Raw genomic sequence first — 97619 nt, forward strand, 5'->3', positions numbered from 1 at the left:
CCTGACCGCTTGGCAGCCTTCATGAAGGGCGAGAAACAAAGCGTTCCCATGACGAAGGATTTCGCCGACTTCAAGAAATACTTAATGAAACAATATGTCAAAAGGTATTGCCGCTGATCCTAAAGTCTTGCTGTATGCCTTAAAACAAACGAAGACCGTTTATCCAGCCCAATCATATGGACTTGTATTATGGGGACACGCTTCTGGTTGGCTTATCTCAGAGAATACCGTTATGTCCAGCAGAGCATACGGAGGTTCTACTGGTGACGGTTCGTCGACAAGCCCAGGCAGATATTGGATGAACATTCCTGAGATGGCCGATGCCATTTCTTCAGCCATGGGCAACGACAAACTGAAATTCATCTTTGGAGACTGTTGTAATTTCGGGGCTATTGAAATTGCCTACGAACTAAGAAATATAACAGAATATGTTATTGGCTCGCCAGCCGAGATTCCTGATATGGGTGCCACATACGATTTATTGGTTCCCGATATGTTTATAGAGAACGACAATTTCCATCGCCAGATGATAGACCACTATTATAATTATTACATAGAGGTATACCAGACACAGCAGTCAAGATATTATAACCGTATCCCCGGCGACTTAAATGGCTTTAGTGTGCCCTTATCGGCCGTTAAGACCAGTGAACTTGAAAATCTGGCGTCTTCAACATCACGGATTCTCGGAACAATAGCTGACAAGGTAAGTTCTACAGGGAATCTGAATCTTGAAAACCAGACATATTACGGTATTTATTCCGGCTATAATCATTCTTATGATATGAATGCCGTTTTAAAGGCAAACGCATCAACTTCTGATTTTAACACATGGTTTGCGGCATATCAGAAGGCTGTACCTTATTGCCGTTACTCTGCTAAATGGATGAGCATCAGTTCACAGCTCATTAATAACATGGATGCTTTTATTTCAACAGAGGATGATTGTGGCTGCATCAGTATGTTCTTCCCTGGTCTCCGTTATACTCACACATCCCCCAATTGGAACAAGTCTATTCAGAAGTTCCAATGGAACGATGTGATTCAATGGGAGCAGTACGGTTGGTAAAAAGAGTCTAAAGAACATTGATTTCGTGAAGTGCTTCGTAGATTCGTTGCACGGGAAGCCCCATCACATTATAGTAACTGCCATTAAGTCCTGTAACGCCAATGTATCCTATCCACTCCTGAATACCATAGGCACCAGCCTTATCGTAAGGATGGTAATGATCAATATAATAATGTATCTCTTCGTCGGAGAGTGTTTTGAAAGTCACGTCGGTAGTCACGCTGAAGCGTCTCTCCCACCCTTCGGCTACCAGGCATACGCCCGTAGTAACCTGATGTGTCCGACCGCTTATCTCGCGCAGCATACGGACTGCATCTGCTTCATCATGAGGTTTCCCAAGTATCTCATCCCCTACAATGACAATAGTGTCTGCCGTGATAATCAACTCGTCTGAAGACATATTAACACGATAAGCATCGGCTTTTTTCCCTGCAATATAAAGTGCAACATCCGATACAGGCAATGAAGAAGGAAAAGACTCATCAATGCCATTAAGTACACGTACCTCGAATGGTAGTCCTAAGCCAGCAAGAAGCTCTTTGCGCCGAGGCGAGTTACTGGCCAATATTATCTTATATGATTTATTACTCATATTACGTACTTACCAACCAAAAGCCTTCTTGTCCATCACCCATTTGCCTTGGGCTCTTAAGACCTGTTCGATCACATCACGTCCACAACCATGTCCGCCAATAAGATCACTGACATACAGACTGATGGATTTAATTTCGTTGCAAGCGTCTTTAGGGCAAACCGGACATCCCACACGACGCATAATTTCCAAATCAGGAATATCATCACCCATATACATCACCTCATCGTCAGAAATACCGTATTTTTTAAGAAACTTGTCGTATGTTTCAATTTTTACCGCACAACCTGTATAGATATCTTCTACCCCAAGTCCTTCATAACGACGACGGATACTTGACACATTAGCACCAGTAAGAATCGCTATCTTCAATCCGTGCTTCACTGCCAACTGGATGGCATAACCGTCTTTGATGTTTACCGTTCGTAAGGGCTCACCTTCTGATGACAAGGTGATTGTTTCACTACTAAGCACGCCATCGATATCGAAGATAATCGCCCGAATCTTATTTAAATCGTAATTAATCATATACGCTACAAAATCACCATTTGTTCAGATGAACATTCTCCCATTTCAGCTTATCTTCTGATTGCGGCTTGCGTTCATCCGCAAAATGTCCCACAGCAAGTATACAAAGACAATTCATGTTGTCAGGAATGTCAAGTATACCACGAATTACAGTATCAGCTGTTGTACCATCATCGAGCCCACGACCTCGCATCTGAATCCAGCACGAACCCAGTCCCAGTTCTTCAGCCTGATATTGCATAGAGATTGTTGCAATAGAACCGTCTTCTACCCAGCAATCGTTCTGCATAGGATCACCTAGAACCACAATAGCTACCGGGGCATCTTTCAGAAACTGCGATCCCATATTCTTAGCATCGGCCAATTTCTCTAAGTCTAGTTTATCGTCAACAACCACGAACTGCCAGGCTCGCTGACTTTTAGACGTAGGTGACATAAGGGCCGCCCGAAGTATTAACTTCAGATCTTCAGGGTCTATTTCTTCTTGCGTAAACTTACGATGGCTTCGACGCTTTTGTACTAAATCTTTGAATTCTGTCATATCTAAAGCTTTAATTTGGTTGCAAATTTAATAAAAAAAAGTGAGAAGCAACTAGATTTTCTATTTTTTTACTATCTTTGCAGCGTGAAAGGACTTAAAACTATACTATACACGAAGAGCAGCAAACTGCCAGTAGTGGATGAAGAAAACTTCTTCCACAGTCGTGAGTTGTTTGAAATTGCAGAACAGACACCGCGGCAAAGACCAGTTATGGCTATCACCACAGACGAAGAAGGACGTATAGTTTGTCATATGCTGGGTATTATCCGCCTTCGCACATTTCTGTTTCCACCTTTATTCTTTATACATTTTCGTGTACTTGGAGAAGGTATCTATTACAATGACAGTTATAAGAAAGAAGAGTTGTTCGACGAGATGCTTGCAAAAATGAAGGCAAGAATGAGTCACCGCACTCTCTTTATGGAGATGAGTAACATGAGCCAGAAAATGTTTGGCTATAAACAACTCCGACAACAAGGTTTCTTTCCCGTCAACTGGTCTAGTGTACACAACTCGCTTCATAGCCATGCCCCCGAGGAACGCATCTCTGCAAAAATGCAAAAACGCATTGACACCTCGCACAACAAAGGTGTAAAAACAGAGATCGTAACGACAGAAGAAGATTTTAAGGCCTTTTCCAAGCTGCTGAGAGAACACAATTTTTTGAAACCAAAACGATACATTCCCGACAACATATTCTTTCGTAAATTGATGGAAGGGCAACACGGACAACTGTTTATCACCAAGTATCATAATAAAGTTATCGCGTGTGCAGCATGTGTTTACAGTATGGGAAATGCATATCTTTGGTATACGGCATTCCGCAGAAAGACCTACCGTCACCTTCATCCTGACATCATCATTGTATGGGATGTCATGAAGGACGCTTATCAAAAGGGCTATGCACACATGTGTTTTATGGATGTAGGACTTCCTTTTTCGAAAAATCCTTTCCGTGAATTCATTCTTCGCTTTGGCGGAAAAGAGCAAAGTACTTATCGGTGGTTCCGTTTCTCCATCCGATGGGTCAATGCCCTATTATCCTGGCTCTATCGGGAATAACACATGTCTTATTCTCCCTTTCCCGCATATTCCCTCATAGCCTCATAATCGCTGGCACTCATATTTACAGGACGTTCTTGTGGAATGTCGGGTATAGCAACCAGACCGTCATCATCGGCCCAGCTTCCTCCTTTCTTTGCTTTGGCTATAGCTTCTCCATTGGCATCCAATGAATCGGCCTTCGGCATGATGTACTCAAAGGTAGTGTCTGACACATCCTCCATATATCGCGCATAGCGATCAGCCTGACTTCTGCGACATCCTGTCGTCAGAGCCAATAGGAGTATTACTCCTAAGATTGTTGTTAGGCGTTCCATATATATTGGTTTTTAGATATCTCATCATATTTTTCTTTTTATATTTTTTTCTTTTTACAATCGTTCTACCTGTTTTACCCCTTTTACCGTTCGTAGTTTCTTTATCAGGGTTTCTAATCGGGAGGTATCTTCGAGCATCACCACAAGATTACCACTGAACAGTCCGTCGTGCGAGTCTATATTGATAGCTCGTAACACAAGTCGTTCATCTTTCGAGATAATGCTTGTCAGATTATTTACAATACCGATGTCATCATTGCCAATCACGCGCAAGGTAATAGAGTACTGAGACGATCCCTTACCACTCCATTTGGCTTTCACTACACGATAGCCGTAACGCCGACGGAGCTCTGGTGCATTAGGACAATCCTGACGATGAATCTTGATACCACCATTGATAGTGACAAAACCGAAAATAGGGTCGCCATAGATTGGATGACAGCAACGGGCTAACTGATAGTCAAGCCCCTTTAAATTACGGTCAATCACAAGCGTATCATCAGAAAGGCCTGTGTTTACTGGCGAGAACTTCGACTGCTCAAGTTCGAACTCCGATGCAGAACGAGCCACATTATCGCCCGTAATGGTTTTCTCACCATCACGTACCTCTATATATTTATCTATAACACTATTTACATCTAATACGCCATCGGCAATCTGCTTATAAAAATCACTGACCTCCTTGAATCCGAGTTTTTTGATGACATGGAACATCACCGAATCTTCCTGCTCTATCTTGCGGTTCTTGAACTTTCGCTCAAGCATTTCTTTTGCAAAAAGACCATCGCGCTGCTGAGTTTCCTTTAGCGCCAGACGAATCTTAGATTTAGCGCGCGAGGTTTTCACAATACTTAACCACTCCTGACGAGGTTTCTGATTCGAAGAGGTCAGGATTTCAACCTGATCACCACTTTTCAGAATCTGTCGTATCGATACGACACGACCGTTGATTCGTCCACCCGTACACTGATTGCCAATTTTGGAGTGGATATGATATGCGAAGTCGAGTACAGTAGCCCCGACGGGAAATTTATACAGATCGCCACGAGGCGTAAACACAAAGACCTCGTCTTCGTAAAGATCCATCTTAAACTGATCCATGGCGTCGAGGCCGTCAGAGTGTTCCAGCATATTGCGGATTCCCGTCAACCATTCATCCAGTCCTGTTTCACCCTTTACACCCTTATATCGCCAATGGGCAGCCACACCGCGTTCTGCGATTTCATCCATACGCTCAGTACGGATCTGAACCTCTACCCATTTCTGCTCTGGCCCAAGTACCGTAATATGCAGGCTCTCGTAACCATTCGATTTAGGTACAGAGAGCCAATCGCGCAACCGTTTGGGATTGGGCTGATACATATCTGTTACAATTGAATATGCCTGCCAGCACTGCATTTTTTCTTTCTCCTCCGGACAATCTATAATGATGCGGATGGCAAACAAATCATATATACCTTCAAAACCACACTTCTGCTTCTTCATCTTCTCCCATATGGAGTGAATGCTTTTAGTGCGTCCTTTAATATGGCAGTTGATACCTGCAGCCTTCACTTTCTCTTCTACCGGCTTGATAAAAGCAGCTATGTAAGCATCACGCGATTTCTTTGTCTCGCTGAGTTTCTCTCTGATCATATAGTATGCGTCATGCTCCATATATTTCAGCGAAAGATCCTCGAGCTCGCTTTTCAGTTTATATAGGCCCAGCTTGTGTGCCAAAGGTGCATACAAATAAGCAGCTTCCTGCGACACTTCCATCTTGGCTTCGACATTTTTTGTGTCGCGTATCTGACGCATCAGATTCACGCGATTAGCGATCATAATCAGAATCACGCGCATATCTTCAGCAAACGAAAGTAGCAGATTGCGGAAGTTCTCACTCTCAATCACAGGATTCTTCTGATAAAGCTGTTGAATGCGATTAAGCCCCTGGAGGATGCGCAACACCTGATTGCCGTATTGCTCTTCAACCTGCTCCATCGTTATACAGCCTTCCTCTATTTCGGGAATGAGATAAACTGCCTGTATAGCATCACCCTTCAGTCCGATTTCCTCTTCTAGGATCTGAGCTGTCTGAGCTGCCATTTTTTTCTTCTCTTCGTATGTGAATGCAAACAATTCTGCCATCTATTCTGCTTTTTTCGCTACAAAGATACAAATTTTCCACTATTCACTATTATCTATTCACTATTTTTTTATAACTTTGCGGCATATTTTTAACTAATATACTACAAATATGTTATCACAACAGGATATAAAGCAGATTGCACAGAAGGGCATTACCCCTGAGCAAATCGAAAATCAGTTGAATGAATTCAAAACAGGCTTTCCTTTTCTACGTCTTGAAGCTGCAGCAGGTATTGGCCACGGTATTATTGCCCCCAATGCCGATGAGCGCAAGAGCTTTGAAGCCGTATGGAACGCTTACAAAGCCGAAGGTAATCGTATCGTAAAATTCGTTCCGGCCTCTGGTGCTGCCAGTCGTATGTTTAAGAACATGTTCGCATTTGTCGATGCCGACTATGACACACCAACCACAGACTTTGAGAAAAAATATTTCGACAATATCGAGAAGTTCGCCTTCTATGATGCACTCGATGCCGTTTGCCAGAAGAATGAAGGCAAGGGAATCAAGGCGCTTATGGCAGATGGTAATTATAAAGCTGTAGCCGCTAATATGTTAAAGGCAGAAGGTCTGAACTACGGACAGCTCCCAAAGGGACTGTTGCTTTTCCATAAATATAGTGAAGGTCCTCGTACCCCAATGGAGGAACATCTCGTAGAGGGGGCTCTCTATGCCGCATCCAATGGTGAAGCACATGTTCACTTCACCGTTTCTCACGAACACATGGAACTTTTCAAGGCTAAGGTCGCAGAAAAAGCCGATATGTTCGCTAAGAAATTTGGCATCAAATACGATATCACTTTCTCCGAACAAAAGCCTTCAACCGATACCGTTGCGGCTAATCCAGACAATACCCCTTTCCGCAACGACGATGGTTCACTACTCTTCCGCCCAGGAGGTCATGGAGCACTCATCGAGAATCTCAATGAAATTGACGCAGATATTATCTTCATCAAAAACATCGACAACGTAGTGCCCGATCGTCTGAAGCCTGAGACTGTAGAGTGGAAACAAGTTATCGCGGGTGTGTTGGTATCGCTTCAGAAACAGGCATTTGAATATCTCCGTCTGCTCGACGCTGGAGCAGACGATGCCCAAATGAAGGAGATTGCGAAATTTGTCAGCGAGAAACTCTGTACTGATGCTAAGGATAAGAAGATTGATGCCAGCTATCTGCGTTCTAAGTTGAACCGTCCCATGCGTGTGTGTGGTGTCGTAAAGAATGTCGGTGAGCCAGGTGGCGGTCCGTTCCTTACATATAATCAGGATGGCACCGTATCGCTTCAGATCCTTGAGAGTTCACAAATCGATACTAACAACGAGGCCTATATGAAGATGTTTACTCAGGGTACACACTTCAACCCCGTTGATCTGGTTTGTGCTGTAAAGGATTACAAAGGAAATGCCTTCAACCTGCCGGAGTTTGTAGACAAGACAACAGGTTTCATCTCTTCTAAATCAAAAGCCGGTAAAGAACTGAAAGCTTTAGAGTTACCGGGATTGTGGAACGGAGCTATGAGCGATTGGAGCACCATTTTCGTTGAAGTGCCGCTCGGTACATTCAATCCTGTGAAGACAGTCAACGACCTTCTCAGAGATCAGCATCAATAATATAGAAAGAATCCCAGTCGCAAAAGACTGGGATTCTTCTATTATAGCATCTTAGCAAGTGCTTTTACACCTTTTTCCGTACACATTCCCCTGAGTGATACAAAAACCAGATTATGGAATAATTCCTCAATGGTATACTGACGATAGAGTTGATTGTCAACCACATATTTCCCTATCGCATCAAAAAGACGCCCTACGATCTCATAGTTCACGTCGTCGCGGAAAAAACCTTCATTGATACCACGTTGTATGAACTTCTGCATCTTGACACGCATCTGCAGATTCTGCTCGTTCAAAAACTGAGCCACCTTCGGATATTTCACTAAGTCGGCATAGAACTGCGGATTCGTTTGACGGACCTCCTCCACCTTCATTCTGTACGCCTCTAAGATAATCTCTATTACATTCTTGCAGTGCTGTGCCTTTACTTCCATCACGGCAGTACGATTCTGATAGAAGAGCTTCACTCCTTCAAACAACAGATCTTCCTTACGGTCAAAAATCTCATAGAGTGTGCGTTTTGATATACTCAACTCTGCAGCTACGTCATCCATCTTCACGGAACGAATACCTTTTTCCGCAAATGATTTAATAGCCGCATCAATGATAACGTCTCTAAGTCCTTGTTTATAAGGAGAAATATCTTTTGTTTCCTGCATATTCATACAATTTCAGTTGCAAAGATACAAAAAAATCCAAAAAACAAAATGATTTTGAATTGTTTTTTGTATTTTTGCGGGCGATTTTCAGAATAAACAAGATTTAAATTACAATACACACTATGGTAAAGATCTCGAAAGAAGCCGCTCTTGAGTATCACGAGAGCGGACGTCCAGGAAAAATTGAAGTTAAGCCAACCAAGGCCTATCGTACACAAACCGACTTAAGTCTCGCCTACTCTCCCGGTGTCGCTTATCCCTGTCTTGAGATTCAGGAAAATCCTGATGCAGCGTATAAGTATACCGATAAGGGTAACCTCGTTGCCGTTATCTCTAACGGCACAGCCGTACTTGGCCTTGGTGATATCGGTGCCATGAGCGGTAAGCCCGTTATGGAGGGTAAAGGTCTGCTCTTTAAGATCTATGGCGGTATCGACGTGTTCGATATCGAGGTTGCAGAGAAAGACCCGGAGAAGTTCTGCGAGGCTGTTGAGCGCATAGCCCCCACTTTCGGTGGTATCAACCTCGAGGATATCAAGGCTCCTGAATGCTTCTACATCGAAGAGCGCCTCAAGAAGACCCTCGACATTCCTGTGATGCACGACGACCAGCATGGTACAGCCATCATCTCTGCTGCAGGTTTGAAGAATGCAATGGAGGTTATTGGTAAGGATATCAAAAAGGTAAAGATCGTAGTCAATGGCGCTGGTGCAGCTGCCATTTCCTGTACAAAGCTCTATATGGCCATCGGTGCCCAGAAAGAGAATATCGTGATGCTCGACTCTAAGGGTGTCATCTCTACTGAGCGTACAGACCTTAATGAACAGAAAAAGTTCTTTGCGACCAACCGCACCGACATCCATACACTTGCCGAGGCCGTAAAGGACGCAGATGTGTTCGTTGGACTCTCAAAGGGTAATGTACTTTCAAAGGATATGGTTAAGTCGATGGCTAAGGACCCTGTCATCTTCGCTCTTGCCAACCCTGTTCCCGAGATCTCTTACGAGGACGCGATGGACGCTCGCCCCGACGTTCTTATGTCAACAGGCCGTACCGACTATCCTAACCAGATCAACAACGTCATCGGTTTCCCCTATATTTTCCGCGGTGCGCTCGACGTTCACGCTTCAGCCATCAACGAAGAGATGAAACTTGCTGCCGTTCACGCCATTGCCGACCTGGCTAAGCAGCCTGTACCCGACGTAGTAAACGATGTGTATAAAGTGAACAACCTCACCTTTGGCCGCGATTACTTCATTCCGAAACCCGTAGACCCACGACTCATCACAGAGGTGTCTTCTGCTGTAGCCAAGGCCGCTATCGAGAGTGGTGTAGCTCGCAAGACCATCGAAGACTGGGATGCTTATAAGGATTCACTCAGTGTGCTGCTCGGACAAGAGACAAAACTTACCCAGAAGCTCTATTCTACTGCTGCTGCCCATCCACAGCGCGTGGTATTTGCCGAGGCCGTTCACCCCACCATGCTGAAAGCCGCTGTTCAGGCTAAGGCCGAAGGTATCTGTCAGCCCGTGTTGCTTGGTAACGACGAGGTCATCACCAAACTCGCTGCATCGCTCGACCTGAATCTTGACGGCATCGAGATTGTCAACTTGCGTCATCCCAACGAACAAGAGCGCCGTGAGCGTTATGCCCGCATCCTTACTGAGAAGCGCCAGCGCGAGGGCTATACCTTCCAGGAGGCCAACGACAAGATGTTCGAGCGCAACTACTTTGGTATGATGATGGTTGAGACTGGCGAGGCCGATGCATTTATCACAGGTCTTTATACAAAGTATTCAAATACCATCAAGGTTGTTAATGAGGTGATTGGTATCCGTCCTGAGTTCAAGCATTTCGGCACAATGCACATCGTCAACTCACCTAAGGGAACCTTCTATCTCGCCGATACATTGGTCAATGAAAATCCCGATACAGATACGTTGGTCGATATTGCCAAGCTCGCTGCTACGGCAGTTCGCTTCTTCAACGAGAAACCTGTCATCGGTATGATGAGCCACTCTAATTTCGGCTCTTCCACCAGTTCCGGCGCCAAGAAGGTGAAGAGTGCCGTTGAACAGATGCAGGCTCTTTTCCCCGAATTGCCTATCGACGGTGAGATGCAGCTCGACTGCGCTCTCGATAATGAGTTGCGCGACGAACAGTATCCTTTCACACGTCTCAAGGGTAAGAAGGTCAACACGCTCGTATTCCCCAACCTCACCTCTGCCCGCTCTTCATACAAGATGCTGCAGATGCTGGGAAGCGACGCTGAGATTATCGGCCCGATCCAGATGGGTCTGAACAAGCCTATCCACTTCATCGACTTCGGTGCATCGGTTCGCGACGTTGTCAACATTGTAGCCGTGGCCACCATCGATGCCTACGTGGCAAAGATTCAGGCTAGAATCTCTGCCTTTGGAAAGTAAGAACTGGCTCATTATACGCTTCATAATCCCCAGCCAGAATAAGGCTGGGGATTATTTTTATTATCAACCAAATCATTACAGAAGATGAAAGCATTTATCGTATATTGCCATCCGTCAGAAGAGTCTTTCACCAGTCATGTGCGCGACGCCTTCATCAAGGGCATTGTAGATTCTGGGAATGAATATGTTCTTTCCGATCTCTATCAGATGGACTTCAAGACAGACATGTCGGAGAAAGAATACCTCAGAGACTCTAATTATTCGACCGAGCCCTGTTTAGAGGCAGATGTGCTTGCTGAACAAGCGAAGATCAATGCTGCCGATGCCATTATATTCATTTACCCCGTATTCTGGACTGAAGCACCAGCAAAACTCATTGGCTGGTTCGACAGGGTATTTACCTATGGTTTTGCCTATGGCCCTAAAACCATGAAGGTGTTGGAGAAAGGGCTGATACTTTGCACGGCTGGCAACACGACAGATAAACTTGAGCAGTTCGGTCTACTGCCAAGTATGAAGAAAATCATGTTCGGTGATCGCCTGTTCAATCGCGTGAAACACACTGATTTTGTGGTCTTCGGTGGTATGACCAGAGCCTGTCCGTCAAGACGCGACAACTGGGACGAGAATCTTGCTACCGCCTACAACCGAGGACTGACCCTGTTTAGTTCTACAGAAGTTGAATTCTCTCTCGATGGGCGGCATTTTGTGGCTATAAACAATTCTGACTCTGGTGAAGTTTCAATCCAGACCGTGTTCTGTTATCATCAGAAAGACAAAACCGTTTGGGCCGAATATTCGGGTGGAGACATCATTAAAGGGTTTCTGGTTGGTAAGATTGATACAGACAACGAACTTCAGTTCACTTACCAGCACATCAACACCAGTGGGGAATTGAAGACCGGCTCATGCCATTCTGTACCAAGAACCGAAAACGGCAAACTGAGATTCTATGAATCATGGCAATGGACGTCTGGTCCAACGGGAACCTCTATTATAGAGGAAATCTGACACTGTTATTTCTTCAATGGGAAATAACGACCGTATGTCAGCATACGCCAAAGCCATTCTAACGGACCAAAACGGAAATAGCCAAGCCACCAACGGCAGAGTACTGTCTGCACACAGAACACAATGAAAGCAGTCAGTTCGATGGTTACGAGTCCGAATGTCGTTCCAAGTCCCAGTCCGAGTCCGTAAAACAATACAATGCCAATCACAGATTGCGAGATATAACATGATAGTGCCATTCTGCCTGAAGAGGCAAGCATAAGCATGCTTGGACCACGTTTGACGAACACCAGACAGACGGAGAGAATATAACTGATCCCTAATGGGATAACACTAATGGCATAAAGTGAAGAATGAACCGTCAGACCCCATGGATGATTGTTCACAGCACTCCACGCATATAGAGCCGAAGTTGGCAGCGAGACCGTCAGCAGAACGGTCAACATCTGTTTCAACGGTAGCTTATCTAGTCTTGCGTATAACCTGTTCTTACCTATCAGATAACCAATAATGAACAGCCCCAGCACCTTGGACAGTCGGTGACCGGCTACAAACTCCCACATTCGTTCGCACGCACCTTGTATCAGAAAGGCGAACATGGCGCCATAACTGTCGGCATCGCGCAACCATGAGGCAAAGTTTTCTTCTGTGATACCTTGCTTCGAAGCCTGCAACCACCAGAAATTGTAGAAAGGGGCTGCAAAGTCAACATGAGCAAACTCCGTTAAGGCATCGAGAGCCACCGGAATGATAATCAGCGATATCGCTATCACCAGCAGAATTCTGTCTTTCTGTCTGATAAACAGCGGTAACATCAATCCGCCTACTGCATATAACAGCAGTATATCACCACTCCATATGAACATCAGATGACAGAAACCGATAGCCACCAGTATCAGCATACGTCTCATGAAAAGCGAAACGCTATGGCGCGTCAGAATCAGCGAGAAACCTACACCGAAAAGCACCGAGAAGATGGTATAGAACTTACCATCTACCAACATATACTGCAAGAAGCGCACAATCTTGTCGACCTCAGCCGTTGCCATGGCTGCCTGCTCTCCACCCGGCAGAAACGTCCACAACGCAAACTCCGGATAATTAGCCAACGCGATGCCAGCCAGCGCCAAACCCCTTAATACGTCCAATATCAGGAATCTCTCTCTTTCACTTACAGGTCCGTTATTCATCATATGGGTGCAAAGGTACAACAATTTATTTCAATCTGACATTTTTCTTTTGTTTTTCTCCCCAAAACTTTTAAGACCTTAGAAACATGTATTTTGCTGCAGTTGTTGCAGTGTTGCAGTTCGAATCATGGAGTGAGAAAAGTGAAAAGTAAATTCTATATATTTATATATATAATATATAATATATAGACCTTTTTTAGGAGGTACGCTAAGCTCTCAAACAACTGCAACACTGCAACAACTGCAGCAGATTGACCGACTTTGCTCGGAGGGAAGTCTGGGTTTCTGCGGATAAAAGTCAACCTTTGCTTGGAGCAAACATATCACCTATATTAAATATATATGCAGAAACGGGAAGCCTGCGGATGACGGGCAATCAGAAACAGACCGCAACTTGTTATCGAACACATAATAAATGTATATAAATTACTTTTTGGCTTGACATATATCAATTATGTGACAAAAAGATAGATTTTTTAATAAATAATTGATAAAATGTTTGGTAATTCAGATTTTTGATGTAATTTTGCAGTCGAATTTGAAAACTGTAAAGACAGAATGCTCTGTAAAAGCAGTAGAGACTATAAAAATGAATATTTAATCATTATAACACTTAAAAAAACAATTAGATTATGAATGCAGCACAAGTTGTTGAGGATCTGAAAAAGAGATTCCCTAATGAGCCGGAGTACATCCAGGCAGTTTCTCAGGTACTTCCCACAATTGAGGAAGAGTACAACAAGCACCCCGAGTTTGAGAAGGCCAACCTCATTGAGCGCCTTTGCATCCCCGATCGCGTTTGTGAGTTCCGTATTACCTGGACCGACGATAAGGGTAACGTACAGACAAACATGGGTTACCGTATTCAGCACAACAATGCTATCGGCCCGTACAAAGGTGGTCTCCGCTATCACAAGAGTGTAAACCTGGGTATCCTGAAGTTCCTGGCTTTCGAGCAGACCTTCAAGAACTCTCTGACCACACTGCCTATGGGTGGTGCTAAGGGTGGATCAGACTTCTCTCCTCGTGGCAAGAGCGACGCTGAGGTAATGCGTTTCTGCCAGGCATTCATGAATGAGCTTTATCGCGTAATCGGTCCTGATGAGGACGTTCCCGCTGGTGATATCGGTGTAGGTGGCCGTGAGGTTGGTTACCTGTTCGGACAGTACAAGAAGCTCACACACCAGTTCCAGGGTGTACTGACCGGTAAGGGTCTCTCATTCGGTGGTTCACTGATTCGTCCTGAGGCTACTGGTTACGGTACAGTTTACTTCCTGACTTCAATGCTGGCTACACGTGGTATCGAGCTGAAGGGTAAGAAGGTGCTGATTTCTGGTTCTGGTAACGTTGCTCAGTATGCTGCTGAGAAGTGCCTGCAGCTCGGTGCTATCCCCATGACTCTCTCTGACTCAGACGGTTACATCTACGATCCAGACGGAATCGACTTCGACAAGCTGGCTTATGTTAAGGAGCTGAAGAACGTTGAGCGCGGACGTATTAAGGAATATGCAGAGGAGTATCCTAACGCAGTATATCACGCTGGTGAGCGTCCTTGGCACGAGAAGGCCGATATCGCTCTGCCTTGCGCTACTCAGAACGAGATCAACGGTGAGCAGGCTCAGGCTCTCGTAGACAATGGTGTAATCGCTGTTGCTGAGGGTGCTAACATGCCTTCACTGCCCGAGGCTATCAAGATCTTCCAGGATAACAAGCTGTTGTATGCTCCTGGTAAGGCTTCTAACGCTGGTGGTGTATCAGTATCAGGTCTTGAGATGTCACAGAACTCTGAGCGTCTGAGCTGGACTTCTAAGGAGGTTGACGACTACCTGAAGCGCATCATGGCCGACATTCACGAGAACTGCGTGAAGTACGGTACTCAGGCTGACGGTTACATCAACTACGTGAAGGGTGCTAATGTTGCCGGCTTCATGAAGGTTGCCAATGCCATGATGGCTCAGGGCATTGTATAACATTGTATAATGACCTTAATGAAGTATAACTAAATAGTTATTAATATGATAGGAATGGAGGGCTGACTCGAAAGGGTCGGCTCTCTTTTTTGTTAATAATTCATAAATCATCCCTTACTTCTCCACCCTTACCACTTACTTTTCACGGAAAATGACTACCTTTGCAGCCGCTTTCTCCCCCGTAGGGGGAAATAGGAGCCGGAACAGGCGCTTGCTCCTATCGAATATTAACCCTTTAAAGATGGTCTGGTAAACGTCTGTTCAGACCCCGCCCCGACAAACAAACGAGGGGCACAAGAAATTTATATTATGTCAGAATTAACAAAGAACGTTAAGCCACTCGACGATTTCAATTGGGACGAGTTTGAAAATGGCACGACCGCTGGTGTCAGCAAGGAAGAGCTTGACAAAGCGTATGACGAAACCCTTAACAAGGTAGCCGATCACCAGGTAGTAGAAGGTACCGTGATCAGCGTTGACAAGAAGGAAGTTGTTGTCAACATCGGCTACAAGAGCGACGGTATCATCCCCGCTTCAGAGTTCCGCTACAATCCCGACCTGAAGGTTGGCGACAAGGTAGAGGTTTACGTTGAGAGCGCAGAGGACAAGAAGGGCCAGCTCCTTCTTTCTCACAAGAAGGCTCGCCTGAGCAAGTCTTGGGATGAGGTTAACGCAGCTCTCGAGGCTGATGCAATCATTCAGGGTTACATCAAGTGTCGCACTAAGGGCGGTATGATTGTCGACGTATTCGGCATCGAGGCCTTCCTGCCCGGCTCTCAGATCGACGTTCACCCCATACGCGACTACGATCAGTTCGTAGGCAAGACTATGGAGTTCAAGGTTGTTAAGATTAACCAGGAGTTCCGCAACGTTGTTGTATCTCACAAGGCTCTCATCGAGCAGGAGCTCGAGGCTCAGAAGAAGGAGATCATCGGCCGTCTTGAGAAGGGTCAGATTCTTGAGGGTACCGTTAAGAACATCACTTCTTACGGTGTATTCGTTGACCTCGGTGGTGTTGACGGACTCATCCACATCACAGACCTGTCTTGGGGCCGCGTAGACGATCCTCACAAGGTAGTTGAGCTCGACCAGAAGATCAATGTTGTAATCCTCGACTTCGACGACGAGAAGCGTCGCATCGCCCTCGGTCTGAAGCAGCTCACCCCACATCCCTGGGATGCTCTGGATGCTGACCTCAAGGTTGGTGACCACGTAAAGGGTAAGGTTGTTGTTATCGCCGACTACGGTGCATTCGTTGAGATTCAGCCTGGTGTTGAGGGTCTGATTCACGTATCAGAGATGTCATGGAGCCAGCACCTCCGTTCAGCTCAGGAGTTCCTGAAGGTTGGCGAAGAGGTAGAGGCTGTAATCCTGACTCTCGACCGTGACGAGCGCAAGATGTCACTTGGTATCAAGCAGCTCCGCGAGGATCCCTGGGAGGCTATCGAGACCAAATATCCTGTTGGCAGCAAGCACACTGCAAAGGTTCGCAACTTCACCAACTTTGGTGTATTTGTTGAGCTCGAGGAGGGTGTTGACGGCCTGATTCACATCAGCGACCTGTCATGGACCAAGAAGGTTAAGCATCCTTCAGAGTTCACTCAGGTAGGTGCTCAGATCGATGTAATCGTTCTGGATATCGACAAGGAGAACCGTCGTCTGTCTCTCGGACACAAGCAGCTTGAGGACAATCCTTGGGATGTATTCGAGGATAAGTACACCGTTGGCTCTATCCACGAGGGTAAGATCAGCGAGATGCTCGAGAAGGGCGCCGTTGTATCTCTCGAGGAGAACGTTGAGGGCTTCGCTACTCCTAAGCACCTCGTTAAGGAGGATGGTTCACAGGCCGTTCTCGGTGAGACTCTGCCCTTCAAGGTTATTGAGTTCAACAAGGACAGCAAGCGTATCATCTTGTCTCACAGCCGCACCTTCGAGGATCCCGCTCGTGAGGAGAAGAAGGCTGCAGCCAAGAAGGCTCGCGCTCCAAAGAACGACGCTCCAAAGATTGAGAATGTAGCTGCCAGCACAACCCTCGGCGACATCGACGCTCTGGCTCAGCTGAAGGCTCAGATGGAGAAGGGTGAGAAGAAGAAGTAATCACTCTCCTACTCTATAATTAGTAATCCCTCCGGAAATCCTCCGGAGGGATTTTTTTGGCACGATATTTGCAGAAACCTTGGCAGATTATAAATTTATATAGATATTATGCAAAAAGGTAACATCGGGGTTACAACCGAGAATATTTTCCCCGTCATCAAAAAGTTTCTCTATAGTGACCATGAGATTTTCCTGCGTGAGATGGTTTCCAATGCCGTCGACGCAACGCAGAAGATGAAGACACTCGCTGCCCAAGGCGATTTCAAGGGCGAACTGGGTGATCTGACCGTACGTGTGAACTTCGACGCCGACAAGGGAACAATCACCATCAGCGACCACGGTATCGGTATGACTGAGGAAGAGATTGAGAAGTATATCAATCAGATTGCCTTCTCAGGCGTAAGCGACTTCCTGGAGAAATATAAGGATAACGCAAACAGCATTATCGGTCACTTCGGACTGGGATTCTACTCTTCATTCATGGTTTCTAAGAAGGTGGAAATCATTACGAAGTCTTGGAAAGACGGTTCAAAGGCCGTAAAATGGAGCTGCGACGGTAGCCCTGCCTATGAGATTGACGATGCAGAGCGCGAGGATCGTGGTTCAGACATCATCCTCTATATCGACGACGACTGCAAGGAATTCCTCGATAAGGGTAAGCTGGAAGGACTTCTCAACAAGTACTGCAAGTTCATGGCCGTTCCCGTGGCCTTCGGCAAAAAGCAGGAATGGAGCAGCGAAGAGAAAAAGATGGTTGACAAGGATGAGGACAACATTATCAATAACGTAGAGCCACTGTGGACAAAGACTCCTTCAACACTGAAAGACGAGGACTACAAGAACTTCTACCGCACACTCTACCCCATGAGCGACGAGCCGATGTTCTGGATTCACCTGAACGTTGACTATCCTTTCAACCTGACTGGTATTCTTTATTTCCCCCGTATCAAGTCGAATATCGACCTGCAGAAGAATAAAATCCAGCTCTACTGCAACCAGGTGTTCGTAACTGACCAGGTAGAGGGCATCGTACCCGAGTTCCTGACTCTGTTGCACGGTGTCATCGACTCTCCAGACATTCCCCTGAACGTAAGCCGTAGCTATCTGCAGAGCGACCGTGAGGTGAAGAAAATTTCTACCTACATCACCAAGAAGGTGGCCGACCGCCTGAATTCTATTTTCAAGGAAGACCGCAAGCAGTACGAGGAGAAGTGGGACGACCTGAAACTGTTCATCAACTATGGTATCCTGTCTGAGGAAGGCTTCTACGACCGTGCCAAGGACTTTGCTCTGATGAAAGATACTGAAGGTAAGTTCTTTACATTCGATGAATACAAGACACTGATTGAAGCCAACCAAAAGGATAAGGACGACCAGCTTGTATATCTCTATGCTACCGACAAGGACGAGCAGTACTCATACATCAAGGCTGCTCAGGATAAGGGATATTCTGTGCTGCTGCTCGACGGTCAGTTGGATGTTCCAACCATCCAGACACTGGAGCAGAAGTTTGAGAAGAGCCGCTTTACTCGTGTGGATAGTGATATCATTGATCGTCTGATTGTGAAAGATGACCAGAAGAAGAGTGAACTCACCGACGAACAGAGTGACAATTTGTCAGCCGTGTTCCGCACACAGATGCCAAAGATTGACAAGGCAGAGTTCATGGTACAGGTAGACGCTCTTGGTGAAGAGGCTCGCCCCGTCATCATCACTCAGAACGAATATATGCGTCGTATGAAGGAGATGAGTCGCTTCCAGGCTGGTATGAACTTCTATGGCCAGATGCCTGACTCATTCAACATCGTGCTCAACGCCGACCATCCGCTGGTAAAGAAGGTGCTCGAGGACAGCGAGGCCGCTACAGCAGAGGCCCTGAAGCCTATCGTAGCAGAACTGAAGGGTCAGGAGGCTCGTCTGGCTGCCATACGAGCCGCTCAAGACAAGAAGAAGTACGACGAACTGACTCAGGAGGATAAGGACCAGAAGGCTGAAGCAGAGAAGGCTGTACAGGAGCAGAAGGACAAGAAGCAAGCTGTGATTGCCGACTATGCAAAAGATAACAGCATTGTTCATCAGCTCATCGACCTGGCACTGCTTCAGAATGGTATGCTTAAGGGCGAGGCCCTTGATAAGTTCCTGAAGCGTTCAGTGGATCTGATTAAGTAATGAGAGACTTCTCTCCGTTATATCAATAAAAAAGCTCCTCGATGTGAGGAGCTTTTTTTATCTGTGTAATTCGCGGAGACGGTTCTTATATGCTTTACGAAGTTTGCGAACAGCTTTGTCGCGTATCTGGCGAATACGTTCACGCTTCAGTTCCATATCTTCAGCTATCTCGGCCATTGTCTCATGTTTCTGGTTAATTCCATAATAGGAATTGATGACCTGCGACTCACGCTTATCAAGCGTACCTAAGGCGAACTCTACAGCTTCCTCGATGGCCTCTGAATGTACACGCTCGTCGGCAAGCGGTGCATCTTTATTTACCAATACTGATAACAGATTCATATTAGCACGATGCCCCAAAGGAGCATCAACCGACAAAGGCATACTCTGCTGACGGGCAAACTCGTCTTTCACATCCTTAGGTACCTGATAAAGGCCTCCTTGCTGGTCTATGGCTTTCTCGATGGCCTGGCGAACATAAACAACGGCAAAGTTCACAAAACGAATGCCTCGCGAAGCATCAAACTTGCTTGCGGCCTTCATCAGACCGATATTTCCTTCGCTCACGAGATCTTCCATCGATACCCCTTTGCCCTTATATTGACGGGCAATAGTAACAACAAACCTCAGATTGGCTTCCACAAGCTTTGACAGCGCCCTGGAGTCACCACTCTGTATACGGACTGAAAGTTCTTTCTCTTCCTGGTCAGAAAGCAGCACTTCCTTACCTATCTCATCTAAATACCTATTTAATACAGAATCTTCCATATATCTTTTCTTTTGGTGCAAAGATACAATATTATTTTGAATAGACAAAGAAAAAAGAGAAAAGAAAAAATCCCACTGAATGTAATCATTCAAGTGGGATTTTCATTATTTTGTGATTCCGGCGGGATTCAAACCCACAACCTTCTGATCCGTAGTCAGATGCTCTATTCAGTTGAGCCCCAAATGACCCATTGTTCCTTATTTTTGCAACCGTTTTTGTGATTCCGGCGGGATTCAAACCCACAACCTTCTGATCCGTAGTCAGATGCTCTATTCAGTTGAGCTACGGAACCATTTCCGATTTGCGGGTGCAAAGGTACACACTTTTTTTGGAACAGCCAAATTTTTGGAGTCTTTTTTCGAAAAAAGTTCGTTTTTACACGATAATCCGTGTCTTATGGTAGTTTTCGCGGAATTCTGAAGGGCTACAACCCTTACGTTTTTTGAATATACGATTAAAATTACTCAGATTGTTAAAGCCACAACCAAAACCTATTTCGGCGATGGAATGTGTACTGTCAACCAACATACGGCTGGCATACCCTAATCTCTGATCAATAATATACTCGCTCAGATTTCGCCCCGTGTGGAGTTTGAAGAATCTACTGAAGGCCGAAGGACTCATGCCTGCAATATCAGCCACCTTAGTAAGGCGGATCTCCTCTTTATAATGTTGGTCGATATAACTCTTGACTTTCTGCACCCTACGGCTATCGCTCGATACCTCAACCTTGGCAAAACTGCTTGAAGCAAGCGTGCGGGCCCCATCACACTTGGACAGTTCGTAGAGAATGGTAAGAAACTGCATAAAGGCATAAAAACCATCTTTCACAGAACTGAGTGTATCAAGTTGCTGATAAACGCGCATGATGGCATCCAAGGGGAAACTAAGTCCTTTCTGGGCCTCAAGCATCATCTTCTTCATAGAGTTGAAGGGATTACGTGCAAAAATGCCGCTATCACTGAAATCGATATCAAACTGGATAGTTATCTCACGAATATCATCACTCTGGCAGTCGCCTTGTTCCCATACATGTTCAAGATCCGGACTTGTGATAAGCACCAGATCATAATCGCCGATAATCTCGTTAGAATCACCAACAATACGACGCACACCTTTAGCATGCTCCACGAAGTTAAGTTCGTAAACCTCATGGTTATGTATCGGATAGGTAAACTCTTTCTTGCGACGGTCTGCTATATAAAGCACATCCTTACCCATCAAAGGGGTAATCTCATGAATAACCTTTGAGTCCATCAGATTTTAAGCTCTTTCAAGATTTCAGACATACGATGCATATTGTTAATACGCATAGGTACAAGCGGCAAACGGAGCACGTTCTGGATAAATCCCATCTCAGACAGCATCGCTTTAACGCCCGCAGGGTTTCCATCAACGAAGAGCAAAGAAAAAAGATCTGTAAAACGATGATGTATAGTACGAGCAGGATCGTATTCACCACGCATCTGCAAACGAATCATTCTTGAGAACTCCTTAGGCAGAGCATTGCCGATAACAGAAATAACACCTACTGCGCCACAACTTACCATTGGGAAAGTGAGAGCATCATCGCCACTGATAACATCAAAGTCGTTAGGCTTGTTCTTGATGATTTCATTCACTTGTTCGAGATTACCACTTGCTTCTTTAATTGCAACAATATTCTTGCAATCACGAGCTAATCGAACCGTTGTTGCAGCCTGCAGATTCACGCCCGTGCGCCCGGGAACATTATATAATACTACAGGCAGAGAGGTGGCGGCTGCGATGGCTTTGAAGTGTTGGTAGAGACCTTCCTGAGAGGGCTTGTTATAGTAAGGACATACGCTGAGTACGCCGTCAATACCCTTGAAATCACCAGTCTTCAACTCCTCTACTACAGCTGCGGTATTATTACCACCACACCCCATCAGAATAGGCACTTTACCTTGTACCCTATCAACAATCATGTTCTTAATCTTGGATTTTTCCTCTGCAGTAAGTGTAGGTGTTTCACCCGTTGTAGCGAGAATACAGAGAAAATCTGCTCCATTGTTAAGCTGATACTCCACCAGGCGCATCAGCGATTCATAGTCTACCGAGCCATCTTCCTTGAAAGGGGTGATGAGCGCAATGCCCAAGCCCTTGAAAATATTGTGTACCATATAGTCTAATCTTTTCGGCTGCAAAGATACACATTAAAAATGAAAATCGCAGCAATTTGCTGCGATTTTTTCATTTTTTGTGTTATTCTGCTTTGAATAAGTCTTTTATACCTCCTATCGATCCAAGAAGGTTGGTTGCCTCATAGGGCAGATAAACGGTTTTGGTCTTGTCACCTTCAGCCAGTTCCTGCATCATCTGAATATATTTCTGAGCCAGCAGATAGTTGGCGGGATTGGTACTCTTACCAACAGCCTGGGTAATCAGTTCAATGGCTTTTGCTTCAGCCTCCGCTTTACGGATACGAGCCTGAGCTTCACCTTCAGCCTCAAGAATCGCCTGTTCCTTAGCAGCCTGAGCCTTGTTAATAACCGCCGTCTTCTCACCTTCTGAGGCCAGAATCTCTGCAGCCTTCTGTCCTTCGGAAGTAAGAATCTGCGCACGTTTGTTACGTTCTGCCTGCATCTGCTTCTCCATGGCTGTAAGCACAGAATCAGGAGGCGTGATATCCTGCAATTCTACACGGTTCACCTTAACACCCCACTTATCCGTAGCATCGTCGAGCACGGCAGAGAGTTTCTTATTAATAGTATCGCGCGATGTCAATGTCTCGTCAAGTTCCAGTTCACCGATAATATTACGTAGAGTGGTCTGCGTAAGTTTCTCAATGGCATTGGGCAGATTGTTAATCTCGTATGTAGCCTTGAAAGGGTCTACAATCTGGAAATACAGCAACGCATTAATTTCCGTCTGCACATTATCCTTTGTTATCACATTCTGTTTGGGGAAGTCGTACACTTGCTCACGCAAATCAATGGTTGTAGAGTACATGTATCGTCCGTGATTCAGAACAACGATAGATTTAGCGCGGTCGATAAATGGAATAATGATATTGATACCGGGCTGAAGCGTAGCATAGTAACGTCCCAAACGTTCAATGATCTTTGTCTCTGACTGCGGAATAATCACAAGTGCCATTTTGGCAAAGATAACCACCAGAATGATGACGGCTATCAGAATAGATGTCATAATATCCATAATTCGTATTAATGTTTTGGGTTTATAATATTTCTACAGTAATGATAGTTGATGCGCGATCGATAACGGTGACGTTGGAGCCTTCGGGAATATCGACCTCACCAAGGGTTACAGCTTTCCATATATCACCATCAATTTGCACTCGGCCATAACCTCCCGCTTTGACGGTTTCTACAACTTTACCTTGACGCCCCAACAAAGCATCGGCATTACTGACACGACTATCCTCACCTTTATGCAGATAGCGTTGAGCAAAGGGACGAACCCAGAAAAGACTGATGAGAGTGAAGACGGCAAAGGCGGATAACTGGAGCCAGATTCCACCATCAAAGGCAGATACTATAGCTGCGAAGACTGCACCAATAGCAAAGCAAATAATGAAGAAATCGCCAGCCATTAATTCAAGAATAAGGCAAACGACGGCTATCACCACCCATAATTGCCACACATGTTGCGAAATGTAATCTATCATAAAATTCTATTCGTATATTGGTTGATATTATTTCTTTTGGGGTCAAAGGTACGAAAAAACTATGATACGTCCAAATAAAATATGACTTTTTACGTTATTAAAGAGTATGGTAAGAAGAAATGTCAGACTCGCAATTATACTCATATGCCTGATGATGAGCATCATGGCCCATGCCGATGGTTTCACACTCAAAGGCAAGGTTGTTGATGAAGAGGAACACGCCTTGGAATTGGTAACTGTATCATGCTTAGCACAAGGTAAAATGACAATGACTAACTTGAAAGGCGAATTTTCTCTCGATTTACATTCGGCCGATTCTGTTGAAGTCAGATTCACGATGGTTGGCTATAGCGCTAGAAAACGTATATTCCGCCACCCCAAAGGCAAGATTAATGTACAGATTGTGATGCGACCGATGGAGGCTCTGCAGGAAATCGTTATCACTGAAAAGCGAAGACAGACATCACAGACACAACAGCTTAACATAAAAGACGTTCGACAAGGGCCTGCAACAACCGGCAATGCTGTAGAAGAAATGATACAGCAGCAAGCAGGCGTATCAACCCATAACGAGCTGTCATCGCAATATAATGTAAGAGGTGGCTCGTTTGATGAAAACTCTGTCTATATCAATGGCGTAGAGGTATATCGCCCATTACTCATCAGCAGCGGTCAACAAGAAGGACTCTCTGTCATTAATCCTGATATGGTAGAAAAGATTGGCTTCTCTACTGGCGGATTTGAGGCAAAATATGGCGACAAGATGTCATCGACTCTGGATATTACTTATTGTCAGCCTAAAGGCTTTAAGGCTTCTGCAACAGCATCGCTTCTTGACGCAAGTGGCTACCTGGGGTATGGGAACGGAAAATTCTCGATGAGTCATGGTATCAGATACAAGACTAACCGTTATCTGTTAGGGTCTCTAGAAACTACTGGAGAATACAAACCTAATTTTCTTGATTATCAGACATATATAACATACAATCCGAATAAGAGATGGAATATCGACGTGATGGGATATGTCTCTGAGAATCATTATAACTTCATTCCAGAAGACAGAGAAACCAGTTTTGGCACCTTGGCCGATGTCAAGGCCTTTAAGGTATACTTCGACGGACAAGAAAAAGACTTGTTCCGCACTCTTTTCGGTACAATTGGCATTACCCGGCATTTTGGGGATTACACCAAACTTAAAATCCTTATGTCAGCATTCCACACAAAAGAAAGTGAGCAATATGACATCATGGGACAGTATTGGCTCGACAATACGCTGACTCAAGAGAATCTGGGGGTTGGAACGTACATGGAACATGCACGCAACTATCTTACCGCAGATGTCATCAATATAAAACTGACAGGAAATCATCGTGCAGGACATCATGATATCGAAGCAGGTATCACCTATAAACAGGAGCACATCAAAGAGCAGTCAAAGGAGTACGAAATGCGCGATTCCACCGGATATTCTATCCCCCACTCCTCAGAAAGGCTTGACATGATCTATACACTTTCAGCGAAGAATAATGTGAAGAACTATCGAACGGAAGCCTACATACAAGACACCTACCGATTCTCAAAGGGCGACACATATTATACATTTAACTATGGTATCAGATTAGCCAATTGGTCGTTCAATAAAGAAACCATCATATCGCCAAGAGCCTCGTTAGCGATAATACCAGCCTTTAATCAAGATGTGACATTCCGTTTAGCTACTGGTATATACTATCAAGCGCCCTTCTACAAGGAGATCCGAGATACACTGATGCAAAACGGTATAACCACAGCAATTTCAAACGAAAAAATCAAGAGTCAGAAATCCATTCAATTCATTGGAGGCGTGGATTATAGGTTTAAAATGCTCAATCGAAAGTTTAAGTTATCCGCTGAGGCATATTATAAAGCATTATCGAACCTGATACCATATAACATTCAGAATCTTAAGATTACATATTATGGCAATAATATCTGCAAGGGATATGCTGCAGGAATAGACTTAAAAATATATGGTGAATTCGTACCAGGCACAGACTCATGGTTAACTTTCTCACTGATGAGTACCCGACAGAAGTTTGGTAACAATTGGATTCCTATGCCAACAGATCAAAGATGGTCAGTAAACCTCCATTTCACCGACTATTTCCCCGGTACTGAGCGATGGAGAATGACACTTCGTATGGCATATGCCGATGGTCTTCCTTTTGGAGCCCCACATAGAGGTTTGGAGCAACAGCAGTTCCGTGCACCAGCCTATAAACGAGCTGACATCGGAATGAGTTACAGAGCTGTCAAAGATGAATATGGTATCAAGAATCTATGGATAGGTATAGACTGCCTGAACCTATTCGGTATATCCAATGTTAACAGTTATTATTGGGTAACCGATGTTACGAATCGCCAGTGGGCGGTACCTAACTATCTGACAGGTAGACAAATTAACGGAAGACTTACAGTTGAATTCTAATAAAGTATTAAAATGAGAGATTATCACCAGGATTTAGTAGCAATCTCTTTTTTTAATTAAAAAAAGCAAAATAAAGAAGGGAATGTCATATATCTTTTGTACCTTTGCACGTAATTTGATAAAATTATCAATTCTCTAACATTAAAAGATATGAAGATTTCCCACATTGAGCACCTGGGCATTGCCGTCCAGAGCATCGAGGAGAGCCTGCCGTATTTCACTGACGTGCTGGGCTTAGAGTGTTATGCAACAGAGGTCGTTGAAGACCAGAAAGTAAAGACCGCCTTCCTTCGCTGCGGCGAAGTTAAGTTGGAACTGCTGGAGCCCACATCACCCGAGAGTACAATCCAGAAGTGGCTCGATAAGGGTAATAAGGGCGTACACCATGTAGCCTTCTGCGTAGAAGACGGTGTCGCCAAGGGTCTTGCAGAAGTATCCGAGAAAGGCATACGTCTGATTGACGAAAAACCGCGCAAAGGTGCCGAAGGACTGAACATTGCTTTCCTGCACCCGAAGTCAACATGTGGAATTCTCACAGAACTATGTGAACACCCTGAATAAACAGAAATAACGAACATTCTCAAACACTTAAATAAAACAATGAGCAAACAATTAGAAAAAATCAAGCAACTCATCGAGAAGCGCGAACAGGCACGTCTCGGTGGTGGTGAAAAAGCTATTCAGAAACAGCACGACCGTGGTAAGTATACAGCCCGTGAGCGTATTGAAATGCTCCTCGACGAGGGCTCGTTCGAGGAGTATGACATGTTCAAAGAGCACCGCTGCCATAACTTCGGTATGGAGAAAAAGCAGTTCCTCGGCGATGGTGTCGTAGCTGGTAGTGGTACTATCGATGGCCGTCTGGTATTCGTATTCGCACAGGACTTTACTGTTCATGCAGGTTCTCTTTCAGAGACAATGAGTCAGAAGATCTGCAAAGTTATGGATATGGCCATGAAGATGGGAGCTCCCGTTATCGGTATTAACGACTCAGGTGGTGCTCGTATTCAAGAGGGTATCAACTCATTGGCTGGTTTTGCCGAGATTTTCGAGCGCAACATTCTTGCCTCAGGTGTTATTCCACAGATTTCAGGAATTTTCGGTCCCTGTGCCGGTGGTTCTGTTTACAGCCCAGCACTCACCGACTTCACCTTGATGATGGAAGGTACTTCATATATGTTCCTGACTGGTCCGAAGGTTGTTAAGACTGTTACCGGTGAGGATATTGATCAGGAACATCTGGGTGGTGCCAGCGTTCACGCAACCAAGTCTGGTGTAACCCATTTCACCGCAGCAACTGAGGAGGAAGGTTTGCAGATGATTAAAACCCTGTTGAGCTATATTCCTTCAAACAATATGGAGACTGCTCCTTTCAAGGCAACAGAAGACCCCATCAACCGTATGGAGGATTCTCTGAATGAGATTATCCCAGAAAACCCCAACGAGGCATACGACATGTATAAGGTTATCGGTGCTGTAGTTGATGATGGTGAATTCTTCGAGGTTCAGCCAAAGTTTGCAAAGAATATCATTGTCGGTTTTGCCCGTTTCAACGGCCAGAGTGTAGGTATCGTTGCCAACCAGCCTAACTGCTATGCTGGTGTACTCGACGTAAACGCTTCTCGTAAGGGTGCCCGTTTCGTTCGTTTCTGCGACGCCTTCAATATTCCTATCGTATCACTCGTTGACGTTCCCGGTTTCTTGCCTGGTACAGGCCAGGAGTACAATGCAGTTATTCTGCACGGAGCCCAGTTGCTCTATGCTTACGGTGAGGCAACAGTGCCCAAGATTACCGTTACTCTGCGTAAGTCATACGGCGGTTCACACATCGTAATGGGTTCTAAGCAACTCCACACCGACCTTAACTATGCATGGCCTTCAGCTGAGATTGCAGTAATGGGTGCTTCTGGTGCCGCTGCTGTGCTCTATGCTAAGGAAGCTAAGGCTAAGAAGGAAGCTGGTGAGGACGTTAAGGCCTTCATCGCTGAGAAGGAGGACGAGTACAACGAGCTCTTCGCTAATCCTTATCAGGCAGCCAAGTATGGCTACATCGATGATGTGATTGAACCACGCAACACTCGTTTCCGCATCTGCCGCGGTCTGGCTCAGCTTGCCACCAAGCGTGATGCCCTGCCCGCCAAGAAGCACGGTAATATTCCAATGTAATTGATTTGTATATGAAGAATAACGAAGTATATGCAGCAATTGCCCTTGCGCTCCATGAGCACTTAGGCAACAACGTCCACGATGCAGAGCCAGGCATTATTACCATTAATGCCCATTCTACACAGTGGAACGGTTATGCACAGACATTCACACAACGTCCCTAATAAAACCAATCGATAATGAAAGAATATAAGTATACTATCAACGGTAATAAATATGAGGTAGTTGTCGGAGATATTACTGATAACATTGCCACCTTAACCGTCAACGGCGAGGAATATAAGGTAGAACTCGAGAAGCAGCCTGAACCTGAGAAGAAAAAGCCTGTTATCAAGGCCGCCACTCCTGCCGCCAACAACGACGCTCCCGTTGCAAACAAAGCTGCTGTCAACAAGGCCAATGCCGTTAAGGCTCCTCTGCCTGGTGTCATCACAGATATCTTAGTTGCTGAAGGCGATGAGGTAAAGGCTGGTGATACAGTCGTTGTACTTGAGGCCATGAAGATGGCAAACAACCTGACCGCTGAGAAAGACGGTAAGGTAACGGCTGTTTGTGTGAAGATTGGTGAGAGTGTGATGGAAGATGACGCTCTGATTGTTATTGAGTAAAACTATCACACGATGCGATAAAGAGAGAATGGACCCAATACCCATTCTCTCTTTTTTCAAACTACTAAGACAAAAATACTATAAACAAATGATAAAGAAAACAATCTTCACTGCAGTTTTAGCAACAATCACTCTGACAGCATTTGGTCAGCAGTGGCCTGAAGTAAGGCCCGAAGCCAAAGCTGGTGCCCGTTGGTGGTGGCTCGGTTCTGCCGTTGACAAGGAGAACCTGAAGTGGACCATGCAGGAATATGCCAATCATGGCATTGGCGCACTGGAGATCACTCCTATCTATGGTGTACAAGGCAACGACGCCAATAATATCCCCTACCTCTCTGATCGTTGGATGGAGATGTTACGCGAAGTGCAGAAAAACGGAAAGGAGCTGGGCATCGAGGTTGATATGGCAACAGGTACAGGATGGCCTTTTGGCGGTCCGTGGGTTCCATTGGAAGAGAGTGCCTGCAAGGCCGTTTTCATTGATACCACCTTTGTAGGTGATTCCGTCGACGGACTTGATTTATCCGTACTAGAGAAAGAGGCCAAGTATTGCAGGCTCAACAGAGCAATGGCCTATTGGCAAGGAGAGCCTTACGACGTAACTGAATACGTAAGAAACGGCAAACTCACCTGGAAACCGGCAGATCTGTTAAAAACCAAAATCAATTCTTCCACAAACAAAACACAGAAGAAAATCCTTAAGCAGAAACTCAAGGATATGAAGAGCGCCCATTGGCAGGTTATAGCCCTCTACTGCCGCTATGGCGTGATGAATGTGAAACGTGCCGCTCCTGGTGGAATGGGACTAGTAGTTGACCACTTCGATAAAAAGGCGGTAAGTAACTATCTGCAACATATTGAAGGTGCCTTTGAACGCACTCATACACCCTATCCTCATACTTTCTTCAACGATTCATACGAAGTGGAAGCAGCCACTTGGACGCCCACGCTCTTTGAAGAGTTTGAGAAGCGCAGAGGCTATAAGTTGGAGCATTACCTACGCCAATTGCTGAATGGTGACACGAAGATCCTGTCCGACTATCGCGAGACGCTTGGCGATCTTTTGTTGGAGAACTTCACACAGCAATGGACGACTTGGGCACACAAGCATGGAGCCATCACTCGTAATCAGGCTCACGGCTCCCCGGCTAATCTCATAGACTGTTATGCTGCTGTGGATATTCCCGAGATAGAAGGCTTCGGTCTGTCCGAGTTCGGCATCAAGGGACTACGAAAGGATTCTGGCAAGACACGTAAGAACGACTCCGACTTCTCCATGCTGAAATATGCGCCATCAGCCGCCCATATCTGTGGCAAGCCCTATACGTCGAGCGAAACATTTACATGGCTGACAGAACATTTCCGTACATCGCTATCACAACTGAAACCCGATATCGATCTGATGTTCTGTGCCGGCGTCAACCACATGTTCTTTCATGGAACCTGCTATTCCCCTAAAGACGATCCGTGGCCAGGGTGGAAGTTCTATGCCAGCATCGATATGTCGCCAACCAACAGCATCTGGCGCGATGCGCCCTACTTCATGCAGTATGTGGAGCGTTGCCAGAGTTTCTTACAGATGGGACAACCGGATAACGATTTCTTAGTCTATCTGCCCGTTCGCGACATGTGGCAGAAGAATCCTCAGAAACTGCTCATGCAGTTCTCTATTCACGCCATGGGCAAATTGGCTCCAGAGTTCATTCAGAGTATCCTTGACATAGACCATGCCGGTTTTGACTGCGATTACATCTCGGAAAGATATATCCTGACAACAAACTATAAGGATGGGATGTTAGAAACAGCAACAGGAACCCGCTATAAGGCTCTTATCATTCCTGGTAGCGGCAATATGCCTGGAAACGTCAAAGCACACATTGAGGAACTGAAGGCTCAGGGTGCGCATATTATATATGGTACACAAACAGCCGACCTGATGAAAGCGGCAAAACCTGAAGCCATTAAGGCTGATTGTGGTCTGAAAGCCATCCGCAGAAAGAACGACACCGGCTATCATTATTTCATAGCCAACCTATCGCCTAATGACATTCACGAATGTTTACCGTTGGCCATTAGCTTTAAAGACGCCGCGTGGTTTAACCCGCTTAATGGAGAAATAACACCTGCCCATATCTCAGGCGACAGCATTGATATCTCTCTCAAAAGCGGAGAATCGATGATTCTGCAAACGTACAACGAGGCAATGCCCTTGAATGACAAAAACAATAAGGCAACCGCAGGAAGTATCACTGACAGTATGGTTATAAAAGGTCCATGGACGCTAACCTTTACCGAAGAAGCACCTAAGGTGAAGAAGACCTTTTCCCTCACAAAGCCTCAGACCTGGGAGACTCTCGATGATGACAGCGTGAAGGTGACCATGGGAACGGGTGTTTATACAACCCGTTTCAAACTCACGAAAGCAGAGGCTAATAAACACTGGAAGATAGATCTGGGTGATGTCCGTGAATCGGCTCGCGTCTACATCAATGGCCATTTCATCGGTTGTGCATGGTCTGTACCATTCATCCTCGACTGCAAGAACACACTGAAAGTTGGCAACAACGAAGTACGGATAGAGGTAACAAATCTGCCAGCAAACCGTATTGCCGACTATGACCGCCGAGGCATTAAGTGGCGCAAAATGGAGGAAATAAACGTCGTAGACATCAATTACAAACGTACAACCTATGACTCATGGGAGCCAATGCCAAGTGGCTTGAACTCTGAAGTACGTCTATTAGAGTATTAATATAACCCTCGTCATAACAAAACAACTTGTTTTGTACTCGTTTAGACTATCTCTTACATCTGTTAAGATAGTTTCTTTGAGAACAAAACAAGTTGTTTTGTCTTAAAGGAGATAATCTTATGCTTTCCGAACCCTTATCCGGTACTTGTCTGTCAATACAATCTGCATCACACGAGCATATCCATCGGCAAACAGAGGGACGGAAAGTGCTACATGTCCCATCGTACGACGGAGGTTAATCTCTACACACGGGTGAAGCAGAAAACCATCCTTTTCATCGGTTGCCACAAGCATCATATCAACCCCAAAAGGCCCCTTATACCGGCCTTTATACATCTCACTTAGCGCGTTCTCTATTTCCAGTTTAATAGAACCTATCAAATCAATTGATATATAACGGCTTAAGATGTCTCTCTTTTCCGATTCGTCAGCTATAATATTCCCTGTATAAGCGCCGTTCTTAGTCTGGAAAAGCGACAGACCCAAATATTTGATATTGCCCATTCCATCGCTCTCAAACTCCATTCCAAAGTCTCTTACCTTATTATAATGGGGTTCTACCATAACGCATCCCTGTTTATCTATCACGTTACTGATCCAACGTTCCTGATAGTCATTCAGCGAGGCACCAACAAACCGCACGCCACGACCACTACTGCTCCAAGGGGCTTTCACAACCATACGCGGATAGTCTTTCATATATGAAAGAACATCTTCAACAGACTCAGCCAGATACGAAGTGCCTATAGTTCCTGGTATCGTCTGCAGTTTCAGAAGAAGCGACATCGCATGTCGGCGATGCGACAACTCCCTGATAGTTTCTATATTCTCTTCCGACGGAACCGCATTCACCCCATAACGCAACAGGGAGCTGCGGAGTGCCAGATCCCATCCCCAAGGTTCAACCTCACGGATATCGAGTTTAGAAAGCAGGTTCTTATCTACGAAATGACATTGCTTCCCGCCAACTCTGGCCCTCAGACGAGCATATGTCTTTTTGGCCTGTTCAATATTCTCTACAAGCACAACATCATCTTCGTCTGCCCAGAGTGCAGGCAGACAGCCTAAATCAGCTCTCAGTTTACGCCCGGCATGAGGCGCAGTGAAGTTGCTAAGATTAGCAGCCAGAGCGAGATCGTGTTCCGGATTAAAAACATGTAACTTCATAAATCGGGCACAAAGTTACCTAAAAATTTGAGTTACAGGCAAGATTATTCGGTTAATTATGATATAAAAAAAGAAAAAATATACATTTTAGTAAGATTTTGCTATTTAGACTTTGCAAATTGCAAGAAATGTATTACCTTTGCAGCTGTTTTAAAACAAATCGCTAGGGATGGAAGCATTTTTCAGGACTTACAGATACCTCATAGAGCATACGAATGCACCCGTTCGTCGCACCCTTATGGATGAGATCGACTGGAGTGACCGCATGATTGGTATTAAAGGAACACGTGGTGTTGGAAAGACAACCTTCTTACTGCAATATGCTAAAGAACATTTCGATATAGAAGACAAACAGTGTCTCTATATCAACATGAACAACTTTTATTTTCAAGGACATGGCATTGCTGAGTTTGCTGACAGTTTCTACAAGCGTGGTGGCCGTGTACTACTTATCGACCAGGTATTCAAGCAGCCAAACTGGAGTTCTGAACTCCGCAAATGCTATGACAACTACCCCAACCTGAAGATTGTCTTTACCGGTAGTAGCGTGATGCGTCTGAAGGATGAGAATCCTGAACTTAACGGTATCGTGAAATCATACAACCTGCGTGGTTTCAGTTTCCGCGAGTTCATCAACCTGTTTACTCACAACAATTTCCAGCCCTATACGCTCGACGAGATTATTCACAATCACGAGCAGATTGCACGTCAGATTCTACCCAAAGTTTCCCCCAACCGCTATTTCCAGGATTATATTCATCATGGTTTCTACCCCTTCTTTCAAGAGCATCGCAACTATAGCGAGAATCTTCTGAAGACCATGAACATGATGACCGAGGTAGATATCCTGCTCATTAAACAGATTGAGCTGAAGTATCTGACGAAGATTAAGAAACTATTCTACCAGATTGCTGAAGATGGTGCCAGCAAGGCGCCCAACATCAGCAAGTTGGCTCAGGATGTTGAAACAAGTCGCGCCACGGTGATGAACTATATTAAATATCTTGCCGACGCGCGCTTGCTGAACATCATATACCCCATTGGTCAGGAATTCCCTAAGAAGCCTGCGAAGATTATGCTTCACAACTCCAACCTCATGTATGCCATCTATCCCATACAGGTTGACAAGCAGGAAGCAATGGAGACCTTTTTCGTTAACTCAATGTGGAAAGACCATAAAGTGAACACTGGCGCTCGCGATTGCAGTTTCGTGGTCGACGAGAAGTTGAAGTTCCGCATTCTGGATGCCAAATTCCAAGGAAAGCTGCGCATTTCACCCGACGTCTATTACGTCCGTTACAACTCGGAAATCGGAAAGGGCAAGCAGATACCACTATGGTTGTTAGGCTTCCTATATTAATAATGTCTATTAAGTTATAATTAAACAAATAAAAAGTTAGTAATTCATTTTATCAGTTACAAAATGGCTAAAGAAAAGAAATTTATCACTTGTGATGGTAATGAGGCTGCTGCTCATGTGAGCTACATGTTCTCTGAGGTAGCTGCTATCTACCCCATCACCCCGTCTTCGCCTATGGCGGAGCACGTAGACGAGTGGGCTGCCCGTGGTCGTAAGAACCTCTGGGGCCAGAACGTCTCTGTACAGGAAATGCAGTCTGAGGCTGGTGCTGCCGGTGCCGTTCACGGTTCTCTGCAGGCTGGTGCTCTTACCACCACCTTCACTGCTTCACAGGGTCTTCTCCTGATGATTCCTAACATGTATAAGATTGCCGGTGAGCTGATTCCTTGCGTATTCGACGTATCTGCCCGTACGCTGGCTTCTCACTCACTCTGTATCTTTGGTGACCATCAGGACGTGATGGCATGCCGCCAGACAGGTTTCGCAATGTTCTGCTCTGGTTCTGTACAGGAGGTGATGGACCTTACAGCAGTTCCTCATCTTGCCACTCTCGAGACTATGGTTCCATTCGTTAACTTCTTCGATGGTTTCCGTACCTCTCACGAGTATCACAAGATCGAGCTGATGGATCAGGAGGATATCCGTCCTTTGGTTAAGGAGGAGTTCGTAAAGCGTTTCCGCGATCGTGCTATGAGCCCTGAGCGTCCTATCACTCGTGGTACTGCCGAGAACCCTGAGACATTCTTCACACACCGTGAGGCTTGTAACCCATACTACGATTCAGTACCCGAAGTAGTTGAAAAGTACCTCGGCGAGATCTCTAAGATCACAGGCCGCGAGTATCACCTGTTCTCATACTACGGAGCCGAGGATGCTGACCGCATGATCATCCTCATGGGTTCTGCTACCGACGCAGCTCGCGAGGCTATCGACTACCTGAACGCTAACGGTCAGAAGGTTGGTATGATCTCAGTTCACCTGTATCGTCCATTCTCAGTTAAGCACCTGTTGGCTGCTGTTCCTAAGACTGTTAAGAAGATTGCCGTTCTGGACCGCACTAAGGAGCCAGGCGCTAACGGCGAGCCTCTGTACCTCGACGTTAAGGATGCATTCTTCGATGTAGAGAACCGTCCTGTTATCGTTGGCGGTCGCTACGGTCTTGGTAGCCGCGATACCACACCGGCTCAGATCATCAGCGTGTTCAACAACCTCGCTATGCCCGAGCCAAAGAACCACTTCACTGTTGGTATCGTAGACGATGTTACCTTCACCTCTCTGCCTGAGGTTGAGGAGATTGCTCTCGGTGGCGCTGGCATGTTCCAGGCTAAGTTCTACGGTCTGGGTGCTGATGGTACCGTTGGTGCTAACAAGAACTCAGTTAAGATCATTGGTGACAACACCGACAAGTACTGCCAGGCTTACTTCTCTTATGACTCAAAGAAGTCAGGAGGTTTCACCTGCTCTCACCTGCGTTTCGGTGATACGCCTATCCGCTCTACCTACCTGGTAACTACACCTAACTTCGTAGCTTGCCACGTTCAGGCTTACCTGCACATGTACGACGTTACACGTGGTCTGCAGAAGAACGGTCAGTTCCTGCTGAACACTATCTTCGATGCCGACGAGCTCGAGAAGTTCATGCCTAACAAGGTAAAGCGTTTCTTCGCACAGAACAACATTACCGTCTATACCATCAACGCTACTAAGATTGCACAGGAGATTGGTCTGGGTAACCGTACCAACACTATCCTGCAGAGTGCATTCTTCCGTATCACCGGCGTTATCCCCGTAGAGCTCGCTGTTGAGAAGATGAAGGCTGCTGCCCTGAAGTCTTACGGCGCTAAGGGTCAGGACGTTGTTGATAAGAACTATGCCGCTATCGATCGTGGTGGTGAGTACGTTCAGCTGACCGTTAAGCCTGAGTGGGCTAACCTGGCTGACGATGCTGAGAAGGTAGACGATGCACCTGCATTCGTTAAGGAGCTGGTTCGTCCTATCAACGCTCAGGCCGGTGACCTGCTGAAGGTTTCTGACTTCGTTAAGCACAACACCGTTGACGGTTCTTGGGAGGTTGGTACAGCCGCTTACGAGAAGCGTGGTGTTGAGGCCTTCGTTCCTGTATGGAACAAGGACAACTGTATCCAGTGTAACCAGTGTGCTTACATCTGTCCTCACGCTGCTATCCGTCCATTCGTTCTCGACGACGAGGAGATCAAGGGCTTCGCAGCAGCTGCTGACACTCTCGAGATGAAGGCTCCTGCCGCTATGAAGGGCATGCACTTCCGTATCGAGACTTCAGTACTCGACTGTCTGGGTTGCGGTAACTGTGCTGATATCTGCCCAGGCAATCCTAAGACTGGTAAGGCTCTTACCATGGCTCCATTCAATCCTGATGCTGCCGATATGGTTCAGGAGGCTAAGAACTGGGAGTACCTGGTTAAGAACGTTAAGTCTAAGCAGAACCTCGTTGACATCAAGAGCAATGTTAAGAACTCACAGTTCGCTCAGCCTCTGTTCGAGTTCTCAGGCGCTTGCTCTGGTTGCGGTGAGACTCCATACGTTAAGCTGATTTCTCAGCTGTTCGGTGATCGTCAGATGATTGCCAACGCTACTGGTTGTTCTTCAATCTACTCAGCTTCTATTCCTTCTACACCTTATACTAAGAACGAGAAGGGTCAGGGTCCTGTATTCAACAACTCTCTGTTCGAGGACTTCTGCGAGTTCGGTCTGGGTATGGCACTTGGTAACAAGAAGATGAAGGAGCGCGTAGCTAAGTTGCTCGGCGAGATGATCGAGAGCGACAAGACTAGCGCTGAGTATAAGGAACTGGCTCAGGAGTGGATTGCCAACAAGGACGATGCTGAGAAGACTAAGGAGATTGCTCCTAAGCTTCGCGAGCAGATCGCTGCTGGTGCTGCCGCTGGTTGCCCAGTTTGCACTGAGTTGAAGACTTTGGATCACTACCTGGTTAAGCGTTCACAGTGGATCATCGGTGGTGACGGTGCTTCTTACGACATCGGTTACGGCGGTCTCGACCATGTGATTGCTTCTGGTGAGGACGTTAATATCCTCGTGCTCGATACTGAGGTTTACTCTAACACCGGTGGTCAGGCTTCTAAGGCTACTCCTCTTGGTGCTATCGCTCAGTTCGCTGCTCAGGGTAAGCGCATCCGCAAGAAGGATCTGGGTATGATTGCTACCACTTACGGTTATGTATACGTAGCTCAGATTGCTATGGGCGCCGACCACGCACAGACCCTCAAGGCTATCCGCGAGGCTGAGGCTTGGCACGGACCTTCTATCATCATCGCTTACGCTCCATGTATCAACCACGGTCTGAAGGCCAAGGGCGGTATGGGTAAGAGCCAGGCCGAGGAGAAGAAGGCTGTTGAGTGCGGTTACTGGCACCTGTGGCGCTACAACCCTGCTCTGGCTGAGGAAGGCAAGAACCCATTCTCACTCGACTCTAAGGAGCCTAACTGGGAGAACTTCCACGACTTCCTGCTCGGTGAGGTTCGTTACCTCTCTGTTAAGAAGGCATATCCTAACGAGGCCGAGGAGCTGTTCGCTGAAGCACAGAAGATGGCTCAGCTGCGTTACAAGACCTACATTCGTAAGTCAAAAGAGGATTGGGCAGAATAATCTCCTATTCCACTCTATAGTAAAGAGGCGAAACATGATGTTTCGCCTCTTTTTTTCTTTGTTTTGCACATGATATTAAAAAACTTTTAGTAATTTTGCAGCATCGTAAGAAAATAACTAATGAATTAATCAACTTTAAATTACAATGAAGAAACTATTAATGTGTATGCTTGTAGCCAGCCTTTCGGCTTCGACTATGGCACAAGAGAAATTTGAGACAGGAAAACCCGGCGACGACAATTATCGTTACTTGGATCAGTACCAGGCACTTAAAGATTATATCGACTATTCAAAGTACCCCAATTTCAAACTTGGAGCAGGCACAACCGTCAACGACTATCTTAACAACTCCACGTTTAAAAACCTAATCAATAAGAACTTCAGCGAGACTGTTGCTGGTAACGCCATGAAAATGGCCAGTTGTGTGGACGGTAATGGCAACATGAATTTCGAAACCGTGAAGAAATATGTCCAGGCTGCCACCGAGGCGGGACTCAGCGTCTATGGTCACACCCTCGCTTGGCATTCACAGCAGCCCAAAGCTTGGTTACTCAAGTTGATTGGCGACAAGCCGGACCCAACATCCGAAGAGACTTATACCGTTGTAGCCAGCAAGGACTTTACTAAAAACCAGAGTGTCGGCTGGACATCGGATAAGACAGATTTTGGTTTCTCTACCAACTTCGACTCCACTAACGGTCTAGTCGTGAAATGCACTAAACAAAACACCAACGCGTGGGATGTTCAGTTCCAAGCTATGACCGATATTCCCCTCACTGCCGGTAAGACCTACAAGATGACCATCACCGTTAAGGGTTCAAAGGCAGGAAAGATGACTGGTCACTTAGGCGACTGGAACACCAACAACGACAGCGATCCCGCCACAGGATTTAATATCAGCTACGATTTCACAACCGATTGGCAGGATATCGCTATTGACGTAAAGCCCACCATCGACGGAAACTTCCTGCTTTTGCAGGTTAACACCGTCGACTTCACTGGTGACGTTTATATCAAGAACATCAAGTTCGAAGGTAATCAGGGTAAGATGATTCCTCAGACCAAGCAAGAGATGTACGATGCACTCGTAGGTGCAATGGATCAATGGGTCAAAGGTATGATGGAAGCCTGCAATGGAAAGGTGAAGGCTTGGGATCTCGTCAACGAGGCCGTCTCTGGCGGCGGCGACGATGGCGAAGGTAACTACCTGTTGCAGCACTCTACTGCTTACAGCCCCAATGGTAATCCCGATGCCACATGGGATGTAGGCGGCGACGCTTTCTTCTGGCAAGACTATCTGGGCGACCTCGACTACATTCGTCAGGCTTGCCGACTGGCCCGCAAGTATGGTCCCGAGGACGTCAAGCTTTTCATCAACGACTATAACCTGGAGTCAGACTGGGACGACAATAAAAAGTTGAAGTCGCTCATCAACTGGATTAAGAAATGGGAGGCAGATGGTGTGACCAAGATCGACGGTATCGGTACTCAGATGCACATTTCCTACCACGAAGATAGTGGTATACTAAATAGCAGAAAACAGCACATCACTAAGATGTTCGAGCTATTGGCTAATTCGGGCAAGCTGGTCCGCGTCAGCGAGATGGATATGGGCTATGTTATTAGTGGTACTTACCCTAACGAGAATAAAGTCTACACAAATACGATTACCGAGGCACAGCATAAGAAAATGGCTGAGTTCTATGAGTGGATTGTCAAGGAGTATTTCCGTATTATCCCGCCCGCCCAGCAGTGGGGTATCTGTCAGTGGTGTCCTACCGATGCACCCGCCAACAGCGGCTGGCGCGCTAACGAGCCTGTTGGTATCTGGGATCTCGATTTCTACCGCAAGCATGTCTATGCCGGATTCGTACGCGGACTTGCTGGAGGAGAGCCAACTGCTATCAACGGTATCAATGCCGACAAGACTATCGACACCTCGAAGGGCATCTACAAAATCAATGGTGTACGAATGTCGGAGAAATCACTCAGCGATCTACCTTCCGGTCTCTACATCGTTAACGGGAAAAAGGTCGTTAAATAATATCAAAAGGAGCACCCATTTGGATGCTCCTTTTTTATATATCCGAACAAGGTTTATACCTCTGCTGTCTTCTTTTCTTTCGGAAGCACCAGGTTAAGCAACACAGCCAGCAAGAATACCACGGCCACGCAGTTCTCAGCAAACACTGTCTGAATCATCTGTGGGAAAATTGCAAAGATATCCTTCACCTGTGTAAAGCCTAATCCTACGCTCAGCGACAGAGCAACGATAATCATATTACGATCAGAGAAACCACATTTTGCCATCATACGGATACCGGCAAACATGATCGAGCCAAACATCATGATAGTACAACCACCCAGCACTGCCTGAGGGATAGTAGTTAATATTGTACCCACAGCAGGGAAAATACCACCAAGAATCATAATGCACGCACCCATGGCGATGGCGAAACGGTTTACCACACCCGACATTGCGGCCAGACCAACATTCTGACTGAACGATGTAATAGGTGTACAACCAAAACATCCGGCGACACTACTTACAAAGCCATCGCACGAGATACTTGCCCCCAACTCCTTATCCTTTGGTGCACGATGCAGTGCACCTTCGCAGAGCGCACTCGTATCACCAATCGTCTCTGTAGCCGACACAAGAAATATGGCCAACACCGAGAGCACCGCACCCAGATTGAATTCTGGTTTAAACGGCAGTATTGCAGGCAATGCGACAACACCAACATCCTGTAAAGCGGCAAAATTCACCATTCCCATGCAAACGGAAAGGATGTAGCCTGCAATCAAACCTATCAGCACTGAAAGTGAGCGCAGGAATCCCTTCGCAAATACTTGAAATGCCAGACATACAAGCAAGGTAAAAGAACCTACAATCCAGTTATGGGTTGCACCGAAGTCAGCAGCCCCCTGGCCTCCTGCAAACGAGTTTGCACCAATAGGCAGTAAAGAAAAACCGATGGCAGTCACCACTGTTGCAGCAACAACAGGCGAGATGATGCCAATCCAGTAACGGGCAAAGAGTCCCAACAGTCCTTCGATGATACCACCGATAATCACAGCACCAATCAATGTACCCATGCCAAAGGTAGAACCCACGAAGATGGCTACAGAGAGAAAAGTGAAACTAATACCCATCACGATAGGCAGCCGCGATCCTATACGCCATACGGGATAAAGTTGAATCAGAGTACCGATGCCCGCAATCACCATGCAGTTCTGTATCAGCGCGGCGCTGATTGTCGAGTCGATGCCAACCACGTTGGCCAGAATAATAATAGGCGTAATGTTACTTACAAACATTGCCAACACATGCTGCAAGCCAAAAGGTATGGCTGTCAGTACGGGCACACGCCCGTCAAGTTGATAAAGATTAGCTTTGTCAGTCATTAGTTTTAATATTATTGTTTAAGTTTCAATTGTGTCTGTTCTATCTCGCGTAAGGCTTGTTCTCTGAAGCGTATGGTCTGCGTCTCCCAGTCCATTTCCTCTATAATTGCTATCGACTCCAGATGATAGCCCTCATCACGCAGGGTGCTACCCCCCATTTGCTGACCTTTCTCCACGGCAATGCCTATACCCATCACCTCACCGCCGGCCTGATGCACTAAATCTATCAACGCGTGCACAGCCTGTCCATCGGCCAGAAAATCATCAACAATCAACACTTTGTCGGTAGCGTGCAGATATGGGCGGGATACAAACACCTGATTCATCTTCTTATGGGTAAACGAATAGGCGTTCGACACATACTTGTCATCGGTACTGTTAGCCGTCTCACTTTTCTTAGCAAACACCACAGGCACATCATACAGATCGCCCAGCATCGTAGCAATGGCTATACCACTGGCCTCTATCGTAAGAACTTTATTGACCTCAACGCCTCTGAACCTGCGCTTCAGTTCGTAGGCCATCTGTCGCATGATGTCAATGTCAATCTGATGGTTTAGGAAGTTATCTATCTTCAGGATATTACCTTGTTTGATAACACCGTCACAAAGTATTTTCTCTTCTAGGAAATTCATTGTTCAAAAGGGGATTTTTAGAAACGAGAGGCGTTCCAGGACGGAGCGCCTCTCTACATGTGTTAACCGAAAACTTACTTTTTATCCTCAGTCTTCTTAGCCTCCGCAGCATTTTTTTGAGCAGGCTTGTATCTCTTGTTCAGTCCGTTGATTACGTCCTGAGTAATATCGAGTCTCTGAGCGCCCAGCAGAATATTGTCGCCAGCTTTCGAGAGAATCAGGTCAAACTTCTTGTCGGCATTATAATCCTTCAGGAAATGCTGAAGTGAGTCGCGCAGGGCCTCGTTAAACTTAGCAGTCTCAGAAGCCAACTCATTCTCCAGTCGTGCCTGCAGCTCCTGCAGGTCGTTCTGCTGGCGCTGAATAGCAGCCTGTACACTAGCAGCCTGCTCGCGGCTCTGGAAACCATTATTGTTCAATTTCTGCTGGAAGTTGTTCATTGCAGCCTGCAGTGCAGTACCCTTCGAGTTCAGGGTCGTACGGGCGTTGTTCGACTTCTTCTGAAGTGTTACACTGTAGTCCTTGGCAAAATCATACTGAGTCATCAGTGAATCAACCTCTACATAAGCAATCTTCATACCCTCGCCAGAAGCGGCCACGGGCTGTTCGTCCATCTTAGGACTTGCATTGTTACACGAAGCCATCATAGCTGCAATGGCCAGTGCTGAGAAAATGTACTTTTTCATTTTTAATATTTAATGTTTTAACGTTTATTGTCTCAATGTTAATGTTTACTCTTTCACGGCAAACTTGCTTTTGGTTCTAAGTTCGCGGTCTTGGTCCATCACGCAGTGAATACCCCGCTCATTCATCGCTTCAGAGTCGTGAATATGCTGCGACTTAAACTCTCCCTGTTTCACCAACAATACTCTCACGAGGAAAAATACCATCGCGATAGCAATTATTAACGTCGATATGAGCAGAGTCTCAATCATTTTTTATATCTTTGCGGCTGCAAAGTTAATAATAAAATAACGAAACATTACAGATTAAACATTAAAAATGAATAAAAACGAATTAAAACCCGCTATTGTCTTCGAAGAATTTGCGAAGATTAACAAAATTCCCCGCCCTTCAAAGCGCGAGGAGAAGATGATTGACTACCTGAAGAACTGGGGAGAGCGCCATGGTCTCGACACCAAGGTTGACGAAACTGGCAATGTCATTATCCGCAAACCTGCCACTCCCGGTATGGAGAATCGTCAGACCGTCATCCTCCAAAGTCATATGGATATGGTATGCGACAAACTCGTTGACGTAGAGTTTGATTTCGACAACGACCCAATCCGCACTTATGTAGATGGCGAATGGCTCACAGCCGAGGGAACAACCCTTGGAGCTGATGACGGTATCGGATGTGCCATCGAGCTAGCTATCCTTGCCTCAGATAATGTGAAGCATGGTCCACTGGAGTGCGTCTTCACCCGCGATGAAGAGACCGGTCTTACAGGCGCAGAGGGTATGAAAGCAGGTTTCATGACGGGCGACTATCTCATCAATCTCGACTCAGAGGACGAGGGTGAGATTTTCGTATCATGCGCAGGCGGTCGCAACACTACAGCCAAGTTCACCTTTACACGTCAGGAAGCCCCCACAGGCAGTTTCTTCATCAAAGGCTCACTCAAAGGTCTTGTAGGCGGCCACTCTGGCGACGATATCAACAAGAAGCGTGCCAACGCCATCAAGTTGCTGGCCCGTTTCATCTTCCAGACTATGAATCGCTATGATGGTGTCCTTCTGGCACAGTTCCATTCAGGCAAGCTCCATAACGCCATTCCCCGCGACGGCTACTTCGTGATTGCCGTACCAAACGATATCAAGGAGAATGTACGTGCCGACTGGAATGTCTTTGCTGCTGACGTAGAAGACGAATTCCACGTTACTGATACCACTATGCAATTCTCAATGGAAAGTACTGATGCCGAATCCGTAATAGATTCCGCTGTTGCCAAGAAGTTCGTGTGGGCCGTTCAGGCTGTCGACAACGGAATCTACGCCATCTGTCAGGACGAAGCTCTGGGCGGCATGGTCGAGACTTCAAGCAACATCGCCAGCGTTCACAGCTCTGACACCACTATCGACATACTGTCGTCACAACGCTCTAACGTTATGTCAAACCTCGACAATATGTGTGCCACCATTCAGGCAGCCTTCGAACTTGCTGGCGCCGAAGTATTATCAAGCGATGGTTATCCAGCTTGGAAGATGAAGGCCGACTCAAAACTTCAGGAGATTGTTGTCAACTCCTACGTCAAGCTCTTTGGCCACAAGCCCGTAGTCCGTGGCATCCATGCCGGTCTTGAGTGCGGTCTGTTCTCCGAGCGCTATCCCAATCTCGACATGGTCAGCTTCGGTCCCACCCTCCGTTTTGTCCACACGCCCGATGAACGTCTTCACATTCCAACCGTCCAGATGGTATGGGATCACCTGCTCGATGTACTTCAAAACATTCCTCAGAAATGAAAATCTCGCGCGTACCTATTATAATTAGTATATCTGCATGCCTGCTGCTGTTCGCCTCGTGCGGACAGCAGCACAAGGCAGAGCAACGGGTGAAAGCTTTTATCGAAGAAAACATGGAGAATTCTGCCGAAATCAGCAGCCGCGACTTTGCTGATATTGGCACCACACGCCACATAAACGACTCTTTAATTCAATTAATGCGTCATCGCGGTGCTCCAGGCTTCAAAAAAGAGATTTCCTATGCACAGGTTCCCTCTGGAGACCTTTATTACCTGAGGATGAAGTACATACATCAAGGAGACACCCTTCAGAACACCTTCTACCTCGATAGTGAGCTGAATCAAGTTGTAGCGTTTAAATAACTTTTTTCGAAAAAAGTTGGCTAAATATTTGGTGGGTTCAAAAAATAGTCGTACCTTTGCACCCGCAATCAAGGAGATAACCCCACGGTTTCTGACTCCGAGGTCCTTTGGAAGGATGGGTGAGTGGCTGAAACCAGCAGTTTGCTAAACTGCCGTACGGGTTCCCGTACCGGGGGTTCGAATCCCCCTCCTTCCGCAACCGAGGGGATTTCTCTGCGAGCGCATCTTTGAAATGTTGGTCGATTCATCTAATGGTTAGGATACAAGATTCTCAATCTTGGCATAGGGGTTCGATTCCCCTATCGACTACAAAAATTAAAGCGCTGAATGATCAGCGCTTTTTCGTTTTATAGAGCTTAGTCGTATTAGACCCACATTACAAGTCTTGTAACAGGAGCTACAACATAACGCCCTGTTATTGTTATCACTCTATTATATTAGAACTTTACCCGAAGTAAACTCCGACTCTACACGAAGCAAGCTCCGACTTTCCGCCATGCAAACGTCACCTATATCTCGTATGCTATCTGAAAGGACCATTGATAGCGTCGTAACTATCAGTCAATCAGTTAAATATACTTAATTATCACACAGATAAAGCCCAAAATATTAAAAATAATAGTATATTTGCAAAATAAAATTATAAAACAATTAAAAACTAACCCAACGCAATAATGAAAAAGTTGTTCCCTATCGCGATTTGCGGCTTGTTATTATTTATGGGCTGCTCTAAAAGTAAAGATTTGTTTGACACCCCTGTGGATCCACCCTCACCTCCTGGGCCAGTAACGCCAGATTCCAATGATGAGATCAGCGCCAATGTACAGAAAGTGTTTGGCACAACGTTTGACCCAAACCAAGATTGGTGTACAACAACTTCTGGTGAAGTTAAAATCACAGCTAACGCATCCATCCAAACAGTACAGTTGCTGGTTTATGTCAGCGAACCAGGTCTTCAAGACGAACCCGTCACATCAATGAGAGTACTTAACGAGGCAACCCTCAATGGACAAACCACAGTAACACTCTATTATGATGCGCCCATTGACAATCAAGGTCTCTTCGTGGCCTTCATCTCCGACAGCCAATACGTGTTGAAGAAAGTGGTGAATGGCGAAGCAAATATCAATGATGCAGCAAAAACCCGCGCCCTGCCAGCAGGACTTACCTTGCCTACGGGCGAATACAGTATCGGAGTAATAGAAGACTCGTATGCCAAACAGCGCGGATGGACCAATGAGTTGCTATATGAACTGAGCGACTATAGCGCACAGCGAATGAACGCCACACCTTATTCTGACGAACTCACTGCCGCATTCAGAGCAATGGTATTCTCATATTTCAAAAACGGCCGTTCATATAACAACCTGCCATTGGTGAAAAGTAGCGGCTTCTACAACGAGAACGCCTATCCGATAACCACAGGCGAGGACCCAATCATTGTATCGCCCGTATACAAGTGCGACCGAGGCGAAGAATATGGCAATGAGGTATGGAATTCTGACCTCTACTATTATTACTTTAAGGAGGACGACATGAATAGTGCCTCCGACCCTGTTGCATATCTGCAGAGTCTGCCAAAATACAAAGCCATCCCCTTCAAAGATTGTTTCGGAGAGCATGAAGATGATGTGATTAATCGCCGCTATTCATACGCTCTGATGTACTTCGGCGACGGAACACCTTCGCTGGGCACAAAAGGTTCATACTATTTCCCTGTTGGCTATAAGATTGGTTTCATGGTAAGGGCTAAGACATCATCGGAGGCTCCCAAGAAACAAGGAGAACTATATGGCGACGGACGTCTTAATAATAAGATTAACAGTTGGCCAAACTTCAGTAGTTCTCACCTCGGCACTGACGGTCCACGTCTGGCTTGGCTTACTTTTAACGGCAAGAAGATCATGTGCTTCGAATCGGGTACCGATGCAGACTTTAACGATGTGATACTTGAAGTAGAAGGTGGTATTGAGATACCTTTCATCCCCATAGAGCCTGAATACAACAAATACACATTCTGTTTCGAGGACACACCTCTTGGCGACTATGACATGAACGATATCGTAATAAAAGCCGTAAGAAAGAACGAGACAACCGTGGAATATTCCATCATAGCCTGTGGCGCTTATGACGAGATTTGCATCAAGAACATAAATTGTGGAGTGATTACCAACGATGCCGAAGTTCACGCTCTGTTTGGAAAGACCGCCAATACATTCATTAACACACAAGGTGGCAGTGAGGTATGTCCACCTGTTACCGCGACAAAGACCGTGCCCAAAACATTCAGCTTCCTCGTGGCCGACAATTGTCCGTATATCTACGACATGACCACAAATATAGAAGTAAGATTGTCGAAAAAAGGTGAGGATCCGCATGGTATTATGATACCAAACGATTTCAAATATCCATTGGAGCGTGTGTGCATCAAGGATGCCTACTTGGAATTCAACAACTGGGGCGAGAAGACCATTACTTTTACCGACTGGTATACCAAGCCCGTAGCAGGAAAAGTATATTAGTTGCTAAGAGTAGATGCAATCTTGTCGACATTTAATGAGCGAGCTGAAGCATCGAAAATATCTTTATAGGTACCCCCTTGACGATACACCTCGTCGGGGGTACCATTTTGTACTACCCTGCCCTGCTGAAGCACATATATCTGGTCGGCATCGATTATCTGACCAATATTGTGTGAGATAATAATAACCGTGCGTCCCTGTTTGATGGCATCGATACTGGCTTTTATCTGCTCAGTAGCGATAGCATCAAGGCTGGCGGTGGGCTCGTCTAAGAAGATGATGGGCGGGTTCTTGATAAACATGCGGGCGATGGCCACACGCTGCTGCTGACCACCACTAAGTTGGAGCGCAGACGTTTCGAAACCCTGCGGCAGAGCTGCCACCTGGTCGTAGAGGTAAGCTTGCTTTGCGGCACGGATAACATCATCGTGCGTGGCTGAAGGACAGCCGTAACGGATATTCTCCTCGATGGAGCCATCGAAGATGTGATTCTTCTGGAGCACAAGTCCTACGTTCTCGCGAAGCCACTCGGTATCCCACTCGCCCAGACTCACGCCATCGAGAGTGATGGAGCCCTGCTGCGGCTCATAGAATTTGTCGAGCAGATTCACGATGGTACTCTTGCCAGCCCCACTCAATCCCACAAGGGCTGTAATCTTACCGCTGGGGATGCGCATGGACACATCGAAGAGCGCCTGTGTGCCGTTGCTGTAGGTAAAGTCGACGTGGCTGAGTTCAAAGTCACCATGCACCTCTTGCGGATGATGAGTACCTGTAGCCTCAATCTCATGGTCAGCTTGAAGGATACCGAAGAAGCCCTCAGCATAGATCAAGGCATCATTCATATCGTCGTAGATACGATGAAGCTGGCGGATGGGCGCACTGACATTGGCGAAAAGCATGACATGATACATGATCTTACCTATCGACATACCAGGATAGTCGATAAGCACGAGGTAGGCCGTAAGTATAATGATGAGCACGGTGCCTATCTGCTCAAGAAAACTCTTCAGACCATTGAAAATATAAGCCTTCTTACGGGTAGAGAGCTGCAAGTCGGTCATTGCACGCTGAATGGCGGCCTGGCGGTCGGCCTCTATCTGTTCACGATTAAACGACTTGATGACGGTGATGCTCTCGAGGATGTTAAGGATGCCCTGCGACACGGCCTGAAAGCCGCCAAAGATGCCACGACGCCCCCCCTTCATCTTAGCCGCCTGGATATAGGTGACCCAGAAATAGAGGGGCACGATACAGAGGGCGACAAGACCCACGTAAAAATTTGCTGCAAACATAAGGCCCAAAGCCAGTACTGCGCTGGTAAAAAGAGGAAGAATCTCAATGAAGAAATTATTTACCGTATTAGAGAGGCTCATAATACCCCTATCGATACGCGACTGAAGTTTTCCTGTTTCATTGCCTTCACTGGTAAAAAAAGCCATACGGAAAGAAAGCATACGTTCCACGACCTGTAAAGAGAGGTCACGACTCACAAGAATACGCATGCGTTCGCCATAATATCGTTGGAAGAAAGTGACTAAAGCACCTAAGACCTCCTTACCCAATAATATAATGGTTATGACTGTGAGTATACGCACAGCTGCACTCCACTGGAAGCCCTCCGGTTGCTGTATCAAAGCATTGATGGCGTCGACAGCACGATCAAGCACTACGGCATTGACTTGAGCCATGAACGACCCTACAAGGGTTAGCACCAGCGTGATGGCAATAAGCCATTTATAAGGCAGGACAAAGGGCAAGAGATTACCCAACAGGCGTTTGATTGACATAGGAGCAAAATGTGATAAAATATACAAAAACTATGTGCAAAGTTAGGAAAAAGAATCGGAAAGGCAAAGATTTTACACTTTTTTTATGGCATTTCGGGAAAAAGTAGTATTTTTGCAGCGCCGTTGGAGAAGTCCCCCATTGTGAAGGGGTACCGGCGGTAAGATAAATTGCATAGAAATATGAAAGTAATGAAATTCGGCGGAACGTCCGTAGGTTCCGTAAAAAGCATTCTTAGCTTGAAGAAAATTGTGGAGACAGAGGCTCGGACGCAACCTGTCATTGTAGTAGTTAGTGCACTTGACGGCATTACAGACAAACTGATTGCAACGTCAAAGATGGCAAAACAAGGCGACGAGCACTATCGCGAGGAATTCGACGCGATGGTAAAGCGTCATCACCAGATGATAGACACCATCATCACAGATGACAAAAAGCGCGTAGACTTATTCAATAACGTTGATCAGCTCTTCGACCAGTTGAAGAGTATCTTCTATGGTGTATACCTGATTCACGACCTATCGAAGAAGACGGAAGACACCATCGTTTCATATGGTGAGCGACTGAGTTCACACATCGTTGCCGCCATGGTGAAGAACGGTGTACGCATGAACTCACGCGACTTTATCCGCACAGAGAAAAAACAGGGTAAACACGTGATAGACGCCGACCTCACAACTCAGCTGGTGAAGGAGGCTTTCAAGGATATGAACGACAAAGCCATCTACGTAGTACCTGGCTTTATCGCTCGCGATCGTGACACTCATGAGACCACCAATCTGGGTCGTGGCGGCTCTGACTACACAGCATCAATTCTGGCTGCTGTGCTCAATGCAGAGGTATTGGAGATCTGGACCGATGTAGATGGATTCATGACAGCCGACCCCAAGGTGATTAAGAGTGCCTATACCATCAATGAACTTTCATACGTAGAAGCGATGGAGCTTTGTAACTTTGGCGCGAAGGTAATCTATCCGCCAACCATCTATCCTGTCTGCGTAAAGAATATACCTATCAAGGTAAAGAATACCTTCAACCCGGAGCACCCGGGAACCCTGATCAAAGCAAAGATTGAGGACGACAACAAGCCCATTAAGGGTATCTCTAGCATTAAGGGAACCTCACTCATCACGGTGACAGGCCTGTCGATGGTGGGTGTGATTGGTGTAAATCGTCGTATCTTTACCACGCTCGCCAATAAGGGTATCTCAGTATTCATGGTATCACAGGCTTCTTCCGAGAATTCTACTAGTATTGGTGTGCGCGATGAGGATGCAGAGGCTGCAGCAGAGGTTTTGAACGCTGAATTCGCCAAGGAAATTGAGACTGGCGCCATGTTCCCCATGCAGGTAGAGAGTGGCTTAGCAACTATCGCCATCGTGGGTGAGAATATGAAGCAGACACCAGGCATCGCTGGTAAACTGTTTGGTACGCTGGGCCGCTCTGGTATCTCAGTCATCGCCTGTGCTCAAGGTGCATCCGAGACAAACATATCGTTTGTAGTTGACGGAAAATTCTTGCGAAAGTCACTCAACGTGCTGCACGACTCATTCTTCTTGTCGGAATACAAGGTACTCAACATCTTTATCTGTGGTATCGGAACCGTAGGCGGCATGCTTCTCGAACAGATTCGCACCCAACAGCAGTTCCTGATGCAGTCGAGACGCCTTAAGTTGAACGTGGTTGGAATTAGCGATGTTGATAACTTTGTACTTGATCGTGACGGTATCGACCTCGACAACTACGAGAAAATTCTGCGTGCAGGATTCCCTGCCAACACTGAGCACATGAAGGAGGAGATTGTCAAGATGAACATCTTCAACTCTGTGTTTGTAGACTGTACAGCCAGTCGACAGATTGCTCAACTTTATCAGACATTCTTAGAACATAATATCTCAGTAGTAGCCGCTAACAAGATTGCTGCTTCAAGCGATTATGACAGTTACATGAAACTGAAACAAACGGCTCGTGACCGCGGCGTATGGTTCCGCTATGAGACCAACGTAGGTGCTGGTCTGCCTATCATCGGCACCATCAACGACCTGTGCAACTCAGGCGATAAGATTCTGAAGATTGAGGCTATCCTGAGCGGTACGCTGAACTTTATCTTCAACGAGATTGCTGCCGACGTGCCCTTCTCAGAGACAGTCCGCCGTGCCAAGGAGCAGCGTTACTCAGAGCCCGACCCACGTATCGACCTCAGTGGTACTGACGTGATCCGCAAGTTAGTGATTCTAACACGCGAAGCTGGATATAAGGTTGAACAGGATGATGTGGAGAAGCACCTTTTCGTACCCGACAGTTATTTTGAGGGAAGCATTGAAGACTTCTGGAAGAAACTACCTGAATTGGATGCTGATTTTGAGGCTCGCCGTAAGGTACTCGAAGCAGAAGGCAAGCGTTGGCGCTTTGTGGCCACAATGGAAAATGGCAAGACCAACGTGGCACTGAAAGAGGTACCACAAGGCCACCCGTTCTATCCGTTGGAGGGGTCGAACAATATTGTACTGCTCACCACTGAGCGCTATAAGGAGTACCCGATGCTTATTCAGGGCTACGGCGCCGGTGCCGCAGTAACTGCAGCAGGTGTCTTCGCAAACATCATGAGTATTGCGAATATTTAAGGCACGGATTACACGGATTAACACTGATTTTATGAAGCACATCATAATATTAGGTGATGGCATGGCAGATCTTCCTGTTGAACGACTCAACGGGAAGACCTTGCTGCAATATGCCCATAAACCCATGATGGACCAGCTAGCCAAGGAAGGCCGCTGCGGACGACTGGTGACTGTGCCTGAGGGATTTCCTCCAGGCTCTGAGGTGGCTAACACAGCTATTCTGGGTTATGATCTGAATAAGGTCTATGAAGGTCGTGGACCCTTGGAGGCTGCTTCTATCGGCTATGAGATGGCTGACAACGACTTCGCCATCCGTTGCAATATCATCACGCTCAAAGATGGTAAGATTATCACCCACAATGGTGGCAACCTTGAGACAGAGGACGCTCGCGTGCTGATTGACTATCTGAACGAGACGCTGGCCAAACCTATCAACGAACGTGAGGGCTGCGAGCGCGTAAAGTTCATTACGGGTATTCAGTATCGTCATCTCTTAGTTATTAAAGGTGGTTCAAAACACATCGTGTGCGCCCCACCCCACGATCATCCCAATGAAGAATGGCGAGGATTGTTGGTGAAGCCTGAGGAGAATGCGCCTGTTGAAGCAGGACGACTCTCAGCACAGCAAACGGCTGACCTCATCAACGAGATGATTCTGAAATCTCAGGACCTTCTAACTCAGCACCCTTTCAACCAAGAGCGTGCTAAGCGTGGTGAGCGCCAGGCTAACAGCATCTGGCCTTGGAGTGGCGGCTATCGTCCGTCGATGGAGACACTGATGCAACAATATCCTCAGGTCAAGAGTGGTACAGTAATCTCTGCCGTCGATCTGATTCGTGGCATAGGCCACTATGCTGGATTGAAGATTGTAGAGGTGGAAGGTGCCACAGGACTGGCCAATACCAACTACGAAGGCAAGGCTCAGGCTGCCATCAAGGCGCTGGAGAAGGATGACTTCGTGTTTGTGCATGTGGAGGCCAGCGACGAGGCTGGACATGATGGAGACCTAGAGCTGAAGCTGAAGACTATCGAGTATCTGGACCAGCGACTTATCGCCCCTATTTATAAAGAGCTAGAGAAATGGCAGGAGCCCGTATGCATCGCCGTATTGCCCGACCACCTGACGCCAGTAGAGATGCGCATCCATGTAGGTCAGCCAGTTCCGTTCCTGATTTGGCATCGTGGCATTGAGCCCGACGAGGTGCAGCAGTACGATGAAGTCAGCTGCGTATCAGGCGTCTATGGCCTTCTCAAACTCGATGAGTTTATGAAGGCTCTGATGGCCATCTCTTAATTCAAAATTCTAAAATCCAAATTAATATGAAATATTATAGTACTAACGGGAATGCTCCCATAGCCGATCTTCACAAGGCCGTTGTAAAAGGACTGGCAGAAGACAGAGGCCTATATATGCCTGAGAGAATCCAGAAGTTGCCAAAGGAATTCTTCGATAATATTCAGGACATGACGTTTCAGGAGATAGCCTACAACGTGGCAAGTGCCTTCTTTGGCGAGGATGTAGATCTCGACGCTCTGAAGGACATCGTCTACGACACGCTGTCGTTCGATTGTCCTGTAGAGAAAGTGAAGGAAAACATATACACGTTGGAACTCTTTCATGGTCCTACCCTCGCCTTCAAGGATGTGGGTGCAAGGTTCATGGCACGACTGCTACAATACTTCATCAAACAGGAGGGCAAGGGCGAGCAGGTGAACGTGCTGGTGGCTACCAGTGGCGATACTGGTTCTGCTGTAGCTAATGGTTTCCTGGGCGTTGACGGCATCCATGTATATGTGCTCTATCCCAAGGGTAAGGTAAGTCCTATTCAGGAGTGCCAGTTTACCACACTGGGCAAGAACATCACAGCCATCGAGGTGGACGGTGTATTCGACGACTGTCAGGCACTGGTAAAGAACGCCTTCATGGATGCAGAACTGAACCAGCACATGAAGCTGACATCGGCCAATAGTATCAACGTGGCCCGTTTCCTGCCGCAGGCATTCTATTACTTCAATGCCTATGCGAGGATGAAGGCTCAGGGCAAGGCCGACAATCTAGTGATGTGTGTACCATCAGGTAACTTTGGTAATATCTGCGCTGCCCTCTTTGGCCATGAGATGGGGCTGCCCATCAAGCGCTTCATCGCTGCCAACAATGCCAACGACATTTTCTATAAGTATCTGCAGACTGGCAAATATGAGCCCAAGCCCTCGAAGCAGACACTGGCCAACGCAATGGACGTGGGCAATCCCTCGAACTTCGCACGTATCTACGATCTCTACGGCAAGAGTCACGAAAAAATAACATCGCTCATTAGCGGTGCCACATATAGCGATGAAGACATCTGTGAAACGATGAAGCAATGCTACGAAGAAACAAAGTATGTGCTTGATCCTCACGGTGCTTGTGGCTATCAGGCGCTCGTAGATGGACTGAAGGATGGCGAGGTTGGTGTGTTCTGCGAGACAGCTCACCCTGCTAAGTTCAAGGAGAAGGTGGACGACATCTTAGGTATCGACGTTGAGATACCTGACCGCTTGGCAGCCTTCATGAAGGGCGAGAAACAAAGCGTTCCCATGACGAAGGATTTCGCCGACTTCAAGAAATACTTAATGAAACAATAACAAAAAGAAGAATCCCTGCTACTGCGGCAGGGATTCTTTATTTAGAGATTGTCAATGTTGCCAGCATAGAACTCGGCATCGTTCCGCTCTTCATCCGTCATCTCAACATGAGGATGGATATCAATAGGTTCCAGATTAATACCAAAGGTCTTGAGGTTCTGATTGGTATAGGTAAGCTGCGCACCAAAAAGACAGATAGTCCACGAGATCTGTACCCAAAGCATGAACAGAGGCAGAGCGGCAAAAGAGCCATAGATCGCATTATAGCCTGTCACCCATATCTGAGAGTGGATATATACAATCTGAAGTACTTGCATTGCAATACCTGCCAGGATACCAGGAACGATAGCACTTGAGAAACTCACCTCGGTATTGGGCATATAGACGTAAAGTACGATGAAAAGCAGGGATAGTAAAATATAGGGCGAAAGGTCGAGCAAATGATGAATGGCTGGTCCCAAAAGAACAAAACCATCCATTGTACTTGCCATTGTCTCCATGAAAATAGACAGACCCATCGAAACCACAATAATGATAGGAAAGAGGAAGAACATGGCAAGATAGTTTGTAAACGAACGAATAATGGGGCGCGAATTACTCACTTGCCATATCTGATTGAAAGTCTCTTCAATATTATTAACCAGCATCAGCACCGTATAGAGCATGAATATCAAGCCTACCCCCAAAAAGATACCACTCTTTGTATGAATAAGATAGCTGTTGACAAACCCTACAATGGCATCAGCAGCCTGAGGCTGGGTTGACAGGGCTTGGCGAAACCATATCTCAATATACTTATTGTAACCAAAGCCACGAGCAATGGCAAACACAACAGCAAGAATGGGGACAATAGCCAATAAAGTGGAATAAGTCAAGGCAGCAGCTTGTGTCATAACCCGCTTAGTTGTAAAGAAGCGGACGGTAAGATATAGTTTACGGTAAATCTGTCCCAAAAATCCTTTCATTATAATGACATTTGAAATTTCATTTTTAAAAAAAGCACTGTCGCTATAAGCCGGGTTCTGTATCCACAACAAGTGTGGCTGTCTGTCATTTATCTAGTCCACAAGTCACCCCATGGCTCAAGCGTTCTACCCTCCGTCGTATAACTCGAGCGGGCTACCCTCAGACGACGGTATACATGAACTTGCAGCCTCCAGTCGACACAGCCCGATGATCACCCATCGGCTGGTGGTCTCTTACACCACCTTCTCACCCTTACCCTCACCGAAGCGAAGGCGGTCATTCTCTTCTGCCGTCACCTACTGTCACCAATAGCTTCTACTTTCGGAAGTGGAGCGCCCTATGCTGCCCGGACTTTCCTCTCGTGCCAAAATGACACCAGCGACAAACCGCGACAGTGCTTTCTGACTGCAAAGGTACAGAGAAAAATCTAAATAGAGGAATAAATTAAAGAAAAATAATCACCAAGTTAAATATATGAAACTAAAAAAGCAGAGATTTCTTAATTTTGTCAGTTATTTAAGATTTAAAGTATTAATCGCAAATGCTCGTTAAGGGCTTTATTAGAATTGTTAAAATGGGACAAATATTGACGACATTTTGTCAGTATATGGAAAAATGCACTTATTTTTGCACCCGAATACTTCGAGAGTGTTAACGCAACAAATTCGGAGTTGCATAAGTTGAATTTTAATACATAACAAAATGACTGAAAATATGAAAAAGATCGTAAACGTAGCAACACCAGCAATATGCGTTGTTGCTTTGGCTCTTTCAGTAGCAGCCTTCACAAAAACCAATGCTGCTACAACCTCCTCTGCTCCAATTGTAGCTTCGGCTCCAGCAGGACAACCTGTAGACCTAACCTACGCTGCCGAAAAGGCTCTGCCATCGGTGGTCTACATCAAATCGGTACAAAACTCAAAACTTCAGACTGTAGAGTATAGCGACCCGTTTGAGGAGTTCTTCAGTGATCCCTTCGGTGGATTCTTCGGACGTGGACAGGGCAATAACGGCAAACGTCAGCGTCAAGTGCAGACTCCAAAGCGTGCTGCTGCAGGTTCTGGCGTTATCATCTCTGCTGACGGATATATCGTGACTAATAACCATGTAGTTGATGAAGCCGACGAGTTGACTGTAACTCTAAACGAGAACTCTAAGGAATATTCAGCTCGCGTGATTGGTGCCGACAAAACCACAGACCTGGCCCTGATCAAGATAGACGCCAAGAATTTGCCTGCCATCGTAATTGCCAATAGCGACGATGTCCGTGTGGGTGAATGGGTGCTCGCAGTAGGTAATCCTCTTGGACTGAACAACACTGTTACGGCAGGTATCGTCAGCGCCAAAGCCCGTTCTATGGGCTCGGGTGTCAGTTCTATGATTCAGACCGATGCCGCTATCAATCAGGGTAACTCAGGTGGTGCGCTGGTCAATACCCGTGGTGAACTCATAGGCATCAACGCTATGCTTGCTTCACCAACTGGTTCAAACATCGGCTATGGTTTTGCCATTCCTACCAGCATTGTCAGCAAGGCTATCGACGACTTCAAGAAGTACGGCACCTACCAACGCGCCATGATTGGCATTCACGGCGGCAGTTTGAAGGATTATGTTGACGCCATGAAGGATCAGGACAAGGATGTGAAAGATTACGGTACGATGGAAGGTGTGCGCATAGATAAAGTCGTAGAAGAAGGGGCCGCAGCTGATGCCGGCCTCAAATCCGAAGACATCATTACCGAGGTCGATGGCAAGAAGGTGGCCACAATGGGCGACCTACAGGGAATCATTGCCCAGAAGCGTCCTGGCGATAAGGTTACCGTGAAGTATCTGCGCGACAAAAAGGCAAAGACGGTAACGCTCACGCTGAAGAACGAGCAGGGTAACACCAAGGTTGTGAAGAATGCCGACCTCGACGTGCTGGGTGGAAGCTTCAAGGCTCTGACAGATGGCCAGAAAGAGCAGCTTAACATCGGCTATGGTCTGGAGGTAATCAAAATAAGCGGTGGCAAACTAAAGGATGCCGGTGTTCCTAAGGGATTCATCATCCAGCGTGTGAACGATCAGACCATTAAGAGCATCGATGATCTGCAGAATGCAGTGAAAGAAGCCTCGACAAGCAAGGAGCCTGTACTCTACATTCAGGGTATTTATCCAACAGGTAAGAAAGGCTATTTCGCTGTTCCTCTTGAGAACGAATAAGGCAAAAAACATAAAAAAAAGCCGCGATTGTAAAAAATTGCGGCTTTTTTTTGGTCATTTCAGGAAAAACCCATACTTTTGCAAATGGCTTAAAACATAGACCACAAGATGAGACAGCTAAAAATTACTAAATCTATAACCAACCGAGAAAGTGCCGCCTTAGAGAAATATCTGCAAGAGATAGGAAAGGAGGACATGATTTCGGCAGAGGAAGAAGTGGAACTTGCGCAGCGTATCAAACACGGCGACAAGAAAGCTCTGGAAAGACTGACAAGGGCTAATCTCAGATTTGTGGTCAGCGTAGCCAAGCAATACCAGAATCAGGGACTTTCCCTCCCCGACCTCATCAACGAGGGTAATCTGGGATTACTTAAAGCTGCAGAACGCTTTGATGAGACAAGAGGCTTCAAGTTTATATCTTACGCCGTATGGTGGATCAGGCAGAGCATATTACAAGCTATATCTGAGCAAAGCCGTATTGTCAGGCTACCCTTGAATCAAGTAGGTAGTGTCAACAAGATTGCTCGTGAGATAAACCGCTTTGAGCAGATAAACGAACGCAGACCATCAGCAGATGAGATTGCAGACAAGATAGACCTCCCTCAGGAGAAAATCGACGAAGCCATGAGTATCAACGGTCATCACATATCGGTTGACGCTCCTTTTGTGGAAGGCGAAGACAATAGTCTGCTCGATGTGATGGCTAACGACAATTCTCCAATGGCCGACAACGAGTTAGTAGAAGAATCGTTAAGGTCGGAAATACAGGAAGCTTTGGCAGTGCTGAATGAGCGTGAGCGCAACGTAATTGAAGCATCGTACGGCATTAATCGTCCGGAGCTGACGCTAGAGGAAATAGGCAGCAAATTCGGACTCACACGCGAACGAGTAAGACAGATAAAGGAAAAAGCTATACGTAAACTCAGAAATTGTAGTAAAAACAAAATATTAAAGACATTTTTAGGATAATGAGACTTCTCAGAAACATCTCACTCGCCATCCTGCTGATGGCCGCCGGAAGCCAAACGCTGAAAGCGCAGAACATAAAAGAACCCAAAGGATACCTGTTTGGTTTCGTAGCTTCATTCAATGACTCAACAGTATACTTTACTGATATTCAGGAAATGGACAGTATCTGGGTGACCAAGAAGAAAAAGATGATTGCGGGCAAGAGCAACTACTCATATCAGTTGCGCAACTATTTCGCTCAGGAGCGCAACTTACCCAATAGGACTGTTGTGATAGTTGGCTCACTGAATCGCAAGAAAATAGAGAAGAAATACGCAAAGATGAAGAACCAGTACATCTATAAGAACAAAGACAAGTATGATGTACGCTATATCCCGCAAAGCGATTTCAAATTTAAAATGGTAAATCTGGAAGAGTAAGCGATATATTCTCCCCTTATATTTTACTCCGAGTAAACCTCTACTTAGTCGTAATGAAACTATAGGTTAGTCGTAATGAAACTATGAGTTTCATTACGACTAAGTAGGAGTTGTATTACGACCAACGCGCACGTATAGCCCTCAAGAGGATAGTTATTTGCAGGGATTGTTTATCTCGAATGTCTTCATGCGCTCTTCGAGGAGAGCATACTGATGATCTTCGATAAACGAGGTACAAACACGAAGCCCTTCTTGCTCTGAGCCACAGGTTATGAGGCAAATGGCCGATACGCCATAGTACATCAGCTCATGGGCCAATTCCCCACTCGTCATACCAGGATAACCTATCGTGAAATAGAAGCCATCGGCAATGGGCTCGTCGAGGTCTTTATCATATACCACATAGAAATTATGGCGACAGAAAATCTCCTTCAACTTCCTGGCACGTTCACCATACACGCTGATCTCCTTCCTGAAATCATACCTCCCTTCGTATGCGGCCTTCAACATGGCTGCCATCGCATACTGGGCACTGTGACTAGTACCAGAAGACAAGGCATAGAGCATACGGGTAGAGAACACAGGACCAAAAGGCAGTCCCTGATAGCGCTCTGAGAGGTCATCGAAATGGCGATGGAACAATGCGTCAGAGATACAAGTGACACCAATGCGCTCGCCAGCATAGCTGAATGCCTTGGAGCCGCTGATAAGCAACATATAGTTGTCTGTATAGCGAGCTACCGTGGCCTGATATGGCGGCTGGAAAGGCGTAGAGAGGTCTTTACGGAAGTCCATGGCGAAATAGGCAAGGTCTTCCATCACAATGACATCGTACTTGGTGGCCAGTTCGCCGATAGTCTTTAGCTCTTCCTCACGCAGGCAAATCCACGAGGGGTTGTTAGGATTTGAATAGACAATGGCACAGATATTCCCCTTTGAAAGATAGCTCTCCAACTTACTACCGAGTTTATCACCACGGTAGTCGTACACGTCGAAGGTCTCATATTTCACCCCCATAACCTGCAGCTGCATCTTCTGAACAGGGAATCCCGGATCGATAAAAAGCACGGTGTCCTTTGCCTTATCTCGCTGTGAGCATGTAAGGAACGAAGCAAAGGTGCCTTGCATAGAGCCACTCACAGGAATACATCCTTCAGGTTTTATATCTACGCCAATGAATGCCTTGACAAACTGAGAAGCAGCTTCTTTCAATACGGGGGCACCTTGAATATCAGGATAAGAATGGGCAATGCCGTCTTGTAGGGCCTTAATCTGGGCATCGACACCCACCTGAGCAGCAGGCAGTCCAGGGATGCCCATCTCCATCTTAATAAACTCTACGCCACTGGTCTTCTCTGCTTTGGCGGCTACTTGTTTTACCTCACGGATGGTAGCCTTGGCAAAATCCTCGATTCCCAACTCAGCCACCAGCGAGTCTACTATTTCTCTTTTAATCGGAGTTTCCATAATGATATTTATTTGGCGCGGATTAACGCGGCTCTCTTTTTAGAGAAACACTGCTATTTTGGGGCTTAGCAGCCGTGTCTTTATTTTAAAGCCGTGTTAATCCGTGCCGAAAATTACTACTTTTGAGCGGCTCGGCCTATGGCGAGGGCTTTGATGTTGGCATCTACGATGGCATCGCCTTTGCGTGCGAATACACGACGGATGGCATCCTCTAACTTATCGTACTCGATACCCAGTGCCTTCTGGGCAGCACCCAAAAGAATCACATTGGCTGAGCGAGGAACACCATTATCCTTAGCAGCCTGCTCAATGTCGAGCACGATTACATTCTTTATCTTATTCAGATCAGACTTAATCGTCTCTATATCAGGGTAATTTGGAATATTAACGAAAGGTGTGCTTGAAGTAATAATCCATCCGTCTTTTGAGAGGAACGGCAGGTAACGCAGCGCCTCCATTGGCTCCATAGATATAATAACATCAGCGCCACCTAAAGGAATTAAATCGCTACTAATAGGATTGCTTGAGATACGCAAATTTGACTGTACATCGCCTCCACGCTGAGACATGCCATGCACTTCGGCCTGCTTGATATAGAGGTTCTCCTTCATGGCAGCCTCACCGATAATAGTGGCAATAGAAAGGATACCCTGCCCTCCTACACCGCATAAGATAATATCTGTTTTCATTTCTTTGCCTCCTTTGCTTTCTTTTGTTTCAAATGACGTTGTAATGTCTGCATACATTCACGACGAGGAATAATCACACTCACGCCATGATAGTTAATCTCATCGCGAATAGCTGCTGTAATCTCTGGCATGTTCTTGGGGATGGGGTTAACAACCTTGAGGTGATCCTCCGAAAGGCCTAAGCCCTTACAGATAGCCTCGAACTTATTGGTTCCAGCAGAGTCCTGTCCTCCAGTCATAGCCGTAGTCAGATTGTCTGATATAATCACCGTTATGTCAGCATTCTCATTGATGGCATCGAGTAAGCCAGTCATACCTGAATGGGTAAAGGTAGAATCACCAATGATGGCTACAGCTGGCCATTGTCCTGCATCTGATGCGCCCTTAGCCATCGTAATTGAAGCACCCATGTCAACACAAGAATGGATGGCTTTGTAAGGAGGCAGGAAACCAAGGGTGTAACAACCAATATCGCCAAACACACGAGCATTGGGATACTCCTTCAACACCTCATTCAATGCAGTATATACATCACGATGGCCACAGCCCTGACAGAGTGCAGGCGGACGTGGTGTAACGTCTTCACATGGTGCATAGCTTTCTGAGCTCTCAATACCGAGGGCTTTCTTCAGAAAATCGGGATTGAGCTCACCTGTACGAGGGAGTTCTCCCGTAAGGCGACCTTTGATAACAGCATTGCCAGGCATCACGCCTCGCACTTGGTCCTCAATAAACGGTTGACCCTCTTCGGCAATCAGCACGAATTCACAGTCGTCAGTCATGCGACGAATGAGTTTCTTAGGAATAGGATACTGAGAGATTTTCAGTACGGGGAAAGGACAACCATTGGGATAACATTCCATAAGATAGTTGTACGCAATACCGCTGGCTATGATACCCAACTTATGATCTGGAGCATCGATATACTTATTATATTTCGAATCTACCGCCATCTGCTCGAGAACGGGCTGCTGACCTGTTACGACAACATTACGCTTACGGGCAAATGCAGGCAAGAGAACCCAGTTGCTTGCCTGGGCATCGTAGTTGAGTTCGTTCTGAGGACGTGCCTCTTCTTTCACCTCTACAACGGCGCGGCTATGTGCCATACGAGTTGTAACACGCATCAGGATAGGAAGATGGAGTTGCTCTGAGAGCTCGAAAGCCTCTCCCATCATATCGTAAGCTTCCTGCTGAGAGCTGGGCTCAAATGTTGGAATCATGGCAAACTTTGCATAGAAACGCGAGTCTTGTTCGTCCTGCGAAGAGTGCATTGAGGGATCGTCGGCCACCAGCACAATAAGTCCGCCATTGGTTCCTGTCATAGCAGAGTTTACAAAGGGGTCGGCACATACGTTCAGACCTACATGTTTCATACACACCAGTGCTCGTTTGCCCATATACGACATACCGAGTGCTGCTTCCATCGCAGTCTTCTCATTGGTAGACCAGCGACGATGGATGTTTCTCTCTTTGGCAATGGGTGACTCTTGGATATACTCGGTGATTTCCGTAGAAGGAGTACCCGGATAGGCATACACGCCACTCAAGCCTGCGTCGATAGCGCCCTGAGCAATCGCCTCGTCTCCCAATAAAAGCTTTTTCATTGATAATATTACTTTAGATGATTTACGTTTTATAGTGCGCAAAGGTACTACTTTTCAATCGAATAAACAAATAAATGCGGCCTTATTTTCTAAAGCCGCATTTATATTCAATCGCTATTCAGATTTAAAAATCCTAGAAGGTATAACCAAGCGTTAGCAACAACTGATGGCGCTTATTACTGACATCAGAAACGCCCTGTGTGCCTTCATAAGACTGGAAGGGATGGAACTCACCATTCGTAGCACTATACTGATATGCCAAATCAATATTAAAATTATTGGTTCTATAGCCCATACCTACCGTCAGGCGATGGGTGTCCTTCCAATTAGTATAGTCGGTGGTTGACGAATACATCACACCAGGAGAGTCGAGCGTCATATCACGAACACCTGCTTTATCATAAGCAGCAGAAACGTAGTTATATCCAAAACGGATGGCTAATGACGGATCGGGCTTATACTCAAGTCCTGCCTTCAGGGTATGAACACCCTTTAATGAACGTTCTGTATTACGCTTCATAACTTCATCGGTAGAACTGTCAGCATTGTCGTAATAATCATATCCATCGATGATACGGTTCTGGCTAGCGCCATAGTCGCTATACTCATAGCTAAGTCCAAGAGCCAAGTCAGAACCAACCGTATGTCCAAGACTGGCTCCGAATTTCCAAGGAGTATAGAAATGGAAATCATAACTCTCATCACTTGAGCCATTATCCCAAGAACCATATGAGGCTGTATTATTTATCATATATGTGCTATTGCTTGAAGTAAGTTCATACCACGTCGGTGTAGCAATAGAAAGTCCGAAGCGGAAAGGTGATTCCTCAACAGGACGAACAATGATACCAGCCTTGATGTCGATACCTGTTCCATCTATCTTACGCTGATCACCATAAGCCACAGAGCCACAAACGCCCTTAGAATCTAAAAGTTGTTCTGCATATTCAGAATATCCTTTATAGTTGACGTCCTTAACCCCGATAGTAAGGCCCCAGTAAAAGCGGTCATTATGATTACCACTGATATTGAAATCATAGTCAGCTATCCAACCGCGATGAGCTCTGTCAAAGGAGTATGAATTGGCATCATTATAATAGAAGTTATTATCTTTAGGATCAAGCAAGAGCACATTGGCATTCAGATAGTCTGCCTGCGAGAAGTTCTGGGCACGATAATCGGTGCCATTTTCCCATCCCATCACTTCATCATCCTTATTAAAATCAAATTCATAAAAGTGTTCTTTTGCCTTATAATAAGTAAGGCCGTTTTGTGAACAACCCTTCAAAGAATTAGCCGCCGACAGAATCTGGTCGAAGTTACGGCTCTTATGATAGTTGAAGGCGAAGTTAATGAACGTGGACTGACTTGGACGAGCAGAATAGACAATACCAACCTGATCAAAACTCATGTTTGTCTTATTCAGCCCATCAAACTTAACAGCATCCTGTTGAGACACTAAACCCAAACTGATACTGGCTGTTGAATGACGGAAGAGACCAATACCTGCAGGGTTGGTAGAAATGGTTGAGATGTCAGCACCCAAAGCTTCCATTGCACCACCCATACCTACATAGCGGGCTGTACCATTAAGATCATTGCCCAACAGACGAGCACTTTCATATGTATCCTGTGCAATCGCAGGCAGGAATACTGCCATAGCGATGGCTGTGAAAACAATTTTCTTCATAATCTGATAGAATTTATGTCATTGACTACATTTTCATTACTTTATCTGCGTCCGCCAAGGCTACCACCGCCACTTCGGCCGCCACCAGAGCTACCGCCGCCACTATTGCGTGAGCCACCGCCGCCGCCAAAGCTGCCACTACTGCTGCTGCGAGTGTTGCTGTTTCCACTATAGCTGCCATAGTTGCTTCGAGAGCTGTTAGTAGAATTACTATAGCCACTATCACCGCCGCGACGCCCGCTAAAATTACCGCTACGACTACGCTCAGAGTTGCCACTGGTATAGACGCGTCCACCACCCATCGATGCCGCACGATCTCTCAGACTTCCCATCCTCTGGCTGTTACCCGCAACCGGACCTCTTCCACTATAGTACGAACCATGACTAGAACCACGACGATCTATAGTACCAGAGTTACCGGTATGGCCATAATAGTGACCGCTGCCGCCTCCGCCATAATAGTAATAGGGATATCCCCAGCCATAATAACCATAGTAGTATGGATACCCCCAGCCATACCAAGAGTAATACCAAGGATCATACCAACCATAAGGGCTCATATACCAAGGATCATACCAGGCAGAATACCACGACGGTCCGTAATACCACGACGGTCCGAAATACCAAGGATCATACCAGCTATAACCATAACGGTTATAATACCATGGTGAATGCCACGCCCAAGTGCTCGCGCCTGCCCGATAACCAGCCCAGAAAGCTTCATTATCGCTCAGATCATAATCATCGAAGCGTGTCATTCTTTTTGTATACTTATAATCTTCAGATAGAACAGAATCCGGATAGACACCTTTTGTCTCACTGAAATCGATGATATCCATCTTCGTAGAGTCACCAACGATGTCCTCATATGAACTCTGAACTTTATCGTCCGTCACTACCTCTATCTTCGTAACCTTTTTGTCTTTCTTCTTAGGAACGAAGTAGAGATCATCATCCTGAGCCATCATAGCCAACGGCATGGCTCCGATAAGCATGGAAATTAGTAACAGTTTCTTCATTTTCTTCCTTTATTTATTGGTTTACGATGCAAAAATACAATGATTTTTAGTGCAAATTTAGGGAAAAACCCTAACTTATAGTAGGATTTTCCCTATTTTTTGTAATTTTGCATTAAAAATTAACACACTTATGAAGTATTTCGAAGCAACATTCACCATTTCGCCCTACTCTGCTGATGCCTCTGATATCCTCGCAGCTATCGCAGGAGAAGTGGGTTTTGAGACTTTTGAAGAAACAGTTACCGGGCTTAAAGGATATATCCAGCAACAACTATTCAACGAAGGCTCTCTTAATGAGGCTCTCAAAGACTTTCCTTTTGAAGAGACCACTATTACCTATGAAATAAAAGAAGCAGAAGACCGTGACTGGAACGAACAATGGGAACAAGAAGGATTCGAACCTATCGTTGTTTCAGAAAACCTCATTATTCACGACGGACGTCATCTGCCATGTTCTATCTCTTCCGAGTGTATTCAGATAGAGATAGATGCACATCTGGCTTTCGGCACTGGCACTCATGAAACAACACGTATGATTTGCAATACCATTCAATCACTTCCACTCAAAGGCACAAAAGTGTTGGATTGTGGTACAGGAACAGGTATTCTGTCTATCTGCGCTTTGAAATTCGGAGCTAGCGAGGCTGTTGGCTATGATATTGACGAGTGGTCTGTTGATAACGCACGCCATAATGCCATCATCAATCAGGTAGACGACCGCTTTACATCATTACTTGGCGACGCTTCTGTTTTAGATAAAATAGATGGCACGTTCGGACTTATTACGGCAAATATCAACCGTAATATTCTTATGGCCGACTTACCCCAGTTCCGCAAGAAGATGACTAAAGGCTCAACACTGATTCTGAGTGGTTTCTATACAAACGATTGTGAACAACTGATTGAGAAAGCGAAATCATTGGGGCTCACTCTGAAACAACAAAAAGCAGACCACGACTGGGCCTGCCTGATGTTTATTTGCTAAATATTCAGATTCTACTTTTCGTGAATGACGACCTTGATTTTTGAAATTCGATGGCCATCAAGTTCAGTAACTTCAAACGTGAAGTTCTGATAATCTATACGCTCATGAAGTTCAGGGAAATCGCCTTTTATCTCAAGCAATAATCCCGCCAAAGAGTCCGCATCACCCTCCACTTCCTCAAAGGTTTCATCATCGAGATCAAGAATCTTAAAAAAGTCAGAGAGCAATGTCTTTCCCTCAAAGACATATGTATTGGCATTGATTCGTGTATACGTTTTCTCTTCCTCATCATATTCATCATTAATCTCTCCGACAATCTCTTCCAAGATGTCTTCAAGCGTAATGATACCACTGGTACCACCATATTCATCCACCACGATGGCAATATGAACTTTGTTTTCCTGGAAGTCGCGTAACAAATCATCAATCTTCTTTGTCTCAGGAACAAAATAAGGAGGACGAATCAGTGACTGCCAACGGAAATTAGCAGGTTTAGAAAGATGAGGCAGTAAATCCTTAATATAAAGAATACCACGGATATTATCTATCGTGTTCTGGTAAACAGGAATACGCGAATAGTTATTTTCAACAATACACTTCAACACTTCTGGAAATGGAAGACTGAAATCAAGGTCTACAACATCCTGACGCGATGTCATTACCTCCTTAGCAGTCTCATCACCAAAACGAACGATGCCCTCAAGCATATTCTTCTCTTCTTTGAGTTCATCTTCATCCGTCAGTTCCAGAGCCTGTTCCAAATCATCTACACTAAGCACACGATTTTCTTTCTGCACCACTTTCTCTGCAAGCATTCCAGAACGAATCAATACCGAACTAAGCGGATAGAACAATTTACTAAGTACTTGAATACCGCCTGCTGACATACGACAAAACGCAAGCGCATGTTGACCAGCATAAACTTTCGGCATTATCTCTCCGAAAAGAAGAAGCAGGAATGTAAGTAATATGGTAACAACAATAAACTGCAACCAATAAGCCATACCGAAATCCACGACATGGGCAAAGAAATAATTGCAGAGCATGATAATTGTCACGTTCACCAGATTATTGGTAATCAATATCGTAGCCAACGTGCGTTCTGAATCCTCTCTTAGGTTCTGGATTTTACTATCAGCCTCATTCTTTTCCTCCTCTAATTCATTCAAATCATGAGGAGATAACGAGAAGAAAGCAATTTCAGAGCCAGAAGCATAACCAGAGAAGATCAATAACAAACAAGCAAGCACACCTGCCACAATAGCACCTGTTGTCGGTACTAACAGTTGTACTTCGCTAAAGAGTTGTTGAAGATAATCCATAGATTAGAAGGGAAGATCCTCGTCAGTCTTTGAATCAACCTGTGGCTGCTCAGCAACGGGCTCAGGGGCCACCTGTGCATTCGTAGAAGACTTCGGCGTAAGCAGTTCCATATTGTCAGCCCATATTTCCGTCATATAGCGTCGCTGTCCCTGCTTATCATCGTATGATGTATAGCGAATACGTCCTTCAATATAGAGTTTATCACCTTTATGGACATATTTCTCAACAATCTCAGCAAGCCTACGCCAAAGAATCACATTATGCCAGTCTGTATGATCAGGTACCTGCGTACCATTCTGCAATGTATAGCCACGCTCTGTTGTGGCCAAACGAACACGTGCTACAGCCACTCCCTGGTCAACATAACGAACCTCGGGATCCTGGCCGACATTACCAATGAGCATTACCTTATTCATAGTCGTTACTGTTTAACTTTACCTAAATAACGGAATTTGAAGTTCTTTCCTTTAGCAGAAGGGAACTGACTGCGATCATCAACACGTTCTCTTAAATAATCAACAATCCGCTGATAGCAGTCCATACCCGAAATAGCCTTTACACGAGCAGAGAACTGAGTGTCACGATACTGGAATTTCCCAGTTCCGGGAACCAGAAGTACACGTTTAAATTCAAGCATACCTTCATACCATCCATAACACTCTTCAGTAAGACGGACAAGTGCCGGAGCAACAGGCTTGGCTTTGTTTTCTTCAGCAGGATGCAAAGCCTTCTTCTCCTTGAAATCCTGCATAGTAGCAGCGTCTGTCTTAATGATTATGAAATATACTCTTGGATGTATCTTATAACGTTTTGGATAGAAAATATCACTGGCTACATATGCACGGATATCTTCCTCCAAAAGCGGGTTCATCTCGATTTCCTCAATTGAGCTAAGAAACTCAATAGCATCATCAACTGTAGAAACTAACGTTTCACGGTCAAAATATCTTAAATATAAATTCATTTGAAAAAGATTGTTGTTTTCCTAATAAAAGAGCGGAAAACGGGACTCGGACCCGCGACCCCAACCTTGGCAAGGTTGTGCTCTACCAACTGAGCTATTTCCGCATTATTCCAAAAAGTGAAGAGGAGGAGACTCGAACTCCCACGTCGCAATTGACACTACCCCCTCAAAGTAGCGCGTCTACCAATTCCGCCACCTCTCCAACAAAACGCTGAATAAAAAAGAGTGCCCAGAACAGGACTCGAACCTGCACGCCTCGCGGCACACGCACCTGAAACGTGCGCGTCTACCAATTCCGCCACCTGGGCATTTTTAATCATTAAGGCCAATCCTTAATGTCTCTTTTTTGTTCAACAAGTGAGCGGAAAACGGGACTCGGACCCGCGACCCCAACCTTGGCAAGGTTGTGCTCTACCAACTGAGCTATTTCCGCGTTTTTTCATCCTTGTGGAAGGCATTTCCCTAAATGCGAGTGCAAAGGTAATGCTTTTTTCGGAACTGGCAAATTTTTTAGAGACTTTTTTTCGAAAAAAGTGCCATTTTATCGAAAAAAGGCCGTTTTCGAGGCCTAATCCATACGATTACGGTAGTCTTCATAGCAAAAACGTCTCAAAATCTCCAATGTTCCGTCTTCACGAAGCATACCGATTGCGGGATGTGAAATTCCGTTAAAAGTATTCGTTTTAACAGTTGTATAGTGAATCATATCCTCAAAAATCACTTCCTCACCAATTTCCAATTCGTGATCAAACTGCCAACTGCTCATAAAATCACCACTCAGGCAACTGTTACCACCAAGTCGGTAAACATGCTCACCCGATTCAGAATCTATATGGTTGGCAAAACGCACTTCCGGATAATATGGCATTTCCAGGCAATCCGGCATATGGCATGTGAAACTTACATCTAATATGGCGGTACGGATACCTTTATCTTCTACTACATCAACAACGTGAGAAACCAGCGGTCCCGTTTGCCACGCAAAAGCACTCCCTGGTTCAAGAATAATCTTCAGCCAAGGATAACGCTCATGAAACTGCTTCATCATCTGAATCAGCAAATCGACATCATAATCTTTACGGGTCATCAGATGTCCGCCTCCGAAATTAATCCACTTCAGCTGAGGGAACCACCGCGAGAACTTCTCTTCGATATGCGCCAAAGAGCGCTGGAACACATCCGCCCCACTCTCACAATGACAATGACAATGGAAACCTTCGATAGCCTCAGGAAGTTTTTCCGGCAACTTATCCGCAGACACGCCAAAACGGGTTCCTGGCGCACAAGGATTATATAATAATGTCTCCACCTCAGAATATTCGGGATTTATACGCAATCCCAGCGAGCAATTCTTAGCACGATCGTGAAAACGCTCATACTGCGACAGCGAGTTAAACGTCAGATGCGATGAACAGCGCACGATCTCATCAAACTCATCATCCGTATAAGCTGGAGAATAAGTATGTGCCAGAGCGCCAAACTCCTCAAAAGCCAGACGGGCTTCGGAGAGCGAGCTTGCCGTCGTGCTGTTGATGTACTCTCTGAAAATGGGAAACGTCTTCCATAAGGCGAAAGCCTTGAAAGCAAGTATAATCTCTATATCGGCTTTCGCCGCAACATCAGCAATGAGTGTGAGGTTGCGGCGAAGTTTCTTCTCTTCTATAATATAAATAGGTGTAGACATCATTTCTTTAATGGAATGGTGAAACTGAATGTACTGCCCTCTCCTTCGACAGACTCCACATAGCAGTCGCCGCCGTTTTTGCGGGCAAAGTCCTGACATAGCTGAAGACCGAGCCCTGACCCTTCTTCACCGCCAGTACCATAAGTAGTCTCTCCCTTATGGAAGATAGAGCCGATACGGTCTGCAGCAATTCCGACGCCATGATCGCAAACGCTCACTTTCGCGAAATCGCCCTCAGAGCTTGCGGCAATCTCTATTGAAGAATCTTCTGGCGAGAACTTGATGGCATTTGAGAGGAAGTTTCGGAGTACCGTTTTTACCATATCGTTGTCAGCAACAACCATGATGGGAGATGAAGGCATCTTTAACTCAAGTTTGATATGCTTTGTAGCAGCAATCATCTCATACACATCTACGACACCAGGAATAATATCGTTCAGATCCAGGTCTTGCACAACGACGCTCAAACGTCCCGTCTGACTCTTAGTCCATTTCAACAGGTTATCAAGCAGATCGTGAACCTCCTCCGACTCTTTGTTCGCCTTATCAAGCAGTTCGAAGAGTTCCGGGCCAACCTGTTCTGGTGTTGTAGAGGCAACTACCAGATTAAGCACCATACGGATGCTGGCCATTGGCGAACGGAGATCATGAGCAATTACCGAATACATCTTATCACGATTGCTCAGTGTCGTACGGAGCTCGTTGTTCTGCTGTTCAATAATACGTTTTGCGGCAACCAGTGATATCTGTTGCATCACACGCATCACCAGTTCCTCCTTGTTGAACGGCTTTGTCAAGAAGTCGCTTGCGCCCACCTTAAAACCGTGTACCAGATCCTGCGGTGTATTCAGGGCTGTCAGGAAAATAATAGGAATATCTTTTGTTTCAGGGTCCTTCTTCAGCACCACGGCAACATCGAAACCGCTCATATCCGGCATCATTACATCGAGCAGTATCAGATCAGGACGTTCCTTACGAGCCTGCTCAATAGCCGTATTACCATTATTAGCCGTACAAACTTGGAATTTCTCGTTTGTCAACAGAATCTTCAGCAACAACACATTGCTGACGACATCGTCGACAATCAATATCTTATATTCACTACGATTTATTTTTGATTCAAGCGTTTCTTCTGTTTCCATCCCGGTCAGTAATAGTGTATTAACGGATGCAAAAATAGTGCAATTAATTTGAACCACCAAATTATCGCACTATTTTTTAACGGATTTTTTATTCTACGGTCACCGATTTTGCTAGATTTCTGGGCTGATCCACGTTCTTTCCTTTACATACAGCCACATGATAAGCCAACAGCTGTAGCGGAATCGTGGCCACCAATGGCTCCAGACACTCCAGCACATCAGGTAATTCTATCACTTCATCAACAATCTTCGAGATTGTGTTGTCGCCTTTCGATACTAAAGCGATCACCCTACCCTGACGGGCCTTGATTTCCTGAATGTTCGAGAGAACTTTTTCGTACATCGCATTATGAGTAGCAATCACGACTACAGGCATATCCGAATCAATCAGCGCAATCGGACCATGCTTCATCTCAGCAGCGGGATAGCCTTCAGCATGAATATACGAGATTTCTTTCAGCTTCAAGGCTCCCTCAAGTGCCACAGGATAAGAATAGCCTCGTCCGAGGTACAGGAAGTTGTGAGCATAGGTGAAGGTACGTGCCAGATCAGCCACTTTCTCGTTAGTCTTCAGAACCTCACGGATCTTATCGGGAATCTCGCTCAGTTCCTTGACAATCTTCAGATACTCATCTCTGTGGATAGTACCCTTAGCTTCACCCATCGCCAACGCAATCATCGTCAACACAGTCACCTGACCAGTAAACGCTTTTGTCGAAGCCACACCGATCTCAGGTCCTACGTGAATATAAGTACCCGTATCTGTTGCTCTTGGGATACTGCTACCGATTGCATTACAGATACCATAGATAAATGCGCCCTTCGATTTAGCCAGCTGAACGGCAGCCAGCGTATCTGCGGTTTCACCACTCTGAGAGATGGCAATCACGATATCATCTTTTGTTACAACCGGGTTTCTATATCTGAACTCGCTGGCATACTCCACTTCCACAGGAATACGACAGAGACTCTCTATAATCTGCTTACCTATCAGACCAGCATGCCAAGAGGTACCACAAGCTACGATAACGACGCGCTTAGCATTCAGAAGCTGTCTGCGATAATCGATTAAGGCAGAAAGCGTTACGTGATTAGCTTCAACATTCACGCGACCACGCATACAGTTAGTCAGGCACTCTGGCTGCTCAAAGATTTCCTTCAGCATGAAGTGCGGATAACCGCCTTTCTCAATCTGTCCCAGATCGAGGTCTACGGTCTTCACCGTCAGCTCCTGCTCTTCACCAAGAATACTTACAACCTTCAGTTCCTCACCGCGACGGATGACAGCGATGTTACCATCCTCCAGATACACCACTTTATCGGTATATTCCACGATAGGACTGGCGTCGGAACCCAGGAAGAACTCATCCTCACCGATACCAACCACCAGCGGACTCTGCTTACGGGCTGCAATAATCTGATCGGGATCGCGCTTATCAAGCACAGCAATAGCGTAGGCACCGATTACCTGATAGAGAGCCACCTGGACAGCAGTCAACAAGTCGAGCTGCTTGTGCTCCTTGATATATTCTATCAGCTGCACCAATACCTCCGTATCAGTATCTGAGACGAATTTCACGCCCTTAGCCTGTAAGTTAGCCTTCAGGTCGGCATAGTTCTCAATGATACCGTTATGGATAATGGCCAGATTGTGGGATTCAGAATAATGCGGATGGGCATTCACAGAAGAAGGTTCACCATGAGTAGCCCAACGTGTATGAGCGATACCCACCGTACCGCTGACGTTTTTATCGCTGCAGTACTCGACCAGGTTGTCCACCTTTCCTTTGGTCTTATATACATTCAGAGCCGCATCGCTGTTAATCAACGCCACACCAGCACTGTCATAGCCGCGATACTCCAATCTGCGAAGCCCTTTAATAAGAATCGGGAATGCTTCCTTCTTTCCAATATAACCTACAATTCCACACATAATGGCAATTTACTTTTTGTCGTTTATAATTGTATTTTGGGTGCAAAATTACTAAAAAGCCATTTATTCACCAAGCATTTTGCATAAAAATTTAAGAAAAAGGTGACATAAAAACAAAAGACCCATCAGAATCTCTCTGACGGGCCTTCCGCGGTGCGTACGAGATTCGAACTCGTGACCTCCTGCGTGACAGGCAGGCATTCTAACCTACTGAACTAACGCACCAAACCTATGGAACGAATGAAAAAAAACTGCGGTGCGTACGAGATTCGAACTCGTGACCTCCTGCGTGACAGGCAGGCATTCTAACCTACTGAACTAACGCACCAGAAAGCACTCTTCCTTATTAGCGGGTGCAAAGGTAATGCTTTTTTCGGAACTGGCAAAACATTTTCGGGATTTTTTTGAATGAAACCCTCATTTTTTTCAAAATACCAGTTGCATAAGGGTTGCATCACGATATTCGCGGCCATCATAGAGCCAATCTTTGATCTTTACTGCTGCCACGTAGCCCATCTTCCCGAACAGACTCATCGACCCTTCGTTGCGCATATCCACGAACGCGAACAGCTGATGAAGATGGAGCACATTCAGCGCATAGTCGGCTATTTGTTGCAAAGTGCTGCTACCATAGCCTCTTCTCCGATACGCGTCGAGAATGATGAGTCCCACCTCAGCGCGACAGTTCCCCGGATCGAAGTTCACCACATCCACGATGCCCACGATCTCGCCTTCCTCGTTCTCCACCATCATCCTTACCTGGCGGTCCACATAGATATCGTCAGCAGCGTTGGCAATATAGTCGTGAAGCGTATAGCGCGAATAAGGCACGTTGCTGGCGCCCACGTTCCACAACTTCATGTCGTTCTCAATCCTGTAGAGCAGATCCAGATCCTCTGGTTCGATGGCTCTCAGCCTTACTTTGGCTTTATTATTGTTCATAAATGCAGTTTTTTACGTAAGATATCCATCAGCGCGATACCAGCCCTGAAATAGATGGCCGTCTTGATGGGGATGGTATAGAACACGCTCAGATGACTATAATGCTTTCTGAAGAAGATGAGCATGGCCTGATAGAAGATGTGTACATATCTGTAATCCGTCTTCTGTGTCGAGCGCCCTTTATAGTGCGTGATGGGATAAGGCAGATACCAGTTTTCCCAACCGCCTTTCATCAGTCGATACGACAAGTCGATATCCTCGCCATACATAAAGAAGTCCTCGTCGAGCAGTCCCACCTCGTCGAGCGCCTTTCTGCGCAGCAGACAGAACGCCCCGCTGATGACCTCTATTCTCCCAGGCTCGTTCCACGAGAGGTGACTCATATAGTAACGCCTGGTGCAGCCCATCATTTTCAGAAACGACACCCAGGGTGTGGGCAAAGCCCTTCTCGATTCCGGCGCACGCGTACCGTCTTCATTATGCATCATCACGCCAGCCCCACCCGCTTTCGTGTGTCCGTCCATAAAGTCTGTCGACTTTCGCAACGTATCCTCGCCCACCACCGTGTCAGGATTCAGCAGCAGCACATATTCGCCCGAGGCCTGCCTGATGGCGATATTGTTGGCTTTGGCGAAACCCACGTTCTTCTTGTTCTCGATCAGTCTCACCCAGGGGAAAGACGCCTTCACCATCGACACGCTATCGTCAGTCGAACAGTTGTCGACCACGAACACTTCCGCCTCGATTCCCTCAAGAGCCTTCTCCACACTCTGCAGACACTGCTTCAGATATGTGCTGACGTTATAGCTGACGACGACGATGCTCAGTTTCATTTCTCCTCCTCAGTAGTCTCGGCGATACAGCGGTTCAAACTCGGATACACAAACGGCATACAGAGCAGCAGCATGATGCCCAGATAGCCGAAAGTAGTGTTCATATATATATAATATAATAATGTATCCGCGAGCATAGGCACTTCGATGATCAGCAGACGAATGAGTCCCCACTTCATCATGGCCGCCTCCTTGCGCGTCACCAGGTCGTCGTGAACCGTCTTAAACTTAAACAGCCTGAGCCCCAGGAAGGCGGCGCCCAGCGACACCAGTTCCATCACAAACGTCAGCAGAAACTCCGACTGCTTGTCCTCAGCCATCACGCCGCTCTCGAGCACCTCAGTCTCGAAGAGCACAATGAGCAGCAGCACCAAAGCCGCGATGCCCGCATAAACCAAAGTCAGACGCTTACTTACATTCTTCATATCCCTTTTGTTTTTGTTTTTACTTTATCTTTCTTCAAACAGCGTGCGGTTCATGATCGAGCGCCCCAGCGTCACCTCGTCGGTATATTCCAGCTCGTTGCCCACAGACACACCTCTGGCAATCACGCTCACCTTGACGCCGAAAGCCGCCAGCTTACGATAGATGTAGAAGTTGGTTGTGTCGCCCTCCATCGTAGGACTGAGCGCCAGAATCACCTCCTTCACCTCGCCCTCAGCCACACGCCTGATCAGCGAGTCGATCTCGATATCTCCGGGCCCGATGCCGTCCATAGGCGAGATCACGCCCCCCAGCACATGATAGAGTCCGTGAAACTGCTGTGTGTTCTCTACCGCCATCACGTCCTGGATGTTCTCTACCACACACACCGTAGCCTTGTCCCTTCTGTGATCAGCGCAAATAGGACAAACGTCAGCATCGCTGATATTGTGGCACACGCTGCAGTACTTCACCTCGTGCTTCAGCTTGCTGATAGCTTCGGAAAACTGCTCCACGTCCGAATCCTCCTGACGCAGCATCCACAGAACCAGTCTCAGCGCCGTCTTGCGCCCGATGCCTGGCAACTTGGAGAATTCGGCTACCGCCTTCTCCAGTAATTGTGACGGATATTGTTGTTGAATCATATCTCACTCAGTTCCAGCCAACGCATTGATTTCTCGTCGAGCTCATCGTTCAACAGAGGCAGGCGTTTGCTCATTCTTGTAATCTCCTCCACCGAAGTCGTTCCTCCGCAGAGTTGTTCCTCAATCTGTTTCTTTTCAGCCTCCAGGGCTTCTATGTCTTTCTCCAGCTGCTCCAGCTCGCGCTTCTCCTTAAAGCTGAGCTTGCGTTTCTGTGGCTGAGCGCCCGTGGTCTGCTTGGGCTGTTTCTCAGTCTTCTCAGCCTTCTGCTCCTTAGGCTCTCTGGGCTGCAGCTGACTCCATTGTCGATACTGCGTATAGTTGCCCGGGAAGTCCTTGATGTCGCCGTTCCCGTTGAACACCAGCAGATGGTCAACCACCTTATCCATGAAGTAGCGGTCGTGGCTCACCACGATCACACACCCCGGGAAGTCCTGCAAGTATTCCTCCAGAATCTGCAGCGTCACGATGTCGAGGTCGTTCGTAGGCTCGTCGAGCACCAGGAAGTTCGGATTCCTCATCAGCACCGTACAAAGGTAGAGTTTCCTCCGTTCGCCGCCGCTCAGCTTGTACACATAGTTGTGCTGCTGCTCAGGCGTGAAGAGGAAGTGCTGCAGGAACTGCGAGGCCGAGAGATGTTTTCCGCCTCCCATGTCAATATACTCGGCAAAGTCCTTCACCACGTCAATCACCTTCTGCTGTTCGTCGAACTGCAGTCCCTCCTGCGAGAAGTAGCCGAACCTCACCGTGTCTCCGATATCGAACTTTCCGCTGTCAGGCGCCACCTGTCCGAGCAGCATCTTGATAAACGTCGACTTCCCCGTACCGTTGTTGCCCACGATACCCATCTTCTCGAATCGCGAGAAGTTATAGTAGAAGTCCTTGAGAATCGTGAGCGGCTCAGCCCCCGGGCGCTCAAACGCCTTGTTCACGTACTGACACTCGAAGATCTTCGACCCGATATATACGTTTCTCGATTTCAGTCTTATCTGTCGCTCCTCGATGCGCTGCTTGGCCACCTTCTCCAGTTCGTAGAAAGCCTCCTCGCGATACCTGGCCTTGTGTCCACGCGCCTGAGGCATCCTTCTCATCCACTCGAGCTCCGTGCGATACAGGTTGTTGGCCCTTGCTATCTCAGCCCTGCGGTTGTCGATACGCTCCTGTCGCTTCTCCAGATAATAGCTGTAGTTGCCGCGATAGGTATAGATGGTCTGGTCGTCGAGTTCCAGAATCACCGAGCACACACGGTCGAGGAAGAAACGGTCGTGGGTCACCATCAGCAACGTCTTGTTGCCCCTGTTCAGGAAACCCTCCAGCCATTCTATCATCTCCAGATCCAGGTGGTTCGTAGGCTCGTCGAGAATCAGCAGGTCGGGGTCCGTTATCAGCACGTTGGCCAGCGCCACACGCTTCTGCTGTCCACCGCTCAGCTGTCCCATAGGCTGGTCCAGGTCGCGAATCTTCAGCTGTGTCAGAATCTGCTTTGCCTTCAGCACCTTCTCAGGGTCGCCCTCATGATGGAAACAAGCGTCGAGCACGCTCTCGCTGGGGTCGAAGGCCGGACTCTGCTCAAGCATGCCCACCTTCAGGTCTCTTCTGAAGATGATATCCCCCGAATCATAGCCCTCCTTACCCGAGAGCACAGACAGCAGCGTCGACTTACCCGTACCGTTCTTGGCTATCAGTCCCACCTTCTGCCCCTCGGCAATCGAGAAACAGATATCGCGAAACAGCACCAGCGAGCCGAACGACTTCGTCAGATGCTGCACGTCTAAATATGGATTTTCCTTCGCCATTTCTTTCTTATGGCACGGATTACACGGCTTTTTATAAAAAAGACACGGCTTGTTTTTTCAGAGAAGAGCTGTGTTTCTCTTAAAGAGAGCCGTGTAACCTGTGCCTGATATTACTTTTTCAGTTCTTTATTAATTTGTTCTATGTAGTTCAGCACCTCGTCGCGCCCCTGCTTCTTCTCAGCCGAGGTTACGAACATCGGAGGCATCTCCTCCCACGTCTCGCTCAGCACCTTCTTATACGCCTCTACGTTCTGCATGGCCTTCGTCGCGCTCAGCTTGTCGGCCTTCGTAAACACGATGGCGAAGGGCACGCTGCTGGCTCCCAGCCACTGAATGAAGTCGAGGTCTATCTTCTGCGCCTCCAGACGTATGTCGATCAGCAGGAACACGTTCACCAGCTGCTGTCGCTGCAGGATATAGCCGTTTATCATCTGCTCCAGCTTCTGAACCTCCTTCTTCGAGCGCTTGGCGAATCCGTAGCCCGGAAGGTCCACGAGATACCATTCGTTGTTGATGATGAAGTGGTTGATGAGCAACGTCTTACCAGGCGTGGCCGAGGTCTTGGCCAGCTTCTTGTTGTTGGTCAGCATATTGATGAGGCTCGACTTGCCCACGTTCGACCTTCCTATAAAGGCATATTCGGGCTTGTTGTCCTGAGGGCACATCGACTCTCTTGGCGCGCTCAGCGTGAATTCAGCTTTCTTAATTTCCATATCTTCCTTGTTTTGGGTGCAAAGTTAATAAAAAAAAGCGAATTTATTTGGTAGTTACCAAAATAATCCTTACCTTTGCATCGTTTTTCAAAACAGCGCTTCCGTTCGAGAAGCGTTTCCAATCAATTTTTTGGGTTTCAAATCAGAAATTATACACTCATTTTATGTATACAAAAGAAGAATTAGAATCTATGGATATACCCCAGTTGGTGGGTATAGCAGATCAGTTGGGCATCAAAGTGTCGCAGGATGACCAGATGGAAGACGTTGTCTATGCCATCCTCGACAAGGCTGCAGAAGTAAGCGCAGCTGAAGGCGATGCTCCCAAACGCAAGCGTACACGTATCGCAAAAAAAGATACCAGTAAGGTTTATACAGTCAAGGGCAACAACGGTGCCAACCTCGACGCCAATCCCCCACGCAGAAAGAAGGACGAGGCTCCCTCGCTCTTCAGCGACGCTCCCGCAGCCGCTCCCGTAGCTGAGGAAGAGAAGGCTCCCGCAGAAGAAGCCGCTCCCGCTCCAAAGCGCCGTGGTCGCCGCACCAAGGCCGAGATCGAGGCCGAGAAGGCAGCCCTCGCAGCAGCTGAGGCACAGAAGAAGGTCGAGGAAGAGGCAGCAGCCAACGAGGCTCCCGCAGAGGCTCCCGTAGAAGCCCCCGCAGAAGTTCCCGAGGCAGCAGCCCCCGACTTCTCAGACATCATCCCCGAAGCAGCCGACTTCGAGTCAGCAGAGACCGACGAAGAGGCCAGCAACGCTATCGCACAGCTCCGCGAGAAGATGTCGAACCGCAACAAAGAGCAAGAGGTCAAGCCCTCAGCAGATACCGACGAAGTCGATGAGAACGGCGTATGGCTGGGCGACCCAGGCGACGGCACCGATTTCATCACCATGATCGATATCCCCATCGAGGACCAGTCGGCCCTGCCCACCCTCGACATTTTCGATCGCCCCATGGCGCAGCCCACACTGCCCATGGAAGACAAGTACGTCCGTCCTGGCGAGGCTCCCAAGTACGACTTTGGCGACCTCATCACAGGCAACGGTGTGCTCGAGTGCCTCACAGACGGCTACGGCTTCCTGCGCAGCTCAGACTACAACTATCTGTCGTCGCCCGACGATATCTACGTATCACCGCAGCAGATAAAGAAATACGGTCTGAAGACAGGCGACGTCGTAGAGTGCACCGTCCGTCCTCCCCACGAGAACGAGAAGTACTTCGCCCTCTCTACAGTCAAGTCTATCAACGGCCGCAACCCTTCGGAAGTGCGCGACCGCGTATCCTTCGAGCATCTGACGCCCCTCTTCCCCGACGAGAAGTTCAACCTCTGTGGCGATCGCGCCACCTCGAACCCCTCAGTTCGCGTGGTCGACCTCTTCTCGCCAATCGGTAAGGGTCAGCGTGCGCTCATCGTGGCACAGCCAAAGACAGGTAAGACCATCCTGATGAAGGATATCGCCAACGCCATCGCTGCCAACCACCCCGAGGCTTATATCATGATGCTGCTCATCGACGAGCGCCCTGAGGAAGTAACGGATATGGCCCGCACCGTCGACGCCGAGGTTATTGCCTCTACCTTCGACGAGCCCGCCGACCGCCACGTGAAGATTGCAGGCATCGTGCTCGAGAAAGCCAAGCGCATGGTAGAGTGCGGCCACGATGTAGTCATCTTCCTCGACTCCATCACCCGTCTGGCCCGTGCCTACAACACCGTAGCCCCCGCCTCAGGTAAGGTGCTCACTGGTGGTGTCGACGCCAACGCCCTTCAGAAGCCCAAGCGCTTCTTCGGTGCAGCCCGTAACATCGAGGGAGGCGGTTCGCTCACCATCATCGCCACCGCTCTGGTCGACACAGGTTCTAAGATGGACGAGGTGATCTTCGAGGAGTTCAAGGGTACTGGTAACTCAGAAATCCAGCTCAACCGTTCGCTCTCCAACAAGCGCATCTTCCCAGCTATCGACCTGGTTCAGTCGTCTACTCGTCGCGACGATCTGCTGCACGACGACACCACGCTCAACCGCATGTGGATCATCCGCAAGTTCATCGCCGAGATGAATCCTATCGAGGCCATGAACACCATCCGCGACCGCTTGGTAAACACGCGCACCAACGAAGAATTCCTGTTGTCCATGAACGGATAACCCCCGATGATAACAAAAAAAGAGGGAGACTCAAGTTCGAGCCTCCCTTTTTTTTATTCATCATATTTCTTCGAGTCCACCACGAAGTGGAACATCTCCCCGTCCACAGGGATGTCGAGAATCAGATACGTCGTCTTCACAGGTTTTATGGCTATAAAGCCCTGATGCTCCGAGCCGTCGAATATCGTGTTCGCCTTCCAGTAGCCCTCGTCGATACGCTTCAGCGCCTCGTCGTGCGCCTTCTCGAACTCGTTGTTACGATCCCTTCTGTACAGCGCGTTCTCCATCATCGTCACATCGTCCTGAGGTCCCAGCTGCTCAACGCCCGCTACGACCACCTCCGTCAGCACCATCGCCCACCAGTTTGTCCTGCTCTGCTTCTTGCGATACTGCTTCGGAGTATAGATTCTCAGCGAGTCCGTCTCCAGACGCGAGACGTCGCCCCCGCGGTCCAGATAAGTCCCCACACGATAGCGCGTACTCTTCACCGTGTTCCCGGGGATTGCATACGCATAAGCCCTGATGTCCTTGGGCTCAAACATAATCTCGTGTCCGCTTTTGTTGATAATCGAGATGTGAGGCTCAAACAGCCCGCCCTCCGTAGGATCCACGACCACGCTCACGCCCTCGTGCGTACAGTAGAACACCTTATAGTTGTTCTTCACGTAAGTCTTGTACTCCTTGGCGTCCGTTTCAGCCATGAGGTTCAGATGGCCCATCGCCGCCATCAGTAATAGTGATAGTAAAAATCTCATAATTGGTATAAAGTTTATAATTCTGCTGCAAAGATAAGCCAAACAGCCCGCAGCAGAAAAGGATTTTCCCTAAAAGCACGGAGGAAAATCCCTACAAACCCTTACCAGCCCAGAGGCAGCACGATGTTCTCCACCTTGTGAGCCTCAGCAAAGAGCGGAGCTATCTCCTCGTCGAGGAAGCCCGCAATGCCGCATCCCACGCGCGTCACCAGGAACGTCAGCTCAGGATGCTGTCGAGCGAAGTCGATAAACTCGTCCACATAAGGCCTGATCGTCTCCACGCTGCCCTGCATCGTAGGTATGCCGTAACTCTGTCCCTGCAGTCCAACGCCCTGTCCCCAGACAGCGCCGAACTTCCTATAAGCCATGAGCGCCGCACCACCGCCGTGCGCCCCCTCCAGGTTACTACCAAACACGAAAATCTCGTTTTTCTCCAGATGCGTAATCCCCTCTGGCGTCACCCTCTGCTGTTCCATAATGATATTTTTATTGCTTATTTCAGTTATTATTTCAGTTATTAGAATTTTGAATCTCCTTTACTACGACCCAGTCAGCAGGCAACCAGTCCACGCTTTCCAGCAAGTCTTTGCTCAGCCACCGTGCCGCCTCATGCTCCTTCAGCGTCAGGCATCCGCTCTCCACGCTGCACCAGAAGCAATGCATCGTCAGGTGAAACTTCGGGTAGTCCCACTCCACCGTTTTCACGAGTCGTTCCACCACTATTCTCGTTTCCAGTTCCTCCCATATTTCCCGTTTCAGCGCCTCCTCAGCGCTCTCCCCGGGCTCCATCTTCCCCCCGGGAAACTCCCAGCCATCCTTCATGTCGCCATATCCCCGCTGCGTGGCGAAGACCCGTCCCTCGTCGTCATGTATGATGGCCGCTACTACCTCTATCCGTTTCATCTATTTATCATCCATCGAAGCTATAAAGTCGTCATAAGCATCCCGTTCCTCTCGTGCCGCCCTGTTAGCATCGTCGTCATGCTCCCCCTTCTGTTTCTCCGTATATCTGCCACGAAATATAGCGTCCCCTTTGTATATCAGCAGAAACACAACCGCCCCTATATGCATCAGAAGCACATCCCACCATGGAGTAATGCACAGCAGTATACCCACGATAAAGACATACATAATCAGATAAACCAGACAACCTACCCCATATCCTCTTTCAGTTTAATCGTTTCTATTCCGCCACAAAGATAGCAATTATTTTTTAAATGATGACGAAACATTAGTATATTTTGTTTATTAACAATTCCTGGATAATCCTGGCAAAAGTTAAGAGATTTGGCAGAAAGTTTATGATATACTACTTTTGCAAATAAAAAAGATGAATAAAGAACAAATTGAATCAATCCTTAACAATGCATCTGAAGAATATCTCGAAAGTTTTTTCGAAACCCTTCTTAATGAAATAAACTCCGATGATGAACCCTATTTTAAAAAAGCTCGCCAACTACTTCTTGCATCACTCAACAACAAGCAAGCAGATGATTTCTTTATTGCTTTATGCGGTTGGAATCTTGAAAGTCTTTTTAGTCGAATGATCTAATATTTTCAAAGACATTCTAAGCTGATCTAAATTATTTTTTCGTTTCAAAACGATCTTCTACCTTTGCTGCAAAAGATTAGAAGTTATGAACGAAAAGAAATGGATTACAACAGAGCAGATGCTCGACGAGTTAAAGAATGAGCCTGATAATGAGCTCCAGTATACACACTATCTTGGCGGTATACTTCGTAGTACCCACTGGCTAGAGTATTCTTCTAAAGAAGATAAGTATGGAAATTCTACAGATTGGAATGATTACGCTTGGTTTACAAGAGAAGAATTTCTAGAGCTTCACGCTGGCGAATGGTGGATGAGAGACTTATAATGATATTAATTGGGATAAATTTCTCTTAGTCTCTTCTAATTCGGATTTCTGCAACGGTATACCAATAAGGTATGCTTTTGCAGAATAACCATTAATGCCACTATATACATTGAGCTCACGGGAAACGAAATAATTGGAAGGATAGATAAGCATGACGTGCTTTTGCTTGTTTCCACCAAACGATGAGTATGCTAATACTTGATGGAAATCCTCGCGGAAAGTTTCTTTCAAATCTTCGCCCATTCGATTCACATTATACATGTGAGATTTGTATTTTGCATCGATAATATACTGAACATCACCCTTATACATAACCGCATCTGGCTCAAGATAGCTGAGCGTCCAAGCAGTCTTTTCTCCACCAATACGATATTTTTTGTTACTATCTAATTTTGCGCCCTTTAATCCTGCAACTTGTTTTAGAACATATTGCACATATCTTTCAAAGAATTCGGAATAATCAATTCTCCATGCTCGTTTTGAACTTACATTGTTTTGCAAAATTCTCATCCCTATTTCTTTTGTTTCTTTGATGATTGCAGGGTCTGACGTGCGAAGTGGAATAGATGTTACAGGTTTAAGCCTATTTACATCATATTGTTTGCTTAATAATGATATCTGGGAAAGATATGGAGCTTTTGAACGTAGAGGCGTTGAGGGTTTCATAATCTCATTAATACTCAGATGAAGTATGTACGTCAAAGCTCTCCATTCTTCATGGTCGCATGTCAGAGTATTATTCCTGTTGGGATATTTTAATGCAGACCACGGGTCAATATCTCTTACGGCGTATTTGTCCCATCTTGTTGAGGAATTAGGAAAGAGTTGATTCACCTCTACATTTTTGAATTTTCTCCAATGATAACGCTTTGCCTCTATGTACTTATCGATAAACTTTTGGCATTCCAAATATAATGGTGGTTTAACGGTGTTGATAGTATTTATCTGAAATCGTTCGTCATATTCTATTTTTAGGTCCTCCTTGATAACAGAAATAAGTTCTGAAAGATTTTCACCATATAAACCTTCAACAATAAGCTCGCCATAAGGCATACCCGTTCCTGGCGACAATAACGGAACACAGCCAGCGTATTTTGATGTGGTGAATTGGATGGCACTTGCACCATTCGAATCACGCGCTAATTGAGTGTTAATGCCAAGAAAATCGAAAACGGGTGAATTAATATTTATAAACTCGATGATATGTCTTTCAGCATCTTTTCGAGTATCAATACCTTTCCAATCTTTCTTTAGCTCATTGAAAGATATCGTTTTTTCACTCAATACCTTAAGAGACAAAATAGCAGGACGCAACTGCCTTTTCTGAAGATCTATATTAGTCTTCAGATTGTCAGCCATCTGTTTAAGCAATTGTTTGCGTTCCCTTGCTTCTGCTCTACTCATACATCAGTTCACCAATCTTGTTGTAAAAGTAGTTCACAAATTCATCTTTTGCCGAAGGCAGAAAGCCTTCGTTAATGTATTCTTTGATAAGCGGCATCAGCTCATATTTCAGCCTTTGCTTCATGGCTTCATCATCTGCTGCAATGAAATAGGACTGGCCAGGCTGAAGATTTAATTCCTCGTCAGTAGCATGACGCATAAACATGTTTTCAAATTCCAGGAATTCCTCTTTTCTGAAATCTTTGTGGTCTATTACCTGAGGTCTTAACGTAATCCACGTAAAGCGTCTGCGAAGGGCAAAGTCGACAACAGCCAGACTTTTATCTGCTGTGTTCATCGTGCCAATAACATATAGATTCTCTGGCAACTTGTCGATTTCTAAATCACCAATCTTAATCTTGTACTTACGATTGTTACCTGTGTTCTTCTCAAACAAATAGAATACTGGTCCAAGTACATTAGAAAGGTTTGCTCTATTAATCTCATCGATAATGAGTAATACGTCTTTGCCTGTATTTGCCTCCTTTATAGCCTCATACAAAACACCAGGATTGTCCTTATATATTAATGTATTCGATGCGGTATCCGGTTTGATTCCATATACAAAATCAGAATATGAAGTTTCTGCATGGAATTGTGTAAACTTCACGTTTTTAAATTTCTCAGCAATATTCAATGCTGTATAAGTCTTTCCTGTTCCAGGAGCCCCTTGAAGTATGATGTACTTGTCTCTCAAAAGAATCTTGTATATTTCATCTTCTGTCAACGACTTCTTCGAATTAATAGATTCTAACTTATCTAATACATCCACGACTTCTTTTCGTTGTGTATCATTTGTGGGCCAGCCTCTGAACTCAGCATAAGCACAAATCCACTTTTTGAACTCATAAGGTATATCTTCGACTGTGAAATCATTCTTGATATCCACAACCTCGAAGGCTACAACCAATGGACCAAAACGTTCATCAAACTGGCGAATGCGTGGATGTTCTTCTTTTAGCTTTGTAGTCAGTTCTGGGAGCCGGTCAGTAATGTTGCTGAAATCACTCTTATAATAGACGCGAGAGTTCGAGTTCAATCGAAGGAATCTTCTACGAGTAAACGGCGATTGTGCTATAGCGCCATCATACATGAACTGTTGGGTACCAACAACTAGGACTATAGCACATGCAGAAATGCTATTTGTATCATCATTTGTTTTCTCTGGCATGAAGCAAAGAGAGAAATCGCTATAAGGACCGCTTGGTTCCTGACCTTCTCTGATGAAGCCACAATAGGCAACATTTTCAAATTCATTAGAAGGGCGGTTTATGTCCTTTCTCCATATTCCGTTCTTTTCTGGAACAAAACCAACGCTTTGAGCATATTCCTTTATTGCGTCAACAAAAGCATTCAACTCCATATGATTTATAATTTAGTAATTAAACAATTCGCTTTTCGAAATACCTAATGCATTAGCTATCTTATCAATGGTGTTGAGCGTAGGACTTTTTTCGCCACGCTCAATAGTGCCAATATAGGTTCTATCCACCTCACACTTAAATGCAAATTGTTCTTGTGAATAACCTGCATTCTTACGTAATTCAGCAACACGCTTTCCGAAAGTAATATTTACATCAGTTTTCATGGTTGCAAAGGTAAAGAAATGCTACCTTTAGCACAACGGTCTAAAGATAGCATTTTTACTTATGAAAGCCTTTTAATGTTATTTAATTTAAAAAGGAATCATATTTTCGAGCGTTTTCACCATTCTCACGTCTGCACGAAGGCGGTTTTGTGGCGGTTGGCGGCGGGACAGACGGCGAGGTGGAGCCAGTAGGTGCCGCGGGAACTGCGCTCGATGAAGAGTTCGTCAAAGTCGGGCTCGAGGGTGCCCTCGGAAACCTGAGCGCCTTTAACTCACGCCCTCGTGTGTCGGCGAGGTCGAGGAGGTCAGTATAGTACTTTCCTTCATCATTTATCAAAAGATATATAGGATCACCATAAAGATTATCGGGTTTTCCGTATATTTCCAGTCAACGGGAATATAGACTTCTCATTATTTTTTCTTCTTTAACATCCTTATTTCTCCCTTCTATTACATTTCTTCCTTCTCCTCGGCTTGATCTTTCTTGGCGCGGGCTTCCTTTATGCCTTTAAGAGCGGTTTTGAGTAAATCTACAAACTCACTACGAGATAGTTCGCTTACCTTCTTGTTCATAATACTATTCCATTTCTCGCCGTACTTATTAGACAATTCTTCTGTCAGCTCGTCGATATTGCGACGATCGATTGAATTTTTCTTTTCCATTTTATTATTTATTTAATTATTGATGCCTGCAAAGGTAGCGATTATTATTGAAACCGTCAAATATTTGGGCATTGGATTTTGAAAATTTTAAAAAGAGGGTGTTTTCACACCCTCTGGATTACTTATGATGGTTCTCGATGTCTGTAATCATTTTACGGCATCATCGGTTATCATGTTTCCTGACTTTCGCATGGCAATTATCACATATTGATATACTTCACTGGGTTCTGACTTTTACAATAGAATGCGGTCTTCGGAATTCGGTACAAGCTCTTTGTTACTCATATCATTATTGATTTTCTTTGATGACCTTAAATTCTTCTTCAGAAACGACGCTCATAGCCATTGTCTCTTTATCAATCTTTATATAACCATTTCGTTGGTCGGTTTCAAATTTCAATCCCTTTAAGACCTTATTGCTGATGGGTACATACCATGATATGTCTGTTTCCAAACCCACGGTGTATTTCTCCAATGTGCTTGTACCCAATGCATTGATGTACTTGACATTCTCATCCAAGGGATTGCATGATGAAATACGGAAATGACATTCTTCATCTTTCAACAAAGGTAGACGTACCTCACAGTTAGGTAGGACAAACCAAACCAACCCTCTATCCATATCAGTAATGAGCATTTCCTTTTCAGATTTGTTCCTTATAACAAGATCGAGAAGAAGCGTTTTCAAATCTTCAGCCTGTGCTTTGGCATCAGCGGATGCAGCGAGAGAAGCTTTTGTATTGTCTCTAGCATCCACATAGTTCCGCATCGCCCAGCCCTTGTCATGCCCACTATTCATTTGGCTTTGAGCCATACCCTCTGATGCAGACGAAAAGGCTGCTGCAACCATTGCCCAGCCAGCTGCATTCTTTGCTCTTTTTATGTCACGCACCAAATCTTCTGATACGACCTGCTGTGCCAAAGTGCAAATAATGAGTCCGTCTTTTGATGACATCATAAGCGAGTGCGCCTTGTTTGCAAGAGAATCTACTTCGCCATTCTCTATCAATAGAAGATGGTTATCATAAGTTGGTATGTATGTCGTCTTTGCCTGAATGGGTATGGCGAATACACAAATTAATAATGATAAGACAATAGTTTTCTTCATATTATTCCCTATCATAGTGGTTTTCAACATAGTTCTCATTCTTTCCGATAACCATTTGTTAGTTCGATTCTTCTCAACCAACACCAACTTGATACGATTTACATCTTCCATATATCTCAGTTTAATGCTACAAAAGTAGTGAACTATTTTCACTTTCTCGCAATTTCAGACAAAACTTTGTAGTATATCAACTGGATTTATGATTTTTTATGGATTTTGCTATCTGTAGCATGAAAATAACTATCCCTATTGACGCTTTTGTGTAAACACCACTGGACCCTCAAGACGCGAGTCCAGTGGTATAATCAGTTTCCTCACGTCTGCACGAAGGCGGTTTTGTGGCGGTTGGCGGTGGGACGGACGGCGAGGTGGAGCCAGTAGGTGCCGCGGGAACTGCGCTCGATGAAGAGTTCGTCGAAGTCGGGCTCGAGGGTGCCCTCGGGAACCTGAGGGGCGACGGGAGCCTGTGAACCCTCGAGCTGAGAGCCTTCGGAAACCTGAGAGCCCTCGGAAGCCTGAGCGCCTTTAAACTCACGCCCTCGGGTGTCGGCGAGGTCGAGGAGGATGGCGGCGTAGCGGATGGCTTGTTCGAGGCCGAGGCAGCGGATGTCGACGGCGCAGCCTGTGGTGTGGTTGCTCGTGGGCGAGCCGCCTGCCTTGCGGTTCACTTCGGGCGAGCGGTAGCCTGAGCTGATGATCAGGGGCTCGTCGGGGTCGCCGTAGCGGGTGTTATAGCTGTGGCGCAGGGGCTCGAGCCAGTTGTCGCAGAGGTTCTTCAGGTTATTGATCGCCGCGGGTGGCGGGGTGTTGCCCGTGGCCGTGGTGTGACTGGTCTTGCACAGTTCGGCGAGGGTGAAATGTTCCGACAGTCGGATGAGATTGGTCTTGTTCATTGTGGTTTGTGGGTTTTAACTTTGTATTCGGATGTCTTGCAATAGGTGCGGCTCACGTCGTCGAAGACGATATAGCCTCGGCTGGTCCAACAGCGCAGGGTCGACTCGCCGCTGCCGCTGCGGCCCTGGCTCTGGCGCATCTGGAGATACTGTTCGGTGGTGAACTCGTCGGGCAGCAGGTCGAGGAGGTTCTGAGGGCCCGACTGCCGTTCGATCTCTTCTTCGCTGAGCAGTTCGCGCTCGAGCTGTTTGCCGAAATAGAGCATCTTGTTCCAGAGGTTGTACTGCTGCGACCAGCGCACGAACTCGGCTATCTCCTTCGACCACTTGTAGCCGTGGGCCACGTAGAGCACCATGCCTTTCAGCCAGGCGATGACGTTGGCGCGGTAGGAGAACACCCTGTAGGCCTCGCTCTCGTAGAGACGGGCGGTGTCGCTGTTCTCGCGCCGCATCTCCAGCGACAGCCGTTTCGCCGCCTGACAGGTTATCAGTCCGCTCGCCGCGTCGAGGCGGTCGATGTAGGGTTTCAGCTCTTCGGCAAAGCTGTGGTCGTAGATGCCCAGGATGGGTGCCTCGTCGTCATCTTCGTCGCTGCGCACGATGGTGGCGATGTCGAGTCGGCTCACCGTGCCGTCGTTCACCATCTTATAGAAGAACTTGCGGGCGTTGGGCGGCGTGGTCGAGGCGTTGAAGTTCCACCTCAGCGGGGCTATGCCCGACACGGAGTCGGCTCCCACGCGCTCCTGACCGGCGAGCGAGTTGTCGAAGGCCTTGCGGATGAGCAGTCCCACCTCGTCGGCCGACCCTTTCGACGTCACCTTCTTCAGGGCTTCTATCTCGTCGACGATGGTGTAGATATAGCGCTGGCCGTTGTTGTGGGCATCGACGATGCGCTGGTTGAACACCGCGTCGGTGAGGTTGTCGATGAGCATCTGGATGCAGATGTCCTGCGGTCGGGCGTCTTTCTTCTGTCGGGCACCGGGGTTTCTCTGTTTCCAGTCGCTCTCTCGCTGACGGTTGGGCAGGTCGCGCAGACGGATGTCCTCCATGATATAGTCGATGGGTTTCTTGATAGAGCCCTTGCCTATCGACTGGCGGCCGATGAGGATGCTCATGAACGTGGCCTCGTGGTCGACGTTGTCCCAGTAGCGGAACTTCACGCCGTGCAGATGGGCGCCCAGGGCGGGGAACACGCAGCTGGCCACGGCGGGCTTGTAGATGTCGGGCACGTTGCGCGTGAGCAGCTTGACGAGCGGCGGCAGCTTCTTCGGCAGCGGTGGCGGCGACGTGAGGGTGCCTCCGCAGGCTTTGACCACCGACTGTGCCTGAAGGGCCTGCAGCACTTGTTTCAGCCGTTGCGACAGCCCGCGCCTGGGCTCTTTCAGGGCGTTCTCGAGGGTCTTGCGCCACTCTTCCCTATCCTGCTGCGAACAGCTGCCGTCGGGGGCTTCCCAGTAGTTGGGCACTATGGTCATCAGTGCCTCAAGCGAGTAGCCGCACACCGCGCGCAGCGTGGCGGCGAGTTCGAAGGTCAGCGCGTTGCGGTCGCCCTCCACGGGTTTGTGGCCGTTGTTATACATCTCCCAGTATTTCGCGATGATGTCGGTGAAGAGGATGCCGTTGTAGCTGGCCTCTGGGTCGTAGGCGGTGTCGGCTGGCTGGGCTGACTGAACAGGACTTTCCGAACTGCAACACTGCAACACTGCAGCAGAATTGTCGAACAGCGCGTCGTCGAGCAGCAGCAGTTCACTGGCGTCGGCGGTTGTCGAGAAGAACACACGGGTGATGTCTTTCGCGCCTTTGTCGTACTCCACCTCCAGCAGCTCACTGGCCCAGCGCAGGTTGTCTTCCTGCGACAGATCCTCGCGGCGGCGGAAGGCCAGGTGAAAGCCCTCGCCACGGGCACTGCGCTCGAGCATCAGCAGTCCCAGCTGCTCCCTGCGGTCGAGGATGCGGCGCTTCACGGCCTCGAGCTGGCCGGCGGCAATGTGGTCGATGTCCATGCCTACCGACCGCGAGGGTGTCTTCGCGCCTCTCAGCGTCCCGTCGTCGTTGGGCACGCACGAGTAGTTCATCTGTATCAGCCGGTTCTTCTGACTGGCGTCGCCCGCGCGGACGGCTTTCAGCACGGTCCGTTGCGTGTCGCTGTCGCGCAGGCTCAGATACTCTTCGCGGCTGAGGACGGGGCGCATCATCTTGGCCCCATCCTTCATATAGATCATGTGTACGCTCATAGCCGCTCAGTTTCTTTTCACGAGTTCACGAATCATCTTCCTGGCTATCAGACCTGCCTGGCTCATCAGGCGCTCGGGCAGTTCGCCTACACGCTGCTCGTCGAGCGAGAACACGAAGTAGTACTTGCCGTTCTGTCCCAGCGACAGCGAGCTGTTGTCCTCGCGGAAGAGGGCCTTGTTGCGTGGGCGGCGGGGCTGTTCTGTCAGGTAGATATTGCCGTCGCGCATCGTCTGCACCTTAAACGTGCCCGCAAAGGGTTTCATCACCACGTCCTCGCAGCACTCGAAGTCGAGTATGCGCAGTCCGTTTTCCAACTTGCCGAAGGCCATCATGCCGTCGACCATCACTTGTTTGCCGAATAGTTTACTTGTTCTTGTTTCCATTTTCTTCTTCTTTTTTTTAAAATGTTCAGAGTGTCTCACGGATCCTTAAGACGCTGCAAAGATAGGGAGATCATCTGGTTTGGAGAAGAAAAAAATCTGGTCATTCCTGAACGATCAGAAACGACCAGACATGACCATGAAAGACCATGATAACGCCCCGCTTTCGGGGGAAGGGAGCGTGTTAGAGAATCAGGTTGCGGAACTCTTTCACCATCTCGTCGAACGCGCTGCCCTGATAGGGCGCGATGTCGGGCTGGGTGTAGTTGCTCAGCGACGACTTACATCGCAGCCTGCCACGTCCGAACTCGTTGCAGAACTCGGGCCAGGTGGGTCGGCGCAGGGCTCCGGCGTCCATCGCCGCCCTGACGGGCATCAGCACGTCCTTGGGTCGCGTCTTGCCTTCCATCAGCTCGTGGAGCCGTCGGGTGACGAGGGCAGCCTTCTCGGGCTTGCATACCAGCAGACCGAAGTCGGCCACTGCCGTCGGCGCGCTCCTGGGCTCGCTGCGGGACTCGCGCTTGGGTTCTTGGCGCAACTCGGCTGCCGCCATCTGTCTCATGTCCTGATGGATCAGCGACAGCAGGATGTCGAACTCGAACAGGCTCACCAGGTCGTACAGGCTCAGGCGGGTCAGGTTGTGGCACATAAACCGCCCGTAGTCGTTGTAGTTGATCACGAGGATGTCGCCGTCCCACGAGATATACCGCCGGAACTTGGCGCACTGATGACTGAAATTCTCGGGCAGCTCATAGTCGGCGGGCAGCAGCTCCTCTACCTTGTCGAGCCTCACCTGTTGCAGCTCGCGCTTCGTCGGCGCTCGGTCCGATCGCAGCAGGTCTTTCTTCAGGAAGTCGGCCACTACCATGGTCTGCAGCTCTTTCAGACTCTCGAGGGTCACGTGGCCGTACCACTGTTTCATCCGCTCGTAGTCGGCCTTTACGGCTGTCATGTTAAACACGTCTTTGTGTGCCTGGTAGAACCGGTCGTAGTTCTCGGGCGCCTCGCCTGCTATGATTTTCTTCATCATGTTCAGCAGCGCGTCGGCCTCTGTCACACACATTCTTCTCTGATTACGGGAGTCTTTGCCGTTCGCTGCAGAGGCTCCCTTACATTGGAGCCAGTCGGTCCCAATCGCTGTTAAATTCTTCATAATCTTAAGTTTCCGTTTTTGGTTATTTCTAGTTTTGTTATATTATCTGGATTTCAAAAACATCCAAAAAAACTTGCAAATTTCAGGAAAACTCCTTATCTTTGCACCGTCAGAAGTTCGCTTCTGGCTATCCGGGCAGAATCCCGAGAGGGCAAGACTATATCGACACTACCCATTTTAAAAGCCACCCCCGAAGGTGGCTTTTATGTTTATGGTTTCTTCAATCATTGTTTTCAATTTACGTGTGCAAAGATACAACTTTTATCCCATATACAAGTCTGAAGTCTGATGAAAATTCAAACCGAAGATTTTCGTGCATTTTGCTGCAGTGTTGCAGTGTTGCAGTTCGAATCAGGGAGTGAGAAAAGTGAAAAGTAAATTCTATATATTTATATATATATATAATATATATAATATATAGACCTTTTTTTAGGGGTGCGCTAAGCTCTCAAACAACTGCAACACTGCAACAACTGCAACAAATCAAAGGGTTTCAGGGGTAAAGAGCAGGATAGCGCAGAATAACACGTCAGAGAGGGCTCCGAGCAAAGTGAGGATCTCATTTATCGAAACCCCCACTTTCCCCTGAGCGGGCTCAGGGGCGGCCCAGGCGGCTGTAGATGGCGGCTACCTCGGAGGGGAGAAAGGTGCGGCGCTTCTGCTGGGCGAGGTGCGCCAGCTCGGGGTCGTCGAGCAGCAGGGAGCGCAGCTTCTGGTAGGCGTTGCACGGCTGGATGTAGGGAAAATACTGCTGGGCGAGTTCTGTGCGGCCGAATGTGGCCTGGGTTCTGGGTTGTGTCTGATTCATAACGGTTACGTTTTTCGTTGTTCTTGTTTGATGGTACAAAGATACGAAAATCCAGCGAGATATGCAAGAAAAAAGCGCAAAATGTTTGGTGTAACATCGAAGAATGTCGGATAACATCGCATAACGTTGCATAACGTTGTTTCGGTGTATGGAAAAGCTTGCAGGGTCTAAATTTATTTCGTAACTTTGCCATCGCAAACGAGGAACGGCGCCACCGAGTGAGCAAAACGTGAGAGAAAAGAAAAGAACAAACAGTATTAACAAACAAAAAACAAACAAGATTATGGCAACAGAAGTTATTGCATTTCCTGTGAACCTGCGTAAGAACACCAACCAGCTGAACGCTGCCTACGGCAAGTACTACCCCGAGGCGGACACGCGTGAGCCGCTGAGCCTGAAGGGTTTCGCCAAACACCTCTCTGAACACGGCAAACTGGTGGACTACCCCATGGCGGTGCTCGTGCTGCAGAACATCGTGGCGTGTCTGAAGGAGATGGCCGTACAGGGCCAGCCCGTGAAACTCGACGGATTCGGCACCTTCACGCCAAGCATCGAGAGCGACGGCAAGAAGGCGCAGCCCTCGGTAGAGAAGGCGCTCGAGGTGGGCATCGACAACATGATCGAGGGCGTGCACCTCAGATTCATCCCCGAGAACACCAAGGGCGAGCAGCTGACGAGTCGGGCGCTGAAGAAAGAGTGTACCTTCAAGGCGGCCTATGTGGTGGCATCGCGCGAGAAGACGGTCAACGGCAAGAAGGTGAAGTATCAGGAGAAGATTCCCATCAGCTCGTATGCCGTGGCATCGCACGAGGGGGAGTAGAAAAGGGAGTAAATGATCACGCCGCGGCGCTTTCTTTTACAAGGGCGTAGCGACCAAAAAAAAGGAAAGAATTATGAGCAAGAAAGAGACCATCAAGTTCATCGCACAGATGATTGCGACCGTATTCACGGCCATTGTGACCGCCCTCGGCACGACCTCGTGCGCAGGTGCGTAGAACGAAAGAAGAATCCCCGGCGTTTCCCCGACGCTGGGGATGATTTTTTTCTGGGGACGGAAACTGACAAATTTCTTGCGTGAAAATTTGGTAATTCGCTCATCTTTAATTATCTTTGCACTCTGAAACTAAAAACAAACCGAACAAAATGAAATTATCAATCAAGAAACTTTCCTGTATGGCGTTGCTGGTGGCAATGACCATGATGCAAACATCGTGCGATGAACTGTTGGGCGAAACGGATAATCCGGCGCATGATGACGACCCCGCAAAAATAGCCGTAACGGCTGTGACACTCGACGAGTCGACGCTGGAGATAGTTTACGGCATCGGTAAAGAGGTGACGCTCGAAGCGACGGTAAGTCCCGCAGACGTTGAAGACTTTGATGTCACATGGTCGTCGTCTGACGAGACCGTCGCCACGGTCGACGACGCGGGTGTGGTTCATGCTGTGGGCGCAGGAACGGCTGTCATCACTGCCAAAGCTGGCAGCAAGAAGGCCACATGCGACGTCAGCGTGGTGGTCAACCTGGAGACACCGCTCACCTTCGAGGCCGCCAAAGCTGGCGTGACCGTTAAGTTTAATAAATATGATGAGGATATCGTTGCTCCAAACGTAGAATATTCGCTCGATGGCGGCATCACATGGAAGGACGACCTGACAGCGGCTGGCGTTACGCTGGCTGCTGCGGGCGACAAGATCTCGTTCCGAGGCACAAACGAGGCGTACGGAAGCCGTTCTTTTGACGATTGTTATTGCTTCGAGCTCTCAGCCGAGACCTTTGTTTACGGCAACGTGATGAGTCTGATAAACAAAGACAACTACCCCACCAACAAGACGTTAACAGCCGACTATGCCTTCAAAGGAATGTTTGGTGAACAAACGAAGAACAAGGATGCTGATCACCAGATATTCCTGCCCGCCACGACGCTGACTGAATGGTGCTATAATTATATGTTCTATGGCTGCACAAGCCTGACCACAGCGCCAGAGCTACCCGCCAAGACGCTGGCTGAAGGATGCTATGATAGCATGTTCCAAGACTGCATAAACCTGACCGCGGCACCCAAACTTCCCGCCACGACGCTGTCACAAAACTGCTATGTTGCCATGTTCAATGGCTGCACAAGCCTGACCACAGCGCCCGAGCTGCCCGCCAAGACGCTGAAAAAATGGTGCTATTATAGCATGTTCTATGACTGCACAAGCCTGACCACAGCGCCCGAGCTGCCCGCCGAGACGCTGGCAGAAGGGTGCTATAATTGGATGTTCGCTGGCTGTAAGAAATTGTCCAGCGTCACCTGTAAGGCTACGGATCTCAGTGCAGATCTTTGCCTTTATAAGTGGCTCAATGGTGCTGGCACAGATGAATCCGTAACGACAAAGACGTTTTATATCAACAGCGCTTATTCGGCTTACATAGCAGATATGAATGGCAATCTGGCAGGAACAGCTGATGATGACCAGATCAATACGAATGTGCCCTGGATAAAAGGCAATAAAGGCATCCCCGCTGGCTGGACCATCGCCGCCGCAGCAGCAGAATAACCCAACAGCGCAACAAAAAACAGCAATCCCCTGCGTCGAGAATGCGCTGGGGAAAACTAAAAACAATAAACAAGATGAAACTGACAATCAAGAAACTTTCCTGTATGGCGTTGCTGGTGGCAATGACCATGATGCAAACATCGTGCGACGAACTATTGGGCGAAACGGATAATCCAACACCAAATGACGACCCCGCAAAAATAGCCGTAACGGCTGTGACACTCGACGAGTCGACGCTGGAGATGGCTTACGGCATCGGTAAAGAGGTGACGCTCGAAGCCACGGTAAGTCCCGCTGACACTGAAGACTTTGATGTCACATGGTCGTCGTCTGACGAGAGTGTCGCCACGGTAGACGATGAGGGTGTGGTTCATGCCGTGGGCGCAGGAACGGCCGTCATCACCGCCAAGGCGGGCAGCAAGAAGGCCACATGCGACGTCAGCGTGGTGATCAACCTGGAGACACCGCTCACCTTCGAGGCCGCCAAAGCTGGCGTGACCGTCAAGTTTAATAAATATAATAGCGATGTCGTTGCTACCAACGTGGAGTACTCGCTCGATGGCGGCATCACATGGAAGAACGACCTGACAGCGGATGGTGTTACGCTGGCTGCCGCGGGCGACAAGATCTCGTTCCGAGGCACAAACGAGGCGTACGGGGCTGATAATTATATCGATTGTTATCGCTTCGAGCTCTCAGCCGAGACCTTTGCTTACGGCAACGTGATGAGCCTGATAAACAAGGACAACTACCCCACCAATAAGACATTGACAGCCGACTATGCCTTCAAGTGGATGTTCATTAATCAAACGAATCTGAAGAATAAGGATGCCGATCACCAGATTTTCCTGCCCGCCACAACGCTGACAGAATACTGCTATGATGGCATGTTCTGGAGCTGCAAATACCTGACCACAGCGCCCGAACTACCCGCCACGACAATGAAGAAAGGGTGCTATGGTTACATGTTCGATTGGTGCGAAAGCCTGACCACAGCGCCAGAGTTGCCCGCCACAACGCTGGCAGAAGAATGCTATTATTGCATGTTTGAAAGCTGCAAAAAACTGACCACAGCGCCCAAACTGCCCGCCGAGACGCTGGCAAAAGGGTGCTATAGTAGTATGTTCGAAGGCTGCGAAAGCCTGACCACAGCGCCAGAGCTGCCCGCCAAGACGCTGGCAGAAGAATGCTATTATTGCATGTTTGAAAGCTGCAAAAAACTGACCACAGCGCCCAAACTGCCCGCC

83 protein-coding genes, 10 tRNA genes, 1 other RNA gene and 1 pseudogene are annotated in these 97619 nt (G+C 47.0%); 36 read left to right on the forward strand and 59 right to left on the reverse strand.

All coding sequences use genetic code 11. The features are described 5' to 3' along the window. Positions 1 to 94 precede the first annotated feature (94 nt). Positions 95 to 1069 (forward strand): clostripain-related cysteine peptidase, encoded by a 975-nt coding sequence (locus T325_RS08030; protein WP_036912282.1) that lies wholly within the window; start codon positions 95 to 97, stop codon positions 1067 to 1069. Positions 1070 to 1076: 7 nt separating this feature from the next. On the opposite strand, the gene T325_RS08035 is transcribed toward T325_RS08030, so the two are convergent. Genes T325_RS08035 through T325_RS08045 form a run of 3 tightly spaced genes read right to left on the reverse strand, consistent with a single transcriptional unit; the run spans position 1077 to position 2730 of the window. Then, entirely contained in the window at positions 1077 to 1661 is a 585-nt protein-coding gene (locus T325_RS08035; protein WP_036912285.1) for a Maf-like protein, read from the reverse strand. Positions 1662 to 1670: 9 nt separating this feature from the next. Next, entirely contained in the window at positions 1671 to 2189 is a 519-nt protein-coding gene (locus tag T325_RS08040) for a KdsC family phosphatase (protein ID WP_036912288.1), read from the reverse strand. 13 nt (positions 2190 to 2202) lie between these two features. Beyond that, positions 2203 to 2730: a nitroreductase family protein gene (locus T325_RS08045; protein ID WP_036912291.1), complete on the reverse strand. Its 528-nt coding sequence runs from the start codon at positions 2728 to 2730 to the stop codon at positions 2203 to 2205. 84 nt (positions 2731 to 2814) lie between these two features. Here T325_RS08045 and T325_RS08050 point away from each other — a divergent pair, with 84 nt between their 5' ends. Beyond that, positions 2815 to 3792, forward strand: coding sequence for a GNAT family N-acetyltransferase (locus T325_RS08050; protein ID WP_036913552.1), 978 nt, complete (start codon positions 2815 to 2817; stop codon positions 3790 to 3792). Between the two features lie 8 nt (positions 3793 to 3800). Here T325_RS08050 and T325_RS08055 read toward each other — a convergent pair whose 3' ends face one another. Further along, positions 3801 to 4109: a hypothetical protein gene (locus tag T325_RS08055; RefSeq protein ID WP_143058286.1), complete on the reverse strand. Its 309-nt coding sequence runs from the start codon at positions 4107 to 4109 to the stop codon at positions 3801 to 3803. 54 nt (positions 4110 to 4163) lie between these two features. Next, positions 4164 to 6236: a RelA/SpoT family protein gene (locus T325_RS08060; protein ID WP_036912296.1), complete on the reverse strand. Its 2073-nt coding sequence runs from the start codon at positions 6234 to 6236 to the stop codon at positions 4164 to 4166. Positions 6237 to 6345: 109 nt separating this feature from the next. Between T325_RS08060 and T325_RS08065 the strand changes: the two genes are divergently transcribed. Beyond that, the gene (locus T325_RS08065; protein WP_036912299.1) at positions 6346 to 7845 is read left to right on the forward strand and encodes a DUF4301 family protein; all 1500 of its coding nucleotides are present in this window, start codon (positions 6346 to 6348) and stop codon (positions 7843 to 7845) included. Positions 7846 to 7886: 41 nt separating this feature from the next. On the opposite strand, the gene T325_RS08070 is transcribed toward T325_RS08065, so the two are convergent. Continuing rightward, positions 7887 to 8504 (reverse strand): TetR/AcrR family transcriptional regulator, encoded by a 618-nt coding sequence (locus T325_RS08070; RefSeq protein WP_036913555.1) that lies wholly within the window; start codon positions 8502 to 8504, stop codon positions 7887 to 7889. 122 nt (positions 8505 to 8626) lie between these two features. On the opposite strand from T325_RS08070, the gene T325_RS08075 reads away from it, so the two are divergent. Continuing rightward, complete coding sequence (locus T325_RS08075) at positions 8627 to 10930, forward strand: NADP-dependent malic enzyme (RefSeq protein ID WP_036912302.1); 2304 nt, start codon at positions 8627 to 8629, stop codon at positions 10928 to 10930. 84 nt (positions 10931 to 11014) lie between these two features. Further along, complete coding sequence (locus T325_RS12850) at positions 11015 to 11941, forward strand: NAD(P)H-dependent oxidoreductase (protein ID WP_197051332.1); 927 nt, start codon at positions 11015 to 11017, stop codon at positions 11939 to 11941. A gap of 5 nt (positions 11942 to 11946) precedes the next feature. On the opposite strand, the gene T325_RS08085 is transcribed toward T325_RS12850, so the two are convergent. Next, positions 11947 to 13134, reverse strand: a complete 1188-nt coding sequence (locus T325_RS08085; protein WP_036912305.1) for a DUF418 domain-containing protein — start codon at positions 13132 to 13134, stop codon at positions 11947 to 11949. A 629-nt stretch (positions 13135 to 13763) separates the two neighbouring features. Here T325_RS08085 and T325_RS08090 point away from each other — a divergent pair. The 3 genes from T325_RS08090 to htpG all read left to right on the forward strand — a co-directional run bounded on the left by T325_RS08090 (position 13764) and on the right by htpG (position 19367). Next, positions 13764 to 15101: an NADP-specific glutamate dehydrogenase gene (locus T325_RS08090; protein ID WP_036912307.1), complete on the forward strand. Its 1338-nt coding sequence runs from the start codon at positions 13764 to 13766 to the stop codon at positions 15099 to 15101. 309 nt (positions 15102 to 15410) lie between these two features. Beyond that, positions 15411 to 17198, forward strand: coding sequence for a 30S ribosomal protein S1 (gene rpsA, locus T325_RS08095; protein ID WP_036912309.1), 1788 nt, complete (start codon positions 15411 to 15413; stop codon positions 17196 to 17198). Between the two features lie 108 nt (positions 17199 to 17306). Then, a complete protein-coding gene (gene htpG, locus T325_RS08100) occupies positions 17307 to 19367 on the forward strand; it encodes a molecular chaperone HtpG (RefSeq protein WP_036912311.1) in 2061 nt (686 codons plus the stop codon). Positions 19368 to 19424: 57 nt separating this feature from the next. Here the strand turns inward: htpG and T325_RS08105 are convergent, their stop codons facing one another. From T325_RS08105 to T325_RS08130, 7 genes are all read right to left on the reverse strand, one after another. Next, complete coding sequence (locus tag T325_RS08105; protein ID WP_051949792.1) at positions 19425 to 20135, reverse strand: sigma-70 family RNA polymerase sigma factor; 711 nt, start codon at positions 20133 to 20135, stop codon at positions 19425 to 19427. Between the two features lie 113 nt (positions 20136 to 20248). Further along, a tRNA-Arg gene (locus tag T325_RS12705) sits at positions 20249 to 20316 on the reverse strand. Between the two features lie 38 nt (positions 20317 to 20354). After that, positions 20355 to 20428: transfer RNA gene (locus T325_RS08110), tRNA-Arg, on the reverse strand. An 83-nt stretch (positions 20429 to 20511) separates the two neighbouring features. Continuing rightward, on the reverse strand, positions 20512 to 21393 hold the full coding sequence (locus tag T325_RS08115; protein WP_036912313.1) for an AraC family transcriptional regulator: 882 nt from the start codon (positions 21391 to 21393) through the stop codon (positions 20512 to 20514). Then, the gene (dapA, locus tag T325_RS08120; RefSeq protein ID WP_036912314.1) at positions 21393 to 22280 is read right to left on the reverse strand and encodes a 4-hydroxy-tetrahydrodipicolinate synthase; all 888 of its coding nucleotides are present in this window, start codon (positions 22278 to 22280) and stop codon (positions 21393 to 21395) included. Before dapA ends, T325_RS08115 begins: the two co-directional genes overlap by 1 nt. 82 nt (positions 22281 to 22362) lie before the next feature. Then, on the reverse strand, positions 22363 to 23316 hold the full coding sequence (locus T325_RS08125; RefSeq protein WP_036912315.1) for an SPFH domain-containing protein: 954 nt from the start codon (positions 23314 to 23316) through the stop codon (positions 22363 to 22365). 22 nt (positions 23317 to 23338) lie between these two features. Next, positions 23339 to 23788 (reverse strand): NfeD family protein, encoded by a 450-nt coding sequence (locus tag T325_RS08130; protein WP_036912316.1) that lies wholly within the window; start codon positions 23786 to 23788, stop codon positions 23339 to 23341. Positions 23789 to 23894: 106 nt separating this feature from the next. On the opposite strand from T325_RS08130, the gene T325_RS08135 reads away from it, so the two are divergent. From T325_RS08135 to T325_RS08155, 6 genes are all read left to right on the forward strand, one after another. After that, positions 23895 to 26255: a TonB-dependent receptor gene (locus T325_RS08135; RefSeq protein ID WP_036912318.1), complete on the forward strand. Its 2361-nt coding sequence runs from the start codon at positions 23895 to 23897 to the stop codon at positions 26253 to 26255. A 150-nt stretch (positions 26256 to 26405) separates the two neighbouring features. Continuing rightward, entirely contained in the window at positions 26406 to 26816 is a 411-nt protein-coding gene (gene mce / locus T325_RS08140; RefSeq protein WP_036912320.1) for a methylmalonyl-CoA epimerase, read from the forward strand. A 39-nt stretch (positions 26817 to 26855) separates the two neighbouring features. Further along, positions 26856 to 28421, forward strand: coding sequence for an acyl-CoA carboxylase subunit beta (locus T325_RS08145; RefSeq protein WP_036912322.1), 1566 nt, complete (start codon positions 26856 to 26858; stop codon positions 28419 to 28421). Between the two features lie 11 nt (positions 28422 to 28432). After that, the gene (locus T325_RS12855) at positions 28433 to 28585 is read left to right on the forward strand and encodes a hypothetical protein (RefSeq protein WP_177171982.1); all 153 of its coding nucleotides are present in this window, start codon (positions 28433 to 28435) and stop codon (positions 28583 to 28585) included. A 15-nt stretch (positions 28586 to 28600) separates the two neighbouring features. Then, entirely contained in the window at positions 28601 to 29029 is a 429-nt protein-coding gene (locus T325_RS08150; protein ID WP_036912324.1) for an acetyl-CoA carboxylase biotin carboxyl carrier protein, read from the forward strand. Between the two features lie 88 nt (positions 29030 to 29117). Further along, a complete protein-coding gene (locus T325_RS08155; RefSeq protein WP_036912326.1) occupies positions 29118 to 31781 on the forward strand; it encodes a glycosyl hydrolase in 2664 nt (887 codons plus the stop codon). 117 nt (positions 31782 to 31898) lie between these two features. On the opposite strand, the gene T325_RS08160 is transcribed toward T325_RS08155, so the two are convergent. Beyond that, positions 31899 to 32948 (reverse strand): hypothetical protein, encoded by a 1050-nt coding sequence (locus tag T325_RS08160; RefSeq protein ID WP_036912328.1) that lies wholly within the window; start codon positions 32946 to 32948, stop codon positions 31899 to 31901. 169 nt (positions 32949 to 33117) lie between these two features. Here T325_RS08160 and T325_RS08165 point away from each other — a divergent pair, with 169 nt between their 5' ends. From T325_RS08165 to T325_RS08175, 3 genes are all read left to right on the forward strand, one after another. Beyond that, complete coding sequence (locus T325_RS08165) at positions 33118 to 34308, forward strand: ATP-binding protein (RefSeq protein ID WP_036912330.1); 1191 nt, start codon at positions 33118 to 33120, stop codon at positions 34306 to 34308. A 63-nt stretch (positions 34309 to 34371) separates the two neighbouring features. Then, positions 34372 to 37950, forward strand: a complete 3579-nt coding sequence (gene nifJ / locus T325_RS08170; protein WP_036912332.1) for a pyruvate:ferredoxin (flavodoxin) oxidoreductase — start codon at positions 34372 to 34374, stop codon at positions 37948 to 37950. Between the two features lie 145 nt (positions 37951 to 38095). Further along, positions 38096 to 39994: an endo-1,4-beta-xylanase gene (locus tag T325_RS08175; RefSeq protein WP_081911115.1), complete on the forward strand. Its 1899-nt coding sequence runs from the start codon at positions 38096 to 38098 to the stop codon at positions 39992 to 39994. A gap of 53 nt (positions 39995 to 40047) precedes the next feature. Here the strand turns inward: T325_RS08175 and T325_RS08180 are convergent, their stop codons facing one another. The 4 genes from T325_RS08180 to T325_RS08195 all read right to left on the reverse strand — a co-directional run bounded on the left by T325_RS08180 (position 40048) and on the right by T325_RS08195 (position 42928). Then, positions 40048 to 41358 (reverse strand): nucleobase:cation symporter-2 family protein, encoded by a 1311-nt coding sequence (locus T325_RS08180; RefSeq protein ID WP_036912336.1) that lies wholly within the window; start codon positions 41356 to 41358, stop codon positions 40048 to 40050. Positions 41359 to 41369: 11 nt separating this feature from the next. Further along, complete coding sequence (locus T325_RS08185) at positions 41370 to 41993, reverse strand: xanthine phosphoribosyltransferase (RefSeq protein ID WP_051949793.1); 624 nt, start codon at positions 41991 to 41993, stop codon at positions 41370 to 41372. 74 nt (positions 41994 to 42067) lie between these two features. Then, positions 42068 to 42679: an OmpH/Skp family outer membrane protein gene (locus T325_RS08190; protein ID WP_036912339.1), complete on the reverse strand. Its 612-nt coding sequence runs from the start codon at positions 42677 to 42679 to the stop codon at positions 42068 to 42070. Positions 42680 to 42724: 45 nt separating this feature from the next. Then, the gene (locus tag T325_RS08195; protein WP_036912342.1) at positions 42725 to 42928 is read right to left on the reverse strand and encodes a hypothetical protein; all 204 of its coding nucleotides are present in this window, start codon (positions 42926 to 42928) and stop codon (positions 42725 to 42727) included. Between the two features lie 67 nt (positions 42929 to 42995). On the opposite strand from T325_RS08195, the gene T325_RS08200 reads away from it, so the two are divergent. From T325_RS08200 to T325_RS08220, 5 genes are all read left to right on the forward strand, one after another. Then, positions 42996 to 44456, forward strand: coding sequence for an aminoacyl-histidine dipeptidase (locus T325_RS08200; RefSeq protein ID WP_036912346.1), 1461 nt, complete (start codon positions 42996 to 42998; stop codon positions 44454 to 44456). Beyond that, the gene (locus tag T325_RS08205) at positions 44453 to 44818 is read left to right on the forward strand and encodes a hypothetical protein (protein ID WP_036912348.1); all 366 of its coding nucleotides are present in this window, start codon (positions 44453 to 44455) and stop codon (positions 44816 to 44818) included. Before T325_RS08200 ends, T325_RS08205 begins: the two co-directional genes overlap by 4 nt. A gap of 109 nt (positions 44819 to 44927) precedes the next feature. Further along, positions 44928 to 45014 (forward strand) — tRNA-Ser (locus T325_RS08210). Between the two features lie 41 nt (positions 45015 to 45055). Next, positions 45056 to 45127 (forward strand) — tRNA-Glu (locus tag T325_RS08215). Positions 45128 to 45492: 365 nt separating this feature from the next. Continuing rightward, positions 45493 to 47340 carry a DUF4842 domain-containing protein gene (locus T325_RS08220; RefSeq protein WP_081911117.1) on the forward strand — a complete coding sequence of 616 codons (1848 nt, stop codon included), beginning with the start codon at positions 45493 to 45495 and terminating at the stop codon, positions 47338 to 47340. Here T325_RS08220 and T325_RS08225 read toward each other — a convergent pair. Beyond that, on the reverse strand, positions 47337 to 49130 hold the full coding sequence (locus T325_RS08225; protein WP_036912354.1) for an ABC transporter ATP-binding protein: 1794 nt from the start codon (positions 49128 to 49130) through the stop codon (positions 47337 to 47339). The genes T325_RS08220 and T325_RS08225 overlap by 4 nt on opposite strands. Before the next feature lie 180 nt (positions 49131 to 49310). Here T325_RS08225 and thrA point away from each other — a divergent pair, with 180 nt between their 5' ends. Genes thrA through thrC form a run of 3 tightly spaced genes read left to right on the forward strand, consistent with a single transcriptional unit; the run spans position 49311 to position 54377 of the window. Beyond that, positions 49311 to 51752, forward strand: coding sequence for a bifunctional aspartate kinase/homoserine dehydrogenase I (gene thrA / locus T325_RS08230; RefSeq protein WP_036912357.1), 2442 nt, complete (start codon positions 49311 to 49313; stop codon positions 51750 to 51752). Positions 51753 to 51783: 31 nt separating this feature from the next. Continuing rightward, positions 51784 to 53046: a cofactor-independent phosphoglycerate mutase gene (locus T325_RS08235; RefSeq protein WP_036912360.1), complete on the forward strand. Its 1263-nt coding sequence runs from the start codon at positions 51784 to 51786 to the stop codon at positions 53044 to 53046. A gap of 26 nt (positions 53047 to 53072) precedes the next feature. Then, positions 53073 to 54377, forward strand: coding sequence for a threonine synthase (gene thrC / locus T325_RS08240; protein ID WP_036912363.1), 1305 nt, complete (start codon positions 53073 to 53075; stop codon positions 54375 to 54377). 41 nt (positions 54378 to 54418) lie between these two features. On the opposite strand, the gene T325_RS08245 is transcribed toward thrC, so the two are convergent. Both T325_RS08245 and rnpB read right to left on the reverse strand, forming a co-directional pair. Further along, positions 54419 to 55342: a YihY/virulence factor BrkB family protein gene (locus tag T325_RS08245; protein ID WP_081911119.1), complete on the reverse strand. Its 924-nt coding sequence runs from the start codon at positions 55340 to 55342 to the stop codon at positions 54419 to 54421. 30 nt (positions 55343 to 55372) lie between these two features. Further along, positions 55373 to 55741, reverse strand: an RNA gene (gene rnpB, locus T325_RS12465) — RNase P RNA component class A. 316 nt (positions 55742 to 56057) lie between these two features. Between rnpB and T325_RS08250 the strand changes: the two genes are divergently transcribed. From T325_RS08250 to T325_RS08260, 3 genes are all read left to right on the forward strand, one after another. Further along, entirely contained in the window at positions 56058 to 57545 is a 1488-nt protein-coding gene (locus T325_RS08250) for a trypsin-like peptidase domain-containing protein (protein WP_036913573.1), read from the forward strand. 108 nt (positions 57546 to 57653) lie between these two features. Further along, positions 57654 to 58514: a sigma-70 family RNA polymerase sigma factor gene (locus T325_RS08255; protein WP_036912365.1), complete on the forward strand. Its 861-nt coding sequence runs from the start codon at positions 57654 to 57656 to the stop codon at positions 58512 to 58514. Beyond that, positions 58514 to 58933, forward strand: coding sequence for a hypothetical protein (locus tag T325_RS08260; RefSeq protein ID WP_051949795.1), 420 nt, complete (start codon positions 58514 to 58516; stop codon positions 58931 to 58933). The genes T325_RS08255 and T325_RS08260 overlap by 1 nt, the downstream gene beginning before the upstream one ends. Before the next feature lie 153 nt (positions 58934 to 59086). Here T325_RS08260 and T325_RS08265 read toward each other — a convergent pair whose 3' ends face one another. From T325_RS08265 to T325_RS08285, 5 genes are all read right to left on the reverse strand, one after another. After that, positions 59087 to 60403 carry an aminotransferase class I/II-fold pyridoxal phosphate-dependent enzyme gene (locus T325_RS08265; protein WP_051949796.1) on the reverse strand — a complete coding sequence of 439 codons (1317 nt, stop codon included), beginning with the start codon at positions 60401 to 60403 and terminating at the stop codon, positions 59087 to 59089. 113 nt (positions 60404 to 60516) lie between these two features. Then, positions 60517 to 61089 (reverse strand): indolepyruvate oxidoreductase subunit beta, encoded by a 573-nt coding sequence (locus T325_RS08270; protein ID WP_036912369.1) that lies wholly within the window; start codon positions 61087 to 61089, stop codon positions 60517 to 60519. Further along, entirely contained in the window at positions 61086 to 62696 is a 1611-nt protein-coding gene (locus tag T325_RS08275; RefSeq protein WP_036912371.1) for a thiamine pyrophosphate-dependent enzyme, read from the reverse strand. Before T325_RS08275 ends, T325_RS08270 begins: the two co-directional genes overlap by 4 nt. A 133-nt stretch (positions 62697 to 62829) precedes the next feature. Next, a complete protein-coding gene (locus tag T325_RS08280; RefSeq protein ID WP_036912374.1) occupies positions 62830 to 64386 on the reverse strand; it encodes an OmpP1/FadL family transporter in 1557 nt (518 codons plus the stop codon). A 41-nt stretch (positions 64387 to 64427) separates the two neighbouring features. Then, the gene (locus T325_RS08285; RefSeq protein WP_051949797.1) at positions 64428 to 65405 is read right to left on the reverse strand and encodes a hypothetical protein; all 978 of its coding nucleotides are present in this window, start codon (positions 65403 to 65405) and stop codon (positions 64428 to 64430) included. A 130-nt stretch (positions 65406 to 65535) separates the two neighbouring features. Here T325_RS08285 and prmA point away from each other — a divergent pair, with 130 nt between their 5' ends. After that, a complete protein-coding gene (gene prmA, locus T325_RS08290) occupies positions 65536 to 66390 on the forward strand; it encodes a 50S ribosomal protein L11 methyltransferase (RefSeq protein ID WP_036912376.1) in 855 nt (284 codons plus the stop codon). Between the two features lie 11 nt (positions 66391 to 66401). On the opposite strand, the gene gldE is transcribed toward prmA, so the two are convergent. The 18 genes and pseudogenes from gldE to yihA form a co-directional block, all read right to left on the reverse strand. Continuing rightward, positions 66402 to 67712 carry a gliding motility-associated protein GldE gene (gene gldE / locus T325_RS08295; RefSeq protein WP_036912379.1) on the reverse strand — a complete coding sequence of 437 codons (1311 nt, stop codon included), beginning with the start codon at positions 67710 to 67712 and terminating at the stop codon, positions 66402 to 66404. Positions 67713 to 67715: 3 nt separating this feature from the next. Beyond that, positions 67716 to 68129 carry a single-stranded DNA-binding protein gene (locus T325_RS08300; RefSeq protein ID WP_036912382.1) on the reverse strand — a complete coding sequence of 138 codons (414 nt, stop codon included), beginning with the start codon at positions 68127 to 68129 and terminating at the stop codon, positions 67716 to 67718. Between the two features lie 5 nt (positions 68130 to 68134). Continuing rightward, positions 68135 to 68677 (reverse strand): hypothetical protein, encoded by a 543-nt coding sequence (locus T325_RS08305; RefSeq protein WP_036912385.1) that lies wholly within the window; start codon positions 68675 to 68677, stop codon positions 68135 to 68137. Between the two features lie 31 nt (positions 68678 to 68708). After that, positions 68709 to 68781 (reverse strand) — tRNA-Gly (locus tag T325_RS08310). 14 nt (positions 68782 to 68795) lie between these two features. Beyond that, positions 68796 to 68879: transfer RNA gene (locus T325_RS08315), tRNA-Leu, on the reverse strand. A 24-nt stretch (positions 68880 to 68903) separates the two neighbouring features. Continuing rightward, a tRNA-Leu gene (locus tag T325_RS08320) sits at positions 68904 to 68985 on the reverse strand. A 52-nt stretch (positions 68986 to 69037) separates the two neighbouring features. Then, positions 69038 to 69110, reverse strand: a tRNA-Gly gene (locus tag T325_RS08325). Positions 69111 to 69245: 135 nt separating this feature from the next. After that, positions 69246 to 70361: a carboxynorspermidine decarboxylase gene (gene nspC / locus T325_RS08330; protein ID WP_081911169.1), complete on the reverse strand. Its 1116-nt coding sequence runs from the start codon at positions 70359 to 70361 to the stop codon at positions 69246 to 69248. Further along, positions 70361 to 71503: a hybrid sensor histidine kinase/response regulator gene (locus T325_RS08335; RefSeq protein WP_036912390.1), complete on the reverse strand. Its 1143-nt coding sequence runs from the start codon at positions 71501 to 71503 to the stop codon at positions 70361 to 70363. The genes nspC and T325_RS08335 overlap by 1 nt, the downstream gene beginning before the upstream one ends. An 88-nt stretch (positions 71504 to 71591) precedes the next feature. After that, positions 71592 to 73436, reverse strand: coding sequence for a glutamine--fructose-6-phosphate transaminase (isomerizing) (gene glmS, locus T325_RS08340; RefSeq protein WP_036912393.1), 1845 nt, complete (start codon positions 73434 to 73436; stop codon positions 71592 to 71594). Between the two features lie 151 nt (positions 73437 to 73587). After that, positions 73588 to 73661: transfer RNA gene (locus T325_RS08345), tRNA-Asp, on the reverse strand. 29 nt (positions 73662 to 73690) lie between these two features. Then, a tRNA-Asp gene (locus T325_RS08350) sits at positions 73691 to 73764 on the reverse strand. Positions 73765 to 73862: 98 nt separating this feature from the next. Next, positions 73863 to 74378 carry a GNAT family N-acetyltransferase gene (locus tag T325_RS08355; RefSeq protein WP_036912395.1) on the reverse strand — a complete coding sequence of 172 codons (516 nt, stop codon included), beginning with the start codon at positions 74376 to 74378 and terminating at the stop codon, positions 73863 to 73865. Positions 74379 to 74386: 8 nt separating this feature from the next. After that, positions 74387 to 75211 (reverse strand): annotated as a pseudogene (locus T325_RS08360) (glycosyltransferase family 2 protein); the annotation flags it as partial. Further along, a complete protein-coding gene (locus tag T325_RS08365) occupies positions 75208 to 75636 on the reverse strand; it encodes a hypothetical protein (RefSeq protein WP_036912398.1) in 429 nt (142 codons plus the stop codon). The gene T325_RS08365 and the pseudogene T325_RS08360, both read right to left, overlap by 4 nt. Positions 75637 to 75660: 24 nt before the next feature. Further along, entirely contained in the window at positions 75661 to 76275 is a 615-nt protein-coding gene (gene recR / locus T325_RS08370) for a recombination mediator RecR (RefSeq protein ID WP_091766206.1), read from the reverse strand. Further along, positions 76275 to 78071, reverse strand: a complete 1797-nt coding sequence (gene abc-f, locus T325_RS08375; protein ID WP_036912404.1) for a ribosomal protection-like ABC-F family protein — start codon at positions 78069 to 78071, stop codon at positions 76275 to 76277. The genes recR and abc-f overlap by 1 nt, the downstream gene beginning before the upstream one ends. A gap of 110 nt (positions 78072 to 78181) precedes the next feature. Beyond that, entirely contained in the window at positions 78182 to 78784 is a 603-nt protein-coding gene (gene yihA, locus T325_RS08380) for a ribosome biogenesis GTP-binding protein YihA/YsxC (RefSeq protein ID WP_036912406.1), read from the reverse strand. A gap of 164 nt (positions 78785 to 78948) precedes the next feature. On the opposite strand from yihA, the gene rho reads away from it, so the two are divergent. Then, positions 78949 to 80925 carry a transcription termination factor Rho gene (gene rho, locus T325_RS08385; protein ID WP_036912409.1) on the forward strand — a complete coding sequence of 659 codons (1977 nt, stop codon included), beginning with the start codon at positions 78949 to 78951 and terminating at the stop codon, positions 80923 to 80925. A 53-nt stretch (positions 80926 to 80978) separates the two neighbouring features. Here the strand turns inward: rho and T325_RS08390 are convergent, their stop codons facing one another. The 4 genes from T325_RS08390 to T325_RS08405 all read right to left on the reverse strand — a co-directional run bounded on the left by T325_RS08390 (position 80979) and on the right by T325_RS08405 (position 82811). Next, the gene (locus T325_RS08390; protein WP_156097660.1) at positions 80979 to 81680 is read right to left on the reverse strand and encodes a hypothetical protein; all 702 of its coding nucleotides are present in this window, start codon (positions 81678 to 81680) and stop codon (positions 80979 to 80981) included. A 101-nt stretch (positions 81681 to 81781) separates the two neighbouring features. Then, on the reverse strand, positions 81782 to 82156 hold the full coding sequence (locus T325_RS08395) for an A1S_2505 family phage non-structural protein (protein WP_036912413.1): 375 nt from the start codon (positions 82154 to 82156) through the stop codon (positions 81782 to 81784). 34 nt (positions 82157 to 82190) lie between these two features. Then, entirely contained in the window at positions 82191 to 82583 is a 393-nt protein-coding gene (locus tag T325_RS08400) for a (deoxy)nucleoside triphosphate pyrophosphohydrolase (RefSeq protein WP_036912415.1), read from the reverse strand. Next, complete coding sequence (locus T325_RS08405) at positions 82584 to 82811, reverse strand: hypothetical protein (RefSeq protein WP_036912418.1); 228 nt, start codon at positions 82809 to 82811, stop codon at positions 82584 to 82586. A gap of 199 nt (positions 82812 to 83010) precedes the next feature. Here T325_RS08405 and T325_RS08410 point away from each other — a divergent pair, with 199 nt between their 5' ends. Together T325_RS08410 and T325_RS08415 are read left to right on the forward strand one after the other, a co-directional pair. Then, positions 83011 to 83232, forward strand: coding sequence for a hypothetical protein (locus T325_RS08410; RefSeq protein WP_036912421.1), 222 nt, complete (start codon positions 83011 to 83013; stop codon positions 83230 to 83232). 85 nt (positions 83233 to 83317) lie between these two features. Next, positions 83318 to 83557, forward strand: coding sequence for a hypothetical protein (locus tag T325_RS08415; RefSeq protein ID WP_036912423.1), 240 nt, complete (start codon positions 83318 to 83320; stop codon positions 83555 to 83557). On the opposite strand, the gene T325_RS08420 is transcribed toward T325_RS08415, so the two are convergent. The 10 genes from T325_RS08420 to T325_RS12865 form a co-directional block, all read right to left on the reverse strand. After that, the gene (locus T325_RS08420; RefSeq protein WP_036912426.1) at positions 83552 to 84961 is read right to left on the reverse strand and encodes a 5-methylcytosine restriction system specificity protein McrC; all 1410 of its coding nucleotides are present in this window, start codon (positions 84959 to 84961) and stop codon (positions 83552 to 83554) included. The genes T325_RS08415 and T325_RS08420 overlap by 6 nt on opposite strands. Beyond that, a complete protein-coding gene (locus T325_RS08425) occupies positions 84954 to 86363 on the reverse strand; it encodes an McrB family protein (protein WP_036912427.1) in 1410 nt (469 codons plus the stop codon). The genes T325_RS08420 and T325_RS08425 overlap by 8 nt, the downstream gene beginning before the upstream one ends. 12 nt (positions 86364 to 86375) lie before the next feature. Continuing rightward, positions 86376 to 86588 carry a helix-turn-helix domain-containing protein gene (locus tag T325_RS08430; RefSeq protein WP_036912430.1) on the reverse strand — a complete coding sequence of 71 codons (213 nt, stop codon included), beginning with the start codon at positions 86586 to 86588 and terminating at the stop codon, positions 86376 to 86378. 450 nt (positions 86589 to 87038) lie between these two features. After that, positions 87039 to 87251: a hypothetical protein gene (locus T325_RS08435; RefSeq protein WP_036912432.1), complete on the reverse strand. Its 213-nt coding sequence runs from the start codon at positions 87249 to 87251 to the stop codon at positions 87039 to 87041. A gap of 289 nt (positions 87252 to 87540) precedes the next feature. Beyond that, a complete protein-coding gene (locus T325_RS12710; protein WP_036912435.1) occupies positions 87541 to 88470 on the reverse strand; it encodes a hypothetical protein in 930 nt (309 codons plus the stop codon). 203 nt (positions 88471 to 88673) lie between these two features. Beyond that, positions 88674 to 89252: a D-Ala-D-Ala carboxypeptidase family metallohydrolase gene (locus T325_RS12930; RefSeq protein ID WP_051949799.1), complete on the reverse strand. Its 579-nt coding sequence runs from the start codon at positions 89250 to 89252 to the stop codon at positions 88674 to 88676. Then, the gene (locus T325_RS08450) at positions 89249 to 91486 is read right to left on the reverse strand and encodes a hypothetical protein (protein WP_036912438.1); all 2238 of its coding nucleotides are present in this window, start codon (positions 91484 to 91486) and stop codon (positions 89249 to 89251) included. Before T325_RS08450 ends, T325_RS12930 begins: the two co-directional genes overlap by 4 nt. A 6-nt stretch (positions 91487 to 91492) precedes the next feature. Continuing rightward, positions 91493 to 91870 carry a hypothetical protein gene (locus T325_RS08455; protein ID WP_156097662.1) on the reverse strand — a complete coding sequence of 126 codons (378 nt, stop codon included), beginning with the start codon at positions 91868 to 91870 and terminating at the stop codon, positions 91493 to 91495. Positions 91871 to 92051: 181 nt separating this feature from the next. Next, the gene (locus T325_RS08460; RefSeq protein ID WP_156097663.1) at positions 92052 to 93020 is read right to left on the reverse strand and encodes a hypothetical protein; all 969 of its coding nucleotides are present in this window, start codon (positions 93018 to 93020) and stop codon (positions 92052 to 92054) included. 595 nt (positions 93021 to 93615) lie between these two features. Beyond that, positions 93616 to 93828 carry a DUF4248 domain-containing protein gene (locus T325_RS12865; protein ID WP_036912445.1) on the reverse strand — a complete coding sequence of 71 codons (213 nt, stop codon included), beginning with the start codon at positions 93826 to 93828 and terminating at the stop codon, positions 93616 to 93618. 283 nt (positions 93829 to 94111) lie between these two features. On the opposite strand from T325_RS12865, the gene T325_RS08470 reads away from it, so the two are divergent. The 4 genes from T325_RS08470 to T325_RS12425 form a co-directional block, all read left to right on the forward strand. Then, positions 94112 to 94648, forward strand: coding sequence for an HU family DNA-binding protein (locus T325_RS08470; RefSeq protein ID WP_036912448.1), 537 nt, complete (start codon positions 94112 to 94114; stop codon positions 94646 to 94648). A gap of 73 nt (positions 94649 to 94721) precedes the next feature. Next, entirely contained in the window at positions 94722 to 94823 is a 102-nt protein-coding gene (locus T325_RS12720; protein WP_156097665.1) for a smalltalk protein, read from the forward strand. Positions 94824 to 94971: 148 nt separating this feature from the next. Further along, positions 94972 to 96372 (forward strand): Ig-like domain-containing protein, encoded by a 1401-nt coding sequence (locus tag T325_RS08475; protein WP_036912450.1) that lies wholly within the window; start codon positions 94972 to 94974, stop codon positions 96370 to 96372. A 74-nt stretch (positions 96373 to 96446) separates the two neighbouring features. Next, the coding region (locus tag T325_RS12425) for an Ig-like domain-containing protein (protein WP_197051333.1) at positions 96447 to 97619 on the forward strand (1173 nt) is incomplete at its 3' end.

It is taken from the genome of Prevotella sp. FD3004 (genome assembly GCF_000746155.1).
GTDB lineage: Bacteria > Bacteroidota > Bacteroidia > Bacteroidales > Bacteroidaceae > Prevotella.

Excerpts from the sequence above, each read along its gene's own strand:
- T325_RS08030 (WP_036912282.1), top strand. The coding sequence starts at position 95 with ATGTCAAAAGGTATTGCCGCTGATCCTAAAGTCTTGCTGTATGCCTTA.
- T325_RS08035 (WP_036912285.1), bottom strand. The coding sequence starts at position 1,661 with ATGAGTAATAAATCATATAAGATAATATTGGCCAGTAACTCGCCTCGG.
- T325_RS08040 (WP_036912288.1), bottom strand. The coding sequence starts at position 2,189 with ATGATTAATTACGATTTAAATAAGATTCGGGCGATTATCTTCGATATC.
- T325_RS08045 (WP_036912291.1), bottom strand. The coding sequence starts at position 2,730 with ATGACAGAATTCAAAGATTTAGTACAAAAGCGTCGAAGCCATCGTAAG.
- T325_RS08055 (WP_143058286.1), bottom strand. The coding sequence starts at position 4,109 with ATGGAACGCCTAACAACAATCTTAGGAGTAATACTCCTATTGGCTCTG.
- T325_RS08060 (WP_036912296.1), bottom strand. The coding sequence starts at position 6,236 with ATGGCAGAATTGTTTGCATTCACATACGAAGAGAAGAAAAAAATGGCA.
- T325_RS08065 (WP_036912299.1), top strand. The coding sequence starts at position 6,346 with ATGTTATCACAACAGGATATAAAGCAGATTGCACAGAAGGGCATTACC.
- T325_RS08070 (WP_036913555.1), bottom strand. The coding sequence starts at position 8,504 with ATGCAGGAAACAAAAGATATTTCTCCTTATAAACAAGGACTTAGAGAC.
- T325_RS08075 (WP_036912302.1), top strand. The coding sequence starts at position 8,627 with ATGGTAAAGATCTCGAAAGAAGCCGCTCTTGAGTATCACGAGAGCGGA.
- T325_RS12850 (WP_197051332.1), top strand. The coding sequence starts at position 11,015 with ATGAAAGCATTTATCGTATATTGCCATCCGTCAGAAGAGTCTTTCACC.
- T325_RS08085 (WP_036912305.1), bottom strand. The coding sequence starts at position 13,134 with ATGATGAATAACGGACCTGTAAGTGAAAGAGAGAGATTCCTGATATTG.
- T325_RS08090 (WP_036912307.1), top strand. The coding sequence starts at position 13,764 with ATGAATGCAGCACAAGTTGTTGAGGATCTGAAAAAGAGATTCCCTAAT.
- rpsA (WP_036912309.1), top strand. The coding sequence starts at position 15,411 with ATGTCAGAATTAACAAAGAACGTTAAGCCACTCGACGATTTCAATTGG.
- htpG (WP_036912311.1), top strand. The coding sequence starts at position 17,307 with ATGCAAAAAGGTAACATCGGGGTTACAACCGAGAATATTTTCCCCGTC.
- T325_RS08105 (WP_051949792.1), bottom strand. The coding sequence starts at position 20,135 with ATGGAAGATTCTGTATTAAATAGGTATTTAGATGAGATAGGTAAGGAA.
- T325_RS08115 (WP_036912313.1), bottom strand. The coding sequence starts at position 21,393 with ATGGACTCAAAGGTTATTCATGAGATTACCCCTTTGATGGGTAAGGAT.
- dapA (WP_036912314.1), bottom strand. The coding sequence starts at position 22,280 with ATGGTACACAATATTTTCAAGGGCTTGGGCATTGCGCTCATCACCCCT.
- T325_RS08125 (WP_036912315.1), bottom strand. The coding sequence starts at position 23,316 with ATGGATATTATGACATCTATTCTGATAGCCGTCATCATTCTGGTGGTT.
- T325_RS08130 (WP_036912316.1), bottom strand. The coding sequence starts at position 23,788 with ATGATAGATTACATTTCGCAACATGTGTGGCAATTATGGGTGGTGATA.
- T325_RS08135 (WP_036912318.1), top strand. The coding sequence starts at position 23,895 with ATGGTAAGAAGAAATGTCAGACTCGCAATTATACTCATATGCCTGATG.
- mce (WP_036912320.1), top strand. The coding sequence starts at position 26,406 with ATGAAGATTTCCCACATTGAGCACCTGGGCATTGCCGTCCAGAGCATC.
- T325_RS08145 (WP_036912322.1), top strand. The coding sequence starts at position 26,856 with ATGAGCAAACAATTAGAAAAAATCAAGCAACTCATCGAGAAGCGCGAA.
- T325_RS12855 (WP_177171982.1), top strand. The coding sequence starts at position 28,433 with ATGAAGAATAACGAAGTATATGCAGCAATTGCCCTTGCGCTCCATGAG.
- T325_RS08150 (WP_036912324.1), top strand. The coding sequence starts at position 28,601 with ATGAAAGAATATAAGTATACTATCAACGGTAATAAATATGAGGTAGTT.
- T325_RS08155 (WP_036912326.1), top strand. The coding sequence starts at position 29,118 with ATGATAAAGAAAACAATCTTCACTGCAGTTTTAGCAACAATCACTCTG.
- T325_RS08160 (WP_036912328.1), bottom strand. The coding sequence starts at position 32,948 with ATGAAGTTACATGTTTTTAATCCGGAACACGATCTCGCTCTGGCTGCT.
- T325_RS08165 (WP_036912330.1), top strand. The coding sequence starts at position 33,118 with ATGGAAGCATTTTTCAGGACTTACAGATACCTCATAGAGCATACGAAT.
- nifJ (WP_036912332.1), top strand. The coding sequence starts at position 34,372 with ATGGCTAAAGAAAAGAAATTTATCACTTGTGATGGTAATGAGGCTGCT.
- T325_RS08175 (WP_081911115.1), top strand. The coding sequence starts at position 38,096 with ATGAAGAAACTATTAATGTGTATGCTTGTAGCCAGCCTTTCGGCTTCG.
- T325_RS08180 (WP_036912336.1), bottom strand. The coding sequence starts at position 41,358 with ATGACTGACAAAGCTAATCTTTATCAACTTGACGGGCGTGTGCCCGTA.
- T325_RS08185 (WP_051949793.1), bottom strand. The coding sequence starts at position 41,993 with ATGAATTTCCTAGAAGAGAAAATACTTTGTGACGGTGTTATCAAACAA.
- T325_RS08190 (WP_036912339.1), bottom strand. The coding sequence starts at position 42,679 with ATGAAAAAGTACATTTTCTCAGCACTGGCCATTGCAGCTATGATGGCT.
- T325_RS08195 (WP_036912342.1), bottom strand. The coding sequence starts at position 42,928 with ATGATTGAGACTCTGCTCATATCGACGTTAATAATTGCTATCGCGATG.
- T325_RS08200 (WP_036912346.1), top strand. The coding sequence starts at position 42,996 with ATGAATAAAAACGAATTAAAACCCGCTATTGTCTTCGAAGAATTTGCG.
- T325_RS08205 (WP_036912348.1), top strand. The coding sequence starts at position 44,453 with ATGAAAATCTCGCGCGTACCTATTATAATTAGTATATCTGCATGCCTG.
- T325_RS08220 (WP_081911117.1), top strand. The coding sequence starts at position 45,493 with ATGAAAAAGTTGTTCCCTATCGCGATTTGCGGCTTGTTATTATTTATG.
- T325_RS08225 (WP_036912354.1), bottom strand. The coding sequence starts at position 49,130 with ATGTCAATCAAACGCCTGTTGGGTAATCTCTTGCCCTTTGTCCTGCCT.
- thrA (WP_036912357.1), top strand. The coding sequence starts at position 49,311 with ATGAAAGTAATGAAATTCGGCGGAACGTCCGTAGGTTCCGTAAAAAGC.
- T325_RS08235 (WP_036912360.1), top strand. The coding sequence starts at position 51,784 with ATGAAGCACATCATAATATTAGGTGATGGCATGGCAGATCTTCCTGTT.
- thrC (WP_036912363.1), top strand. The coding sequence starts at position 53,073 with ATGAAATATTATAGTACTAACGGGAATGCTCCCATAGCCGATCTTCAC.
- T325_RS08245 (WP_081911119.1), bottom strand. The coding sequence starts at position 55,342 with ATGAAAGGATTTTTGGGACAGATTTACCGTAAACTATATCTTACCGTC.
- T325_RS08250 (WP_036913573.1), top strand. The coding sequence starts at position 56,058 with ATGAAAAAGATCGTAAACGTAGCAACACCAGCAATATGCGTTGTTGCT.
- T325_RS08255 (WP_036912365.1), top strand. The coding sequence starts at position 57,654 with ATGAGACAGCTAAAAATTACTAAATCTATAACCAACCGAGAAAGTGCC.
- T325_RS08260 (WP_051949795.1), top strand. The coding sequence starts at position 58,514 with ATGAGACTTCTCAGAAACATCTCACTCGCCATCCTGCTGATGGCCGCC.
- T325_RS08270 (WP_036912369.1), bottom strand. The coding sequence starts at position 61,089 with ATGAAAACAGATATTATCTTATGCGGTGTAGGAGGGCAGGGTATCCTT.
- T325_RS08275 (WP_036912371.1), bottom strand. The coding sequence starts at position 62,696 with ATGAAAAAGCTTTTATTGGGAGACGAGGCGATTGCTCAGGGCGCTATC.
- T325_RS08280 (WP_036912374.1), bottom strand. The coding sequence starts at position 64,386 with ATGAAGAAAATTGTTTTCACAGCCATCGCTATGGCAGTATTCCTGCCT.
- T325_RS08285 (WP_051949797.1), bottom strand. The coding sequence starts at position 65,405 with ATGAAGAAACTGTTACTAATTTCCATGCTTATCGGAGCCATGCCGTTG.
- prmA (WP_036912376.1), top strand. The coding sequence starts at position 65,536 with ATGAAGTATTTCGAAGCAACATTCACCATTTCGCCCTACTCTGCTGAT.
- gldE (WP_036912379.1), bottom strand. The coding sequence starts at position 67,712 with ATGGATTATCTTCAACAACTCTTTAGCGAAGTACAACTGTTAGTACCG.
- T325_RS08300 (WP_036912382.1), bottom strand. The coding sequence starts at position 68,129 with ATGAATAAGGTAATGCTCATTGGTAATGTCGGCCAGGATCCCGAGGTT.
- T325_RS08305 (WP_036912385.1), bottom strand. The coding sequence starts at position 68,677 with ATGAATTTATATTTAAGATATTTTGACCGTGAAACGTTAGTTTCTACA.
- nspC (WP_081911169.1), bottom strand. The coding sequence starts at position 70,361 with ATGTCTACACCTATTTATATTATAGAAGAGAAGAAACTTCGCCGCAAC.
- T325_RS08335 (WP_036912390.1), bottom strand. The coding sequence starts at position 71,503 with ATGGAAACAGAAGAAACGCTTGAATCAAAAATAAATCGTAGTGAATAT.
- glmS (WP_036912393.1), bottom strand. The coding sequence starts at position 73,436 with ATGTGTGGAATTGTAGGTTATATTGGAAAGAAGGAAGCATTCCCGATT.
- T325_RS08355 (WP_036912395.1), bottom strand. The coding sequence starts at position 74,378 with ATGAACAATAATAAAGCCAAAGTAAGGCTGAGAGCCATCGAACCAGAG.
- T325_RS08365 (WP_036912398.1), bottom strand. The coding sequence starts at position 75,636 with ATGAAGAATGTAAGTAAGCGTCTGACTTTGGTTTATGCGGGCATCGCG.
- abc-f (WP_036912404.1), bottom strand. The coding sequence starts at position 78,071 with ATGGCGAAGGAAAATCCATATTTAGACGTGCAGCATCTGACGAAGTCG.
- yihA (WP_036912406.1), bottom strand. The coding sequence starts at position 78,784 with ATGGAAATTAAGAAAGCTGAATTCACGCTGAGCGCGCCAAGAGAGTCG.
- rho (WP_036912409.1), top strand. The coding sequence starts at position 78,949 with ATGTATACAAAAGAAGAATTAGAATCTATGGATATACCCCAGTTGGTG.
- T325_RS08390 (WP_156097660.1), bottom strand. The coding sequence starts at position 81,680 with ATGAGATTTTTACTATCACTATTACTGATGGCGGCGATGGGCCATCTG.
- T325_RS08395 (WP_036912413.1), bottom strand. The coding sequence starts at position 82,156 with ATGGAACAGCAGAGGGTGACGCCAGAGGGGATTACGCATCTGGAGAAA.
- T325_RS08400 (WP_036912415.1), bottom strand. The coding sequence starts at position 82,583 with ATGAAACGGATAGAGGTAGTAGCGGCCATCATACATGACGACGAGGGA.
- T325_RS08405 (WP_036912418.1), bottom strand. The coding sequence starts at position 82,811 with ATGTATGTCTTTATCGTGGGTATACTGCTGTGCATTACTCCATGGTGG.
- T325_RS08410 (WP_036912421.1), top strand. The coding sequence starts at position 83,011 with ATGAATAAAGAACAAATTGAATCAATCCTTAACAATGCATCTGAAGAA.
- T325_RS08415 (WP_036912423.1), top strand. The coding sequence starts at position 83,318 with ATGAACGAAAAGAAATGGATTACAACAGAGCAGATGCTCGACGAGTTA.
- T325_RS08420 (WP_036912426.1), bottom strand. The coding sequence starts at position 84,961 with ATGAGTAGAGCAGAAGCAAGGGAACGCAAACAATTGCTTAAACAGATG.
- T325_RS08425 (WP_036912427.1), bottom strand. The coding sequence starts at position 86,363 with ATGGAGTTGAATGCTTTTGTTGACGCAATAAAGGAATATGCTCAAAGC.
- T325_RS08430 (WP_036912430.1), bottom strand. The coding sequence starts at position 86,588 with ATGAAAACTGATGTAAATATTACTTTCGGAAAGCGTGTTGCTGAATTA.
- T325_RS08435 (WP_036912432.1), bottom strand. The coding sequence starts at position 87,251 with ATGGAAAAGAAAAATTCAATCGATCGTCGCAATATCGACGAGCTGACA.
- T325_RS12710 (WP_036912435.1), bottom strand. The coding sequence starts at position 88,470 with ATGGAAGATGTAAATCGTATCAAGTTGGTGTTGGTTGAGAAGAATCGA.
- T325_RS12930 (WP_051949799.1), bottom strand. The coding sequence starts at position 89,252 with ATGAACAAGACCAATCTCATCCGACTGTCGGAACATTTCACCCTCGCC.
- T325_RS08450 (WP_036912438.1), bottom strand. The coding sequence starts at position 91,486 with ATGAGCGTACACATGATCTATATGAAGGATGGGGCCAAGATGATGCGC.
- T325_RS08455 (WP_156097662.1), bottom strand. The coding sequence starts at position 91,870 with ATGGAAACAAGAACAAGTAAACTATTCGGCAAACAAGTGATGGTCGAC.
- T325_RS08460 (WP_156097663.1), bottom strand. The coding sequence starts at position 93,020 with ATGAAGAATTTAACAGCGATTGGGACCGACTGGCTCCAATGTAAGGGA.
- T325_RS12865 (WP_036912445.1), bottom strand. The coding sequence starts at position 93,828 with ATGAATCAGACACAACCCAGAACCCAGGCCACATTCGGCCGCACAGAA.
- T325_RS08470 (WP_036912448.1), top strand. The coding sequence starts at position 94,112 with ATGGCAACAGAAGTTATTGCATTTCCTGTGAACCTGCGTAAGAACACC.
- T325_RS12720 (WP_156097665.1), top strand. The coding sequence starts at position 94,722 with ATGAGCAAGAAAGAGACCATCAAGTTCATCGCACAGATGATTGCGACC.
- T325_RS08475 (WP_036912450.1), top strand. The coding sequence starts at position 94,972 with ATGAAATTATCAATCAAGAAACTTTCCTGTATGGCGTTGCTGGTGGCA.